Raw genomic sequence first — 92,770 nt, forward strand, 5'->3', positions numbered from 1 at the left:
GGGACCGATGAAAGCCACGAGAGGATACAGGGTGCCATAGATGACCTGTGGGGATATCTCCCGGAGATGTTCGATATGGACGCAGTGGATGACGCGATGTTGGCCGATGGCTTCGGCGTTGACGTGGCGGCGCTTCGCCCGGTCTGGGATGACTATGTCAACGGCGTGCTCGCAGAGGCAACCTTGATCCGCCCCGCGGATAGCTGGTCGGTCCGTGGCAGCCGGGAGGGCAAGCATTCGGAGCATCTGGGCTATCTCCTCGCGGAGATGCAGTTCCTGCCGCGCGCCTATCCGGATGCGAAATGGTAGCCCTTGCCGTCAAAGACGAACTTATAGAGATTCTGGCCCTTGTAAAGGATCCGGAAATCCCGGTGCTGAGTATTGCCGATCTCGGCATTATCCGCCGGGTCGAGGAAGGGGAGAACGGTCATCCGGTTGTCGTGATCACGCCCACCTATTCGGGATGTCCGGCAACGGAGGTGATCGAGGCGGATATCGCGAGCATGCTGAAACTCCATGGCGTTCCTGATTTCGAGATTAAAACGGAACTTTCTCCCGCCTGGACGACGGACTGGATCACGGCAGAGGGACGGCGCAAGCTCAAAGAATATGGCATTGCGCCGCCGGCGAACAGGGGCAAGGTCGCACTTCTCGGGCATGAGGAAGTTTCCTGTCCGCAGTGTAACTCCAACAGGACGGAACAGGTGAGCGAGTTTGGCTCGACTGCCTGCAAGGCGCAATACAAGTGCCTCGATTGTCTGGAACCCTTCGATTATTTCAAATGTGTATAGGTCGCTAACATGACGATTTTCCATCCTCTCAGGATCAAGGATGTGGTGCGGGAGACGAAAGACGCCGTCTCCATCTCCTTCGATGTGCCGGACGAGTTGAAGGACGCCTATCGCTTCACGCAAGGTCAGCATCTGACGCTGAAAGAAAAGTTGGAGGGGGAGGAAGTGCGTCGCTCCTATTCCATCTGCAGCGCCGTTGGCGAGCCGGAACTCCGCATCGCCGTCAAGAAGATTGCAGGCGGCAGGTTTTCCAGTCATGCCAATCAGAATTATCAGCCTGGCGCCGTGATCGAGGTGATGGAGCCGCAGGGGCGGTTTTTCACGCCGCTCTCCCCGGAAAGCGCCAAGCACTATCTCGCCATCGCGGCGGGCAGCGGCATCACCCCCATCATGTCGATTATCAAAACGATCCTGAGAACGGAACCTAAATCGCAGGTCACCCTCGTCTATGGCAATCGCTCCGTTGCCGGGATCATCTTCCTTGAAGCGCTTGAGGATTTGAAGAATATCTACCCGGACCGGTTCAGTCTCATGCATATCCTGAGCCGGGAGCATCAGGATGTGGAATTGTTCAATGGCCGCATCAATGCGGAAAAATGCAATGACCTGTTCGACAGCGTGATTGATGTGAAGACCGTGGATGAGGCGTTCATCTGTGGACCCGAACAGATGATCCATGACGCAGAAGCCGCACTTGAGGCGCATGGACTCGATAAGTCCCATATCCATTTCGAGCTGTTTATCACGGAGGCGGCGAAGAATGCGGGATCGACCCCCCAGGTTATTGAGGAGGCAGGCCCGAAACGGAAGGTCGGGGTCATCCTGAACGGGCGACGGACGGAGGTCGAGGTTGCGGAAGAGGGGAAGTCTATCCTCGACACCGCACTGGATGTGGGGCTTGACCTGCCATATGCCTGCAAGGGCGGTGTCTGTTCGACCTGCCGGGCAAAAGTCATAAGCGGTAATGTGAGGATGGACGTCAACTATGCCCTGGAGGAGGATGAGGTTGCCGAAGGCTTCGTCCTTACCTGTCAGTCACATCCCCTGACAGACGATGTGGTCGTGGATTACGACGCGTAAATATCAGAAGTTTTTGACGCCCGGTATACGGCATTGGTAGGTGGTGTAACTTTGCTCCGCCTGACAGTTGCGATCGACAACGACGACAAGGTTACCCTTGCAATCATTGAAGGATACCCAGCCTTCGACACGGTCAATACGCCCGCCGCCAACACCATTGCTGTCATACACATTCACGATCTGCGTGCCCTTGACCCGTTCGAGCAGGATCGTGACCTTGGCGATTTCATTCTCGATTTCCTTTTGGCATCGGCCATTGGCGAGGTCGGCGGCAGCCAGGGGGATTACGGAAACAGCGGCAAGACAGAAACCAACCAGCAGGAGGATTGAATGGCGCATCGGGACGACTCCGGAAATGTATCTTTCCCTAGAGCTATGTTGTCTTTGCGGTGAAACAATGCCGCCGGAGTAAAATATTCGTGTGCGGGTCAAAAGTCCGTCTTGACACCGCCCTCGGCAATCCGCTTGTCGATAAACTCATTGAGTTCCTCCAGCCGGGCCGGGTCATGCGGGGGCTCCTCATACTCCGCGAGGATGGATTTATAGATGGTATTGGCGCGCTTCATCGCGTCCGGTGAGCCGGCCTCGACCCAGCTCTCGAAATTTCGCCAGTCAGACAGGATCGGGGTGTAGAAGGCGGTTTCATACCGTTCCTGTGTATGCTGGGTGCCGAAGAAATGGCCGCCATGCCCGGCCTCCCGCATGGCATCGAGGGCAAGGGAGTCCGGCGAGGTATCGATGGGTTTCATCATCTCGATCATCATCTGGATCATTTCCACATCCATGATGACTTTCTCGAAACTCGCGCTCAGGCCGCCTTCCAGCCAGCCAGTGGAATGCTTGACGAAATTCGCCCCGCCAAGGACCAGAGACCAGAGCGACATTTCCGATTCATAGGCCGCCTGCGCATCCGGCGCGTTTGAGGCATTTACGTTGGACGACCGGTACGGAATATTATAACGCCGGATAAGCTGCCCGCTGGCGATGGTCGCCTTGGCATATTCCGGTGTGCCGAAGGCGGGCGCGCCGGACTTCATGTCAACATTGGAGGTGAAGCCGCCATAGACGACCGGGGCCCCGGGCCGGACGGTCTGGGCGAGACTCATGCCGGCAAGGGCTTCCGCATTCTGCTGGGTGAGCGCACCGGCAAGGGTCACGGGCGCCATCGCGCCCGATAAGGTAAAGGGCGTCAGCATCACAACCTGCCCATGGGCCGCCATCTCGATAATCCCTTCCAGCATGGGGGAATCCAGCATCAGGGGGGAGTTGGAATTGATGATGGTGAACAGGCTCGGCTGGGTCAGCATTTCCTCCATCGAAATGCCGCGCATGATCCGCGCCATCTCGATCCCGTCGAGGTTTCTCTGCCGCCCGAGGGAATAGATATAGGGCACCTTTTCCGTCAGCGTCGCAAAATCCCGCCCGCATTCCAGATGCCGGATAGAGGCGTGGATGTCTACCGGCTCCACTGGATAGCCGCCGCTGGTCCCGAGGATATTGAGGCTCTGGGTCAGTTTCAGGAAATTTCGGAAATCCACCCGGTTGCCGGTCCGTCGTCCGCCATCCATATCCATGGCGTTGGGCGTGCTTGCGACCATGGAGAAAACAAGATTCTGTCCGCCAATGGCGAGGTCGCACTCGGGGTTGGGGGCATGCAGGGTGAATTCGGATGGCGCGTGCGACATTGCCTCCATGATGAAGCCGCGATCGAAATAGACGATCTGGGTATCTTCATCGACTTTTTGCCCGGCTTTTTTCAGGATTTCCCGCGCCTTTGGCAGACGGACCATGATGCCGATATTTTCAAGGATTTCCATGGAGGCGTTATGGATATCCTCGATCTGGTCTTCGGACAGAAGCTCGGTGGGCTTGAATGTATTGACGACTTTCTGGCGGGGGAGCTGGGTGAAGCTTGCCTTGACCCGGTGGCCGCGCCGGGAGCGCCGACCGGGAGAGCGTTCATTTCCTGCCGTCATCATAATCTCCTCTTAATAGAGCGGGACGTTTATCCCCGCATCCGTTCCGCCGTCGGATCGAGCAGCGGCTCAAGCACCATTTTCGCGGGTCGCATTTCTCCCAGTATCTCGATTTCGAACGCGCCGCCGTCCTCGATCATGTCAGGCGGGGTAAAACCAATGGCGACAGATTTCCCGACATAATGGGCATAGCCGCCGGAAGTGACGAAGCCGACAACCTTGCCGTCCTTCCAGATCGGCTCATCTCCATGGACATCGGCATCCAGCGCCTCGACAACGAAGGTGGAGAGCTTGCGCGTCACGCCCTCCGCCTTTTCTTTCAGCACAGCGGCCTTGCCGATAAAGTCGGCGGGTTTGTTATAGGCGACGAAGCGATCGAGGCCGGTTTCCTCCGGTGTGTAGTCGGGCTTGAATTCCCGCATCCAGGAACCGAAGGATTTTTCAAGGCGCAAACTCATCATCGCACGCATCCCGAAGGGCGTCAGGCCAAATTCCTCTCCCGCCTCGGCCAGCACTTCATAAAGGCCGATCTGTTCATCGGCAGGGACATAGATTTCATAGCCGAGATCGCCGGTATAGGTGACCCGCTGAACAATGGCATCGGAAAGCCCGACGCCCATGCGTTTCACCGCCATAAAGGGAAAGGCTTCGGTCGAGACATCCTCATAAGTGACCTTGGCGAGCAGGTCTCGGGCGCGGGGGCCGGCAATCTGGAGCCCGATGCGTTTGAGGCTGACATTCTCGATCTCGACGCCTGTCTCCGGCAAATGATCCCAGAACCAGCGAAGATGATAGCCTTGCGCCCCGAAGGAGGCGGTGAGCTGAAATTCCTCCTCTGCCAGCCTCGCAATGGTGAAGTCGCCAATCAGGCGTCCTTTCGGGCTCAGCATCGGGCTCAGGCTCATGCGGCCGACCTTGGGCACGCGACCCGCCATGATCATATCGATCCAGTCCGCCGCGCCGGGGCCCGTCACCTTGTATTTTCCGAAGTTGTGGATTTCCGTGATTCCGACTTTTTCGCGCACGGCCCGGCATTCGGCGCCAACGGCATCAAAGGCGTTGGAGCGGCGGAAGGAAGGTGTCTCCAGTAGCGGCTCTCCTTCCGGTGAGAAGTAGTTGACCGCCTCCATCCCGTAGGCCTGCCCGAAGACGGCACGCTGATCTTTCCAGATCGAATAGGCGGGTGTTGTCTGGAAGGGACGCGCAGCGGGTAGTTCCTCATTGGGGTAGGAGATACTGAAGCGGCGCTGGTAATTCTCGGTCACTTTCTTGCGCGCATAGGGACGGGAGCAATAGTCGCCATAGCGCGCCACATCCATGGCAAAAACATCACGGCTCGGTTCGCCCTCGATCATCCATTCGGCGAGGGTGAGGCCGACACCGCCGCCCTGACTGAAACCTGCCATGACCGCACAGGCGGACCAGTAGTTCCTGAGGCCGGGCACTGGCCCGACTAGCGGGTTGCCGTCCGGCGCGAAGGTGAAGGGGCCATTGATCACGTTCTTGACGCCTGCCGTGCCGAGGACCGGGAAGCGATTGAAGGCGAATTCCATACTGTCCTCGATACGGTCGAGCTTGTTGGGGAGCAGTTCATGGCCGAAATCAAGCGGTGTGCCATTCACGCCCCATGGATCGCAGTCCTGTTCGTAAAAGCCAATGCATAGACCGCGCCCTTCCTGCCGGAGATAGCTTTCGCCCTCGGGGTCCATGACATGCGGATGCTCGCGCCCCAGCTCGTATATTTCCGGAATATCCTCGGTGATCAGATACTGGTGTTCCATCGGGTGCAGCGGGAGGAAGATGCCGACCATCTCGCCCAGTTCCCGTGCCCAGAGACCGCCCGCATTGACCACATATTCGGCGTTGATCGTGCCGTCCTTGGTGACGACCTGCCAGCTTCCGTCTGGTTGCGGGTTCAGTTCCAGAACGGGATTGCGAAGATAAATCTCGGCGCCGAGTTTGCGTGCGCACATGGCATAGGCGTGGGTGGTGCCGGAGGGATCTAGATGACCATCCAGCGGATCATAGAGGCCGCCGATCACGCCCTCGACATTGGTAATGGGGGAGAGTTCCTTGATCTCCGCCGGCCCGATGATATGGGTATCAAGGCCCATATAGCGATGTTTCGCTCGCTCAGTTTTGAGGTAATCCATTCGGTCCGGCGTGCCCGCGAGTGTAATGCCGCCCACATGATGCAGGCCGCAGGATTGCCCGGACAGTTCCTCGAGCTCCTTGTAAAGCTTGATGGTATACCCCTGCAGCGCGGCGATATTGGTGTCGGAGTTGATGGTATGAAACCCGCCGGCGGCGTGCCAGGTGGAGCCGGAGGTCAGCTCCGACCGCTCAATCAGCGCGATATCAGTCCAGCCGAGCTTGGCCAGATGATAGAGGACGGAACAGCCGACGACCCCCCCTCCGATAACGGCTACCTTGACATGGGATTTCATGTTTCTGCCCTCTCGTATTTACACTGTCTTCTATCCAAGGACGGTGAAGCTGCTGTCCTGGCTGACCTCCCGGTTGCGCGAAAAAGTGCCCATGGAAAGATCGTAGTCGATATTTTCAAGATGGAAATGAACCGGGTCCCTGTCGTGATCACGGCCCGCCTCGCATTCGCGGATCAGTTTTTCCATCATCCGCCCGGCGACCGGTGCGTTCTTGAACTGGTTGCCGCTGGTGCCGATGGCGAGGTAAAAGCCGTCCAGACTCGACTTGTCATAGATCGGTACCCAGTCGCGGGTCACGTCATAAAGCGCAACCACACCTTTTGTCTTCCGTGGTATACCCAGCGCCGGAAATCGCTGGGCAAGGCGCAAAACCTGCGCATTCCATTGCTCGGTAAAGTCTTCGTTGAAATTATCCGGATCGACCCATTCCTGCGTGTCGCATTTCGGGTCTTCTGATCCGATCAGGATATGGTTGCCAAGCTCTGGCCGGCAGTAGATACCGGCATCGCTGTCGGACAGCACGACGCCGTCGGTCTCGAAGTTAAACCCGTCGGGAGAGGGGACATGGGCGACCTCATGACGAAGGGCGCGGGTGGACATTTTCATATCCTCCAGCACCCCGGCCATGTCATTGACCTTGGCGGAATGCGGCCCGGCGACATTGACGACAATATCCGCGTCAATCTCAGTCCCGTCTTTCAGGGTGACACCGGTGACGCGGCCTTTCTCCTGGCGGATCGCGCTGACCTCGGCATTGAACCAGAACTTTGCGCCATGGGCCTCTGCCGCGCGCTGGGCATTATGGGCGGCAAGCTGCGGGTCGCTGACATAACCGCCGCGCGGGAAGAACACGCCCCCCGGAACGCTGTCGCCCGTCGGTTCCCCAAAGGCCGGATCGTCGGGCCGTTTTACCGGCGCAAACTGGTGGGTGTCGATAATCGGCAGTTTCTCGCGCATCTGCTCCGGCGTGAGATGGTCATAGGGGCAGCCGATCTTGTCCATCAGGGTGCAGATTTTGCGCATGTAGTCATTATGCGGCGTCTTGACGATCAAGGCGCCCGTATTGTGATATTTGATCAGGCCTTTTTCATCCTCCGCCCCGATATAATCCGCCCAGTTCATCCAGTAGAACCACCCCTCATAGGCGAGCGCGCAAGTGTCCAGCGCGGAATAATAGGTGCGGATAATGGCGCAGGAAGCGGAGGTTGAGCCGAAGCCGGAGGCGGGCAGGCGGTCGATCGACAGCACCTTGCGACCCGCCTTCGCTAGTTCATAGGCAATGCAGGCACCGATAACGCCCGCACCAATTATGACGGCATCATACTTGTCGCTCATTGGTAGTCTCTCCCCCTACCGATAGTTCGGAAGTTCCGTCAACTATTCCACCTGAAAAAGTGCCTATGCAAGCAGAAACTGCTAAATTAGAGGACATTAGTATTAAAAACCGGATGGCATGTCGTTTTCATTAAAAAGCGGGTCGGCGGGGTATAAATTACTCCGGCCGCTGATCGTTGCATTAAGCCAATCCTCGCAGGATTATCTGTATTCCTTGGAGAGTCGCGGAGAGAATAATCCAGAACAGGCTCCCGACAGGCGCAATTTCGTGGCATAATATTCTCATTGAACAGAAGAGTAAGGGGGATGTCGTCAAATGAAGAAAAGAAAACTGATCAAAGTACTGGCGGGAGGGGCCCTCGTCGGCGCTTTTATGCTGGGGGCTGCACTGCCGCTTCGCGCGGAAACAATCACCATGCAGAACTTTGATGAGTTCTCCAGTTTCTTCGAGGGCAAAGGCTATTCTATAGCGAAATGGAAAGAGGGAACACAGCCGGTTCCACCCTATGTTATCCTTGATATCCCGGAGGAGTGGCGCAAGAAAGTTGCCCCGGAGTTGCCGGTCGCGGAGAAAAAGCGCACCTTTCTCCGGCTCTCCATTCCGCTTGCCTTCGTTGCCAACCACGCTCTCCGCGAAGACAGGAAAAAGCTGAAGGCTCTGGAGGAGGATCACGCTTCGGGCAAGGCGCTGTCGAAAGCCGATGAAAAATGGCTTCTGGGGCAGGCCGATAACTATGGTCTTGGTGGCCGCGATATCGACGAAAGTTTCTGGCACGAGCTCAAGCATCGGGTGGATATCGTTCCGCCGTCCCTGATTGTCGCACAAATGGTGGATGAGAGCGGTTGGGGCACATCGCGCTTTGCGGCGGAGGGCAATGCGCTATTCGGTCAGTGGAGCTACAAGGGCGGCATCAAGCCGAAAGAGCAGCGCAAAAGCAAGGGCAATTACAGTATCGAAGCCTTCAAGACGCCGCTTGCCTCGGTGCAGGCCTATATGCTCAACCTTAACTCTCACGACGCCTATGCGGATTTTCGAAAAGCGCGGGCAGCCCTACGCGCGCAAGAGCGGGCCGTTACCGGTCCGGATTTGGTGGGCACCCTGATCAGATATTCCGAACGGGGCGAAGCCTATGTGAAGAATATCGAGGCGATCATGACGCATAATGACCTGCCGCCCCTCGATCAGGCTAAAATTGCCGATGAGAAAATAATGTATGTGACGTTGAAATAGCGCTCAAGGATCAATCGGAGGCAGCGGCCCGGGTCGTGGACATGATCGCCCGCCGTTTATCAACTGCCTTGAAGCGCAGCCGTACAAGCCGGTTCAGGTTTGTCAGCCCGTCGAGCAGGCCGGGGATAATCACCTCCGACGGCTTCTTTTGCTGCGATAAATGGCGTAGTGCGGTCAGCATGGTATCGCTTGCGCGCTCGCCATCGTCAACAAGAACGCCGATCAGTCCGGCCTCGGCCGCGCGTGTCGCCCGGATGTATTGCTCAAGGCGGGGAACCGTCCGCGGAATGATGAGCGCCCGCTTATTCATGGAGAGCACTTCACAGAAGGTATTGTATCCGCCCATGGCGACAACGGCGGTCGCCTCCTGCATCAGGCTTTCCAAATGGCTGTCGAACGTCACTGCCCGCACGCGGGGTAATTGCTGTATCCGGTCGCGAAAGCTGGCACGGGTATCCGGCGGCATGAAGGGGCCAAGCACGAACAAGGCGCTGAGTGGGGGTTGCCGGTCTCCCTCATAGGCCCGGATGACCCAGTCTGTCAGGATGTCGCCATCGCCGCCGCCACCGACCGTTACCAGAACATAGGGCTCTGTCATCTCATCCAGGATTGCCGGTCGCGAGACTGCGGGTGCCGTGCGCGGCAGATAGCCGGTATAGGTGATTTTCCGTTTGACGTTGGCCGGAATATCCAGGCCCGTCAGGGGATTGTAGATCTGCTTTACGCCGAAAATCCAGATATCATCATAGATGTCCTCAAGGGCAGGGAGGACATTCTTGCGCTCCCATTCCGGTTCGAGCAGGGCCGGGTCATCCAGGACATCCCGAAGACCAAGCACGAGATGCGTCCCTGAGGCCTTCAGCATTTCGAGTGTGTCGGTCACTTCCCCTTTCAGGCCATAGGGTTCCTTGTCGACAATGAAGATGTCCGGATCAAAGGTTTCCGCCGTGTGCTGGATGATGGAGGCGCGCATGGCCAGCGTCTGTTCCGTATCGATATGCAGGCTGAGAGAGGTGTACTCCCCGTTGCGTAGCTTGATAATGCCGGGAATGCGGACAAAATCGACGCGGGCCTTGAAATCGAAACTGCCGATGATGGGAGAGCCGGAGAGGATGAGAACCGAGAGGTTCTGGTTCTGCTCCACCAGCGAGTTGGCCATAACCATGCACCGCCTTAAATGGCCGAGACCAAATGAGTCGTGGCTGTAGATTAAGATGCGTCGCGCGCTATCGACCCTGTTCATGTCGGCCTCCGCTAGTTCAGCTTCGCATATACGGGGTAAATGGCGATAGTTCAACTTTATATATCTGTCCTGCGGCAATTACTCGAAGAATAGCGGCTTCCGCGCAACCTAGATGGAAAATAGGACGTGTATAGACGGTAAGAAATCACATAAATGCCAAGTCTATGATTCAACGAATCTATCTAAGCGAGCGCGAACCTGTTTCGAAATTACAATTATAAATTGCTCAACCTATATATTTAAACACGCTAATGTATTTTTTGCGTGTAAATTACGTAATTTAATACCCGATTAACTATAAATTAGGCAGAAAAATACTGACAAATGTATTAAAATTTTTAATATTAGAAATATCAGTAATTCAAAAATATGAGCAAAAATAAGCCGGTAACTAATTTAGATATATAATTATCAAATTTAACCGTTTTTTGTAGTGTATTTCGTAAAAATCCGAAATTGAGTTGAGAGTCATCGGCGAAGATTGAATTTGCCGGAACCAGAAAGAGTGTGTCTTTTCTGACTAAATTCGGACGATAACAATCAATGAGGGTGTAGATCTGATCTAGCAGAAATTACGCCGGTCTATTTTCGACAGGAGGGGTGAAAAAATGAAAAAATTCCTGAGTGAACTTTTAAAGGATGAAAGTGGCGTCACGGCCGTTGAGTATGCCTTGATGGCGGCCGCCGCAGCGGCTGTTGTCGGTGTTGCCGGAACGGCATTCTATACGAAGCTACAAACCGCCTTTAATGACATCGATCTTTCCGGATCCGGCGGTGGCGGCGGCAGCTCGAACTAGATTTTTTATAACCTGTACCTCCCGGCAGGTCTTCACCGAGCCGGGAGGAGTAAGGCACCATGACTTCTTTTTATCCATTTCTGGCGATAATACTGCTTTGGTTGGCCGCCTATACAGATATGACGCGCCGCCTGATCCGTAACTGGGTCTCTCTCGCGGTGTTATTGCTATTTATTCTTTATGCGACATTTACCTCCGTACCGCTCGATATCATGGGGCATATCCTCTGGGCCGGGACGTTGTTTGGGCTAATGCTTGTCGGCTTCGCTCTTGGCAAGATCGGCGGCGGCGATGTCAAGCTGGCGACAGTTGTCATGCTCTGGGCCGGTCCTGGAGCGGGCCCTGAATTTCTTGTCATAACAGCGCTTTGCGGCGGACTTCTCGCCCTTTTTATCGTTATTCCAATCCTTCGGATGATTCACGAATGGGCGTCCTCGCCATTTCTGAAATATGGCTTGATGACGGAAGAGGGCCTTTCTCCCTCCGTGCCGTATGGCGTCGCCATTGCGGCGGGTGGTACCGTGGCGCTTTCCCGCATCCCTCTGCAGGGCATGGGGTGACCGCGATGAAAAGCTTTATTTTCATACTCCTCGCGGCGCTGTTCTTGGGATCTGCGGCCTATCTTGGCAATAAATACCTCTTCGAGCCTGTGGAGCCAGCCGAACCGGCATCCTCTCCGATTGCACAAGCTCCCGAGAAATGGGCCCTGCGGCTGGTGCAAGATGTCAACAGAGGCGATATTCTTTCAAAGAGCCTGGTGGAATGGCAACGGCTTCCCGCGGGGCAGGTGGGAGACCATCTGTTGATCCGGGGAAACACCGACCTCGCCCTGTGGCAGGGGGCGGCGTTTACGCAGTCGCTGACCAGGCACGCCTATGTCCAGGATGTACATCTCGTTTTGCCGTCCGATGCGGCCTATCTGAAAACACTGCTGCTGGACGGCATGCGCGCGCGTCCCGTCGCCGTTCACAACCGTCGTGATTTCGAGCAGTTGCGTCCCGGCGACCATGTCGACCTCATCCTCACCTATATCACGCCGCCCCACGCGGCCCGGGCCGGAGAGACGGTGGTGAAAACCCTGCTTGAAAATATCCGCGTCATCGGCGTCGAGGCAGGAGCGGTGAAAGAGAATTCCGTAACCCTCGCGCTGTCTCCGGACGAGGTTGAGCTTGTCTCCATGGCCGAGTCGATTGGAAAATTGCGGATATCGCTTCATGGCGGCCCCCTAGGGAAGCATTTTCAGCGCCCGTCTGACAAAGTCGCTTTTTCAGCAAGTGATCTGTTTCCCGATCTGAAACCGGTTCCGGTGATATCGAAACAGTCCTCGTCCCGGGCCATCCGGGTCATGCGCGGCGGGGAGACCTCTGTTATCACGCTGTCGCCGGTGACGGGAAAATAGGGGGCCGTGATGAGAAACAGCATCCAGAAAATTGGCTATATGGTCCTGATGCTGACGGTTCTTCTTCTGTTGTCAGCTCCGGTGGGTGTCGCGCGCGCGACGAACGGGACGGAGCCACTTTCGCTCGACGTCAATCAGGGACATCTTGTCCCGCTAGGCGGACCCGTTGCCGAAGTGCTGGTCACCAATCCGGCGATTGCGGACATCCAGATTACTGCCTCCAACGGTCTTTTCGTTTTCGGCAAGGCGCCGGGGCGGACCCATGTGATGGCGATCGGGGCAGGCGGCGCGGTCCTGTTTGACCAATCCGTCACTGTCACGCGCGATCTTGTCATGCTCTTGCAACTCCTTGCCGAGCAGTTCCCCGATGCAAATCTTGACGTCAAGTCGAGCCCGGGCCGCCTTCTCCTCTCCGGCGTTGCGCGTACGCCCGTGCAGGCGGAGCAGATTGTCTCCGTTGTTCGCGGATTTCTGGGGGAAGGGGAGGAAATCGTCAACCGCATGGAGGTGCTGGCGCCGTCCCAGGTGAATATTCGGGTGCGTATCGTGGAGATGAACCGGGAGGCAACGAAAAACCTCGGCATAAACTGGGATATGCTGCTGAACCCGGGATCTTTGGTGGTCGGGTTGATAACGAACCGCTGGCCGTCAGTGATTGGCAACGGCCTGATCCCGAGTTCCGCAATTTCGGGTGTCGGCGGAAGCGGATTGCTCGGATATCGGGGCAGTCAGGGGTCCGTCTCGGCCGTAATCGATGCTCTGGCCGAGGAAAATCTCATCACCATTCTGGCGGAGCCCAACCTCTCGTCCCGCTCTGGCGAGACGGCGAGCTTTTTTGCCGGTGGGGAATTTCCGATACCGGTATCCGCGACGAACGATCAGGTGACGATCGAGTTCAAGAAATTCGGCGTTATTCTCGATATCACCCCGACGGTTCTCTCGGATCAGCGCATAAGCATTCATATTCGGCCCGAGGTGAGCGAAATTTCCGAAATCGGGGCGGTTGTCGTCAATAACTTCCGGATTCCGGGTATCGCGGTCCGCCGGACGGAGGCGACGATTGAGCTTGCCAGTGGGCAGAGCTTCGCGGTTGCCGGGCTGCTTCAGAACCAGACCCGAAACCTCGTCAATGAGGTTCCCTGGCTTGCCGATCTTGCTGTTCTTGGCCCGCTGTTCCGGTCCAGCCGCTATCAGAAAATGGAAACGGAGCTCGTGATTATCGCGACCGCCAATATCGTGACACCGCGCGATAACAGCCTGTTCGCCAGCCCGGCGGATCAGTATCGGCCGACAGGGCAGGCAGAGAAAATGACGACGGGGCAACTCGCGCTTCCGACGCTCGCCCCCGAGATTCCACAAAGTATGGGGCAGGATGGCCTGACCCTCAAGGGGCCGGCGGGGTATATCTATTGAGGAAGGGAAAGGCGCCAGAATGCGACATTTCATGACAGGCGGTGTTTTTATCCTCGCAGCTTACGGGCTGTTGATCGGTTGCAATGGACCCGAACCCTCGGGGCGCCTCCCGCAGACACTTGCCGAAAATAGCCTCCAGAGCCAGAGCTACAGCCTTTCCTTTTATGAGAATGAACTGGATCGTTCTCTTACGGCGCGAAACGGGCAGACTTTATCCATGGTATTACAGGAGTTGATGCGGGACCCGCCGGGATACATCCGGTTCCAGTCTCTGGGGGAACGTCCCACGGAACGGGACCTGTTCCGCCTGCTGGAGGACTCGGGACTCAATCGCTATAGCGCCATTGAGGTAGCGCCCGCCGTTCCGGCACCGGAGGCAGGGGGGCCGGCCCTTAAACTTGAGATGACATATTTTACTTATGCCTTTGGCGATTGCGGCGCGCATCTGCACCGCCGACTGATTGACCATGAAGCGTGGGGGACACCGGGCTTTGGCTGCGCCGTAAACCGCAACCGGCTAGTCAGCCTTGTTCGCCCGGGCAAAGCCGGCTCGGGTGGATATCTTGCCCCGCCGCTTGCCGGCCCGGAGGTGAAGGCCATCACCTCCTATCAGACCCGCCCGCCGACACCGTTTCCGCCCGCCAACAAATAGTCAGGATATCAACGATGCCGGTACGGAAAAAACCAGAAATCGTGACCTTTCCAACTGCCGATGGAGCCGCCGTGTCGGCCGCCGCCTATGTCGCGGACCGGGAGACGGAAAAGCAGCTGAAAGACCTGTTGCCGAAATGGGGATATGAGACGGCGCATATCGGGCGCGGCACGCTCCGCGAGGTGATCCGCGATTACAGCGAGAAAACCATGCCGACGGTCCTCATCGTTGATATCTCCCGGGTATCGCTGCCACTTTCGGATTTGCAGGCGTTGGCTGATATCTGTCCGCCGCGGGTAAATGTGGTGGTGCTGGGGACAGAGGATAACGTTGGCCTTTATCGCGACCTGATGGAAATCGGCGTGACGGACTATCTGGTCAAACCCGTGCCGAGCGATCTGCTCTTTCGGGCGGTTGCCCGGGCCAGCGGCCGACTCACCGCACGCAAGACGGAACCACGGGTCGGCAAGTCCGTCGCGGTGTATGGCGTTCGGGGCGGGGTCGGGGCGACAACGACCGTCCTGAATACGGGATGGCTGCTCGCCAATCACCATAACCGGCATGTCATGCTCGTCGATCTCAACCTGACAAGCGGTACTCTTGCCCTTGAAATGGGTCTGGAGCCGACGTCCGGTCTCTCTGATCTCCTGACGGACCCGGACCGGATCGACCCCGTCTTTGTTGATCGCGCCACGCTGGCGGCTGAAGATAAGGTGAAACTCCTGGCATCGGAAACGGATTTCGCGGCCGCTGCCCCTTATGAGGCGGATGCCGTTGCGCAGTTGATGCAGCATCTTCGCAGCCGGTATCATTTCATCATTCAGGATGTCGACCGGGCCGCCCCGGAAACGGCCATGACAGTCCTTCAAAATGCGGATGTCCGGGTGCTGGTGATGGACCCGACCTTGGCTTCGGTGCGGGATGCGGCGCGGATTGTGAAGCTGCTGAAATCGGAAACAGGGGAGAAGAAGATCCTCCTTGTTCTCAATCGATCGCGGTCGCGCGCCGGCGGAGATGTGCCGATCGAGAAGATTTCCCGCTTCGTGGATCACCCTGTCGACATCATCATTCCGTTCGAGAAGAAAAGGCTCGCCCTCGCCAGCCTGAATGCCGAGCCGGTTGTCCGCGAGAAAATTCCGGTCACGGACGCCTTTCTGAAACTGGCGGCGGAGTTGATTGGGCGGAAGGGAACGTCGTCTCGATCCGGTTGGCTCTTCGGCTTAAGGGGAGGCTGACATGTTTGGCCGTAAGACCGAAAGCGAAAGACCGGGCGGCGTTGCGGAAACAGATGAGGCATATATCGGCAAGCCCGGACCGCGAGAGCGGGAATTCGACGTCCCGCCCGAACTGGTCGACCGGGTGAGAAAGCAGTTTTTCAACCGCATCGATCCCACCGCGGCGTCGACCATGCCGCCCGAGCAGCTTTCGATGCGCATAACCGAGGCGGTTTCTAAAATTGTCGATGAGGAAAAGCTCCAGGTCAACTGGATGGAGCAAAGTGCCATCGCACGGGAACTGTTCGATGATATCGTCGGGATTGGGCCGATTGAAAACCTGCTCTCCGATCCGAAGGTGACGGATATCCTCGTCAATGGGCCGGACACGGTATATGTGGAGCGGGGCGGGCGGCTGGAACTGACCAGCTATAAGTTCCGCGATGATGATCATGTACTGGAGGTGGCGCGGCGGATCGCCGCCTCTGTCGGGCGGCGGGTGGATGAGGCAAATCCCATGGTGGATGCGCGCCTGAAAGACGGCAGCCGTGTCAATGTGATCGCGCCGCCGTTGTCCGTCTATGGCACAATCATCTCTATCCGCAAATTCTCCAAGGAATTCATGAGCCTGAATGACCTGGGTCACGGCGGCTCCTGCTCTCCTGCCATGGTCAGGTTTCTTGAAATCGCGGCGCGCTGCCGACTGAATATCCTGATTTCCGGCGGCACCGGGTCGGGAAAGACAACCCTGCTCAACGCGCTTTCGGGATTGATCGATGAAAATGAGCGGATCGTCACGATCGAGGATGCGGCGGAGATCGCCCTGCAACGCCCGCATGTGGTGAGTCTGGAAACCCGCCAACGCAATACCGAAGGGACCGGAGAGGTGTCGCAACGGGACCTTCTGCGCAACAGCCTGCGGATGCGGCCGGACCGCATCATTATCGGCGAGGTGCGCGGCCCGGAAGTCTATGACATGCTGCAGGCGATGAATACCGGTCATGACGGGTCCATGTCGACCATCCACGCCAACAGTGCGCGCGATGCGCTGCTGCGCCTTGAAAATCTGATCCTGTCGACGCTTTCGAATTACCAGAGCCGCGGCGCGAGGCAACAGATTGCGAGCGCCCTTGATCTTGTAATCCATGTCGAGCGGGGGGCAAGCGGACGCCGCTTCATCCGGGAGATTTCCGAGATTGTCGCCCTGGAAGGGGACGTGATCACCAGCCAGACCCTGTTCGAGTTTGTGGAGGGGGCTGCCCGCGCGCAAGGGAACGGGGAGGTGTTCCGCTGTACCGGCGGACGCCCTCATTTCGAGGAGAAAATAGGCAAATTCGGGCTTCTGGAAGATATGCAGGAGGCGCTGCATCCATGACGCAGGAATTTTTATTGCTCAGCTTCCCGAATTGGCCCAACTGGGTCGCCTTTTCGGTACTTGTCTTAAGCGGGCTGTCGCTCCTGCTTTTGCTTTACCGCAAACTGGGAGAGGGGGAGCGCCGGCTCACGGCACGCCTTGCAGGTCTTAAGCCCGACCGTGCGGAAAGTGAGACGATGCCGACCCTGTCCTATGCGGACGTTGCTCCCCTTTATCGCGAAGAGGGGGAAGGCGCGGGTTGGCGTCAACGGTTGCAGGGGCGAGCCCTGCCGATAACGATTTTACTGCTGCTTCTGCTGGGGATACTCGCAATTGGCATTGTTGATTATCCCCTTGTCACCCTTGCCAGTGCCGGGGGCGTGATGGTGCTTGCCGGCGGCTTTGTCGCCTTTCATGCCTATCGACGGAATGCGCGACGCCGGCGCTTCATTGATCAACTGCCGGAAGCGATTGACATCATTATCCGTGGCGCGCGTGTCGGGATGTCCTTGCAGGAGAATTTTCAGGTGATCGCCCGTGAAATGCCGGATCCGGTTGGCAGCCAGTTTCGTATCCTGGCGGAAAAGCTTGGGATCGGGATTGATCTCGAAACGGCGCTCGGCGCGGCGGTGGAGGAGGTCGCGGTGAAGGAGTTGCAGTTCATGGCGACAACGCTCATTTTGCAACGGCGCACTGGCGGTCAATATACGGACGTGCTTGAGAATCTCGCCCAGGTCCTCCGGGATCGGCGGGCGCAGTTCCTCAAGGCGAAGGCGCTCACATCTGAATCTCGGGTTTCCGCCCGGATCGTCACGATCGTTACCGGCGTCATCCTGGTCATCCTTGCGGCCACGAACAAGGCGCAGTTTGACTTTTTGTTCGAGGATCCGCTGGGTCATAACCTGTTGATCTATTCCGGGATCAGTATTTTAGTCGGATTCTTCATCCTCTCCCGATTGTTGAGGACGCTTCAATGAACGGGGCCTGGCCGTCATCGATGGAGGAGGTGCTCTTGCTGGCGTCAATTGGTGTCTGCGGGTTTTTTGCGCTCGTTTTTCTCTTCAGTGCGCTCAGCGCGCGGAACTCTGAACGTTTCGATCAGCGGCTGCAAAAAATCACAGGAACCGGCAGTGAGACCGCCGAAACACCGGCGTTGCTGGACAGGATTGATCTGGAACGGGAAGAGGCGGTTCCTGCCGGTCCCGAGAAATGGACCCGGGCCATTCCCCTTGGGAAAGTGGGAGACAGAAAACTGGGTCTGCATCGCCGTTTCATCCGGGCGGGCATTGATCCCGTGCGCGGGAAAAAGCTCTTTCTCCTGGCGCGGATAACTTTCTTTCCGGGCGGTTGCTTTGTCGCCGCATATCTGTTCGGCGGGCTTTTTCCTTTAACGGATAATGTTATGCTGCTGGCTCTTGTTATTGTCGCTGCCGGGATCGGGTGCAGTTTCCTGCCGTTCCTGTTGCTCAGCTATCATATCCGGGAAAGGCAGCGGCGGATCGAGCGGACCATGCCGGATATGATAGATCTCCTCATTCTTTGTGTTGAGGCGGGACTGACGCTGGAAGTGGCCCTTGCGCGTGCGGTAGAGGGGCTGGAACCTTTTGCGCCGGAGGTCGCGGCGGAGATGAAAATCACGCTGAGCGAACTTCGGATCCTGCCCGACAAATCGATGGCGTTGACCAACCTGGAGGAACGCACTGCATCGCGGAGCCTGAAGTACCTTGTGCTGTCCCTTCGCCAGTCGGAACGCTATGGCACATCAATCACCGGCGCGCTGAAGGCGGTGGCGGCGGAGAACCGCAAGCATGCCATGCTTGAGCTTGAGAACAACGCGGCGCGCATGCCCGCACTCCTGAGTATCCCGCTTATTCTGTTTATTTTACCGCCCGTCGTCGCCCTTTCCGCAGGTCCCGGATTCGCGCTGATGATGCGGGCGATCGGAGGATAAAGGAATGTATTTACGCGTATTGTTGCTTTCGGTTTTGGCCATTCTTCTTATGGGCTGCGCTCTCCCGGGCAAGGGGTTGCAGGTGCAAAACCTGTTTGATGATGGAGCGGCGCGGGAACGGGCACTGAAAATTGCTGATGTTTCCGTTCAGTCGGGTAATTATCTCGCTGCCATCGAAATTTACCAGAAGCTGCTGGCCAGGAACAAGTTTGATGATGAGGTCCTCTCTGCGCTTGGTTCGACCTACCTCAAAGCCGGCGCGCCTATTGAGGCGGTATCCGTTTTTGAGAATCTGGAGGCAACGGCGCCTGACGATATTCGGCCCCTCCTCGGGCTTGGCCGGGCGCATTTGTTCCTGTATCGGCCGGAAACGGCGGCGCTTTATTTCGCCAGGGCCGAGACACTGGAACCAAGGAATATTGATGTGCTCGGCGGGCTCGCCATCGCGGCGGATATGGCGGGCAATCATGAGGAGGCGCGCAAGCTGTATGCGGCGGCCCTTGACGTTGCGCCGGACGATATGCGGATCAGGAATAATGTCGCCCTTTCCTACCTGATGGAGGGGGAGTATGACGCGGCCGTGACCTCCCTGGAGGCGTTGGCCTTTGCGCCGCAATCATCACCCCAGATCCGCCAGAATCTTGCGATGGCCTACGGTCTCGCGGGGGATGAGGCGGCATCGGTCCGCATTGCGCGGCTTGATCTTGATCCGGAAACCGCGAACAACAACCTCAAATTCTATAACCTTGTCCGCCGGATGAAGGACCACAACCTGCTGAGACGGTATTTGCTGGGGCCGCGACCGGGGATCGCCGGTGCCACATGAGGGCCTGCGCGCATCGGGTGCGGATGGTCGCCTCGGACTGTCGCGCATCGCTTCCCGTCGAACTCGCGGTTATTCTGCCGCTTGTATTCGCGCTCGTCTTTGGCGTGGTGGATGTCAGCCGTGTTTTGCTCGCCCGCAGCCTGCTCGATCATCTGGCCGTTGCGTTGTCCGATGAAATCAAGTTCAACAGTGCCGCCGGGACCGAAGGTGTCCTTACTTCTGGGGAGGCAGAGGCAATGCTTGTCACTCTCGCGCCCGACCTGGTCGGCAGCCTGGTCGATGTTTCCCGCCTGAGTGTGACGGTTAGTCGATATGAGAGTCTCGCGGATTTTGTGGGCGCAAGCCCGTCAGATGAGGGGACACTGACTGCCTATCGTCTGCACTATGGTGTCACCTTGATAACGCCCTTCGTGAATTATCTCTATAATTCTGCCGACGTGACGGAGAGTGCCCTTGTGGTGGTCAAGAATGGCTCATAGTCATTTGATGGCAAAGCTGATCGCGAATTGCCGGGGCAGCGTGATGGTGGAGGTGGCGCTGTTCGTGCCGGCAATCCTGTTTCTGCTGCTGGCGGGGGTTACCTTTTCGAATATCCTCCAGCTTTCGCGCAACGCCGACCGCGCCGCCATTGTCCTCGCCGATGATTTCTCGCGAAAAGCAGCTCTTGCGGAGGGGGATTTCGATATCGCCCTCGCGGCAATGACGGACTTGATCGAGTGGAACGGGTCGGAGGGAACATCTCGGTTGAATGTCACGGCAATTGAACTGAATCCCGACAACGGCGCGACTTTCCTCTGGAGCCGAAGCCGCGGAGAGGACGGCGGCAATTGCACGGAATCAAACCCCGTCTTTACGTCGCCGGACGGGAATATCGAGGGGGCGGGCAGTCTCTATCTGGTGCAGGTTGATATTTGCGCGACACCGGGCACAGGATTTTTTCTTGCAAGTGCCTTGAGCGTGATCGATTTTTCGGTTCATGCCCGCGCTGTTGCGCCCGTTCGGCAGGCTGTTCTTCGCAGTCCTGACTAGGGAGGACGGATGATGCTGACAATGCTCCGGAAGTTCTGCGCGGAAGAAGGGGGGACGGCGCTGCTTGTCTTTGCTCTGGCCCTTTTTATCGTTATCGGCGGGATGGCGTTCGCCATAGATATGGCCCGGTTTTTAGCCGCGAAATCACGCCTCGGCATCGCCACTGAGATGGCCGTCGTGACAGCCGCCCAGAATTTCCGTTTTCTGAGCGCAGAAGAACTCGATCAACTGGCAACAGAGATTGTGCGGGCAAATTTTCGAGGTACGGATTTACTGACCTATTCAGACGATACAATCGCACCTCCTTCTGTCAATCTTGCGACAATTGCGGGGACGGGTGAGATAACGCTAACGGCCTCGGTGGAAATTCCAACAACCCTGCTGCGTGCATTTAATTTTTTTGATGACGTGGCGGTTTCCACCTCAATTTCGGCGGTGCAGGAAATGCCGGAAGCGGAGGTCGTGCTGGTCCTTGACGCGTCCGAGAGTCTGGGCTCATCAGGAAGGCTGGGCGATGTGACATCCGCGGCCACTGCCTTTGCTGGCTCGCTGGAGGCGGAAGTCGCACAGACGCAGGGGATAAAATGGGCCCTTGTTCCTGTTGGAAATGCCATTGTAAACGTCGCGCCACATAACAACTGGTTGGAAGAGGGGGCCTGGCCCGAAAACCTCCCGCCCGAGGGACCGGGAACGACGGAATGGAGCGGGGATCTGGCTGAGGATCGCTGGTGCGTCGCGCCGCGTGCGGGAACGGCAGGAGAGGGGGATACACTGCCTGGCACTGCCGCTTTTCCCTTGATCCTGACACTGGATTCGGAAATAGATCCCGATACCGGGCAACCGCATTACAGGAATATTACGACGGCGGATTGCCGGTCGGAGCGGATCAGGGGGCTTGCCGACAGCCTCAGCCTGACCGCAGCGCTCGGCACGCTCGAGGGGCATGGCAGTACGGCCTATGGCCGGGGAATTCTCTGGGCGGAACGGGTCCTTTCTCCGCAGTGGCAAGGGGTCTGGAGTGAGGAGAGCGGCCTGCCGGTGGCCTATGAAGACAACAGCGTTGAGAAAATTGCGGTCCTTGTCATCGGTACCAGCGCAGCGGATGCGGGGGAGGATACCCTCCTCGCCAATAGCTGTGCACGGATGAAACAGAACGGCATAACCCTTTATGTGATCGACTATCTAGCACCGGAGCCCACCCCCACGCTTTTGCGTCATTGCGCGACATCTGGCGGACATTACTTTCGTGTAACGGAGGCGGCCTCCCTGCGGCGCGCGTTTTTTACCATCGCCAAGTTCATGACTGTGGTCCGCTTTTCCGGTTAAGCCGGCCAGCCTTCTGGGGTGATAAAGAAAGTGCCTTGGGAGGTAAGGCTGTCCGCTCCCTCATCGCGCATCAGATGAACAAGATGGGGCATGCGCCGCTGTGCGAAGACCCGGTCGATTGCCGCCAAAAGGGCCGGAACCTCCCCGGTCAGGGTTTCCTCGGGATAGAAGTAGGGGGTGAGCCACCGCTTTTTCTCGAGGATGAGGAAATGGTCGAAGGCAGGCAGGGATACCTCCGCAAGTTTGTTTCTACCGAGCCATGGCCGTTTCAGGCCGCCTTCTGAAATTCTCTCCGGCAGGACAGCGGGCGTTGCACCGGTGGAGTACGGGTAGAAAAGACAGCCTTTGATCCAGGGATGTGAGGTGACGTCTTGAAGGCCGAGGGAGGTCAGCACGGCGGCGGTTTCCGCTTGGGCGGGCAGCAGAAGCTGGTGACAATAAAGCCGGTCGAGTTTTCTTTTCAGCGTGTCTTTCTGCATCGGCCCGACGAAATCAGCTTCATCCGCGGGCGATCCGATATTGAGATAGAATTTGATGGCGAGTTCCCAATGCCGGGCGCGGCCCTCAAATAGAAACGCGAGATCAATTTCCCCCAGACTGCGCTTCTCCCGGAAAATCGGGATATTACTGCCAACCAGCGTGACGGAGGGGAGGTTGTCGAGCCAGAAAATGACCAGCTGCTCAAAATACCGGCCAAGATTGAGCCGGGGCGTGGCGGCAAGATGGGCCAGCAGGGGCGCGGGGTCAGCCCTCAGCCGCGTGAGTAATGCGTTCGTTTCGGGGTGCTGCCCCAGGTCGGGATCCGGCCTGTCCTTTAACAGAAAGGGAGAGGCGATGACCCATTCCAGATCCCGCAGGGCATAGGGCGTTCTGTGGTGCCGCGCCGCCGCCATTATCCATACAGGCTGTAAAACATCCGCAGGGATGTAAGGAACAGGAAGAAGGCAAAGGCTTTTTTCAGGAGGCTCCCGTTGATCTGATGGGCAATTTTCGCACCAACCGGCGCGAACAGGGCAGCCATTGGAAAGATCACCAGAAAGCCCAGGATATTGACATAGCCGATATTCCCCGGCGGAAGCTTGGCGGTATCCAGGCCTGCGATCAGGAAACCGATGGTGCCGGGTACGGCAATGATCAGCCCAATGGCCGCTGCCGTGCCGACAGCCTTCCGGATCGGGTAATTGAAGAGGGTCAGGATCGGCACGGTAAAGGTGCCGCCGCCGATGCCCATCATGGCGGAAAAGCCACCGATAAAGAGCGCGATGAGCTGCTTGAACGGGGCCTTCGGCAGGCTTTCGGAGATATGCACGTTATCGGGCCGAAACGCCATGTTCGCCGCGACGACAAGGGCGAGTGTCGCAAACACAAGGGTGAGCAGATTGCTGTTGGCGTAGGCGGCAACAATCGTGCCCAGTATGACCCCGATAAAGATCACCGGCCCCCAGCTTTTCAGGAGATCGACATCAATCGCCCCCTTTTTGTAATGGGACCGCGCGGAGGAGATTGAGGTTGGGATAATGGTGGCAAGAGATGTTCCGATGGCGACGTGAATCCTGATCGTGTCATCGACACCGAAAAAAGGCAGGATATTATAGAGCACGGGCACAATGACAATGCCACCGCCAACACCGAGTAGACCGGCCAGAACGCCGCCTACAAGTCCCGTTCCGGCAAGTGCCGCAATCAGGCCAATCAAAAGCGGCAGGGAAACATCAGCGAACATACAGCAAAACTCCTCATTTACGGGATAATGGACTTTAAGCGTTGGGTAGAACCTATCTTAGTTGCTTTTTAGCAGGTCACGAAGGATAAGTTCCAGCTTATTGAGGGAATTACATGTCTGTGCCGTGGTGCAATAGGGCGCGATGCGGAGCATTTCCGAATCCCCGGATCCCCAGATCGACTTGCGTTCCGGGTTGAGCCAGATAACCCTCTTCGCCCGCAGTTTGATTTCCTTCAGGATGTCGACCCGAGGGTCCGCGCCGTTGGAGCGGCCGTCGCCGAGGAAAATCACCGTCGTCCGGTTGTCGATATCGTTCAGGCAAAGGTCCTTAAAATCCTCAAGCGCCCGTCCGTAATCCGTAGATCGTCCGCCATATTTGTCGATGGCATAGGGAATCGCCTCTTCCGGGCCGAGCCGGTCGAACTCCGCCGTTATTTCGCCAAGGTCGCCCGAGAACGCGAAGGATCGCACTTTGGGCAGCACCTCATTGAGGCTATAAAGGAATAGCAGCAGAAAACGCGCTACCGACGCGACGGAGCCCGAAACGTCGCAGACCGCCAGGACCTTCGGCCGGTCCTTATGCTTTTGCTTCCAGTGCGTCTCGAACAGGATGCCGTCATAGGCAACGTTGCGGCGCATGGTCTTGCGAATATCGAGGTGACCCCGGTTCTTCACTTTTTTCACGCGCGAGTTCATGTCGGTCAGGCGTTTCGCCATGCGCTGAACAAGCAGGCGCATATATTTGAAGTCGCGATGCTCGACGTTGGAGAGACGGACATTCTTCAGGATATCCTGCCGGAATTGCTTGGCCTTGCCGCTGCTGGTGAGCGCGAGTTGACGCTCCACCATGTCGCGCACCGCATCGAACAGGAGCTCCGTTCGCCCGGACAGGCGATCGGCACCGGCCGCGTCGCCTTCCTGGTTGCGCCGGGAAATCTCCCGATTTACCTGATCGAGTCCCATCCCCTCCATGATCCGGCGGGTATAAAGGCCCCGCTGGGTCATGAGAACGATATTGCGAAGGTTGGCGGCATTCGCTGCGGCTGTCATGGCCATGGTCAGCTCGGTCCGGTCATTGCGTTCCAGCAGGTCAATGAGCGGGGCAGTCGCACCGCCCTGGCTCTGTTCGCCGGAAAAGCCGCCTCCGCCTTCTCCTCCGCCGGAGGCTGGGCTGGGTTGCCCCTCATCATCATTCGCAGCTGTAGGTGGCGGCGAGGACTCAGCAGTCTGGGACGTTTCCGGATTTTCGGCCTCTTCCTGCGTGTTCTCCGGATCGAGGTCGGGATTGATCTGGTAGCTGAAAAACTCGTCGAAACACCGCTCGAAACTTTCCTGTTCCTCGATCGTCTTGGCCATGACTTGCGCGAGCGCGGTTTTCAGCAGGCCTCGATCCTTGTAGCCGAACAGACGTACGGTCTCAGCGGCGTCGACGCTTTCGCTGATCGACACCGGCACATCCGAATAGCGCAGCATCTCAACAAAATCTGCGAGCGCCTTATCCATTAGCGGAACTCTTTGCGTGCCACAGCGATAAATTTCGGGACTTCGCTGCTCATATTATCAATGTCTTCCTCGAATTTCAGCAGCATGTTCAGCGTGTTCCGTACAAGGTCGACATCGAGCTTGTCCGCATGGAGCAGCATCAAGGTGCGGGCCCAGTCGATGGTCTCGCTGACCGCCGGAAGTTTCTTGAGATCCTGCGTGCGAAGCTGCTGGACGAAGGAGACGAGCTGGTTGCGCAAATTCTCTTCCAGTTCCGGCACCCGCGTCTGGATGATCCGCCGTTCCAGGGAGGCATCGGGGAAAGGGATGTAAAGATGCAGGCAGCGGCGTTTCAGTGCGTCGCTCATTTCCCGGCTGTTGTTACTGGTCAGGAAGACGAGCGGCTTGGTTTTTGCCTTGATCGTGCCGATTTCGGGAACGGATATCTGGTAATCCGAGAGGATTTCCAGAAGATAGGCCTCGAACTCATGGTCCGACTTGTCGATCTCGTCAATCAGGAGAACCGTTTTCTCCTTCGACTGCAACGCTTGCAGGAGAGGGCGGGCGTCCAGGAATTTTTCAGAGTAAAAGCTGTCGCCGAACTGGTGCAGCTTTTCCATGGATTGCTCCAAACCGACGGCATCTTCCAGAAGATCGCCGAGCTTTTCCTTCAGGATCTGGGTATAGAGAAGCTGCTTGCCGTATTTCCATTCATAGAGCGCTTTCGATTCATCCAGCCCTTCATAGCATTGCAGGCGGATCAGCGGCGCGGAGAGTATTTCCGAGGCGGCCTTGGCCAGTTCCGTCTTGCCGACGCCGGGCGGTCCCTCGACCAGGATAGGCTTATCCAGCTTCTGCGACAGGTAGATGGAGGTGGCGATATGGCGATCGCAGATATAACCGGCCGTTTCAAATCCCTCTTTGATCAGGTCGATGGCGGTTGCTGGGTCTTTATCAATGAATGTCACGTATCGGTTCCATGTTATTATTATTGTTCACTGGTTAAAAAAGATTACCTATTCAATAGCAGGCTCGTCCGCGCTTTGCTAGGGCAATCCAACTGGACAGCGGATGCAGGGCGCGGTAAAAAGCGGCAACAATGCGGCTTATATGCCGCATTTTACTGCTTAGGTGAACGGAAATGGCAAAATGAGTACGACAAAAGAAATACGCAGCTCCTTTCTCGACTATTTCGCAAAGAATGGTCATGAAAAGGTGGACAGTTCCCCGCTGGTGCCGCGGAACGATCCCACCTTGCTGTTCACCAATGCAGGCATGGTGCAGTTCAAGAATGTCTTCACCGGCCAGGAAAAGCGGCCCTATGACCGCGCAGTGACGACACAGAAATGTGTCCGGGCGGGCGGCAAGCATAATGACCTTGAGAATGTCGGCTATACCGCGCGCCACCACACCTTTTTCGAGATGCTGGGCAATTTCTCCTTTGGCGACTATTTCAAGGATCAGGCGATTGAGCTGGCCTGGAACCTGCTGACCAAGGAATTCGGCCTGCCGAAGGAAAAGCTGCTGGTTACTGTCTATCATGATGATGACGAGGCCGCGGGGCATTGGAAGAAGATCGCGGGGCTGTCCGATGACAGGATCATCCGGATCGCAACGTCCGATAACTTCTGGTCCATGGGCGATACGGGCCCCTGCGGTCCCTGTTCCGAGATTTTCTTTGACCATGGCGAGGGAATCCCCGGCGGACCGCCGGGCAGCCCGGACGAGGACGGCGACCGCTTTATCGAGATATGGAATCTCGTCTTTATGCAGTTCGAGCAGTTGGCCGGCGGCAAGCGCGAAAATCTTCCGCGTCCGTCGATTGATACCGGCATGGGGCTGGAGCGGGTGACCGCCGTCCTGCAGGGCAAGCACGATAACTATGACATTGACCTGATGCGCCATATTATCGAGGCCTCGGCCGATGTTTCGGGCATTTCGGCGGATGGGGAATTCAAGGTCTCCCACCGGGTGATTGCCGATCATTTGCGCTCCTCCTCCTTCCTTGTTGCGGACGGTGTTCTGCCGTCAAATGAGGGGCGGGGATATGTGCTCCGGCGGATCATGCGCCGCGCCATGCGCCATGCCCATATGCTGGGGGCGAAGGAACCGATGGTCTACAAGCTGGTGCAGACCCTCGTTAGTGAAATGGGAGAGGCTTTTCCCGAACTCGCCCGTGCCCAGTCGCTGATTACCGAGACATTGAAACTGGAGGAAACCCGCTTCAAGGAAACCCTCGATCGCGGCCTCAAGCTGCTGGGCGATGCCACAGAGAAACTCGGCGGCAGTGATCCGCTTCCGGGCGATGTCGCCTTCAAGCTCTACGATACCTTCGGCTTTCCGCTCGATCTCACGAAAGACATCCTTCGCGGCCAGAATCGTCAGCTTGATGAGGCTGGCTTCGACGCAGCGATGAAGAAACAGAAGGAAGCAGCCCGTGCCGCCTGGTCCGGCTCCGGGGATGCGGCAACGGACACCCTCTGGTTCGACCTGCATGAAAAAGTCGGCGCGACCGAATTCTTGGGCTACCAGACCGAAACAGCCGAAGGCAAGGTGCAGGCCATCATCAAGGACGGCAAGGAAGTTAAATCCGCAACACAGGGTGAGGAGGTCATGGTCGTCCTCAACCAGACGTCCTTCTATGGCGAAAGCGGTGGCCAGGAAGGCGATCACGGCATGCTGAAGTCTGCCGAGGGCTTTGCCATGGTGGTCAAGGACACTCAGAAGAAGCAGGATCTTTTCATCCATATCGGGCAGGTCGCCAAGGGGACGCTGAACGTGGAGGATGTGGTGGAAACCCATGTCGATCACCGTCGCCGCAGTCGCCTTCGCGCCCATCATTCGGCGACCCATCTGCTGCATGAGGCATTGCGCCAGACGCTGGGCGATCATGTGACCCAGAAAGGCTCCCTCGTGGCGGAAGATCGGCTGCGCTTCGATTTCGCCCACCAAAAACCGATGAGCGATGCCGAACTTGCCGAAGTGGAGAAGGCGGTGAATGACCGCATTCGCGTGAATGCCGATGTAGCCGTGCATCTCACCACACCGGAAGAGGCCATCAAGGCCGGGGCCATGGCGCTCTTTGGCGAGAAATACGGTGATGAAGTCCGGGTTGTCTCCATGGGGGGATTGGATGAAAGCAAAGGGGCCGGTCGCAACTACTCGACGGAGCTCTGCGGCGGTACCCATGTCGCGCGCACCGGTGATATCGGGTTCCTGAAAATTATAGGTGAGGGAGGTCTTGCCGCCGGTATCCGCCGGATCGAGGCAGTGGCCGGGGAGGCCGCGCTTGACTATGTGAACGATCGCGAGAAAATCCTGGCGGACGCCGCCGCGACTCTCAAGATCGCACCGCATGAACTTGGCAATCGTATCCAGAGCCTGCTGGAGGAGCGGAAAAAGCTCGAACGCGAGCTGGCCGATACCCGCAAGAAACTGGTAAGCGGCGGGGGTGGCAGCGCAGCGGACGCGCCGGAGAAGGTCGGCGATATTTCGCTGATGGCCCGTCTTTTGAGCGATGTCCCGCCGAAAGACCTGAAGCCCATGGCCGATGAGATCAAGAAGCAGCTGAAGAGCGGCGTTATTGTCCTGATCAGCAATAACGAGGGGAAAGCCTCCATCGTTGTCAGCGTCACGGGTGATTTAACGAGTGAAATCAGCGCGGTGGATCTGGTCCGCGCGGGCTCCGAGGCGCTTGGCGGCAAGGGTGGCGGCGGTCGCCCGGATATGGCGCAGGCGGGCGGCCCCGATGGGACGAAGGGCGAGGAGGCCGTTACCGCCATCAAGAGCCTGATCGCAAAACTGACCTCCGGCGAGATTTTGGCCGGGCAGTAACATACTCAAAAAGCCGGCAGGTTTGCCGTCCTGCCGGCCCTTACACTACAGGTTAATCGACTGTGCCGTCCCGATCCAATCGGGGTAGTATTGGCAGGGACGGCACTTCCTCCCTAGACTTGCCGGCTTCCAGTCATTTAACTGCTAACCGGTAAATCTGCATTTGGTGGTTTGATGTGACGGAAAAGCGGCAATTTCGGGGTAATTCCATGGCCGCCATATTTTGCGGCATCGCTTGATATTCCCGCTATTTCCAATACATATAAAGGGCGCCTGCAAAGGTATGCCTGTTGGGTGAGGAACATGAATTATTTCAAGACCGGATTGTTGATTGCCGCCATTACCGCGTTGTTTCTGGCCGTTGGATTTATGCTCGGCGGAACGACAGGGATGCTGGTTGCACTTGTCGTGGCGATTGCCATGAACGGCTTCGCTTTTTGGAACTCGGACAAGATGGTCCTCAAGATGTATGGTGCGCGGCAGGTCAGCCGGAGCGACGCGCCCGGGCTCTATCGGCTGGTGGAGGAACTGGCGGCTCGGGCCGACTTACCCATGCCGAAGGTGTTCATCATGGAAAATCCGCAGCCCAATGCCTTTGCAACGGGCCGAAATCCCGAAAACGCCGCTGTTGCGGTGACCACCGGCCTCATGCGGATTTTGAATGAACAGGAGACGGCGGGCGTTCTTGCCCATGAGCTGGCCCATATCAAGAACCGCGATACCCTGACCATGACAGTGACGGCAACCATTGCCGGTGCGATCAGCATGCTGGCCAACTTTGCCTTCTTCTTTGGTGGCAGCCGGGATAACCGGGGCGGCATTCTCGGTACTCTTGCGATCATGATCCTTGCGCCACTCGGTGCGATGCTGGTGCAGATGGCCATCAGCCGGACACGGGAATATTCTGCGGATCAAACGGGTGCGGAAATATGCGGAAATCCGGAGTGGCTGGCGACGGCGCTGCAAAAGCTGGAAAGCACGGCGCGCGGTATCGAGAATATTCCGGCGGAGAAAAATCCCGCCTCGGCCAGCCTGTTCATAATCAATCCCCTGCATGGACAGCGGGCAGATAATCTCTTCTCGACCCATCCGTCGACGGCAAACCGCGTTGAACGGCTGAAAGAACTGGCAAAATCACTGGTGCCGTCCGGTGCCCGGAGAATGCGCACAGGTACCCGCGACCGTTATTCCCATGAGGGAATGTTCAGGAAGAAGTCGTCACGCGGCGCCATTCCCTACACTGATGATCCCGCGACGCGGCCCCGTCCGAAGAAAGGCCCCTGGGGCTGATTATTTCAGGTATTTCGGCGACTTAACGAGGGCTCTTGTCAGGAATCGGCTCAAGTGATCGACATACTCCTGACGACTTTGCCCCTTGCGATACGCCATGGGAGCAGAGAACTGGATCAAGCCGATCATGGCGTGGCCAATCAGATCGGGGTCAATGTCCTCATATAGCTCCCCTTTGACCTTGGCATTCTGCAATTGTTTAATAAAGCCTGAGGCGAACCTGGTGCGCACTTCCTTTGAGGTCGAGTCAGTCGGGTCGAAAACCTTGGTATCGACAAGGGCCGAACGTAGCAGGCCGGGGTTTTGTTCGGCGAATTCCTGTATAGCCGTCAGGCTGTAGCGGATATAATCCTCAAAACTGTCGACTTTGGGAATGCGTGTGTGAACATAGGTATGTAAATCTTCCTGCGCGCCACTTGCGAAGGCGAGAAAAATCTCTCTTTTGTCTGTATAGTGGCTGTAAAAGGTGCCATGGGCGACATCCGCCTCTTTGGCAATATCTTGGGGTCTTGTTTCGTGATAACCCTTATTGACGAAGAGTTTCCGGGCCGCCGACAATAATCGGATGCGCTTTTCCTCTTTTCGTTTACTGGCCCTGTCTGACGCCACCGTGACGGGTGTTGATTGATTCATCCGCCTCCCACCTTTTTATTTTTATGTTTTTTCGCGTCTATTGCTGGCAATTATTACAACAATTTGTCAGTATTCTTACAATAACAGTCCGGTGCGTAAAATAGAACAAAAAAATCAACGGAGATTGTTCCCCATATGTCATCAAATATTCCATTTCGGCCATTCAATCGGCCGGCTCCAGATATTTCGGTCGCTCAAAATGACGATGGGAGCTGGATTGTCAAGAGCAATATCTCGCTTGGCGAGTATTTGACCAATATCGGTACTTATTTTAGGCGGGCGGCAGAGGAATTTCCCGATCGTCCCTTTCTTGTCCAATGCCGGCCTGAAGGGGATTGGCCTGAACTTACCTATCAGCGCCTGAAAGACGAGGCGGGTCAGGTCAGCAGTTACCTGCTGGCAAATGGCTATGGCCCGGACAAACCCGTCATGATCCTCTCCGGCAATAGTTTTTCCCATGCGATCCTGAAAGTTGCGGCGCTGCAGGTCGGCGTGCCGATAACTGCCTGCTCGCCGTCCTACTCGCTCATGGGGACAGATTTTACGAAGCTGCTCTATGCCGTGGACCTGACCGAGCCGGGGATGATTTTCGCAGAAGACGGGGACAGCTTCGCCGCCGCACTCAATGCGCTTGACCTTGCCCATATCGAGGTCGTCACCGTTAGCGGCAATTCTCACGGCGGCAAAAGGTTCTCCGACTTGCTGGGCGTCACGAATACGGAAGCGCTAGAGGCGGCCTTTAACGCGGTGACCGGGGAGGATCTCGCCTTGATCCTGTTTACGTCAGGCTCGACAGGAATGCCGAAGGCGGTGCCGAATACGCAAAAAATGCTTTGTGCCGCGCAGAAGACGCTTGAACTCATTTCAGAGGCACCTGATCCCGTCAATGACCCGACGCGCGTGCTGGATTGGCTGCCATGGCATCACACCTATGGCGGTACGGTGAATTTCTTCGGTATTGCAAGAAGTTGCGGCACTCTCTTCATGGATGACGGGAAGCCGACCCCCGGCCTGTTCGGCCGGACAATCGAGAATCTGAAGGTTGTCTCACCCTCCCGGTTCAGCACGGTCCCGGCCGCGTACAGCTTTCTTGCTGACCAGCTCGAGGAGGATGAGGAGTTGGGGCACGCCTTTTTCAAGAACCTCAAGATCTGCCAGTATGGCGGCGCCGCTCTCTCGCAGGAAATGTTCGAACGGATGCAGCATCTTGCCATCAAATATACCGGCATGCGTATTCCTTTCGGCACGGGATGGGGCGCGACGGAAACGACGGGCACGGGAACGGCGGTTCACTGGAATAGCGAACGGGTCGGGCTTATCGGCCTGCCGACGCCCGGTATTACGGTGAAAATCCTCCCGGTCGGGGAAAAGCTGGAGATTCGGATCAAGGGGCCGAATGTTCATGCAGGCTATTACAAGCGGCCTGATCTCACCGCGCAATATTTCGACGAGGAAGGATATTATTGCATTGGCGATGCGGTTAAATGGGTAAATCCCGACAATCCGGCGTCGGGCATGATCTTTGATGGCCGTGTCGCCGAGGATTTCAAGCTGACCAACGGGACATGGGTCAGCACGGGTTCCTTGCGCCTGTCGCTCGTGGATGCGCTTGATCCGATAGCCCGTGACGTGGTGATTGCCGGCCACGACCGGGAGGAAATCGGGATCATGATCCTTCTGACTGAGGCCAGGCACAGGCAATTCGCGGAACAGGGGGACGCGCTGTCGGCGGATGGCAAGCGGATTATTGCCCCGTCGTTGATTGAGGCTGTTCAGGAGAAACTCAGTCGTTATAATCAGGCCAACCCGTCGCTAAGCCGACGGGTGGGGAGGGCGCTGATCATGGCGCAGCCGCTTTCGGTGGATAAGAATGAAATAACGGACAAACAATATATCAACCAGGGAGCAGTGCTTTCCAATCGTGCGGATCTCGTCGCCTGTCTGTTTAATGACCCAGTCGAAAGAGATATAATTAATCTTAACAAAAACAATGAGATGAAAGGCACTTCAAATGTCAGCAATGAACAAGCAGATATTGCTTAAATCACGGCCCGTGGGAGAGCCGACCGCGGATAATTTCGAATTGGTGGAAACTGCTGTGCCAACGCCGGGACCAGGCCAGTTTCGGGTCAAGGTCATCTATATGTCCCTTGATCCCTACATGCGCGGCCGGATGGGAGCGGAAAAAAGCTATGCCGCGACCGCAGATCTTGGCGTGCCAATGGTTGGAGGCGGCGTCGGTGTAGTCGAGGAATCCAACAATGACCAGTTCAAGGTGGGCGATTATGTCATGTGCGGCACCGGCTGGCAGAGCTATTGTCTTTCCGACGGCACCGGGGTGATGAAGCTCAATCCCGATCAGGCGCCCATCTCGACCGGGGTCGGTGTTCTTGGGATGCCGGGGCTGACGGCCTATTATGGCCTCCTCGAAATTGGCAAACCCCAGGCTGGGGAGACGGTTGTTGTCGCTGCGGCCTCCGGTGCCGTTGGGAGTGTCGTCGGACAGATTGCCCGGATCAAGGGTTGCCGCGCCGTTGGGATTGCCGGTTCACCCGATAAATGTGCCTTCGTGGTGGATGAGCTCGGCTTTGATGTCTGCCTTAACTATAAGGATGCGGATTTCCCGGAGCAACTCGCGAAAGCCTGCCCGGACGGGATTGACGTTTATTTCGAGAATGTCGGTGGCAAGGTGTTCGAGGCGGTCCTGCCGCTTCTGAATGACGATTCCCGCGTTCCCCTCTGCGGCCTGATTTCGCAGTACAATATGACGGAACTGCCGAAAGGGACAAACATGCTGCCCGCGTTGATGCGCGCAATGCTGACCCATCGAATTCTCATACAGGGCTTTATTATTTCTTTCCATTTCAATCACTTGCCAGCCTTTTTGAAAGATGTGAGTGGCTGGATCAAAAGCGGCAAGCTCAAGTATCGCGAAGATATCGTGGAGGGTATCGAGAACGCGCCAGAGGCGTTCATGGGCCTGTTGAAGGGAAAGAATTTCGGGAAATTGCTGGTTCGTGTTGCCGACGATCCGACAAGAAACTAAAAGAGACGAATACAGTCAAAAAGAACCCCAGAAGGAAGGAAGAAGAAAATGACTGCCATTACTGATTTTGTCAGTTATGAGGCGCGTGGAACCGTGGGTGTCATTACGGTAGACAGCCCGCCGGTCAATGCCTTGAGCCAGGGCGTTCGCGCCGGTATCCAGGGCGGGATCAAGGCGGCCGTGGCCGATGACTCCGTCAATGCCATTGTCCTCGCCTGTGCCGGGCGGACCTTTATCGCCGGCGCGGATATCACGGAATTCGGGAAACCCCCGCAGGAGCCGGGCCTGAACGACGTGATTGCCACCATGGAAAGCTCGACCAAGCCGGTTGTCGCGGCCATTCATGGTACCGCCCTCGGCGGCGGGCTGGAAACGGCGCTTGGCTGTCACTACCGTGTTGCGGTGCCCTCTGCCAAGGTGGGCCTGCCGGAAGTGAAACTGGGCATCCTGCCGGGTGCCGGCGGTACGCAACGCCTGCCGCGTGTGGTTGGCGTACAAAAGGCGCTCGAAATGATCACGTCCGGCAACCCGATCGGCGCGAAGGAGGCCCATAAGGTCGGTCTCGTCGATCAAGTGGTAGAAGGTGACCTGACGGAAGGGGCTATTGCCTTTGCCAAGAAGGTCGCCGCGGAAGGGCGTCCGCTCGTAAAAATCAGCGAGCAGAACGACAAGCTGGCGGAAGCGAAGAAAAATCCTGCCATCTTTGATGATTTCCGCAAGAAAAACGCCCGCAAGTTCCGGGGGTTTGAAGCACCGGAAAACTGCATCAAGGCAATTGAAGGCGCGGTTAATCTTCCGTTCCCGGAAGGACTCAAACGCGAACGTGAGCTCTTTATGGAACTGATGGTCGGGGAACAGGCGAAGGCGCAGCAGTACTTCTTCTTCTCCGAACGTCTCGCCAACAAGATCCCGGATGTCCCGAAGGACACGCCGCTGATTGATATCAACACGGCGGGTATCGTCGGTGCGGGCACCATGGGTGGCGGTATTGCGATGAACTTCCTGCAGGCCGGTATCCCGGTCACGATTGTCGAAACCTCGCAGGAGGCGCTCGACAAGGGCATCGGTATTATCAAGTCGAACTATGCGGCGACCGTCTCCAAGGGACGGCTGTCACAGGAGGCGATGGATAAATACATGTCATTGCTCACCGGCTCGACCAATCTTGAAGATTTGAAGGATGTCGATATCGTCATTGAGGCGATCTTCGAGAATATGGACGTGAAGAAAGAGGTTTTCGGCAAGCTTGATAAAATCTGCAAGCAGGGTGCCATCCTCGCGACGAATACCTCAACGCTAGATGTCGATGAGATTGGTGAAGCCACGAGCCGGCCAGAGTATGTCATCGGCCTGCATTTCTTTTCACCGGCCAATGTCATGCGGTTGCTGGAGGAAGTCCGGACCAAGAAAACCAGCCCTACCGTTATGGCGACCTGCATGGCGCTTGCGAAGAAAATCGGCAAGGTACCGGCCATGGTTGGTGTTTGCGATGGCTTTGTCGGCAACCGCATGCTGGCAAAACGTGGTGAACAGGCGAGCCAGCTCATTCTTGAGGGCGCCAAGCTGGAAGATGTGGACCGGGTTCTTTATGACTTCGGTTTCCCGATGGGGCCCTTCGCCATGTCGGACCTTGCCGGTAATGATGTTGGCTGGCGTATTCGTCAGGGTCGGGGCGTGACCAGCCCGGTTGCGGACGCGATCTGTGAACTTGGCCGGTTTGGCCAGAAGACTGGCGATGGCTACTATCACTATGAGAAGGGGAGCCGGACACCGCAGCCGGACCCAATCGTTGAGGAAATTATCGTCAAGGCCGCCCGCGATGCCGGAATCAACCGTCGGGAAGTTTCAGATGAGGAAATCCTCAAGCGCTGCATCTACCCGATGATCAATGAGGCGGCGAAAATCCTGGAAGAGGGCATTGCGACCCGCGCCAGCGACATCGACGTTATCTGGGTTTATGGCTATGGCTGGCCGATCTATCGTGGTGGCCCGATGCGCTATGCCGATCATATCGGCCTTGAGAATATCTATAACGATATGCTCAAGTTCAAGGCGGAGCATGGGGACGAATGGACCCCGGCCCCTCTCCTTGAAAAGCTGGTCAAGGAAGGCAAGGGCTTCAAGGATCTCTAAGCCGGATTACCCATTGACGAAGAAAGCCCCGCATTTTCGCGGGGCTTTTTTTATTGCTTGGCGTGGCGCGCCAGATAGATGACGGGGATCAGGGCAAAGGCGAAAACAACACCGGATACCATGAAGCAGTCATGGAAGGTAAGGGTCATCATTTCGACCGTTTGCTCAACAGTTAGAGCCGCACCGCCGTTTGCGGCCATGATCTCGGCCCCGTAATGGGCGGAGCGGGCGGTGATCAGCACGGCGATGATATTGACCCCGATGGTGCCGCCAAGCATGCGGCAGAAATTGAGCGCCCCGGAGGCTTGCGGCACTTGCGGTGACAGGACGCTGGAAAGGGACAGGGTGCTGTTGGCGGGCAGAATCAGGCCGAGCGCCGCCCGCCCGATGACGACCCATCCTGCGATCATCCAGAAGCCGCTTGCCTTATCAGCGAGGGTGAGGGCGTAGATCGAGATTACGAACAGGATGATGCCTGTGAAGAGAAGCCTGTGTGCAGGCAGGCGATCCACCAGCCGTCCGGCAATTGGCGAGACAATGGCAAGCGCCAGTCCACCCGGCAGCAGCAGCAATCCGGCGTCCGTTGCATCGCTCAATTGCACCGTTCGGGCAAAAAGCGGCAGCATGTAAATGGTGGAGAACATGCCGGCACTGGTAATGGCGCCAACGATGACGGTTGACGTAAATTTGAGATTACGGAACATGTCGAGCCGCAAAAGCGGCGACTTGCTGCGGCGTTCCCGGCGGAAAAACAGGATAAAGCTGATCAGCGAAATGAGAAGATAAACGATGACCTGCGGTTCTTCCATCGGGTAAAACTGGCTGTTGGACAGCCCGGTCAGCAAGGTACCGACGGTGAGGCCGATTAGGCAGAAGCTGATGATATTGAACCGGCTTGATTGCTGGCTGTCATCGCGGTCGGGAAGGAAAATCCATCCCGCGATGGCCGCAAATAGCGAGAGCGGCAGCGCGGCCGTAAAGGTATAATGCCAGTCGAATACATCGGTAATGACGCCGCCGATGGTCGGCCCGACAGCGGGCCCGAGGACAACCACCATGCTGAAGGTGCCAATAGCCGATCCGCGCCTGTTCTCTGGAAACAGCATAAAGACTAGCGCCATGGAAAGCGGCTGGATAATCCCGGCGCCTGCGCCCTGCAGGATACGCGCAAAAATAAGCAGGTTAAACGCCGGGGCGAACTGGCCGATCATGCAGCCGGTGAAAAACAGGATCGAGGCAAACAGGAAGGTCTTCCGCGCCCCGAAATTCTGCAACAACCAGGCGGAGGCCAGCATGCAAACGGCATTGGCGCAGAGGAACCCGGTGGACATCCACTGTGCGGAGGCCTGCGTCACGTTATAGTCGGCCATGATGTTGGTGAGCGCGACATTGATCATGGTCGAGGAAAAAATACTCGCCAATAGACCGAAAATCACCGCGAGAACCGCGAACCACTTAAATCGGGCGCCGTACTTTCGTTCCAGCAGCTCTAGCCGTTCGCTCGACATATCAGGCCGAAAACTCGTCTCGGATTTTCTGGTTATGCTCTCCAAGGGAAGGAATGGAACCGTACTTGCCCGTCTCGCCGCTGAGGTGGATGGGTGAGGCGATAAGGTTCACCGGACCGGCGCTGCTCTGAACCTCCGTCCGTTCCAGCTGCGGATGATGGGAAAGATCGGCAACGCTGTTCAGGGCGCCAAAGGCGATGCGTCCTTTTTGCAGTCGCTCAATCACCTCTGTCCGGGGGAGTTGTCCGAAAATCTTGTCGATCTCGGCATTGAGGGCGGGCCGATTGGCGACACGCTGCTCATTGGTGGCAAAGCGGGGATCATCCGCAAGAGCCGGATTTTGCAGGCCATGCTCGCAGAGATTTCGCCATTCCGTCTGGTTCTGGATGGAAATGACGACCGGGCCGCCTTCCGCTGTCTCATAGGCTTCATAGGGCGCGATGGACGGATGGGAGAGACCGCCACGTCCCGGCGCCTTGCCGCCATATTCCTGATGCAGCAACGGGACCGTCATCCAGTCGGCCATCCCAGCGAACAGGGTCGATTTGACGGCGCGGCCCCGGCCGGTCCGGTCGCGTTCATAAAGGGCTTCCAACACGCCGACAAGGCCATGCATCCCGGCGGCGATATCGCATACCGAAACGCCGACACGGCCGGGCCCTTCTGGAGAGCCGGTGACCATGGCGAGGCCGGTCTCGCTCTGGACCAGCATGTCATAGGCCTTCATCTTGGCATACGGCCCGTCCTCTCCATAACCGGAGATATCGACGGTTATCAGGCGCGGATTGCGCGCCTGCAGCGTCTCGCAGTCAAGACCATAACGCCCAACAACGCCCGGGGCGAGATTCTGGATAAAGACATCCGCCTTATCGATCATGTTTTTCAGAAGCGCGAGATCCTCGTCCTTCTTGATGTCGATCTGGACGGACTCCTTGCCCCGGTTGAGCCAGACAAAATAGGCGCTTTCGCCATTCACGACTGTATCATAGTTGCGGGCAAAATCGCCTTCGGGACGCTCGACCTTGATAACGCGCGCGCCGGCATCGGCAAGGCGGCAGGAAAGATAGGGGGCGGCAACTGCCTGTTCGAGGGAGATGACCAGGATGCCATCGAGAGGGCCGGACATGTTACTCTTCTTTTATTTGTTGATTACGGGTTGATATATCTATGCCCCGCATTGCGGATTTAATCAATAGGGGCACATACCTAACCCGTCCAGATGGCGAGGGTCCGGCTGATATGGGCGTAGGGTGCGCCGCTTTCCTCATGCCAGCGGTTGAAAGCCTCCTGCACTGCGGTGCGGTCCTTCTTGGACGTGAGCTTGCCGCTGCCCACGCCAAGTCGATTGAGCGCGGTCACCACATCGGGCGTCATGATATAGCCGTCCTTGCCCATCATGCGGACGAAATAGGGGCCGGAATTGCCACCAAGCTGCTTGAAGCGGATCTTGATGTCCTCATATAGCCCGGCAATATTCCCAAGTGGCCAATCGGCGAGATAATTACCGATGGAGCCATGCTCTTTTTCCAGCTCCACAAGGGCAAGCGCATTATGATGGGTCGCCCGGATTTTCCCGAGATGGCGGATGATAGCCGTATTCTCCATCAGCGCGGCAATATCATCCTCGCTCATGAAGGCGACCTTGGCCGGTTCGAAGCCGTGAAAAGCCTCCTCGAACGCGGGCCATTTGTTCCGGACCATCGTCTGGTTGAGGCCGGTGGAGAAAATGCGAAAACTCATTGCCGAGAAATACTCGGCGGCAGGCGTCTTGCGAATCTCCGCGTCAGTTTTAAGCTCCGGCATCCGGGCGGCAAGCTCCGCCGCGCCGCCCGCATTTTCTTCCGCTTTTGCGCGGATATCTTCATATGAGATCATGGCGTCGATCATCCAATCCGTTTAACTCTGTCCCTGAGACAGAATACCGCCAGATGACCTTTACCGCTATGCTATAAATCCGGCCCGGGAGATGGGCAGTTCGCGAAGGCGCTCCCCCGTACCTGCAAAAATCGCGTTGGCCAGCGCCGCCGCGATGGGCGGGGTGCCGGGCTCTCCAACCCCGCCGAGAAGGCGTCCGCTCGGCGCGAGATGAACCTCGATTTCCGGGCAGTTGGCGAGGCGGATCATTTCATAGTCGGGGAAGTTACTGTTGAGCACCACCCCGTCCTCAATCTCAATCTCGCCATAGAGCGCCGCCGTGAGGCCGAAGACAATCCCGCTTTCCATCTGCGCTTTCACGGTGTCGGGATTAACGACGGCCCCGCAGTCGATAACGCAATAGACTTTGTCCACGGTAATTTCCTTGTCGCCGTTTACCGTAATCTCTACCACCTGCCCAACGATGGAGGAAAAGGATTCATGCAGCGCCACGCCGCGTGCCCGGCCTTGGTCAAGCGGTGTCGACCAGTTGCTGACCTTCGCAAGCTGTTTCAGCACATTGGCAAAATCGGGATGGTTCTCGAGATGGGCGAGGCGAAAGTCGACAGGGTCCGCCCGCGCGGCATAGGCCATTTCATCCATGAAGGATTCGGTGAAGAAGGCGTTGTAGGAATGACCGACGCTGCGCCAGAAACCAACCTCAATCGGCAGCTTCACCGGCACATGATCGACAAGGCGGCTGGTGAACTCATAAGGGATATCCGCGGCGCCCTCGCTTGTCGTGTTGTCGGGGACGTCCATTGTCGCCCAGGGAAGAAGCCGCGCCGTGTAGGAACCCGACACCGACTGGCTGACGATCCGGTTCGCCCAGGCGGATATCCTGCCGTCCGACCCAAGCGTGCCTTCAAGCCGGCTGACGGCGGCAGGGCGGAAGATATCATGCTGGATATCATTTTCCCGGGTCCACAGAAGTTTGACCGGGCGGTTCTTCATTTCCTTCGCGATTGCCACGGCCATGATCACCAGGTCAATTTCTAGCCGCCGGCCGAAGCCGCCGCCAAGCAAGGGCGTATGAACAATGACATTCTCCGCCGGGACATCGGCGATTTTCTCGGCAAACCACTTAATCAGGGTCGGGACCTGGTTTGGCATCCAGATTTCAACACCAGTGTCGGTCACCATTGCCGTGCAGTTCATCGGTTCCATACAGGCATGGGCAAGGAAGGGAACCTTGTAGACCGCCTTTACAGCGGATTGGGCCTCATCTATCGCCGCGCGCGCATCGCCGGTTTCCGCATAAATGCGGGAGTCCTCGCTCTCGAGATTTTCCTCCAGAAGGGTGAGGATGCCGCCCGAGGAAAATTCCTTGGCGGGACCGTCATTAAAGGTCGCGGGCAACGCCTCGACGGCTGTCTTGGCGCGCCAGAAACTATCAGCAATGACGGCAACGCCACTCTCGAACGGCACGACCTTAAGCACGCCCGGCATATCCTTGACGGCCGACGCATCGTGGGAGGCGAGGGTCCCGCCGAGCACGGGGGAAAGCTTGACCGCCGCATGCACCATCCCGTCAAGCTCTATATCGACGCCAAATTCCGCGGTGCCATCGACCTTCGACGGGATATCAAGGCGTGGCTGCGGTGTGCCGATCAGGGTAAACTCGCTACTCTTTTTAAGAACGGGATCAAGGGAGACAGTCTCCGATGCAGCTAGTATCGCGAAGTCACCGAAACCACCCGACATCCCGCTGCCGCCGTGGGAAAGGACTCCGTTTGTGACGCTGATCTCGGCAGGCGGTACATCCCAGGTGCGCGCCGCCGCCGCGACAAGCATCGCCTTTGCCGTAGCTCCGGCCTGACGCATGGGGAGCCAGGCATCCCGCACGGAGCTGCTGCCGCCGGTTACCTGTACGCCGAGGAATTGCCCAAGCTTGGCCATTCCCCAGGCACCGATTGTATCCTCTCCCTCATGATGCTTGTCGGAAAAGGGCAACGCGTCCTTCATCACCGCAATATTGGCATATACATCCGCGACCGGGGCCTGCTCCACCACCAACTCGCTGAAATTTGCGTCCATTTCCTCCGCAACCAGCATGGCGAGCGCCGTATAGACGCCCTGTCCCATTTCGGAGCGGGGAATGGCAACCGTGACCAGGCCGTCCTTGTCCACCTTCACCCAGGCATTGAGCGCGACTTCACCTTCCATGGTCGTTGCGGTAAGGGCCGCGTTCGCGGGATCTCCATCACGAAGAAAGCCATATCCAACGGCGAGGCCACCGCCGACAAGTGCGCCGCCAACGATGAATTTACGCCTGGTCAAATTTAATTTAGTCATTCCTGCACCCCTCCCTGCAGGGCGGCGGCACGTTTGATCGCGCGCTTGATGCGCGGATATGTGCCGCAGCGACAGATGTTGGTAATACTGTCGGCAATGTCTTCGTCGCTCGGGTTGGAATTTTCCGCGAGAAAGGCGGAAACCGCCATGATCATGCCGGACTGGCAATATCCACATTGTGGCACCTGCTCCTGGATCCAGGCGAGCTGTACCGGGTTCAACATCTCCCCGCTAATACCTTCGATTGTCGTGATTTTGGTCCCCACGGCACCAGACACCGGGTAGCTGCAGGATCGGACGGCTTCCCCATCCACATGGACGGTGCAGGCACCGCAGGCGGCAACGCCACAGCCGAATTTCGTGCCCTTGAGACCGATGGTATCGCGCAACACCCAAAGCAGGGGCGTGTCCTCTTCTACATCCACCTCATGTAGTTCGCTGTTGATATCAAGACGCAGCATCTTCCCCTCCCACATTCTGTCAGGATAGGAATTATCCCTGGTTCCTATATAGGGTGCTTTTCGGCTGCCCGGTAAAGGGAAATATATTTTGTTCTTTCAGGGACCGCGCGGCAAAGTGATGGTTCGAGTCAGGGATAGTTTTCCTCAATCGCCTTGAGGAAGGCCGGACCGTACTTTTCCTGCTTGCTGCGGCCAACCCCCTGCAGCTCGCCAAAGGCGGTAAGCGACGTCGGTTTAAGCTGCGCCATCTCGATCAGTGTCTTGTCGTGAAAGATAACATAGGGCGGAACATTCTGCTCTTTTGCCAGATCGAGACGCACCGACTTGAGGTAATTGAACAGCGCCTCTTCCTGGTCGTTCCCGAAACTGCGTACCGTGCCGGACGCAGACGTCCCTTTGCGCGAGCGGACGGGGGCCTTCTTGAGGTCGAGCCGTGTCTCTCCTTTAAGGATCGGACGGCAATTCTCGTTCAGGGAAAGGCTGCCATAGCCTTCGGTATCGACATTAAGCAACCCGAGTGCGAGAAGCTGCCGGAAGATCGACTGCCAGTCGGCGCGGTTAATGCCTTTGCCCATGCCATAGGTGCTCATGCGGTCATGGCCGAACTTCTTTATTTTGTCCGTGTCGGCACCGAGCAGAATATCGATGATGTGGCCCGCGCCGAACATCTCCCCACTCCGGTAAATGCAGGACAGCGCCATTTGGGCGGCTTCGGTGGCATCGAAAAGGGCCGGCGGCTCGAGGCAGTTATCGCAGTTGCCGCAGCTCTCCGGCGGGGATTCACCGAAATATTCCAGCAAGAGGCGACGGCGACAAAGCGCGCTTTCACAAAACTGCAGGAGGGATTCCAGCTTGCCGCGGTCAAGTTTCTGCTGCTGCAGCGTCTTATCCGGGTTCTGCATCAATGATTTTAGTTTCGCCACATCCTGCAGCCCATAGGCAAGCCAGGCATTGGCAGGCAGGCCATCGCGCCCGGCGCGGCCCGTTTCCTGGTAATAGCTTTCCATGTTCTTCGGGAGATCGAGATGGGCAACGAAGCGGACATCCGGTTTGTCGATTCCCATCCCGAATGCGATGGTGGCGACAATAATGACGGCATCGTCTTTCAGGAATCGCGCCTGTGTCTCGCGTCGGACCTGCGGATCAAGCCCCGCGTGGTAGGGCAGGGCGACGCGTCCGGTGGCCGCGATTTTCTCCGCCACCTGCTCGACCTTGCGCCGGGACATACAATAGACAATGCCGGCATCGGTCGCATGTTCGCCCTTGATGAAGTTGAGAAGCTGGGTGACGCCATTCGTCTTGGCCGTCAGCCGGTAACGGATATTCGGCCGGTCGAACCCGGCGCGGAAAATCTTGCCATAGGAAAGCCCCAGCCGCTCGATAATATCCTTTTCCGTTGGTGCATCGGCAGTTGCGGTGAGGGCGAGGCGCGGCACGGACGGGAATTTCTCGGCCAATATTTCAAGGCGCAGGTATTCGGGTCGGAAATCATGGCCCCACTGGGAGACACAATGCGCCTCGTCGATTGCGAACAGCGAAATATCGCACCGTTGCAGCAGATCGATAAAGCCGCCCGAAAAAAGTCTCTCCGGCGCGATATACAGCAGCTTGATCTCGCCGTTCAGAAGCGCAGTGCGGATGGTGGCCTGTTCTTCCATAGAATGAGCGGAATTCAGTGCGGCGGCAGCAACGCCAAGCTGTTGCAAGGCCTCGACCTGGTTCTGCATCAGCGCGATCAGCGGGGAAATGACAACTGCCGTCCCGTCCATACAGAGGGCGGGAACCTGGTAACAGAGTGATTTTCCGCCGCCGGTGGGCATCAGCACAAGGGCATCGCCGCGGGCGATCACATGGTCGATAATCTGGGCTTGTTCCCCGCGAAAGGCAGGGTATCCGAAGATGGATGTAAGAATTTGGGACGGGTTACGCGACATACCCCCTTTATACAGTCATCGCCGCGCCAATCAACGCCGGAATGATGTTACGGGGCGCTAATCGCGATCTTCTGCTTTTGTCCAGCCGCGTTGCTTGAGTTGTTCCTTAAGGGCCTGGATCTCAAGCGCCGCCTCAGCGAGAAGCGCTTTCAGCCGCTGGTTTTCCTCATCAACCTTTTTCAGGCGGTTGATTTCCTCGGCGCCGGTCTTCTCGGCGCGCTTTTTCCAGCGGTATATGGAGGCCTTGGAAATGTCATATTGTTTGGCGAGATCTTCGACCGTCTGGCCATCTGCCAGTTCCTGAAGGATCATCTTGACCTCCTGCTGAGAATAATATTTGCGTTCCATGAGACGGGGCGTCCTCACCTTTAGGTTTCAATCAAGCCATCAGGCCTGAGTTTTCTTGTGTCGGATCAATTCTCCCTCACCCGGCGGCGCGGCGGTCGCATATTGGTCCGTGTTATTGCTGCTTGCCGAGTTCATTGACGACGGCCTGGAGGGCGGCGAGATTTTCCGGGATGGCGCTACCGGCGATCAGTTCCTGCGAGGCCTTTGCCGCCGCCGCGGGATCGGTGCTCAGCAGCTGCTTGGAGGCTGCGATGGTAATGGCATTATGAATGGAGTAGCTGTGCTGCTGCTGGGAAATGACATTCTGGAGTGCCAGCCCGATGGTGTGGGCCATCTGCTGATAGAGTATGGCCATGGCTTCCGCGGGGGCGTCGCCGAGAACGCTCAGATTCGTCTGCGCGATGGATCCTGTGATCTGGCTGTTTACATAAGACTCTGACGTCATTGCCGCTCTCCTGCTTGTCTTGTGGAAATTCCGGGGGTTGGTTGCTTATCGGGGGCTATTTCTTCATCGGCGTATGCGGCGGCACATGGGATGGCTGGGCCGTCGCCACATTTACGGGCGCCGCGGCATGCCTGCCATAATGATGGCGGGTCGCGGCGGGACTGCCCCTCTGCGATAACAACCCTGCAGTACTGCGCGCCGCCGAGGAGGACGATAACGCGAGGAGCGAGTTCAGGTTCTGCGCGGTCGAGGCGAGGCTGAGGCTGTACATATTCTGCTGGTTCGCGACGGCGTTCTGGATCGCCACCCCCACAGCCTGGGCCGTGGTCTGGTACAAGGTACCGAGTGATTGTGCGGGGGCAAGCCCGATATTCATCGTGTTTGCCTGGGTGATGGCATCCGTAATCTGGCTATTCACCGATTTGACATGTTCCGAATTTCTCTGCGCTGTCATGGCCTTATCCTGTTGTCATTGCTGCCGGCGGGTCGAATATTGCGCATATCCGGCCGGTAAGGGGCGGGCGGCGCAATATTCGATTTACCAATGGGAAGAGATCACTTCCCGGATCGGCGGGGTTAGGTATTAAATCTCGGAGAGTTGGGACTGCTTTCCTTGAAACTCGCCAGCACGCCTTTCAGCGACGCCATGGTTTCCGCGACAGGATTTCCGCTCAGGATTTCCTGCGTGGCCTTGCCTTCGGCCGCCACATCAAGGGTGTAGAGCAGGCTCACAGCGCCTGTTACAACGGCAGAGTCGATAGAGTTCTTATGCTGCTGGTTAGCAACCATGTTCTGCATTGACATACCTGTTGACTGGGCCATCATCTGATAGAGCATGCCCATGGATTCCGCGGGGGCATCGCCCAGCACCTTGACGTTCGTTTGTGTGACAGCGTCTGTAATCTGGCTGTTCATCCAAGTGTTATCCGCCATTTTTCAGCTCCTTTAGGGTTTATTTATGAGGAATGTTAGATCAGAACGCGCGCGCGGCGGCCTGAAGGGAGGAGAGGGCCTCGGCAACCGGGTTGCCGCCGAGAATCTCGGACGTTGCTTTCGCGTCGGTCGCGGTCGCCATGGCGTACAGGACATTCGTTCCCTGCGTGGTGACGGCGAGGTCTACGGTATTCGCTCCTTGCTGGTTCGATACCGCATTCTGCATGCTGGCGCCGACAACCTGGGCAAATACCTGATAGGCATTTGCCATGGCGATTGCGGGAGCATCCCCCAATACACCGACATTGGATTGGGTGACGGAATCAGTAATCTGGGCATTGACTGGTGTATCCCCTGGCATGGGTCATTCTCCTTTAATAATCAGGCCTAAAATCCTGTTAGGTGATGTGTTAAGTCTGTGACGTTTGTTCGGTTTGCGCTTTCTTTAATTCAACGATGATAGCCTTAAGCGCGGAGACTATTTCTGCGTTCACATTTCCCGAGAGGATCTCCTGCGTGGCTTTCGCTTCGACAGAGCTGTCCATGCTGTAAAGCATGGCGATCCCCTGGCTGACGATGGCATTGTCGATGGTGTTCATATTCTGCTGGTTCGCGACCGCGTTCTGCATGGACACACCGACGGCTTGCGCCATCATCTGGTAGACGGTTCCCATCGACTGGGCAGGGGCGCCGCCGATTACAACCAGGTTGGATTGTGTGACGGCATCGGTAATTTGGCTGTTGACGGGTGTGTCGTTTGCCATTGATTGATCCTCTCTCGTTCCTGTCGTGGTCGATTGACTGGGTTTTCCTCTTTCAATGTGCTGAAGACGCTGTCGGTTGAGAAAATGTGACGCAGCCATGAGATTTTCTTCCATCGATTGCGAAAACTCTCACTCTTCCAGCGACGGAACTGTAACGCTGAAATAGGCGTCGGGCTTCAAGCGCGGTGCGTAGTATCGATATCTCGGTGCAAGTGAATGTTCTGTTTTTCGCAGAAGTCTGCGCTCTGGCGGGCATATCGGCGGAAGGACAGGATCGGGAATCCCGCCCAGTCTGCCAGGACGAAAAAGGGACAGAGGTCAAAGGGGGTAGCTGCGCGTCCGTCGGCGCAGGAGGGTTTTACTTGTCGAGGCAACTGCCTGCAAAAAGACGAGTTAATCGCTCAAGGGGAGGAGCCGCAGCTCCTCCGCATGTGCGAGGTCGTTTATCCGCCCATTTGTTTGACGATCTTGTCCATCGCAACCGCTGTTGCCGCGACGGCATCGGCAGTGATGCCGGCAATTTCCTGGCTGGTCTGTGCGGCAAGCGCGGCCCCGCCGGCACTGGTGACCGCGTTGAGGCTCGTCACCGCCGACTGGGTCTGGGCATTCAGGGCCTGGGTGATCGCGGCTGTTTGCGCGTTATAGGATTCCCCGATGGTTGCCTTCTGGGCGGAGATCGAGATGGCCTCTGCATTTTTAAGCGCGGTCAGGGCCGCCGCGCCGGCATTCGTGACGCTGTTCATCATGTTTGAGTTCGCCGTCGCGTTCTCCAGGGCTAGGCCGGAGGAATGGGCGGCAAACTGATATAGCAGGCCCATGGCGAACTGGGCTGAATCTTCGATTTTTGCGGGCGCCGTGGAGGAAGCACTCGTGTCGCCGGGGGAGGAGGTAGCCATGATTATGTATCCAGTATGGTTTGAGCTAAAATTTATTCTTTAAAAAATGTATATCTAAAGTTGCAGAAGTCCTTATCCGCTGCTGTCGGACGCTGTCGTGTCCGACGTCGCCGACCCGTCGGACTTGGCGGGACTGTCCCTGGTGGTTGAGGTGTTGTCGCCAGTTCCTGTTCCCGTGGATTGCGCAGAGTCTGTACCGTCAGTCGCCGCTGCCGCCCCTGCAGCGGGGTTGGTGGCGAGGGTCAGCAGCTTCTGCAGATAGTCGAGACGTTCCGCCGGGGTCAGTTTCTCTATCTGATCGGCCATACCAGTCCTGAGAAGCCCGCTGGTGCCAGCAGCTACGGCAGCGGCACCCAGAATATTGAGATGCTGCTGATTGGTGACGGCATTTTGCGACGCCATACCCGCTGCATGTGCCAAATTAAGATACATGGTTGCCATTGACTTGGAAGTAGAACTACCAAGCAAGATTTCATTAGTTGCCATTATTGAGTTTTTAATCTGCTCGTCGCTTTGAGAGTTCGCCATTATTATATTCCTGTAATAAAAAAATAATTATATTTAATGAAATAAATATTAATAAATAAAATTCAATTTTAAATATTAAATTAATTGTTAATGTATTCATTTAATAAATAAAAATACTCAATAAGTAAATGGATCATACACCCGTATTAAAGATATAAAAAAATAGAAATGCACTTTAAAAGTGATATTTCACTCCCAAATGAAGAGACACAACGCGGGTGGTCCAGCTTGTAAGCCATCCTTAGTCAGTTTTGTTTTCCATAAATTCAAATCTTCTAGGGGGTCACTGTGAATCCGCTCAGGCAAGAATTCGTCTCCAAATCCAACCTTTCCACGCTCCCATCCTGCCAACGTTCCAAGCGGCCAATACCCGTAAGTCTCTCCGTCACGACATTGCAGACTGAAATTGCTGGCCGGACAGAAGCGACACGGAAAGGCCCGGGAATGTCCGTCTCCCATCATCCGGAAAACACGAATTGTCCGGAGCATTTTTGGGCTGCGTGGCACTCTCATAAGGAGTATCTCATTAAGCTCAGCATGATCTGGATGAATGTCAGCGCGGCGGATGCGGAAGATGCCTTCAGCGACGCCACCATTCGTGCCTATGAGAAATATGCCGCCCATGCGCCGCAGATCAGCAATGAGCGGGCCTGGTTTGCCCGGCTGCTCCACAATATCTGCATCGACAAGCACCGCGCCAACAAGCGTATCAAGAATCTTTATGACAGGGTGAAGGAAATAAGCGCCATTGATATGTCGGCGCTCGACACCCGGCAACAGACACCGGAAGGCAATCTCATGAATAGCGAACTCAGCCATCGGCTGCGGACCGCCATCGAGAATCTTCCCGAACGGCTGAAGGCTCCGGTCATTCTGCGTCTTGTCCAGGGGGAGGAATATGACGAAATTGCCCGCAAACTCGGGATCTCGAATGATAATGTCCGAAAAAGGGTGCAGCAGGGCCGCGGGCTCCTGCGGGAAAACCTGAAAGCCTTCCGTGACGGGTGAACCCGAGGAAAGGGCGCAGAAATTTATTTTTAGCTATCGACAGTGCCCCGCCAAATCGGGTAACGATAAGGTGAGTACTTCCGGCCTCGCGCCGTTCTCAAGTAGCTGGGGAGCTATTTTCAATGACAGAAGGTATCGTTCTGCGCGATGAACGCGCGGACACTTCGCCCATTGTCTCGGACGAAGTAAAATACACAACTTGCTATATGTGCGCCTGCCGCTGCGGGATAAAGGTGCATCTCAAAGACAACAAGATCCGTTATATTGAGGGAAATCCCGATCATCCGGTCAACAAGGGCGTGCTTTGCGCAAAAGGCTCTGCCGGGATCATGCAGCAGAATTCGCCGGCCAAACTGCAGAAGCCGCTGCTCCGTGTTGGCGAGCGGGGCGAAGGAAAATTCAAGGAAATTGAATGGGAAGAGGCGCTTGGCCTTGCGGCGGGCTGGCTCATGGATGTGCGCGCGGATGATCCATCGAAGCTCGCCTTTTTTACCGGGCGGGACCAGTCGCAAAGCTTCACCGGATGGTGGGCCAAGCAATATGGCACCCGGAATTTTGCCGCCCATGGCGGTTTCTGCTCCGTCAATATGGCGGCGGCGGGTCTATACAGCATTGGCGGATCCTTTTGGGAGTTCGGCGAACCGGATTGGGACCTGACGAAATATTTCCTGATGTTCGGTGTCGCGGAGGATCATGACTCCAACCCGATCAAGATAGGTCTTGGCAAACTGAAAACCCGGGAGGATGCGAAATTCGTCTCCGTCAATCCTGTCCGGAGCGGTTATTCCGCCATTGCCGATGAATGGGTCGGTATCACGCCCGGCACAGATGGCCTGTTCGTCATGGCGATTATTCATGAACTGCTGAATGCGGAGAAAATCGACTGGGAGTATCTGAAGCGCTACACCAATGCGTCCTGGCTCGTCATTCAGGCGGAGGGTGAGGCGGACAACGGGCTTTTCGCGCGGGATGCGACCGGCACGGCCCTGATTGCGACCCCGTCGGGCAAGCTGCTTCCGAACAGTGACCGGAAAGCCGATCCGGCGCTTGTCGGGACCTATACGCTTCCCTCCGGAAGGACGGCGGTTCCCGCGTTTCAGTTGATGGCGGCGCGGTATCTGGATGAGAAGTACTCTCCCGACGCTGTTGCGGACAAAACGGGGATCAAGGCGGCGACCATCCGGCGGATAGCGGCCGAGATAGCCGAAGTCGCCTTCGAGCAGGAAATCACCCTCGATATCCCCTGGACAGACTGGGCAGGTCGACGCCAGGAGAAAATGATCGGCCGCCCGGTCTCCATGCATGCGATGCGCGGGATATCGGCGCATTCCAACGGCTTTCATACCTGCCGCGCCATTCACCTGTTGCAGATGATCCTGGGTTCGATTGATGTGCCCGGCGGCTTCCGGCACAAGCCACCGTATCCGAAACCCTGTCCGCCGGGCCCGACCCCCGCAGGAAAGGAAACCCAGGCGAATACGCCGCTTGACGGTATGCCGCTCGGTTTTCCGAAGGGACCCGCGGATTTGCTGGTGGATGACGCGGGGAACCCCAAACGGATCGACAAAGCCTATAGCTGGGAATATCCGCTTTCGGCTCATGGTCTGATGCATAGCGTGATCCATAATGCCTGGGCGGGCGATCCGCAGGAAATCGATGTCCTGTTCATGTATATGGCCAATATGGGCTGGAACAGCTCGATGAATGTGCCGGACACGATCCGCTATCTGACTGACAAGAACCCGGATGGCAGCTACAAAATTCCGAAAATCATCTATTCCGATGCCTATTCCTCTGAAACTGTGGCGTACGCGGACCTGGTGCTGCCGGATACGACCTATCTGGAACGCTGGGATTGCATTTCGCTGCTGGACCGGCCGATTTCCTCGGCCCATGGTGCCGCGGATGCCATACGCCAGCCCATCGTCACCCTTGATCGCGATGTCCGGCCGTTCCAGGATGTGTTGCTGGAACTTGGCGTAATGCTCAACCTTCCCGGCATCGCGGCGGAAGACGGATCGGCGCTCTATCCCGGCGGCTATGCGGAATATATGGTTCGTCATGAACGCACGCCCGATATCGGGCCGCTAGGTGGCTGGCGCGGTGAAGATGGCACCGGGCAGGGTCGCGGCACGCCCAATATGAAGCAACTGGATGCCTATATCGCCAATGGCTGTTTCTGGGAGAAGAAATTCACGCCCGAACAGTCCTATTACAAGTTCGCCAACAAATCCTATCTGGACGAGGCTGTCCGTATGGGCTGGCTTGCCATGCCGGGGCAGGTGATGATGGAGATATATTCCGAAACACTGCAGAAATTCCGTCTTGCGGCACAAGGCTTTGGCGAACTGCAACCGCCCGACCATTTGCGCCCGCGTATTGATACCTTCTTCGATCCGATGCCGATCTGGTATTCCGCGCTTGAGGAAGAAGGTCTCCCGCAGGATGATTTCCCGCTTCATGCGGTGACCCAGCGGCCCATGCATATGTACCATAGTTGGGGCGGCCAGAATGCCTGGCTGCGCCAGATAACAGCGCGCAACCCGTTGTTTATACATGCGGAGACAGCGGCGGCGAAAGGCATCGCGGATGGGGACTGGCTCTGGGTCACGTCCCCGCACGGGCGGGTGAAGGCGCAGGCGAAGCTGATGCAGGGCGTCAACCCGCATACGGTCTGGACCTGGAACGCCATCGGCAAGCGAAAGGGTGCGTGGAACCTGAAGGAAGATGCGCCGGAGGCCACCAAGGGCTTTTTGCTGAACCATATCATTTCCCAACTGCTACCTGCGCGGGAGGATGGATATCGCTACTCCAACTCCGATCCGGTGACGGGGCAGGCCGCCTGGTACGACCTGCGTGTGAAAATCGAGAAATGCGCTGCCGATGAGTATGAGGAAACGGAACCCATGTTGCCACCGCAGGATCATTTCGGCCTTCCTGAACCGACGGAACTGTTGCGATACGGTGCGGATCTCAAGGGCGAGGCGAGCGGCCTTGCGCCCGTTGCGATGAAGGACTGGATCGGCAACAGGGAGGAAAATGCCGGACAGAAGAGTGGGATCAGGCCCGGTCACGGCAATAAGCTGACCGATGTACCTGGGAAGGAAAAAGAATGACGTCACTTCCGAAAAATCCGCCGAAGAAGAAACTCGGCCTGGTGATCGATCTGGATATCTGCGTCGGATGTCATGCCTGTGCGGTGAATTGCAAGGAATGGAATTCCGGCGGTCATTCCGCTCCGATGACCGACACGGAGCCCTATGGCGCGGATCCGACCGGGGTCTGGTTTAACCGCATCCACAGTTTTGAGGTGGAGAACGAGGAAACGGGCGGGCGTACGGTCCATTTCCCGAAAAGCTGCCTGCACTGTGACGATGCGCCCTGCGTGACGGTCTGCCCGACCGGCGCGTCCTACAAGCGGGAAGAAGACGGCATCGTTCTCGTCAATGCGGATCACTGCATCGGCTGCAAGCTCTGTTCCTGGGCGTGCCCCTATGGTGCACGGGAGTATGACGAGGATGCCGGGGTGATGAAGAAATGCACTTTGTGCGTCGACAAGATTTATAACCCCAACCTGCCCGAGGAATCCCGGGTTCCGGCCTGTGTCTCGACCTGTCCGGTGGGCGCGCGGTCCTTTGGTGATCTCGGCGATCCCGAGAGCGATGTGAGCAAGCTGGTCGCCAAGCGCGGCGGCTACGACCTGATGCCGGAGCAGGAATGCAAGCCCACCAATAAGTACCTTCCGCCGCGTCCCAAGAAAATCGGGCGTGAGGGGCAAGCGCCGGAACTCGTTCCGGTCGCTGACAGTTCCGCAGGCGTTATCGCCCGCTGGGTCGACAAGTTTCTATCTGCGTAACAAGAGGCCACGATGCATCCGGCAAAATCGGTTATTTTCTTCACGACTGCTTCCGGCGCGGGGTATGGGCTTCTCTGCCTGTTGATCGCCGGCAATATCCTTGGGATGATGCCCGGGAATTTCTGGCTGGCCTTCACCGGCTATGCGGTAAGTTATGTATTGATCGCGGGCGGGCTTCTCTCCTCCACCTTTCACCTTGGTCATCCGGAGCGGGCATGGCGTGCCCTGACCCAATGGCGGTCTTCCTGGCTCAGCCGGGAAGGGGTGATGGCCCTGCTGACCTTCCTCCCGACGGGCCTCTATGCGCTGCATCACCTGTTCTTTGCGGATATGATGCAGGGCCTGATGGGACTGGTCGGGATAATCGGGGTAATCTGCGCGATCGTGACGGTGTATTGCACGGCCATGATCTATGCGAGCCTGAAGCCGATCCATGCCTGGTCGAACGGTTATGTCCCGGCGGGCTATCTTCTCCTCGCCCTGATGAGCGGGCTGCTGCTGTTGAATGTCCTGCTGGCACTCTGGGGGACTACAGAAACGTCCCTGCAGCTTGCCACCTTGCTGATCCTCGGGATTGGCCTTGTGTGGAAAATCATCTACTGGCGTTTTCTCGATGGCAGCAAAAGCATTTCGACGCCCGAAAGCGCCACGGGCCTTGGCGAGTTTGGAACGGTCCAGCTGTTTGAGGGCCCTCATACAGAGGCCAACTACCTGATGAAGGAAATGGGCTTCAAGATTGCCCGGAAACATTCCGCCAAGCTCCGCCTGATTACCTTGATGGGGGCCTTTGTTGTGCCGTTTGTACTGATCCTGCTCAGCCTGTTGTTCGGGTCGGTCGGCGCGGGGATTTCCCTCGTTCTGGCGCTCCTGGCCGCGGCGGTTGGTCTCGTGACGGAACGCTGGCTCTTTTTTGCCGAGGCGCGCCATACGGTCGGCCTTTATTACGGTGCCTCCCACGCATAAAAAAAAGGCCGGTAAAAACCGGCCTTTCTCTATCTTATTGCCACGGGTTATCAACTAGCGCGCTTAAATTTCTGCTGGCGAGCATTTGAACGTTTATGCGGCGCATCTGCAGTCGGGTGCGCGGATTTGCCAGACTTAAATCCCGGTTTGCCTTTATTCTTGCTGACGGTCTTCTTCGGACGCTTGCGAAATGGCTTAACATCGCCCGTTGGTAATGCGTCACGCTTTGCACCCGCAGGAGGTCCATTTCGCCGCGAACGATGCTTTTTCTGTTCTGGTTTGGCCGTCGGTGCGGGGAAGGGATGATCTTCATCGATGCGTACCTTTTGCTTGATGGTTTGTTCAATGTTTCTCAGCAGGTTGCGTTCACGCGGCTCGCAGATTGAAATCGCGATGCCGGTCGCCCCGGCGCGACCCGTCCGGCCGACACGGTGAACATAGTTCTCCGCTTCCATCGGCAGGTCATAGTTGATGACATGGGTAATGCCATTTACGTCAATCCCACGCGCGGCAACATCTGTTGCCACCAGGACTGAAAAACGACCGTTCTTGAAGGAGCGCAGCGTGCGTTCGCGGGCGCGCTGATGCAGGTCACCATGGATCGCCGCCGTTTTGATGCCCTCGACTTCGGCCTCGATTTCCTCAGCCAGCTTGTCGGCGGTTGCCTTGGTGCGGACAAAGACGAGAACCCGTTCCTTGTCGCCCATGCCGAGCAGATGCATCAGCAGGTCTTTCTTGTCATGTCCGCGCACCATCAGGACCGAATGGTCGATGGTTTCTGCAACGGCTGTCTTGCGTTCCACTTCGACAAATTCCGGATTGGTCAGAAGCTTCTGGGAAAGACGCTTGATGGCCGCGCTCATGGTGGCGGAGAACATCACGGTCTGATGCTCTTCCGGCAGCTTGTCGGCGATAAAGGTCACATCCTCGATAAAGCCCATGTCCAGCATGCGGTCGGCTTCGTCCAGGATAAGCGTTTCAACATTATCAAGCTGGACAGTGCCACGCTTCATATGATCCATCATCCGGCCTGGTGTTGCCACCATGATATCGACGCCACGGGAAAGCTGCTGCAGCTGCGGACCGTAAGGCGCGCCGCCATAGACGACTGTGTGAAACAGCTTCATGCCGCGCGTAAAGACACGGATGCAGAGCCCGATCTGGTTGGCAAGCTCGCGTGTGGGCGCAAGAATGACAGCTGTCGGACGGTTCGGTTTTGGCTTGCGGCGGTCATGCTGCAACCGCTGCAGGAGCGGGAGCACAAAGGCGGCCGTCTTGCCACCCCCTGTTTCGGCAATACCCATCAGGTCGCGCCCTTCCATCAGAGCCGGGATGCTCTGCATCTGGATCTGTGTCGGCACGGTGAAACCCTGTTTGTCGATTGCACGCAAGAGCGGCCCAACGAGGTTGAGCTCGGTAAATTCGGTCATAAAATGTAAGTCCTCAAAAAAAACTATATGCTGTTGCCACTTGGTGCAGGGCAACCTGTTAAGGCCAAAAAAGGTGAGAACCGTGCCTCCTTGACCTTATGCCGGACTGAATACATTGTCGGGCTGTCAGCAACGCGTGTGCGCTGTGGAAATACTGTTCCTATACCTGATGTTTGGTTTCAACGGCTTGACGGCCGTTAGCACCACTATGCCAATGCAAAAAACATTGTGCACCGCACATATGCGCATAAATATAGCCCATGTCAAGGAATTATGGGACTCTTGGTTAATTATCCGGGAATTGAAAAAGTCCTTGATTTGCGGCTTTTTTTGACGTTATCAGTCGCCTACTATAGGAACAGGTTACGTAAAGATTTTATCACGGCTTAATGCCAGGTGACAAAAGGGGTAGTTATGGATTTAAAAGAAATAATGGATGAGATCGTCCTTATTATTACGCAATATGGCCTCGACGTGATTGGCGCGTTAGTCATCCTGATTATCGGCTACATCATATCGAAGCGCGTGCCATCCGTCCTGGAAAATTTGATGCACAAGCGCGGTATCGATCCAACGGTTAGCGGTTTTCTGGGTAGCCTGACACGGTTCGTTATCCTTGCCATCACCTTGCTCTTGGTCCTCGCGCAGTTTGGGGTGCAGACAGCCAGCCTGATTGCGGTTCTTGGTGCAGCCGGCCTTGCCATCGGCCTGGCGCTTCAGGGCACGCTCAGCAATGTGGCGGGCGGCGTGATGCTGCTAATTTTCCGGCCAATGAAGGTGGGTCAGTACGTAGAAGTCGGCGGCCATGGTGGCACGGTCAAGAATGTCAGCCTGTTCACGACGGAGCTGGCGACGCCGGATAACATCCAGGTGATCATCCCGAACGGGTCGGTCTGGGGCAATGCCATCCGCAACTTCAGCTTTCATCCCACGCGGCGGATGGATCTGGTCATGGGGATTGCCTATGAGGACGATATCGACAAGGCCCGCGACATCATGCTCCGGCTGATCGAGGCGGATGAGCGGTCCCATAAGGAGCCGGCACCGCTGATCGAGATTGCGGAACTGGCCGACAGCTCGGTTAATTTCACCGTGCGTGTCTGGTGCGACAACGGGAACTACTTCCCACTGAAATTCGCGCTGACCAAGGCGATCAAGCAGGCGTTTGACAAGGAAGGGATTTCAATTCCGTATCCGCAACGCGATATCCACCTGATCAAGGAAGACTGATAAAGCAAGCCGCTCCGATCCGTCGGGGCGGCTTTTTTTAACCCTGATAATGATCCATGCCGTGTTTCTTCCAGAAGAAGGCACGGGCATTGACAAGGAAGGCCGTACTCCAGCCGAACAGGATAATGCCGCTTACCGCCTGGAGGGAGGAAGTCAGGTTCCAATTATCGCTGAGCACCACATCACCATAGCCGAGCGTCGTATAGGTCACGGTGGAAAAATAGATGGCCTCGTTCAGCCCGTTGAGTTCCCCGCTCAAGTAATAAAAGAACCCCCAGAGCCAGGCCTCGATCGTATGCGCCGCAAACAGACCCATGACCACGATAATCATGATGACGATATGGCCATATACCGGCATCCGGCGGTCCCATTTCGGGCCGATATGTTTCAGGCGACGGAGCAACAGCTCCAGACAGACCGCATGATTGACCACACATAGGACTATCAGGACCGTCCCGACAATGAGTTGGATGAACATAGAGTTTACTCCTGTGGCAATAGAAAGGGCGGTTTATCCCGCCGCCTTGATTAAATCCGCCGCCTTCTCGCCGATCATGATCGTCGGGGCGTTGGTATTGCCGCCAATGACGGACGGCATAATGGAGGCGTCGGCAATGCGCAACCCGGCAATACCATGAACCCGTAGTTCCGGATCGACAACCGCCATGGGATCGGTGCCCATCTTGCAACTGCCAACGGGATGATACACGGTATCGGCGCGGCTGCGGATGGCATCCTCAATGGCCGCGTCGGATGTCATGTCGACAGCATAGAGCGGCTTGCCGCGATAGGGGTCAAAGGCCGGCGCATCAAAAATTCTCTGCGTCATTTTCACACCCTTGACCAGCGTGTCGACATCTTCCTGCTGGCTCAGGAAATTCGGGTCGATCCGCGGGGGATCAAGCGGATTACTGCTGTTGAGCCCAACATGACCGCGGCTTTTCGGCCGGAGGACGCAGACATGGCAGCTAAAGCCATGGCCCAGATGGGTTTTGCGCGCATGATCATCAAGCGGTCCTATGACGAAATGCAGCTGGATATCCGGTCGCGTCAGAGCCGGATCAGTTTTCAGGAAGCCCCCGCGCTCCGCAAGCGGGGAGGAAATGATGCCTGTCCGTTTTTTCCGCCATTCGAATATCCCCTTGATTAAATCAGCCCCTCCGCCAAGGGAGATACCCATTGTTTCTCGCGATGAGGACTTATGCGCCACCACATAGTCGATATGGTCTTGGAGGTTCTGCCCGACGCCCGGAAGCTCATGCACTGTCTCTATCCCGTGCATGTTAAGCTCCTTCGCAGGCCCGATCCCGGAGAGGAGCAACAATTGCGGCGACGCAAAGGCGCCACCTGCGAGGATGATTTCTTTCCCCGCCCTGATCTCCGCCGTCTTGCCGTCCTTGATATAGGCAATCCCGACGGCCTTTTTCCCCTCCATCAGGATTCTACCCGCATGGGCATGTGTAATGATATGAAGATTGGGTCGGTTGAGATTGGGCGTCAGATACGCTTTTGCCGCGCTCCAACGCTCACCGTTTTTCTGCGTCACCTGATACGTGCCAAGCCCCTCCTGCGTGGCGCCGTTGAAATCCTTGCTCATTGGCATCTGGACCTGCATCGCTGCATCCAGGAAGACATCGCTGATTGGCATGTGTGCACGCATCTTCGCGACATTGAGCGGACCCTCGGTGCCATGATACGCATCGGCGCCACCCTCGTTATTCTCCGACTTCTTGAAATAGGGGAGCACGTCTTTATACGACCAGCCCTTATTGCCCAAGGCTGCCCAGTCGTCGTAGTCTGCGGGGTGTCCGCGTACATAGAGCATGGCATTGATCGAGCTGGAGCCGCCCAACGTCTTGCCGCGTGGCTGATATCCTTTGCGCCCCTTGAGCCCCGGTTGCGGCACCGTCTCATACGCCCAGTTGTTAATCTTGCGCGGCAGCATCACCGCAATGCCGATCGGGGCGTGGATCAGGATGCTGTTATCCGGTCCTCCCGCCTCCAGCAGGCAGACCTGCGTTTTCAGATCCTCCGACAGGCGGCTTGCCACAACAGCCCCGCCCGATCCGCCGCCAACCACGATATAGTCGTACATGTTTTCCTCCCAGGTGTCCTTAAACCGCCGACCGGCGCGGGCGGTGCGCTTCATTCCTCGGGGAGGTTGCGAAGCTCCGCGATGACGCTTCTGGCGAATTCGTTGATCCTGAGTTCCGGGAAGTCGGCCGTTGTATCGATCAGGGCGTTGACGTCCTTCTCCAGGATGCCGATGGTATTGACGAGGGAATAGCCTTCTGTCGCCCAGGAGATTTTATCTAGATTATCGCCGAACCAGGTCGCACCGGAACTGCTGCTGGCAACTTCGAGCAGGCGGTCGCGCGGAAACTCGAGCGCGTCGGCGGCTTTCAGTATTTCCCGCACGGCGACAACGGAACTCGCTGCCAGCATATTGTTGAGCACCTTGCACAACATTCCTTGTCCCAGCGGGCCGAGATGATTGATCTCGCTGCCCATGGCGGTGAAGGCGGGCATTATCTCCGCAATGTCGTCCGCGTCCCCGCCCAGCATGAAGGTGAGGGTGCCTTCTTCCGCGCTGAAGGGGGCGCCCGACATCGGGGCGTCAATCAGCCGCGTTTCGGAAGGCAGGCTCTTGCGCAAAATCGAGATAATCTTTGGGGACAATGTGGAACTGACGACAAGAATATGCGGGTGCGCATCCCCGGTAAAGAGGCCCTTGTTTCCGAAACAAAGCTCCTCGGTCTGACTCCAGTCGCGCACAACCGAGATAACCACCGGGCATCGCGCTGCGAGGGCGGCGGCATCTTCCAGCATGCGCGGTGAGAAGTCTCCGAAAGCCGTTTTCGGACGCACGTCATAGCCATAGACGTCGAATCCTGATCGTTGAAGGCTTTTGGCCATCGGCAGGCCCATCGCCCCGCAACCCGCAACGCCGATTGTCGGCAGTGTTACCATTCCACTTCCCTCAACATTTTTTAAAACTATACCCGCATCCGAAGGGAGCGTCATTACTTTCTAATATATAAGCTTGTGAAATATCTTCCTGATTGGACCCTTCAAATCATACTAATTGGCCCTTTTTTCCTAACCAGTTCAAGATCATGATACACTCAACTAATACCGTGATTTTTGCGATGAGGATGAAACCATGTCTCTTGAACTCGCCAGTGTGTGCCCGCTCGACTGCCCTGATACCTGTAGCTTCACCGTGACGGTGGAGGAAGGCAAGGTCGCGAAAGTGCGCGGCTCCAAGGCCAATCCGCTGACCAATGGCGTCGTCTGCAACAAGGTCGCGCGCTATTATCCGGAGTTCGTGCATGGCAAGAACCGCCTGACCTACCCGATGAAGCGGGTCGGCCCGAAAGGCGGGGAGGCGTTTGAGAGGATTTCGTGGGAAGAGGCAATCGACACGATCTATGAGCGCTTCACCGCCATCATTGAGGAGCATGGCCCGCAGGCGATCATTCCGTATAACTACGCCGGACCGCACGGCATGTTGGCAATGGGGTCAATGGACCTTCGCTTCTTCTATCGTCTGGGGGCGTCAATCCTGTTCCGGCGCGCCATGTGCGGCGGCGTCAAGTCGGAGGCGTTCAAGGGCACCTTCGGCCTTGCCGGTGCCATGCAGCCCGAGCAATGCGCCAAATCAAAGTTGATTGTCGTCTGGGGAAATAACGTAACCTACTGCAACCTGCATCTGGCACCGATCATCAAGAAGGCAAAGGCAGAGGGCGCGAAGCTCGTCGTGATCGATCCCAAACGGATCAAGATCGCGGAGCAGGCGGATATGTATCTTCCCGTTCGGCCGGGGATGGATCTGATCCTCGCCTGGGCCATCGCGGTGGAACTTGAACGCATTGGCGGATTTGATCAGGCCTTTATCGACCAGCATGTCGAGGGTGCCGAGGAATTCATGACCGAGGCTCGCAAATACAGCATTGAGCAATCGGCGGAACTTTGCGGCGTGTCTGAAGAGGATATCCGCGCCTTTGCCAGGCTCTATAAGGAGACAGCCCCCGCCGCGATATCCGTCGGCAACGGGATCGAGCGGAACCGCAATGGCGGCAACGGCATCCGGGCAATTTTCGCGCTGCCGGCGCTTGCCGGAAAATTTGGCGTGGCCGGTGGCGGTATCGTCGGTGGGGCGGGCAACCTCTTTCCGAAGACGATTGATAAACTGCAGCGGCCTGACCTGATCCCCGAAGGCACCCGCACCCTCAATATCATTGATATCGGGCGGCACCTGGTGGAGGAGGATCTCGATATCCCGCTGAAAGGCGTGTTTATCTACAACCACAATCCGGTGGTCGTTTCCCCGGACCAGAATTTGACGAAGAAGGGCCTCTCGCGGGAGGATATCTTTACTGTTGGTTGCGATGTCGCTATGACCGACAGCATGAAATATTGCGACATCATCCTGCCGGCGGCGACCCATTTCGAGCATGATGATATCTTCTGCGCCTATGGCCAGCCCTATCTGCAACGGGCGGAACCGGTGATTGCTCCGGTCGGGGAATCGCTCCCCAATACGGAGATTTTCCGCCGTCTAGCCGCCCGCTTCGGCTTCAACGAGGGGATATTCAAAGCGACGGACAAGGAACTTATCGATGATGCCATCGACAACAACGATCCACGCCTGAAAGGCTATCGCCCAAGCGAAATCCCGGTCGGCACCGCTCTCTCCATGGAGCGGAACGGGGAAGACACGATCCTGTTCAAGAACGCCAAGCCGGCAACCCCAAGCGGCAAGATCGAGCTGAAATCGGGTTATCTCCGCGACACCTTCGGGGAAGAGATTCCGACCTATCACCCGGTTGAGGATAGTTTTCCGCTCTCCCTCGTCACGCCGTCATCGAATAAGATGATAACCTCGACCTTTGGCGGGGTGAAGGCAAATGACGATGTGCCGGAACTGGAAATACATCCGGAGGATGCCGCAGCGCGCGGGCTGAAAGATGGTATGCAGGTCAAGGTTTTCAACAATCTGGGCGAGGTTTACCTGCCGCTGAAAATCAGTGACAATGTCCGCCCCGGTGTGCTCTATTCTCCCAAAGGATCCTGGTTCAAGACAACGACGAATAACCAGACGGTTTCGGCGCTTGCCCCGACATTCAAGGCGGACCTCTCCGAAGGTGCCTGCTTTAATGACTGCCGGGTTGAGGTTGTAGCCGCCTGACTTCATTGGGAGGAAACATGAGTGACAAGAGTGAAAAGAACCTTCGGGCAAAGGGGGGCTGCCTCTGCGGCGGTATACGGTTCGAGATTTATCAGCCGCTTCGCCCCGTTGTCGTCTGCCATTGCAAGCAGTGCCGACAGACCGCAGGCTATATGAACGGGTTTACTGTCTGTCTGCCGGAGAATCTCGTCTTCACCAGGGAGGAAACGCTGACCTGGTATGAGAGCTCGGAAGAGGCGAAGCGAGGGTTCTGCAACAAATGCGGCTCCAGCATATTCTGGACCTATAAGTCAGGCGGCAATATGGGAATTGCCCCGGGGTCTCTCGATGAACCCACGGGCCTTAAAACTGCGATGCATATCTTCACCGAGTTTGCTGGCGATTATTACGAGATTACCGACGGACTGCCCGAACGTCCGGGACAGCGCCATGATGACGATATTCTGGAAGCCAATTGAAATACCGCTGGCCATTTGATCCCGACTTCCGTTAAAAAACAGGCTGTTTTGCCGGAGGGGACAGATGGATCAGGATAATCGAGCATTTTTGGCCAGCCTTTTTGACGCGGCGGTCAGCGCCGCGGATCCGCGCGAGACCCTTGTCCGGCATCTGCCTCCCGTGCCGAAGGGCCGCGCGGTCGTTATCGGGGCGGGCAAGGCCGCGGCCTCCATGGCGAAAGCGGTGGAGGAGAATTGGCAGGGCCCGCTTGAGGGCCTCGTCATCACCCGCTATGAGCATGGCCTGCCGCTTGAAAAAATAAAGGTGGTGGAGGCGGGGCATCCGGTCCCCGATGCGGAAGGGGCCAAGGCCGCAGATGATATCCTTGAGCTACTTGAGGGTTTGACAGAAGATGATCTCGTGCTCTGCCTGATTTCCGGCGGCGGATCATCACTCCTTGCGAAGCCAGGAGAAGGCATCACGCTGGACGAAAAGAAAGCCGTGACCAAGGCGCTGCTGGCCTCCGGGGCGAATATTACCGAGATGAACACCCTGCGTAAGCATCTCTCCGCCATCAAGGGCGGGCGGCTTGCCGTTGCGGCCTATCCGGCCAAAGTCGTTACCCTGATGATTTCCGATGTGCCGGGCGATGATCCGGCGGTGATCGCCTCTGGTCCGACTGTGCCGGATGCAACGACCTCAGCCGATGCGCGTGGCGTGCTTGAAAAATACAATATCGACATTCCGCCCTCCATCGACGCCTATCTCAACAGCCCGGCGTCGGAAACACCGGCACCAGATCATCCGGCATTTGCAAAGGCGCAATCGATCATGATTGCCACGCCGCAGGAGTCGTTGCAGGCCGCCGCCGCCCTTGCCGCGTCAAAAGGCATCACGCCGGTCATTCTTGGCGACAGTATCGAGGGGGAGGCGCGGGATGTTGCCGCCGTTATGGCCGCCATCGTTCGCCAAGTGAAGTTTCATGACCAGCCGTCCGCAAAGCCTTGCGTCCTAATTTCCGGCGGGGAGACCACAGTCACGGTCAAGAGTGAAAGCGGGGACACCGGGCGCGGCGGTCGCAACTGCGAGTTTCTGCTCGCCCTGGCGCATCATCTGAATGGCCTCGATGGTGTCTATGTTCTGGCCTGCGATACGGATGGCATTGACGGCACCGAGGATAATGCCGGTGCGATTATCACGCCGGATACTCTAGAACGAGCTAGTAAAGCGGGCCTCAGTGCGAAAAACTATCTCGCCCGGCATGACAGCTACAGCCTGTTCGACGGGCTGGGAGACCTTATCAAGACGGGGCCGACAAGGACTAATGTGAATGACTTTCGGGCGATCCTGATCTTGTAGCTAAATCTGCTTGCCCATCAGCACGACGAGGAGCGCGCGCGCCTCTTCCGCGCCGGTGTTGGCAATCTCATGCGGTTGATCGGCGGCATAACGTGCTGTCTCGCCGGCATAGACCCGTTCCGTCTCAATACCTGCCTGAACAGTGAGTTCTCCGCTGAAGACTGTCAGATGCTCTGTTGTCCGCGCGGTATGGGCGCTAGACGTCATCATGCCGCCCGGCTTGATCGTGACATCATACCATTCCATATCGTTAACAAGGCTGGCCGGCCCCAGCACCTTCAGGCTGTAGTGGCCCTTCGCGTCATTGAGGACGGGGATGGACGCGCCGCTGATAACCGTCAGGCTGTGGGTCGGGTCATCGCCGCGCACAATATCGTCAATGGTGACGCCCAATGCCTCGGCGAGCCGCCAGACAGTCGCCAGGGTCGGGTTGGTCTCATTGCGCTCGATCTGGGAAAGCATGGACTTCGACACACCGCAGACCGCCGCCAGCTGATCGAGGGTGAGATGTTTCTCTTTGCGCAGGCGATTGACAGTGGCGCCCACGGCAGGGGGATTATTTATTGTTTCTGACATTTTTCCGATTGACAGGAATTAAATCCGATATATTTTACTAAATACAGTATAACGGATTTTTATCCAATTGCTAGAAAAATAGGTGTCCCATGTTCACAATTGCCAAAACCGAAGCCGCCCGCGGAATCTGGTCCGCGTTTAAGGAGCCCCTGACTGCACCGGCGCGCGGCATGGTCATGGTGGACGTAATTGCCGCCGGTATTTGCGGCACCGATTATCATATCTATAGCTGGGATAGCTGGTCGGCCGGTCGGATCAAGACACCGATGACCATCGGTCATGAATTCGTCGGGCGGATCAGCGCGATTGGCGAGGGCGTCACGGGTTACGAGATTGGTGACCGGGTTTCCGCCGAATGCCATATTTCCTGCGGGGAATGCCATTACTGCCGTACGGGCAATGCCCATATCTGCGAGAAGACGAGCATTATCGGTGTTGACCGACCCGGTGCCTTCGCGGAGCAGGTGGAAGTGCCCGCAAGCAATCTCTGGCGCGTGCCAACTGCCATTCCTGATAAACACGCGGCTGTTTTCGATCCGGTGGGCAACGCCATGCATATGGTCTCGGCCGGCAAGGTCACCGCAAAAAACGTCCTTATTGTCGGCGGCGGTCCCATCGGTCTCTTCGCGGCAGCCATTGCCAAGGCTCATGGCGCGCGCACAGTTGCTTTGCAGGAACCGAACCAGGCCCGCGCGGCAATTGCCAGAAGCCTAGATCTTGATCTCGTTGTTAATCCGCGTGATCCCGACAGCGCCGCGCAAATTCTCAACCTTACCGACGGTCACGGGCCGGACGTGGTTCTCGAGGTGAGCGGAAACGGCGTCGCCCTGAATGCCGCGCTCGAGATTGCCGCACCGGGCGGGACATTCGCGCTTCTCGGCATTCCCAGCGGACCGGTGGAGCTTGACCTCGGCGCAAAGGTGGTCATGAAGGGCGTCAGCCTGATTGGCGTCACCGGGCGGCGGATGTTTGAAACCTGGTATCAGGTGGAGGCTTTCATGCTCAAGAACCCGGACCTGATGGAGAAGGTAATCACCCATGTCCTGCCCGCGACCGATTTTCAGCGGGGGTTCGAGTTGATGGACGAAGGCGCCTGCGGCAAGATCGTCCTTGATTTCCAGCAGATTGACCAGAGGTTGCCAATATGAGCAATGCATTACTTTCACGGCTGACGGAAGACTTGTTCGCCGCCGACAAGGCCGGAACCTACAAGCGTCTTAAAGTGATCGAGGGGCCGATCGGCGACCGGATCAGGCTCGCGGGGAAGGGGGAGGTAACGCTCCTTTCCTCCAATGATTATCTCGGATTTGCGAACCATCCGGAAGTTGTCGAGGCGGCGCGCGCCGCGCTCCTGAAATACGGGGCGAGCACTGCCTCGGTGCGCTTTATCTGCGGCACTCAGGATGTGCATGAGACCTTGGAGGCCGATCTGGCTCGTTTTCACGGGACCGAGGCGGCGCTCACTTATTCCTCCTGCTGGGCGGCGAATACGGGTCTGTTTAACGCCATATGCGGGGCGGGCGATGTTATCCTCTCCGATGAGCTTAATCACGCGAGCCTGATTGATGGAATCCGCGCGACCGCCAAGGATGTGGTGCGTGGTGTCTATAAACACAGCGATATGGCCGACCTGGAAGCGAAGCTTAAACAACATGCAGGCGCGCCCTCGCGGATGATCGTCACCGATGGCGTTTTCTCGATGGAAGGGGATATTGCCCCGCTCGACAAGATCGTCGCGCTTGCCGAGAAATACGATGCGCTGATTGTGCTGGACGACTCTCATGGTCTCGGCGTCATGGGCAAGACGGGCCATGGCACGGCGGAACATTTCGGCGTCATGGACAAGATCGATATCTTTACCGGCACCCTCGGCAAGGCGCTCGGCGCCGGAACCGGCGGTTTTGTATCGGGACCGATGGCCGTCACCGAGACATTGATCCAGAAATCACGGCCGCATCTCTTTTCGAACGCGCTGCCCGCAAGCGTCGCCGCGGCGGGGAGCAAGTCGCTGGAGCTTCTGGAGGCCCATCCCGAGCGGGTGCAGTCCCTGCAGGAGAAGGCGGCAAGATTCCGGGCGCGGCTGAAAGAGCTGGACCTCGATCCGCTGGAAGGCGACAGCGCTGTTGTGCCGGTTATAGTCGGGGAGACGGCAACCGCCATCCGCCTTGCGGGTGAACTGCTGGATAAGGGCATCTTTGTCACGGGGTTTGGCTTTCCGGTGGTGCCGGAAGGCGAGGCGCGACTGCGTTTCCAGGTCTCCTACGCTCATACGAAAGCGGAACTGGAGGAGGCCGGACATGCGCTTGCGACCCTCCTGTTGACGGCTCCCGCCAAATAAATCCAATGGCGAGGTTGTTTTAGTCAGTGTCGCCCTTTAAACAGGGAGGCGGGCTGGAGCCCCCTATACTCGGCTCCTTGACGCGTTAAGGGACTGAAACAGGCTGATGACGGAACAACGGGCATTTGACTATGTGATTATCGGCGCAGGCTCCGCCGGATCGGTGCTCGCCAATCGCCTGAGCGAGAACCCCGAAATCTCCGTCCTGTTGCTGGAAGCGGGCGGCGCCGGCCCCTGGTGGGACTGGCGCATCCATATGCCCTCGGCCCTCAGCTATCCGATGCATTCCCCCTCGCTCTCGTGGCAATACTACACCGAACCGCAGGAACATCTGAACGGACGGAAAATCTACTGGCCCAGGGGCAAGGTACTGGGCGGCTCCTCGGCCATCAACGGCATGTGCTATGTGCGCGGTAACGCGCTCGACTATGACGGCTGGGCCGCTGACCCGGGTCTCAAGGAATGGTCTTATGCCCATTGCCTGCCGTATTTCAGGAAAGCCGAGACCTATGATCGCGGAGAGGATCAGTATCGCGGTGGCAACGGGCCGCTTCATGTTTCCGTCGGGCCGTGCGAAAATCCCCTATACCACGCCTGGTTAGAAGCCGGGCAGCAGGCGGGCTATCCCTTCACCGATGATATGAACGGCTTTCAGCAGGAAGGCGTCGGCCGCATGGACATGACCGTGCATCAGGGCAAGCGATGGAGCACCGCGCTTGCCTATCTCAACCCGATAATGACGCGACAGAACCTGACGATCCTGACCGGCGCCAATACCCGCCGCATCCTGTTCGATAAATCCCGTGCGACCGGCGTGGAATACCAGCGGGGCGGCATCCTGCATCAGGTGACGGCAGTACGGGAGGTGATCTCGGCGGCAGGCTCGATCAACTCGCCGCACCTGCTGATGATCTCCGGTATTGGTCCAGCAGATGACCTTAAAAAACACGAGCTGCCTGTTGTTGCCGACCTGCCGGGCGTCGGGCAGAATATGCAGGATCATTTGGAACTCTATGTCCAGCAGGAATGCATTCAGCCGATTACGCTCTACAAGGTGATGTCACCGCTCGCGAAAATGAAAGTCGGGCTGGAATGGCTTCTCCTTAAGAAGGGCCTCGGCGCGACCAACCATTTCGAGGCGGGCGGTTTCATCCGAAGCGAGGCAGGGGTCGAGCACCCGAACCTGCAATATCACTTCCTGCCCATGGCCGTGCGTTATGATGGCGGTAACCCGACTGATCGGCACGGCTATCAGGCCCATGTCGGGCCAATGCGCTCGACCAGCCGGGGCTATATGGCGCTTCGCAGCGGGAATATCGATGACGCACCGATCCTGCAGCCGAATTACTGCGAGACGGAACAGGACCGCCGCGAACTGCGCGACGGGGTGAAGCTGACGCGGGAGATTTTCGCGCAGGCCGGCTTCGATCCCTATCGGGGCAAGGAACTTGCGCCGGGACCGGACGTGAAGACAGATTCCGAGATTGACGCCTTTGTCCGCGAAAATGTCGAGACGGCCTATCACCCAAGCTGCACCTGCAAGATGGGGAGCGATGACATGGCGGTCGTGGATGGCGCCGGAAATGTCCATGGCGTCGAGAATTTGCGCGTTGTTGACAGTTCCATCATGCCGCAGATCACGAGCGGGAACCTGAATGCGCCAACCATCATGCTGGCGGAGAAAATAGCCGACCTGATCAAGGGTGTCGCGCCGCTACCGCCGAGCGAGGCGCCCGTATACCGGGCGGCAAACTGGCAGACAAGTCAACGCTGAGAAATCAAAGACCTATCCTTTTCAAGGAAGAATGATGAGTAGACCAAAAAGACTGCCACTTTATATCGACGGGAAAGCCGCCAAGGCGATTTCCGGCAAAAGCTTCACGAATATCAACCCGGCGACGGGCGCGAAGCTTTCGGAAGTGGAACAGGCCGGTCGGCGCGACGTCGAAAAGACCGTACAGGTCGCGCGGAAGGGATTCCTGGAATGGTCCGCTCTGTCCGGAACCGAGCGCGGCCGCGTCCTCAAGAAAGCGGCCAGCATCCTGCGGGAGCGGCGGATGGAACTCGCCGAGATCGAGGTGATGGACACCGGAAAGCCGATTGCGGAAGCGCCGGAGGCGGACATCGACAGCGGCGCCGATGCGTTTGAGTTTTTCGGCGGGCTCGCCGCCGATATCAAGGGGTCGCACCATGACCTGGGATCGGACGCCTTTGCCTACACGCGCCGCGAACCGCTCGGCATCTGTGCGGGGATCGGTGCCTGGAACTATCCATTGCAGATTGCCTGCTGGAAAACGGCGCCGGCGCTTGCCGCCGGGAACTCCATGATCTTCAAGCCGTCCGAGCTGACACCGACCAATGCGGTCAAGCTTGCCGAGATCCTGACCGAGGCCGGGCTGCCAAAGGGTGTTTTCAACGTCCTGCACGGCAAGGGTGAAACCGGGCATTATATCGCCAGCCACCCCGATATCGACAAGATATCCTTCACCGGCTCGGTGCCGACGGGCCGGAAGGTGCTCGCGGATGCGGCCGGTTCCGTCAAGCATGTGACCATGGAACTTGGCGGTAAATCCCCGCTGATCGTGTTTGAGGACAGCCAGATCAATAATGCGGTCTCGGCGGCGATGAACGCGAATTTCTACACGCAGGGGGAAATCTGCTCCAACGGGACGCGGGTCTATGTGCATGAGGACATTCATGACGCCTTTGTCTCGATCCTGAAAAGCCGGACCGAGGCGATGATCATCGGCGATCCCATGGACCCCAAAACCCAGGTTGGCTCGCTGATCAATCCCGATCATCTGGAAAAGGTCATGGAATATGTCCGCCTCGGGATCGAGGAAGGGGCGTATCTGGTGAGCGGCGGCGAAAAGGTCTCCGTCAAGGGATGCGAGAAGGGAAGCTTCATGTCACCCGCCATCTTTACCGCCTGCCAGGATGATATGCGCATCTGCCGGGAAGAGATTTTTGGCCCCGTTATGTCGATCATGAGCTTCCGTGAGGAGGACGAGGTCATCAACCGCGCCAATGATACGGAATTCGGCCTTGCCGCCGGGGTGTTCACGCAAAACCTCGCCCGCGCCCATCGGGTGGTGGCGAAACTCCGCGCCGGGACCTGCTGGATCAACAACTATAACCTGACGCCCGTCGGTGTTCCCTTTGGCGGTTACAAGCAGTCCGGCATCGGGCGGGAGAATGCGGCCGTGGCGCTTGATCATTTTACGCAGCTTAAATCCGTCTATGTGGAACTCGGGGACGTCGAGAGCAGCTATTAGGCTCCTGATTTCGTCATAGCAGCCATTCGGTCCCGCGCAATTGACAGCGCGGACCGGACAGGCGAAGTTGATCGCCCGATTTTCCCGTCGAGTAGTCTTTACATGGAAGCCTGGATTTTAATCACCATCTTTGCGGCGTTCTTTCAGAATGTTCGCACGGCCCTGCAAAAATCCCTGAAAGGCCGCCTCAGCACAGGCGGGGCGACCTATGTGCGCTTCCTCTATGGCGCACCCTTCGCGTTTCTTTACATTATTGGAATAACGCATTTTACGGATTTACAAGTGCCGGCGCCGAATCTGGAATTCGCCACCTATGCTGTTGTCGGCGGGTTGTCGCAGATTTTCGCGACGGGTTTGCTGGTTGCGCTTTTCAGCCTGAAAAATTTTGCTGTCGGGACGACTTACGCAAAAACGGAGACGGTGCAGGCCGCTGTATTTGGGATTATTATCCTTGGGGAATCCGTTGGCGTCGGCGCAATGATCGCCATTGGCATCAGCTTTATTGGAATTCTGCTTATTTCCATGTCGTCGAGCGCCTTTTCATTGCGTGAATTTTTGTCCGGCTGGACCAGCAAAGCGGCGGGGATCGGGTTGATCTCAGGCGCCTTGTTCGGTGTTTCGGCGGTATCCTATCGCGCGGCATCTCTCTCGCTCGGCGGGGAAGGGGCGATGATGCAGGCCTCTTACACGCTTGTCTGCGTCCTCTTCTTCCAGACAATCGTGATGAGCTTTTATCTGCCTCTTCGCGAACCGGGCCAACTCACCAAGACTTTCAAAAATTGGCGGGTTGCCACATGGGTCGGATTGACGGGCATGTTGGGTTCCGCCGGCTGGTTCACGGCTATGGCGCTTCAGAACGCCGCTTATGTGAAAGCCGTCGGCCAGGTTGAACTGGTTTTCACCTTTATTGCCTCCTATTTCTTTTTCAAGGAAAAGACCAACCGCATCGAGGCCGCCGGTATTTTGCTGGTCGTTTTCGGAATTCTGCTTTTGTTGCTGGACTGACTTTCATAAATCAGTCTTTTTTCTGTAACATTTTCCTTTTTCCATCTTTCGTTCTGTTAACTCATCGTTTAAGCTGCCCATTACGTTGATATCAAACAATTGAGAGGTGGCCGTTGGGAGAGCACTATTCCGCCCGTGAAATGATTGAAAAACTGATTTCATTCGACACGGTGTCGCGACATTCAAATCTGGACCTGATTGATTTCGTCGCCGACTATCTGGCGGGCCACGGCATCGCCTCCACCCGGGTCTTCAATGAAGATAAGAGCAAGGCAAACCTCTACGCGACTGTCGGTCCGGTGAAAGAGGGCGGTGTCGTCCTGTCCGGCCATACGGATGTGGTTCCGGTGGAAGGGCAGCCGTGGGACACGGACCCCTTTACCGTCGTCGAAAAGGACGGGCGTCTCTATGGGCGCGGGACCTCCGACATGAAAAGCTTTTCCGCGATCGCCCTCTCAAAAGTCCCCGAAATGCTTGAGAAGGGCCTGTCGGTCCCGATCCATTTCGCGCTGTCCTATGATGAGGAGATCGGCTGCATCGGCGCGCCCGCCATGATCGATGAGATTGCGGCCAACCTGCCGGCGCCACGGGCGGTGATTGTGGGCGAACCGACGATGATGGATATCGTCTCGGCCCATAAGGGCATTCTCACGCTGACGACCACGGTGACGGGCCGTGAAGCGCATTCCAGCCTCGTCGAGGATGGGGTCAGCGCTGTCATGGTCGGGGCGGAACTGATGACCTTTATCGCTAATATGATGGCCGAGAACAAGGCGCGCAGCAAAGCCGACTGCCCGTTTTCCCCGCCCTATACGACCCTGACCTGTGGTGTCGTCGAGGGCGGCACGGCAGGCAATATTCTTGCGCGGAAATGCAGCTTCATGTGGGATATCCGGCATATTCCGGAAGATGACCCGATGAACTTTGTGGACCGTTTCAATGCCTACTGCACGGAAGAGGTCCTGCCGCGGATGCGTGAAATCGCACCGGAGGCCGATATTGTCACCGAGCTGAAAGCCAATGTTCCGGCACTTCGGCCCGAAGACAGCGGCGAGGCGGAAATGCTCGTCCGGGCCATTACGGGCCAGAACACCGCGCATGCGGTTTCCTACGCCGCGGAAGCCGGACAATTCCAGCAGGCGGGATTTTCCACGGTCATCTGCGGCCCGGGGTCGATCGGGGTTGCCCATCAACCCAACGAGTATATCGATATTTCCCAGGTGACCGCGGCTGAGAAATTCATGTCGCGATTGATTGATCGACTGTCAAAGTGAGGCATAGCAATTGCATTGGACAGAGATTGGAGTATTCGCTAATCTCAACTTTAGAATCCGTGAATAAAACCAATAATAAACACGGCGAAAGCGCCCGGTTGGGCAAAAACGACTAGATAGCAAAAAGGGAGTTATCATGAAACTAAGGACAGGACTGTTTGCTGCAGTTGCGGCCGTCGCCCTCGCGGTGGCCTCGCCGGTGCAGGCAAAAACCTTTAAATTTGCGTTTCAGGGGGATTTGAGTTCCCTCGATCCGCATTCACTGAATGAATCCTTCCTGCTGGGCACGCTCGGCAATGTGTATGAAGGACTCGCGCTTTATGATCCGAACATGCAGATCGTTCCGGGCCTTGCTGAATCCTGGAAAATCCTGACCCCGACAACATGGGAATTCAAGCTGCGTCAGGGCGTGAAATTCCATGGAGGGCAGGACTTCACGGCAGATGACGTGATTTTCTCCTGGGAGCGGGCCGGTCGCGATGGCTCGGACCAGAAAGTCCGCAACAGCATGATCAAGAGCATCACCAAGGTGGATGATTATACGATCGTCGTAGAAACACCTGCGCCGAACCCGATCCTCGTTCAGGACCTGCCGTACCTGTTCATCATGGACAAGGAATGGTCGGAAGAACATGGCACGACATCCTCGACAAGTGCCGCCGGTGACAATGCCGGTAACTACGCCAACCTGCATGCCAACGGCACAGGTCCCTTTATGATCAAAAGTCATGAAGCCGATGTCAAGACAGTGCTGGTCCGGAACAAGGATTACTGGGACGGCGACATGCCAACCAATGTCACCGAAGTGATCTTCACCCCGATCAAGGAGGCCCCGACACGTGTTGCCGCCCTGATTTCCGGTGAGCTTGACATGGTGTATCCCGTCCCGGTGCAGGACTGGGAACGTCTGGATAATGCCGAAGGCGTGAAAGCCTTGACCGGACCGGAAGCCCGGACAATCTTCATCGGCTTCGACCAGGGCCGCGATGAGCTGCTTTACTCCAACATCAAGGGCAAGAACCCGTTCAAGGATCAGCGTGTCCGGGCGGCATTTGTTCATGCCATCAATCTTGATGCCATCAAGGAAAAGATCATGCGCGGCGCGGCAACGCCGACCGGTCTGCTGGCGGCTCCACAGGTAAATGGATTTGTGGAATCCCTCAACTCTCCTTACGCATATGATCCGGAAAAATCCAAGGCATTGCTCGCGGAAGCGGGTTACCCGGAAGGTTTTGAAGTAACCCTGGACTGCCCGAATAACCGCTATGTCAATGACGAGAAGATTTGTCAGGCAGTGACCTCGATGCTGGCCAAGGTCGGGATCAAGGTCGATCTTCTGGCTCAGCCGAAGTCGAAATATTTCGGCAAAGTTCTGGCCACGAGCGGCTATGACACCAGCTTCTACCTGCTTGGCTGGACACCGGGTTCCATGGATGCGGAAAACGTTCTGTCCTCACTGATCGTCTGCCAGAATGCAGATGCCAAAAAGGGCATGTTCAACCTCGGCAACTACTGTAACCCGAAGGTGGATGAGCTGACCGCGGCGATCGGCAGTGAAACTGATCAGGCAAAACGTAATGAGATGATTGCGGAAGCCTTCAAGATCGTTAAGGAAGATGTTGGCTATATGCCCATTCATCAGCAGCCTCTTTCCTGGGGTGTGAGCGACCGCGTCACGGTCAATCAGCGCGCTGATAATGGCCTTGACTACCGTTATGTCATCGTCAACGAATAAGTAAGCTAGATGGGGCTCGCTCTTTATTCAAAAGAGGGGCCCCATTTTCTTTTAAAGCGATTAACCGTGACAAAAAATGATTTCATTTATTTTTAAGCGACTCCTGCAATCGGTCATTGTTATGCTGACCGTTGCGCTGATTGCTTTTTCCATGTTTCGATTTATCGGCGATCCCATCAATAACATGGTGGGGCAGGATACCAGTCAGGCCGACCGGGAACAATTGGCGGAGCAGCTGGGCCTGAATGATCCCTTCCTCATCCAGTTCGGGCGGTTTGCCCTGAACGCGGTCGAGGGGAATTTCGGCATTTCCTATAAATATCGCCAGCCGGTCAGCAAGCTCATATTGGAACGCCTGTCGGCAACATTGGAATTATCCTTCGTTTCCGCTGTGCTGGCCCTGGTTATCGGCATTCCCTGCGGCGTCTATACGGCGCTGAAGGCCAAGGGGCTGATTTCGAAAGGGATAATGACACTGTCCCTGATCGGCGTGTCGCTGCCAACCTTCCTCATCGGTATTCTGCTGATCCTGTTATTCGGGGTGATTTTGCGATGGCTGCCGACCTTCGGGCGCGGCGATGTGGTGGCGATCGGTTGGTGGACCACCGGCTTTCTGACGGCCTCCGGGCTAAAATCCCTGATACTGCCCTCCATCACGCTGGCACTGTTCCAGATGACCTTGATCATGCGGCTGGTGCGGGCCGAGATGCTGGAAGTGTTACGGACCGACTTTGTCAAGTTTGCGCGCGCACGCGGCCTGCCTGACCGGTCGGTACATTTCAAGCATGCGCTGAAAAACACGCTGGTGCCGGTTATCACCATTACCGGGTTGCAACTCGGCTCTCTTATCGCCTTTGCCATTATTACGGAGAGCGTCTTTCAATGGCCGGGCATGGGCCTGTTGTTTATTCAGGCAATCTCGGATGTGGATATCCCGATTATGGCGGCCTACCTCGTTTTGATCGCGTTTTTCTTTGTTATTATCAATATGATAGTCGATATTCTTTATTACACGGTCGACCCGCGGTTGCGGGCGGACAGCACGGCGTAAGGGGGGACGATGGAACAGGTACAGCCCGTCACGAAATCCCGCCTTCAGCGGTTTTTCGGAAGTGACATCTGGTACAGCTTTACGCGGAACCCGGTTGCCATTATTTCCGCAATTGTAACGGTTGGCATGATCCTGGCCGCCATATTTGCGCCGTGGATCGCCCCGAATAATCCGTTTGACCTCGCCACCATCAGCATTATGGACGCGAACCTGCCGCCGGCATGGCAATCCGGGGGAGATGCGAATTTCCTGCTCGGCACCGATGACCAGGGGCGGGGCGTCTTGTCGACCATCCTCTACGGGGCCCGTATCTCGCTGATGGTCGGGTTCTTCTCGGTCATCTTCTCGATGGTTGTCGGGATCGCCCTTGGCCTGATCAGCGGATATGCGGGCGGCCGTACCGATGCGATCATCATGCGGATCGCCGATATCCAGCTCTCATTTCCAGCCATCCTGATCGCCCTGCTGATCGACGGCGTGGCGCGCGGCCTCATCCCGTCGGACATGCATTCCGATATTTCCATCTATGTGCTGATATTCGCCATCGGTATTTCCGGCTGGGTTCAATATGCCCGGACGGTGCGCGGATCGACGCTGGTGGAGAAAAACAAGGAATATGTCCAGGCCGCCCGTGTTATCGGCATCCGGCCCTTTACCATCCTGCGGCGTCATATTCTGCCGAATGTAATGGGCCCGGTGATGGTGATTGCGACGATCCATCTGGCCATCGCCATTATCACCGAGGCGACGCTCTCCTTCCTTGGGGTGGGTGTGCCGCCGACGACGCCGTCCCTCGGTACGCTGATCCGGATCGGCAATGAATATCTCTTCTCAGGCGACTGGTGGATCACGATTTTCCCGGGCATCACCCTTGTGGTGCTGGTGCTTGCTGTAAACCTGTTGGGCGACTGGATGCGCGACGCCCTTAATCCGAAATTGCGCTAGGACGGTATCATGGACTTACTCAATATCAAGAACCTGCGTATCGAGTTTCCGAGCCGTCATGGAACGGTCGTCGCCGTTGATGATGTCAGCCTGTCCGTCCAGCCGGGCGAGGTTCTGGGGGTTGTCGGTGAATCCGGCGCGGGCAAGTCAACCATCGGCAATGCGGTGATTGGCCTGCTGGAGCCGCCGGGCGAGATGACCAAGGGGCATGTCCTGCTGAAATCGGAACAGATTGATACGCTGAGCCCGGAAGCCAAGCGAAAAATCCGTGGCCGTCGTATCGGCATGATTTTTCAGGATCCGCTGACCTCGCTTGATCCGCTGCAGACGATCGAGCAGCAGCTTGTGGAGACGATCGACCTGCATCTCAAGCTTGGCGAGAAGAAGTCACAGGAGCGGGCTGTCGATCTCCTTCGGCAGGTCGGGATTCCGGACCCGGAGAACCGGATCAAGAATTATCCGCATCAGTTTTCGGGCGGCATGCGCCAGCGAGTAGTGATTGCGCTTGCCCTCTGCGCCGAGCCTGAAGTGATCATCGCCGATGAGCCGACAACCGCGCTTGACGTCTCGATTCAGGCGCAAATCCTTGAGCTGATGCGCCGCCTGTGCAAGGACAAGCAGGTCGGCATGATCATAATTACCCACGATATGGGTGTGATCGCCGATATCACGGACCGCGTTGCGGTGATGTATCATGGCAAGGTCGTGGAGGAGGGAACCACCGCGAAAATTCTCGGGGATCCCGATCATCCCTACACGCAGAGCCTGATCAGTGCCGTTCCGCGCCCGGACATCCGCCTGAGACGGTTTCCCATGGTGAACTACATCGAGGCGGCGGGCGAACGGCCGAGAAATATCGACCTGTCCACCCATTGGCTTGGACGCCACCGGGAATTTGAGGCCGTGGACGGACCGCTTCTCAGTCTGAAGAATCTGGTGATGACCTTCGTCACCAAGACGGCCTTCCTGAAACGCAACCGGATCACCTTCAACGCCGTGGATGATGTCTCCTTCGATATCAAAGAGGGCGAGGTCTTTGGTCTGGTGGGGGAGAGCGGAAGCGGAAAATCAACGGTCGCGCGGATGGTGTGCAGCCTCTACAAACCGGCGGCCGGATCGGTGAATTTCTCCGGGACCGACCTTACCAAGATCAAGACCGAGAACGAGCGCGACTTCTTCCGCCGCCAGATGCAGATGATTTTCCAGGATCCGTTCTCCTCCCTCAACGGCCGGATGCGGGTGATGGATATCATTGCCGAGCCGATCCGCTTTCATAAGCTGGCCTCCTCCAATCAGGAGGTCGAGCAGATCGTCAATGACCTTCTCGATCATGTCGGGTTGGGCGCGCAGGCCGCTGTGCGGTTCCCCCATGAGTTCTCGGGTGGCCAGCGTCAGCGTATTTCGATTGCCCGGGCCCTCGCGACCCGGCCACGCTTCCTGATCTGCGATGAACCGACGTCCGCCCTCGATGTGTCCATTCAGGCGCAAATCCTCAATCTCCTGAAGGATTTGCAGGAGGAACTCGGCCTCACCATGCTGTTTATCAGCCATGACCTGCCCGTCATCCGCCAGATGTGCGACCGGGTCGGGGTGATGAAGCAGGGCAAGCTGGTTGAGGTGTCCGCGACCGAGGACCTGTTTGAGAAACCGACGGCAGCCTACACACGGGAGCTGCTCGACCTGATGCCTCGTCTCGACAAGCTCTCCCATGAGGGCTTGGAGGTCGAGGGGGCCTAGCTAGTAGTCTCCGGCGGGTTTCAGAGGCGAATCGACATAAAGAAACTGTGCGGGTCTTCCACATAGTCCGCGAACGGGGCGCATTCCGTGAATCCATGACGGCGATACAGCATGCGGGCCGCTTCAAAGCCGGGCTGGGAACCTGTTTCCAGAAACAGGTTCCGGTATCCCCTCTCACGGGCAGTTGCCATCACATGACGGAGAAGGGCAGCCGCGATCCCTTTTCCCCGATGGGCGGCGGACGTATGCATGGATTTAATCTCGCCCGCCGTGCCGTCCAGCTCCTTCAGTGCGCCGCAGCCAACCAGCTGCTCCGCGATGTCTGCCCGCCAGAAGGTGATATCCGGTCCGCGCAGGCCCTCGAGATCGAGAGTATGCACGCTTTCGGGCGGGGAGAGAGAGCGCATCAGCATCAAATGGGCATCGAGGAGCGCGATGATTTCGTCCGACCGAACCTCATCGGGCGTGATGACGACCTCCGGCATCAGGCTTCTTTCTCAAGTCCCTTCAGCGCCATTTTCACGACAGAGGTGCCCCGTTCCCAGATCATCTTCTTCCAGTCGTCGGCGTCGCAGTAAAACGCGTCACGGACCTGCTTCTTGATTGACTTGCCCAGTTCGGATTCAAGATCGCCCTTCAGATACAGCCAGTTATCCGCCCGAAGGGCATTCAGCACTTCCAGCACCGGAATGGTCCCATATTCAATGGCAACGCAGGTATGGCTTGCATTCGGGGCGCTTTCGCAGACCCCGGTGTCGATGGTGCCCCGCACGACGGCAGAGCTGGAGGTGCCGGCCTCCGGTGAGGTGACGTCATCACCATACCAGTTCATCGCGCGCGGCAGTCCGGCGGGGTTGCCGACATAGATCAGCTCCCCATGGCCGTAGGGGCCAAGGCCGGTATGAAAATCAAGAAGCGCCAGATGCTTGGCGTTCCCCGCATGTTTCTTCACCACGGCGCGCAGTGTCTTGTTGGTCCAGGACGGTTCGAACCCGCCGAAAAAGAGGCCGTCCGCGTGAATATGCTGCCCGCCGGTGACAGCCGCCTGATAGGTGCCGATCCCTTTTTCGGCGATATAGTCCTGGATGGCGGCGTCCGCGGCAGCGCGGGCCGGGCCGTCCCAGTCATCGGGGACGAGATTTGGATGAACCTCCGCATACTCGGGATTTTCCGGCAGACCGTCCGCGAAATTCAGGAAGTTGCGGTTAAGGTCGATATTGTCCTCATTGACGCGACGGATGTGGGAAAAGCCATAGGGGTTGATTGCATGGATGAGAACAACCGCCGTGTCGTCCGGCAGGTCCGTCAGCAGACCCGTTTCCAGCATCCCCACCTGCACGCCGGAGCCGCAAAAGCCTTCCCCGCCGTGGGTGGCGGAGGAGATGATCAGCACCTTTGAGGCGTTGTCCGGTCCGATCCGGGCCACATCCATATAGAGATCTTCCCCGTCGGCACCCTTCGCCCGGTCATTCAGATGATTTTCAACTTTCAGGCCCCGGTCCATGCAGCTTTCAAGGAATTTCGTGCGTGCCTCTGCATAGGTGGCGGAGAAAAAACCCGGTATATTCATGTCGACATACTTCCCTTATAATCGTTTCAATGGTTATAACAGAGATATGCGCCGCCGCGCGACATTTTGAGGGGCGGGAAGACGATAAAAAAGGAAAAAAACATGTCGGATAAACAGTATGTCCTCTTCGGGTCGGAATATTCCCCTTTCTCCGTCAAGGTCCGGTCCTATTTCCGTTATAAGAACATCCCCCATGAATGGCGGCCACGCACCCTTGAGACACAGGCGGAATTTCAGAAATATGCCAAGCTGCCGCTGATTCCCCTTGTCCTCGGCCCGGACGAGACGGTGTGGCAGGATTCCACCCCGATTATCGAGACGTTCGAGGAGAAATTTAACGACCCGGCGCTGCAACCGCCCTCTGAAATGCTCGCCTACCTCTCTTGCCTGATCGAGGATTATGGCGATGAATGGGTCAACAAGCCGATGTTTCATTACCGTTGGTGGCGGCCGGAAGATCAGGAGGCCGTGAGCCATGGCCTCGCGCGGGCGGTCAATCCGAAGGGCGACCGGGAAGCGCTCGACCAGCTCGCGGAGACGATCCGGACCCGGATGGTTCCGCGGCTTCGTTTTGTAGGATCAAGCGAGAAGACCAAGGAGGTGATAGAGGCGTCTTTGGACTCTCTACTCGCCCTGCTGGGCAAGCACCTGCAATCGCGGCCGTATCTTTTCGGGGGCCGACCGGCTCTTGCGGATTTTGGTCTGTTTGCGCAAGTTTACGGCTGTCTGCAGCAACCGACGACGGCAAAGATCATCCGGCAGGGGTACCCCGAAATTACCGACTGGATCGACCGGATGTTGTATCCGAAAGCGGAGCAGGGATGGGAGGAGTGGTCCACGCTTGCGCCGACCCTGGAGCCATTGATCAAAAAGCAGATCGGCGATATCTACCTGCCCTGGAGCCTGGCCAATGAAAAAGCGGTCAAAAGCGGGGAGGAGGAATTCTCCCTTGAGTTGATGGAGCAGGAGTTCAGCCAGCAAACGGTTAAATATGCGGCAAAATCCATTCAGGTTCTGAGGGACCGGCTGGTCGAATCGACGGAACGGGACCAGCTTGACAAGGTCCTCGGCAATTGCGGGTGCCTGCAACCCTTGCTTTCACCCTCGTGAAGCCCGAATTTTCTCGGCATCATAATTTTGCCGAATTCTTCCAATAATGTTTCATCCTTCAATCAAGGTGTCATATCGGAAAAATCTATGGGTAAAACCTGTTTTTCCGGATCAACAATTGACTAAGCTTATATGTGAAAAAATTAATTAAATTAATGCCTTGAATTATGTTTCTAATTTTATAGTTTAACGCAAGCTTTGAGCCAGTTAACTATTGACGATAAACAAACTAGTATACTATGGAATATTGGTATATTATCTTTTTGTTACAAGACGATGAGAAATAACGGGGATTTTTTGTGGCACGGATTGACGCGCTTATAAAATCAGGGGTTGTGAATAAAGAAGGTTTTTATACCCTCGGCGGACGACTTGCCATTGATTTTGCCAATAGTTACAAGCGGATCGGCCGCGAGAAAGAAGGGATCGGCAGTTTTGAGGATTTGCTGGTCTTCTTGAAATCCCACCATTTGTTGCATGAGGACGAAGCGTCCGACCTGCATATGTTCCATTTTCAGAATCCCGGACGCTGCCAGAAAGTCGTCGACGGGCTTGTCGACCTGAGAAACAGTTTTAGGAATGTATTGACGGAAGTCGAGCAGGGCTGGCCCGTCAGCATGGACTTTTTCGAGGATATCAACCGGCGCCTCGCGAGCTTCAAGAGCTACCACCGGCTCGAACCATCGGATGAGGGGATGGCGCTTAAAACGGTCATCGATGAGAACGGGCCGGAGAAGCTGATGTTCCCGATTATCCGGGACATCGCCGACTATCTCGCGTCGGACCATCCGGAGAAAACCCGTGCCTGCGCCGGCGATGACTGCGACCTTTATTTTGTCAATCAGTCGCGCAACGGCCGCCGCAGATGGTGTTCCATGTCGACCTGCGGAAACCGGGCGAAAGTCAACGCCTACCTGAAGCGCCAGGAAGCGTAATCTTCTGTTTTTGAAAGACTAAATGGCGGCTGCGCGATCGCGGAGCTGGTTTTTCTGTACCTTGCCCATGGTGTTTCTCGGCAGGTCCTCGACAATATAGACCTCTTTCGGGACCTTGAAATTGGCGAGCTTCTCCTTGACATAGGCGATGACATCCTGATCGGACAGCGTCCTGATGCTGCCGTCCGGCACGACAAAGGCGACGACCGCCTCGCCGAAATCCGGATGCGGGCGACCGACCACGGCGCTTTCCTCGATACCCGGCATCTCGTCGATAAAGCTCTCGATCTCCTTCGGGTAGACATTATAACCGCCCGAGATAATCAGGTCCTTCGACCTGCCGACAATGCGGTAATAGCCATCCTCGCCCTTTTGGGTCATATCTCCGGTGATGAAGTATCCATCCGCGCGAAACTCGGCGGCTGTCTTTTCCGGCATCCGCCAGTACCCCTTGAAGACATTCGGTCCCTTGATCTCGAGAATGCCGATATCGCCGTCCTTCACCTTGTTGCCGGCGTCGTCCACGATGCGCACGTCGTTGTCAAGCGGGAAGCCCACCGTGCCGGCCTTGCGTTCACCGTCATAGGGATTGGAGGTAATCATGCCTGCCTCGGTCATGCCATAGCGCTCCAGGATAACGTGACCGGTGCGGTCCCTGAAGGCGTTGAAGGTTTCCGCCAGCAGCGGGGCGGAACCCGCCGTGAAGAGACGCATGTTGCGGCAGGCATCCCGGGTGAAGCCCGCTTCGTTCAGGAGGCGGACATAGAAAGTCGGCACCCCCATGAAGACGGTTGATTTTGGCAGGTTCGCGAGCACTTGGGCGGGGTCGAATTTCTTGAGATAGATCACCTTCGCGCCACTCAGGAAGGCGCAATGCAGGGCGACGAATAGGCCATGCACATGGAAGATCGGCAGCGCATGCAACAGCACATCGCCCGGCTGGAATTGCCAATAGCTTTGCAGGGTCTTTGCGTTGGATGCCAGGTTGTCCTGTGTCAGCATGGCGCCTTTTGATCGGCCGGTAGTGCCGGAGGTATAGAGGATAGCAGCAAGATCATCGCCGGCCCGCTCAACCGTTGAAAATTCCGTGGAATGCTCTGCGGAGGCGTCCATCAGGCTCCCCTTGCCGTCATTATCGAGGGTGAAGACGGACTTGACGCCCGCCTTGCTGGCGATCTCGCTGATCTCGCTAAAGGAAGCCGGGTCACACACAACCACAGCCGGTTCGGCATCCGTGATGAAATACTCGATCTCGGCGGATTTATAGGCGGTGTTGAGGGGGAGATAGACAAGCCCGGCGCGCAGGCAGGCGAGATAGAGGATCACGGCCTCGACGGTTTTGCCAACCTGAACAGCGACCCGGTCTCCCGGGGTTGCGCCGGAGCTGCTGAGCAGATGCGCCATGCGGGCGGCCCCGTCCGTAACATCCTGAAAGCTGTAGGTCGGAATTTCGGGGCCTTCAAACGCGATGTCGGTTCTGTTTGCCGGAAACCGGCTTTCAAAAAGGCTGTACAGATTCTTGTTGTTCATAATTACTCGTTCTTTGAATTTACGCGGAGGCCCGCAGATAGTGTGGCGGAAGGGTGGACAGGAAGTCCGTGAAACGCTCCCCCTGGATGGTGACATGATCACGGGTCAGTTTCTCGGCGAGGGCGGCATCACCGCTGATCACTGCCTCGACAAGGGCGCCGTGCTCGTTCGAGGACGCCAGAATGCGCCCCGGAATGCGCACCTGCAACCGGCGGTGAGGAGACAGGCGCCGGCGGAGCTCGCATGCCTGTTTTTCCAGAAAGATGTTATGGCTCGCCTTGTAGAGAAGAGTATGAAGATGGAGATTGCGTTCGTAATATTCGTCAAATTCCTCGGTGCCGGACAAGGCGTGGCAATGGTCATGGGCCGCCCGTAGCTCGGCCTTTTCCGGCGGGGTTATCCGGCGCGCCGCCAGCCGGGCGCACAGGGCTTCCAGTTCGGCCATCACCTCGAACATATTCATCAGGTCCTGCACGGATATGGCAGCGACAATTGCGCCGCGCCGCGGGCGGATCTCGACAAGGCCGGAGGCGGACAGGCGGTTCAATGCCTCCCGTATCGGGGTGCGGGATACACCGAATTTCTCGGCCAGGATTGTCTCGTCCAGCCGGGTGCCGGGTTTTAGAGTGCCGGTCACGATGTCCTGTTCAAGCACGGGAAGGATCTCATTTGCACGCGAGGTTGCCATTTACACCATCCATTTTATTGATTGCAGGGAATGTATCACTTTATGTCCGCGCATGAAATGAATTATTGTATACAAGAATTTGATTCTCACATACACTACCTTCAAGCAGGTCAGATTTATGTTTGGTTCTTGCTGGATAAAAGACTTAAAAATCAGGGGTGAAAACAGCCCTGAACCAAGGGGAGGGTAATTATGAAAATGTTTCCAAAAGGAATGATGAGTGTGTCCGTCGCGGTTGCGATGACCCTGGGCGCAGGCGCTCTTACGGCAATGCCCGCAGCGGCCGAAACATTGAAGGCATCACATCAGTGGCCGGGCGGCAAGGGCGACGTCCGGGATGAAATGGTACAGATTATCGCCACTGAGGTCGGCAAGGCGGATGTCGGGTTGGACATCAAGGTATATCCGGGCCAGAGCCTGTACAAGGCGAAGGAGCAGTGGGGCGCAATGACCAAGGGTCAGCTTGATATTTCCGCCTTCCCGCTGTCCTATGCGGCCGGTCGTCATCCGGAATTCGATGCGACCTTGATGCCGGGCCTGGTCAAGAACCATGATCATGCGAAGCGCCTCAACACCTCGCCATTCATGGATGATATCAAGAAGATCATTAACGACGCCGGGGTTGTCGTGCTGGCCGATGCCTGGCTCGCCGGCGGTTTTGCGTCCAAGAAAAACTGTATTCTGGAGCCGGCCTCGATTGAAGGTCAGGTAACCCGCGCGGCTGGTAAGGCGTTTGAGCAGATGCTGGTCGGTGCCGGGGCGTCCATTGCCTCCATGCCAAGCTCGGAAGTCTATAACGGCATGCAGACTGGCGTTCTCGATGCGGCGAACACGAGTTCAGGCAGCTTCGTTTCCTACCGTCTGTATGAACAGGTGAAATGCCTGACCGCTCCCGGCGACAATGCCCTCTGGTTCATGTATGAGCCGATCCTGATGTCGAAGAAAAGCTTTGATAAGCTGACCAAGGAACAGCAGGATGCGCTGATGGCCGCCGGTAAGGTCGCCGAAGATTACTTCTTCGATGCCGCCAAGGGCCTCGATGACAAGCTGGTCGAAGTCTATAAGGATGCCGGTGTCGAGGTTGTCACCATGTCGGCGGAGCAGGCTGAGGCCTGGCGCGCGATTGCGAATGAAACTTCCTACAAGAGTTTCTCTGAAAATGTCAAAGGCGGCGACATGCTGATCAAGAAAGCACTTGCCGTCGAGTAATTCCCACACGAACTCCCGGTCGCCTACCAAAGGCGCCGGGAGTCTTTTTTTGACGTTCAAGGGGGAAACGAATGTCTTCTTTCCTGAAAACCGTTGACGCCATTTCAAAGGTGTTCGGCGTGGCGGCGGCGCTCCTTGTCACCTCCGCGATTTTTGTTGTCTGCCAGATGGTTGTCCTGCGCTATTTCCTGAATGAATCAACAGTCTGGCAAACCGAATATGTCACTTACGTTATCGTGGCGGCGACCTTTCTGGGCGCGCCCTATGTGCTGCTGACCAAGGGGCATGTGAATGTCGACCTGCTGCCGCACTATCTGCCGCCGCGCCCGAAGAAGCTGATGGCGATCTTTGCCTCTGTGATTGCCCTTGTCTTCTGTCTTATTTTTGCGTGGCAGGCTTACCTTCTGTTGGAGGAAGCGATCACGGGCGGATGGGTGACCGATACGATCTGGGAATTGCCGCTCTGGATACCCTATCTTCCAATGGCCTTCGGCATGGCGCTTCTGTGCGTTCAGTATATTGCGGAAATCCTGGCAATTGCCTTTGATTATCGCGAGCCGGTTCTTGCGGTTGATCCTATTATAGAGAGGGACTAGGCAATGGATCCTCTTATCATAGGAATTCTGGCGGCAATCGCCGTTGTTGCGCTTCTGGCGACAGGTATTCCGGTGGCTTTTGGCCTTGGTTTCGTATCCTTCCTGTTCCTTGTCCTGTTTGAGGGATTCGGCAGCCTTTCCATCGTTGCGGAGACCTTCTTTGCCGGAATCGGTGAATTTACCCTCGTCTCGATCCCGATGTTTATCGTGATGGGGGCGGCGGTCGCGTCCTCCCCGGCGGGCAAGGACCTGTTCGAGGCCCTGGATCGCTGGCTCACGCGGGTGCCGGGCGGGCTGATTATCTCCAATATCGGCGCCTGTTCCGTTTTCGCGGCCCTCAGCGGATCGTCTCCGGCGACCTGCGCGGCCATCGGCAAGATGGGCATCCCCGAGATGCAGAAGCGGGGCTATCCTGACAGTCTCGCCGCCGGGTCGATCGCGGCCGGCGGAACACTCGGTATCCTGATCCCGCCCTCGGTGACCATGATTGTCTATGGCATCGCGACGGAAACCTCCATTGGGCGGTTGTTCCTGGCCGGAGTTCTGCCCGGCATCATGCTGACGACGCTGTTCATGATCTGGGCGATTTTCTTCGCCTGGCGCAGCGGGTATGATTTCCGCGACAAGATCGGCGCGTTCTCGTGGCGGCAGAAATTCGAGATCCTGCCGCGCGTATTGCCGTTCCTCGCCATCGTCGTCGGCATCCTGTTCGTCCTTTATGGCGGCGTTGCCACCCCGTCGGAGGCAGCGGGGGTAGGGGCCTTTTTCTGCCTGTTCCTGGTTGCGGTGATCTACAAGATCGTGCAGCCGAAGAAAATCTGGCAAATTCTCAGCAGCTCGACCCGTGAAAGCGTGATGATCCTGATGATCATCGGGTCTTCGGCCCTGTTTGCCTATACGCTTTCCAGCCTGTTTGTCACCCAGTCCGTGGCCGAATATATTGCCGCGCTCGAAGTTAATAAATGGGTCCTGATGGGCATGATCAATGTGTTCCTGCTTGTGGCTGGATTTTTTTTACCGCCTGTGGCCGTCATTGTCATGACTGCGCCCATATTGCTCCCTATTATAATAAACGCAGGGTTCGATCCCTATTGGTTTGCGGTTGTCCTGACCATAAATATGGAAATAGGGCTGATCACACCGCCGGTGGGGCTGAACCTGTATGTTATTAATGGAATTGCGCCGGGAATCTCCCTTCCGACGATTTTGCGGGGGGCCTTGCCATTTATGCTTTGCATGATTGTCGGCATAATTCTGCTGTGTTTCTTCCCGGAAATCGCCACATGGCTTCCGGAAAAAATAATGGGATAGACTATCAATATGGCGCCGACTTTTGTTTCGCAGTTGTTCAATTCAATCGCTGATACTGGCCGTGAACTCCTCGATTTGCGCGGAGGCAAGAAACGCGGGAGTGGCATAAAGGAGATTTGCCGCGATCTCCTCACCCAGAAGGGGGAGGCGTCGGGCATGGCACTTGCGCGGGAAGCGGTCGAGGCCTGGAACTCGCTCAACGACGACGAAAAACTCGATTTTCTTGTATACCTGAACAAGGAGATGGCCCCGGATCAAAAAAAGATCGAGGCGGCCGTCACGGCCTATCACAAGGAGGGGAATGCCGAGAATTACCAGACCCTGAGTGAGGCGATCGAGGCGCCGCGCCAGGAACTGATGCGGCGGATCAACTTTGCACCCGGCGGGACCGCCGCGATTGTCGCCATGCGGAAATTCCTGGTCCGGCATCTCCGCGCCAACCCGGAACTGAAGGCCGTGGACAGTGATCTGCAGCATCTGTTGAGCAGCTGGTTCAACCGGGGTTTCCTGACACTGGAGCGGATCGACTGGCGCACGCCTGCGGTGGTCCTGGAAAAGCTGATTGAATATGAGGCCGTGCATGAAATCGACGGGTGGGAGGATTTGCGTCGCCGTCTCGACAAGGACCGGCGTTGCTTTGCCTTCTTCCATCCGGCACTCCCCGATGAGCCGCTGATATTCGTTGAGGTCGCGCTTGTGAAAGGTCTCGCCTCGGCGATTCCACCATTGCTGTCCCGTGACACGGAACGGGGCGACCCAACTAAGGCGGACACGGCCATTTTCTACTCCATCAGCAACTGTCAGGACGGGCTGAAGGGAATCAGCTTCGGCAACTTCCTGATCAAGCAGGTGGTGGCGGAACTCTCGGCGGAGCTGCCGAACCTGAAGCATTTCGCAACCCTGTCACCGATTCCCGGCTTCATGAAATGGCTGACCGGGGTAAACGGCGCTGTTGCGGGTATGCATTTCAAGGATGTTAACGCCGTTCGCAAGGCGATCGCCGATCCGGACTGGCTGAACAATCCCGAAACGGTAGACGAGGTTCAGGAGCCGCTGGAGAAACTTTGCGCCCATTACCTGATCAATGAAAAGCGGGGAACCCAGCCCATCGACCCGGTGACACGGTTTCATCTTGGCAATGGCGCCCGGCTGGAACAGCTCAACTGGATGGGCGACAATTCTCCCAATGGTCTCGCGCAATCGGCCGGACTGCTGGTGAATTACTATTACAGCCTAAAGGATATCGAGAAGAACCACGAGGCTTATGCGAATGAGCGGAAAGTCGTGGCCTCCTCCGCACTGCATTCTCTCGCGAAAAACGGCAAGAAATAAGGGCTGAACACCCTGTTTGCAGATTGTCATGCCGTCGATGAAATTTTTTTGTCGACGGCATGGGGGCGATGCTTATAATCGGCCGCAAGAACGATGGGATGAAGTCCTACGGATCGACAACAATTAAGAATAAACAACAAAAGGAAAAGAAATGTCGGATCAGAATATGCTTGCAGGTAAAGTAGTGGTGGTGACAGGCGCGGGCCGCGGTGTTGGCCGGGGCATTGCCATCATGTGTGCGTCCCAGGGCGCAAAGGTCGTGGTCAATGACCTCGGCGGTACCGAGCAGGGCGACGGCGCCGATCAGATCCCGGCCATGGAAGTGGTGAAAGCCATCACGGACGCAGGCGGGGAAGCCATTGCCAACTTCGGCAACGTTGCAAGCCCCGATGACGCCGGCCAGATGATCGAGGATGCGCGCAAGGAATTTGGCGGAATCGATTGCATCGTCAATAACGCCGGTATCCTGCGTGACGTGATCTTCCATAAAATGAGTGAGGCTGAATTCGACGCCGTGATCGCCGTCCATCTGAAGGGCAGCTTCAACGTCGCCCGTGCCGCGGCTCCCTATTTCCGGGAACAGCAGAGCGGTTCGATGGTGCACATGACATCGACATCCGGCCTTATCGGTAACTTCGGTCAGGCTAACTACGCGGCGGCAAAACTCGGCATCGTTGGCCTGTCTCGCTCTATCGCGCTTGATATGTCCCGCTTTGGCGTCCGCTCCAACTGCATCTCGCCATTTGCATGGTCCCGCCTGATCGGCACCATTCCACAAGGTACGGATGCGGAACGTGAACGCGTAGCCAAGATCCAGCAGATGACCCCGGAGAAAATTGCGCCGCTTGCCGTATATCTTCTCTCCGATCAGGCCGCCGATATCACCGGCCAGATTTTTGTCGTCCGTAACAATGAAATCTGCCTGATGAGCCAGCCACGTCCGATCCGCAACCTCCAGACATCCGATGGCTGGACACCGGAATCAGTGGCGGAACGCTTCGGCCCGGCCGTCAAGTCCTCCCTTGTGCCGCTGGAACGCTCCGGTGACGTTTTCTCCTGGGATCCGGTCTAAGGGGCAACGGCATGACAATCGATTATGACAAGCTCATAAACTGGAAGTTCGAGGATATCGAGCAAACTTATACGTCAAAGGACACGATCCTTTACGCGCTCGGCGTCGGACTTTCCATGGACCCGCTCGATATGGACCAGCTCCGTTTCACCTATGAAGAGGATCTGCTGGCCCTGCCGACGATGGCGGTGGTGCTCGCCTATCCCGGTTTCTTCCTGAAAGATCCTGAATTCGGCGTTGACTGGGTGAAGGTTCTGCATGGGGAGCAGGGGATCGAAATCCACAGGCCTCTGCCCGCCGAAGGCACGGTGGTTGGAACAACGAAGATCACCGAGATCATCGACAAGGGCGAGGGCAAGGGTGCTCTCATGTATTCCACGCGGGAAGTGCGGGAGAAATCGAGCGGTGATCTGCTCGCGACTCTCTCGTCCACAACCTTCTGCCGGGGTGACGGTGGATTTGGGGGCCCGAAAGTGGAGGCGCCGAAGCCACATGAACTGCCTGATCGCGCTCCTGATAGCGTGGTCGAGCTTCCTACCCTGGACCAGGCGGCACTTATCTATCGCCTGAGTGGGGACTTCAACCCGCTTCATGCCGATCCGCGCGTGGCGACAAATGCCGGTTTCAAGGCGCCGATTCTTCATGGTCTCGGCACTTTGGGCGTGGCAGGGCATGCCCTCGTCAAGCAGGCCTGTGGCTATGACCCGACCAAGCTGAAATCGCTCCGGCTGCGCTTTTCTTCCCCGGTTTATCCGGGAGAGACGATCGTTACCGAGATGTGGCATGACGGGGATGTAACGTCCTTCCGCTGCCGGGTGAAGGAACGGGATATCGTCGTTCTGAACAACGGTTACGCAAAGATTGCCTGATCGCATCATATCGCGATGAGGAACGGCAGGGTTTTATCATGAATTCTGCCGTTCCTTGTTGGATTGTGAGATGCAAATCACAGCTTTGATCAAGGAAAGCATATTATGGATGTTGAACAAGCAATCCTGACCCGCCGGTCTATTCGCGCCTTTACAGACCAGCCGGTCCCGAAAGAAACCATCGATCGCATTCTCGCGCTGTCGCAGCGCGCACCGAGCGGCACCAACACACAGCCCTGGCATACCTATGTCTGTACCGGCGCAGTCAAGGACGCCATCTCACGCGACGTTCTGGAGATGGTCGATAAGGGCCAGGCGAAGGGCTATGATGAGCTGGATTATTATCCAGCCAAATGGAAAGACGTTCACCGCGATCGCCGGCGCGGGGTCGGCTGGAGTCTTTATGGCCTGCTCGGCATTGAAAAAGGCGACCGGGAAGGCTCCATACGGCAAGCCAAGCGCAATTTTAAGTTCTTTGATGCGCCGGTAGGACTGTTTTTCACGGTCGATTCCTATCTTCTCCGCGGAAGTTGGAGTGACACGGGTCTCTATATGCAGACCATCATGCTGGCTGCGCGCGGAGAGGGGCTGCATACCTGTCCCCAGGCCGCCTGGATCAATTATCCCGAGCCCATTTTCCGGCACCTGAATATTCCCGATGACCAGGTTCTGGTATCCGGTATGGCCATGGGTTATGAAGATAACACGGCGATCGAGAATACGCTGGTGAGCGAGCGCGAGGACGTGGCGAATGTTGTGCGCTACGTCGGGTTTGACTGAGAGCCCCGCGACGGCCGGGAAGATATCCCGGTATGCATAAAAGACAGGAGCAAATTTGTGAAGGTATCAGAGGCCATTAAATCACGGATGACGGTGCGCCAGTTTCTGGACAAGCCGGTGCCGGAAAAGACTATCCGCGAGATTATCGAGACCGCTAAGCGTGCGCCGTCGGGTGGCAACCTGCAACCCTGGACGGTTCATGTTCTTGTCGGCCAGCCGTTACAGGCGCTGATTGAGGATATCGACCAAAAAGTCAAGAACGGGCAGACCGAGGATCCCGAATATAATGTTTACCCGCCGGAGCTTGTCGATCCCTACAAGACGCGCCGACGTGTGGTCGGTCAGCAGCTCTATGACCTGATCGGCGTGCCGCGTTCGGATACGCCGGGCAAGCTCAGGCAACTCGCGCGGAATTACCGCTTTTTCGACGCGCCGGTCGGGATGTTTTTCGTGCTGCACCGGCAGATGGAGATTGGTCAGTATGCGGATGTCGGTATGTTCATGGAGAATATCATGCTGCTGGCGCGGGAGTATGGGCTTGATACCTGTCCGCAGGAAGCCTGGGCCCGCTGGCCCGTGACATTGAAGAAGCATCTCTCGCTTGCCGATCATGAGATGCTGTTCTGCGGCATGGCGCTTGGCTACAAGGATGAGGCCGCGGTCATAAATGAGCTCGTCTCGGAGCGCGAGGAATTTGATAAGTTCGTCACCCTGCACGGATTTGAGGAGTAAGAATCACCATGAGTGATGAAGATGTCATTGGCCAGGTACGTGAAACCGTGCGCCAGCTATGTGCGGGATTTCCCGGTTCCTACTGGCGGGAGAAGGACCGGGAACGGGCCTACCCGACGGAATTTGTCAATGCCTTGACCGAGGCGGGGCTGCTGTCCTCGCTGATCCCGGAGGAATATGGCGGAGCGGGACTTCCCTTGAGCGTTGCCTCTGCGATCCTGGAGGAAATTCATGCCAACGGCTGCAATGGCGCGGCCTGTCATGCGCAGATGTACACCATGGGGACGCTGCTTCGCCACGGGTCCGAGGAACAAAGGAAAAAATACCTTCCCGGCATTGCCACCGGGGAACTGCGCCTGCAGGCTTTCGGTGTGACCGAGCCGACGGCGGGTACCGATACTACCAGTATCTCGACCACAGCCGTCCGCGACGGCGATGAGTATGTAGTGAATGGCCAGAAGGTCTGGACGAGTCGCGCGGAATATTCGGACCTGATGATCCTGCTTGCCCGAACGACACCGAAGGACAAGGTTGCCAAGCGCGCCGACGGGCTCTCCGTCTTTATTGTTGATATGCGCGAGGTGGTGGGCAACGGCATGACCATCCGGCCGATCCGCACCATGATCAACCACGCCACGACCGAGGTATTCTTCGATAACATGCGCATCCCGGCCTCCGCCCTGATCGGGGAGGAGGGGAAGGGTTTTCGCTATATCCTCACCGGCATGAATGCGGAACGGATCCTGATTGCGTCGGAATGTCTTGGCGATGCCGACTGGTTTATCAGGACGGCATCCGACTATGCGCGGGATCGCTCCGTCTTTGGGCGGCCGATCGGGCAGAATCAGGGAATCCAGTTCCCGATTGCCCGTGCCTATGCCGATACCCGCGCGGCCAAGCTGATGGTTCGGGAGGCTTGCCGGCTTTATGATGCTGGGGAACCCTGTGGCGGGGAGGCCAATATGGCGAAGATGCTGGCGTCGGAAGCGTCCTGGGCGGCGGGTGAGGCCTGTCTCCAGACTCATGGCGGGTTCGGCTTTGCCGAGGAATATGATGTCGAGCGGAAATTCCGCGAAACCCGGCTGTACCAGATCGCCCCGATTTCGACCAACCTCATTCTTTCCTATATTGCGGAGCATGAACTCGAGCTGCCGCGCTCTTACTGACTGATTCTCACCCGCCGTCGGTGGCCTTGACGTCGGGTCAGTGGCGGGGGAGAGGGCGGCCTTTACTGGGTGTTTCGCGGTGCCGCGCCACAAGATATGGAAAAGGTCAAAAAAGATTCAAATTAGTCGTTGACGTGATTGGATGATGGTCCTATAAACCGCGTCACGCCGACGGGGCGGGTCTGGTTTAGGGGTTTGGTTTTAGGCCTTTTGGATTAGATTTGTCTG

The 92,770-nt window shown here is 56.9% G+C and carries 84 protein-coding genes (1 of these 84 running past the window's edge); 51 read left to right on the forward strand and 33 right to left on the reverse strand.

What is annotated here, in order from left to right:
• The 3 genes in view from paaC to paaE are tightly spaced (at most 9 nt apart) and all read left to right on the forward strand, a layout consistent with a single transcriptional unit that may run on beyond the window.
• On the forward strand, positions 1-309 hold the 3' portion of the coding sequence (paaC, locus tag J0X12_RS08970) for a 1,2-phenylacetyl-CoA epoxidase subunit PaaC (protein WP_207044464.1). It extends 450 nt beyond the left edge of the window; the window shows 309 of its 759 coding nt (coding positions 451-759); its start codon lies beyond the left edge, outside the window; its stop codon occupies positions 307-309.
• Positions 303-791 carry a 1,2-phenylacetyl-CoA epoxidase subunit PaaD gene (gene paaD / locus J0X12_RS08975; protein ID WP_207044466.1) on the forward strand — a complete coding sequence of 163 codons (489 nt, stop codon included), beginning with the start codon at positions 303-305 and terminating at the stop codon, positions 789-791. The genes paaC and paaD overlap by 7 nt, the downstream gene beginning before the upstream one ends.
• A gap of 9 nt (positions 792-800) precedes the next feature.
• A complete protein-coding gene (gene paaE / locus J0X12_RS08980) occupies positions 801-1,871 on the forward strand; it encodes a 1,2-phenylacetyl-CoA epoxidase subunit PaaE (protein WP_207044467.1) in 1,071 nt (356 codons plus the stop codon).
• Positions 1,872-1,874: 3 nt separating this feature from the next.
• Here paaE and J0X12_RS08985 read toward each other — a convergent pair whose 3' ends face one another.
• From J0X12_RS08985 to J0X12_RS09000, 4 genes are all read right to left on the reverse strand, one after another.
• Positions 1,875-2,210 carry a hypothetical protein gene (locus J0X12_RS08985; protein ID WP_207044468.1) on the reverse strand — a complete coding sequence of 112 codons (336 nt, stop codon included), beginning with the start codon at positions 2,208-2,210 and terminating at the stop codon, positions 1,875-1,877.
• Positions 2,211-2,299: 89 nt separating this feature from the next.
• A complete protein-coding gene (locus J0X12_RS08990; protein ID WP_207044469.1) occupies positions 2,300-3,847 on the reverse strand; it encodes a trimethylamine methyltransferase family protein in 1,548 nt (515 codons plus the stop codon).
• Positions 3,848-3,876: 29 nt separating this feature from the next.
• Positions 3,877-6,294: a GcvT family protein gene (locus J0X12_RS08995; protein WP_207044470.1), complete on the reverse strand. Its 2,418-nt coding sequence runs from the start codon at positions 6,292-6,294 to the stop codon at positions 3,877-3,879.
• 30 nt (positions 6,295-6,324) lie between these two features.
• The gene (locus J0X12_RS09000; RefSeq protein WP_207044471.1) at positions 6,325-7,629 is read right to left on the reverse strand and encodes an NAD(P)/FAD-dependent oxidoreductase; all 1,305 of its coding nucleotides are present in this window, start codon (positions 7,627-7,629) and stop codon (positions 6,325-6,327) included.
• 316 nt (positions 7,630-7,945) lie between these two features.
• Between J0X12_RS09000 and J0X12_RS09005 the strand changes: the two genes are divergently transcribed.
• Positions 7,946-8,860, forward strand: coding sequence for a glucosaminidase domain-containing protein (locus J0X12_RS09005; RefSeq protein WP_207044473.1), 915 nt, complete (start codon positions 7,946-7,948; stop codon positions 8,858-8,860).
• A gap of 10 nt (positions 8,861-8,870) precedes the next feature.
• On the opposite strand, the gene J0X12_RS09010 is transcribed toward J0X12_RS09005, so the two are convergent.
• Positions 8,871-10,103 carry a glycosyltransferase family protein gene (locus J0X12_RS09010; RefSeq protein WP_207044477.1) on the reverse strand — a complete coding sequence of 411 codons (1,233 nt, stop codon included), beginning with the start codon at positions 10,101-10,103 and terminating at the stop codon, positions 8,871-8,873.
• 608 nt (positions 10,104-10,711) lie between these two features.
• Here J0X12_RS09010 and J0X12_RS09015 point away from each other — a divergent pair.
• From J0X12_RS09015 to J0X12_RS09075, 13 genes are read left to right on the forward strand one after another with little or no spacing between them, the layout of a single operon-like run.
• A complete protein-coding gene (locus tag J0X12_RS09015) occupies positions 10,712-10,900 on the forward strand; it encodes a Flp family type IVb pilin (RefSeq protein ID WP_207044481.1) in 189 nt (62 codons plus the stop codon).
• 59 nt (positions 10,901-10,959) lie between these two features.
• Positions 10,960-11,460, forward strand: a complete 501-nt coding sequence (locus J0X12_RS09020) for an A24 family peptidase (protein ID WP_207044484.1) — start codon at positions 10,960-10,962, stop codon at positions 11,458-11,460.
• A 5-nt stretch (positions 11,461-11,465) separates the two neighbouring features.
• Positions 11,466-12,299: a Flp pilus assembly protein CpaB gene (gene cpaB, locus J0X12_RS09025; protein WP_207044488.1), complete on the forward strand. Its 834-nt coding sequence runs from the start codon at positions 11,466-11,468 to the stop codon at positions 12,297-12,299.
• A 9-nt stretch (positions 12,300-12,308) separates the two neighbouring features.
• On the forward strand, positions 12,309-13,712 hold the full coding sequence (locus J0X12_RS09030; protein ID WP_207044491.1) for a type II and III secretion system protein family protein: 1,404 nt from the start codon (positions 12,309-12,311) through the stop codon (positions 13,710-13,712).
• Between the two features lie 19 nt (positions 13,713-13,731).
• Positions 13,732-14,364 (forward strand): hypothetical protein, encoded by a 633-nt coding sequence (locus J0X12_RS09035; protein WP_207044493.1) that lies wholly within the window; start codon positions 13,732-13,734, stop codon positions 14,362-14,364.
• A gap of 14 nt (positions 14,365-14,378) precedes the next feature.
• On the forward strand, positions 14,379-15,599 hold the full coding sequence (locus tag J0X12_RS09040; protein WP_207044495.1) for a CpaE/TadZ family protein: 1,221 nt from the start codon (positions 14,379-14,381) through the stop codon (positions 15,597-15,599).
• A 1-nt stretch (position 15,600) separates the two neighbouring features.
• On the forward strand, positions 15,601-16,953 hold the full coding sequence (locus J0X12_RS09045) for a TadA family conjugal transfer-associated ATPase (protein ID WP_207044497.1): 1,353 nt from the start codon (positions 15,601-15,603) through the stop codon (positions 16,951-16,953).
• The gene (locus J0X12_RS09050; RefSeq protein ID WP_207044508.1) at positions 16,950-17,909 is read left to right on the forward strand and encodes a type II secretion system F family protein; all 960 of its coding nucleotides are present in this window, start codon (positions 16,950-16,952) and stop codon (positions 17,907-17,909) included. Before J0X12_RS09045 ends, J0X12_RS09050 begins: the two co-directional genes overlap by 4 nt.
• On the forward strand, positions 17,906-18,883 hold the full coding sequence (locus J0X12_RS09055) for a type II secretion system F family protein (protein ID WP_207044512.1): 978 nt from the start codon (positions 17,906-17,908) through the stop codon (positions 18,881-18,883). Before J0X12_RS09050 ends, J0X12_RS09055 begins: the two co-directional genes overlap by 4 nt.
• Positions 18,884-18,887: 4 nt before the next feature.
• Positions 18,888-19,709 carry a tetratricopeptide repeat protein gene (locus tag J0X12_RS09060; protein WP_207044514.1) on the forward strand — a complete coding sequence of 274 codons (822 nt, stop codon included), beginning with the start codon at positions 18,888-18,890 and terminating at the stop codon, positions 19,707-19,709.
• Entirely contained in the window at positions 19,706-20,188 is a 483-nt protein-coding gene (locus tag J0X12_RS09065) for a TadE/TadG family type IV pilus assembly protein (protein ID WP_207044517.1), read from the forward strand. Before J0X12_RS09060 ends, J0X12_RS09065 begins: the two co-directional genes overlap by 4 nt.
• Entirely contained in the window at positions 20,178-20,738 is a 561-nt protein-coding gene (locus J0X12_RS09070) for a TadE/TadG family type IV pilus assembly protein (protein ID WP_207044520.1), read from the forward strand. Before J0X12_RS09065 ends, J0X12_RS09070 begins: the two co-directional genes overlap by 11 nt.
• Before the next feature lie 9 nt (positions 20,739-20,747).
• Positions 20,748-22,064, forward strand: coding sequence for a TadE/TadG family type IV pilus assembly protein (locus J0X12_RS09075; RefSeq protein WP_207044522.1), 1,317 nt, complete (start codon positions 20,748-20,750; stop codon positions 22,062-22,064).
• On the opposite strand, the gene J0X12_RS09080 is transcribed toward J0X12_RS09075, so the two are convergent.
• The 4 genes from J0X12_RS09080 to J0X12_RS09095 are packed head-to-tail and all read right to left on the reverse strand — an operon-like array spanning position 22,061 to position 26,228.
• Positions 22,061-22,957: a DUF1853 family protein gene (locus tag J0X12_RS09080; RefSeq protein ID WP_207044524.1), complete on the reverse strand. Its 897-nt coding sequence runs from the start codon at positions 22,955-22,957 to the stop codon at positions 22,061-22,063. The two genes, J0X12_RS09075 and J0X12_RS09080, sit on opposite strands and share 4 nt — an antisense overlap.
• Complete coding sequence (locus tag J0X12_RS09085) at positions 22,957-23,787, reverse strand: sulfite exporter TauE/SafE family protein (RefSeq protein WP_207044526.1); 831 nt, start codon at positions 23,785-23,787, stop codon at positions 22,957-22,959. The genes J0X12_RS09080 and J0X12_RS09085 overlap by 1 nt, the downstream gene beginning before the upstream one ends.
• Before the next feature lie 57 nt (positions 23,788-23,844).
• Positions 23,845-25,290, reverse strand: coding sequence for a VWA domain-containing protein (locus J0X12_RS09090; protein ID WP_207044527.1), 1,446 nt, complete (start codon positions 25,288-25,290; stop codon positions 23,845-23,847).
• Positions 25,290-26,228, reverse strand: coding sequence for an AAA family ATPase (locus J0X12_RS09095; RefSeq protein WP_420497065.1), 939 nt, complete (start codon positions 26,226-26,228; stop codon positions 25,290-25,292). The genes J0X12_RS09090 and J0X12_RS09095 overlap by 1 nt, the downstream gene beginning before the upstream one ends.
• A 190-nt stretch (positions 26,229-26,418) precedes the next feature.
• Between J0X12_RS09095 and alaS the strand changes: the two genes are divergently transcribed.
• Together alaS and htpX are read left to right on the forward strand one after the other, a co-directional pair.
• Positions 26,419-29,103, forward strand: a complete 2,685-nt coding sequence (gene alaS, locus J0X12_RS09100; protein WP_207044531.1) for an alanine--tRNA ligase — start codon at positions 26,419-26,421, stop codon at positions 29,101-29,103.
• Positions 29,104-29,406: 303 nt separating this feature from the next.
• A complete protein-coding gene (gene htpX, locus J0X12_RS09105) occupies positions 29,407-30,393 on the forward strand; it encodes a zinc metalloprotease HtpX (RefSeq protein ID WP_207044533.1) in 987 nt (328 codons plus the stop codon).
• On the opposite strand, the gene J0X12_RS09110 is transcribed toward htpX, so the two are convergent.
• The gene (locus J0X12_RS09110; protein ID WP_207044536.1) at positions 30,394-31,026 is read right to left on the reverse strand and encodes a TetR/AcrR family transcriptional regulator; all 633 of its coding nucleotides are present in this window, start codon (positions 31,024-31,026) and stop codon (positions 30,394-30,396) included.
• Positions 31,027-31,161: 135 nt separating this feature from the next.
• Between J0X12_RS09110 and J0X12_RS09115 the strand changes: the two genes are divergently transcribed.
• From J0X12_RS09115 to J0X12_RS09125, 3 genes are read left to right on the forward strand one after another with little or no spacing between them, the layout of a single operon-like run.
• Positions 31,162-33,069 carry an AMP-binding protein gene (locus J0X12_RS09115; RefSeq protein ID WP_207044538.1) on the forward strand — a complete coding sequence of 636 codons (1,908 nt, stop codon included), beginning with the start codon at positions 31,162-31,164 and terminating at the stop codon, positions 33,067-33,069.
• Positions 33,038-34,072 (forward strand): NADP-dependent oxidoreductase, encoded by a 1,035-nt coding sequence (locus J0X12_RS09120; RefSeq protein WP_207044540.1) that lies wholly within the window; start codon positions 33,038-33,040, stop codon positions 34,070-34,072. The genes J0X12_RS09115 and J0X12_RS09120 overlap by 32 nt, the downstream gene beginning before the upstream one ends.
• 48 nt (positions 34,073-34,120) lie before the next feature.
• Complete coding sequence (locus tag J0X12_RS09125) at positions 34,121-36,205, forward strand: 3-hydroxyacyl-CoA dehydrogenase NAD-binding domain-containing protein (RefSeq protein ID WP_207044542.1); 2,085 nt, start codon at positions 34,121-34,123, stop codon at positions 36,203-36,205.
• Positions 36,206-36,255: 50 nt separating this feature from the next.
• Here the strand turns inward: J0X12_RS09125 and J0X12_RS09130 are convergent, their stop codons facing one another.
• From J0X12_RS09130 to J0X12_RS09195, 14 genes are all read right to left on the reverse strand, one after another.
• A complete protein-coding gene (locus J0X12_RS09130; RefSeq protein WP_207044544.1) occupies positions 36,256-37,713 on the reverse strand; it encodes a DHA2 family efflux MFS transporter permease subunit in 1,458 nt (485 codons plus the stop codon).
• Between the two features lies 1 nt (position 37,714).
• Positions 37,715-38,839, reverse strand: coding sequence for a CaiB/BaiF CoA transferase family protein (locus J0X12_RS09135; RefSeq protein WP_207044546.1), 1,125 nt, complete (start codon positions 38,837-38,839; stop codon positions 37,715-37,717).
• 80 nt (positions 38,840-38,919) lie between these two features.
• Positions 38,920-39,588, reverse strand: a complete 669-nt coding sequence (locus J0X12_RS09140) for a DNA-3-methyladenine glycosylase I (protein WP_207044548.1) — start codon at positions 39,586-39,588, stop codon at positions 38,920-38,922.
• Positions 39,589-39,654: 66 nt separating this feature from the next.
• Positions 39,655-41,922, reverse strand: a complete 2,268-nt coding sequence (locus J0X12_RS09145; protein ID WP_207044550.1) for a xanthine dehydrogenase family protein molybdopterin-binding subunit — start codon at positions 41,920-41,922, stop codon at positions 39,655-39,657.
• Complete coding sequence (locus J0X12_RS09150) at positions 41,919-42,383, reverse strand: (2Fe-2S)-binding protein (protein WP_207044553.1); 465 nt, start codon at positions 42,381-42,383, stop codon at positions 41,919-41,921. The genes J0X12_RS09145 and J0X12_RS09150 overlap by 4 nt, the downstream gene beginning before the upstream one ends.
• 128 nt (positions 42,384-42,511) lie before the next feature.
• Positions 42,512-44,317: a DNA helicase RecQ gene (gene recQ / locus J0X12_RS09155; RefSeq protein WP_207044555.1), complete on the reverse strand. Its 1,806-nt coding sequence runs from the start codon at positions 44,315-44,317 to the stop codon at positions 42,512-42,514.
• A 57-nt stretch (positions 44,318-44,374) separates the two neighbouring features.
• Positions 44,375-44,665: a helix-turn-helix domain-containing protein gene (locus J0X12_RS09160; RefSeq protein WP_207044557.1), complete on the reverse strand. Its 291-nt coding sequence runs from the start codon at positions 44,663-44,665 to the stop codon at positions 44,375-44,377.
• A 112-nt stretch (positions 44,666-44,777) separates the two neighbouring features.
• Positions 44,778-45,110, reverse strand: coding sequence for a RebB family R body protein (locus J0X12_RS09165; RefSeq protein WP_207044558.1), 333 nt, complete (start codon positions 45,108-45,110; stop codon positions 44,778-44,780).
• A 55-nt stretch (positions 45,111-45,165) separates the two neighbouring features.
• Positions 45,166-45,564 (reverse strand): RebB family R body protein, encoded by a 399-nt coding sequence (locus tag J0X12_RS09170; protein ID WP_207044560.1) that lies wholly within the window; start codon positions 45,562-45,564, stop codon positions 45,166-45,168.
• Between the two features lie 122 nt (positions 45,565-45,686).
• Entirely contained in the window at positions 45,687-46,043 is a 357-nt protein-coding gene (locus J0X12_RS09175; protein ID WP_207044569.1) for a RebB family R body protein, read from the reverse strand.
• A gap of 40 nt (positions 46,044-46,083) precedes the next feature.
• Complete coding sequence (locus tag J0X12_RS09180) at positions 46,084-46,404, reverse strand: RebB family R body protein (RefSeq protein WP_207044570.1); 321 nt, start codon at positions 46,402-46,404, stop codon at positions 46,084-46,086.
• A gap of 49 nt (positions 46,405-46,453) precedes the next feature.
• Positions 46,454-46,807: a RebB family R body protein gene (locus J0X12_RS09185; protein ID WP_207044572.1), complete on the reverse strand. Its 354-nt coding sequence runs from the start codon at positions 46,805-46,807 to the stop codon at positions 46,454-46,456.
• Positions 46,808-47,250: 443 nt separating this feature from the next.
• Complete coding sequence (locus tag J0X12_RS09190) at positions 47,251-47,703, reverse strand: RebB family R body protein (protein WP_207044574.1); 453 nt, start codon at positions 47,701-47,703, stop codon at positions 47,251-47,253.
• Positions 47,704-47,775: 72 nt separating this feature from the next.
• Entirely contained in the window at positions 47,776-48,231 is a 456-nt protein-coding gene (locus tag J0X12_RS09195; protein WP_207044576.1) for a RebB family R body protein, read from the reverse strand.
• Between the two features lie 288 nt (positions 48,232-48,519).
• Here J0X12_RS09195 and J0X12_RS17375 point away from each other — a divergent pair, with 288 nt between their 5' ends.
• The 4 genes from J0X12_RS17375 to J0X12_RS09215 all read left to right on the forward strand — a co-directional run bounded on the left by J0X12_RS17375 (position 48,520) and on the right by J0X12_RS09215 (position 54,058).
• Entirely contained in the window at positions 48,520-49,239 is a 720-nt protein-coding gene (locus J0X12_RS17375) for a sigma-70 family RNA polymerase sigma factor (protein WP_207044579.1), read from the forward strand.
• 122 nt (positions 49,240-49,361) lie between these two features.
• Positions 49,362-52,355 (forward strand): molybdopterin oxidoreductase family protein, encoded by a 2,994-nt coding sequence (locus J0X12_RS09205; protein WP_207044581.1) that lies wholly within the window; start codon positions 49,362-49,364, stop codon positions 52,353-52,355.
• Positions 52,352-53,095 (forward strand): 4Fe-4S dicluster domain-containing protein, encoded by a 744-nt coding sequence (locus J0X12_RS09210; protein ID WP_207044584.1) that lies wholly within the window; start codon positions 52,352-52,354, stop codon positions 53,093-53,095. The genes J0X12_RS09205 and J0X12_RS09210 overlap by 4 nt, the downstream gene beginning before the upstream one ends.
• Before the next feature lie 12 nt (positions 53,096-53,107).
• Entirely contained in the window at positions 53,108-54,058 is a 951-nt protein-coding gene (locus J0X12_RS09215) for a dimethyl sulfoxide reductase anchor subunit family protein (protein ID WP_207044602.1), read from the forward strand.
• A 50-nt stretch (positions 54,059-54,108) separates the two neighbouring features.
• Here the strand turns inward: J0X12_RS09215 and J0X12_RS09220 are convergent, their stop codons facing one another.
• The gene (locus tag J0X12_RS09220) at positions 54,109-55,488 is read right to left on the reverse strand and encodes a DEAD/DEAH box helicase (RefSeq protein ID WP_207044605.1); all 1,380 of its coding nucleotides are present in this window, start codon (positions 55,486-55,488) and stop codon (positions 54,109-54,111) included.
• Between the two features lie 414 nt (positions 55,489-55,902).
• On the opposite strand from J0X12_RS09220, the gene J0X12_RS09225 reads away from it, so the two are divergent.
• Complete coding sequence (locus J0X12_RS09225; protein ID WP_207044608.1) at positions 55,903-56,718, forward strand: mechanosensitive ion channel family protein; 816 nt, start codon at positions 55,903-55,905, stop codon at positions 56,716-56,718.
• Positions 56,719-56,755: 37 nt separating this feature from the next.
• On the opposite strand, the gene J0X12_RS09230 is transcribed toward J0X12_RS09225, so the two are convergent.
• Genes J0X12_RS09230 through J0X12_RS09240 form a run of 3 tightly spaced genes read right to left on the reverse strand, consistent with a single transcriptional unit; the run spans position 56,756 to position 59,688 of the window.
• Positions 56,756-57,196, reverse strand: a complete 441-nt coding sequence (locus J0X12_RS09230; protein ID WP_207044610.1) for a potassium channel family protein — start codon at positions 57,194-57,196, stop codon at positions 56,756-56,758.
• 33 nt (positions 57,197-57,229) lie between these two features.
• Entirely contained in the window at positions 57,230-58,813 is a 1,584-nt protein-coding gene (locus J0X12_RS09235; RefSeq protein WP_207044613.1) for a GMC family oxidoreductase, read from the reverse strand.
• A gap of 50 nt (positions 58,814-58,863) precedes the next feature.
• Positions 58,864-59,688: an NAD(P)-dependent oxidoreductase gene (locus J0X12_RS09240; protein ID WP_207044616.1), complete on the reverse strand. Its 825-nt coding sequence runs from the start codon at positions 59,686-59,688 to the stop codon at positions 58,864-58,866.
• Between the two features lie 193 nt (positions 59,689-59,881).
• Between J0X12_RS09240 and J0X12_RS09245 the strand changes: the two genes are divergently transcribed.
• From J0X12_RS09245 to J0X12_RS09255, 3 genes are all read left to right on the forward strand, one after another.
• A complete protein-coding gene (locus tag J0X12_RS09245) occupies positions 59,882-61,909 on the forward strand; it encodes a molybdopterin-containing oxidoreductase family protein (RefSeq protein WP_207044618.1) in 2,028 nt (675 codons plus the stop codon).
• Positions 61,910-61,926: 17 nt separating this feature from the next.
• Entirely contained in the window at positions 61,927-62,367 is a 441-nt protein-coding gene (locus J0X12_RS09250; protein ID WP_207044620.1) for a GFA family protein, read from the forward strand.
• 64 nt (positions 62,368-62,431) lie between these two features.
• On the forward strand, positions 62,432-63,706 hold the full coding sequence (locus tag J0X12_RS09255; RefSeq protein WP_207044622.1) for a glycerate kinase type-2 family protein: 1,275 nt from the start codon (positions 62,432-62,434) through the stop codon (positions 63,704-63,706).
• Here J0X12_RS09255 and J0X12_RS09260 read toward each other — a convergent pair whose 3' ends face one another.
• Positions 63,707-64,282 (reverse strand): helix-turn-helix domain-containing protein, encoded by a 576-nt coding sequence (locus J0X12_RS09260; protein WP_207044624.1) that lies wholly within the window; start codon positions 64,280-64,282, stop codon positions 63,707-63,709.
• An 89-nt stretch (positions 64,283-64,371) separates the two neighbouring features.
• On the opposite strand from J0X12_RS09260, the gene tdh reads away from it, so the two are divergent.
• The 10 genes from tdh to J0X12_RS17500 all read left to right on the forward strand — a co-directional run bounded on the left by tdh (position 64,372) and on the right by J0X12_RS17500 (position 77,642).
• Positions 64,372-65,430, forward strand: coding sequence for an L-threonine 3-dehydrogenase (gene tdh, locus J0X12_RS09265; protein WP_207044626.1), 1,059 nt, complete (start codon positions 64,372-64,374; stop codon positions 65,428-65,430).
• On the forward strand, positions 65,427-66,620 hold the full coding sequence (locus tag J0X12_RS09270; RefSeq protein WP_207044628.1) for a glycine C-acetyltransferase: 1,194 nt from the start codon (positions 65,427-65,429) through the stop codon (positions 66,618-66,620). The genes tdh and J0X12_RS09270 overlap by 4 nt, the downstream gene beginning before the upstream one ends.
• Positions 66,621-66,726: 106 nt before the next feature.
• Positions 66,727-68,394 carry a choline dehydrogenase gene (gene betA / locus J0X12_RS09275; RefSeq protein WP_207044645.1) on the forward strand — a complete coding sequence of 556 codons (1,668 nt, stop codon included), beginning with the start codon at positions 66,727-66,729 and terminating at the stop codon, positions 68,392-68,394.
• A 34-nt stretch (positions 68,395-68,428) separates the two neighbouring features.
• The gene (gene betB, locus J0X12_RS09280) at positions 68,429-69,895 is read left to right on the forward strand and encodes a betaine-aldehyde dehydrogenase (RefSeq protein WP_207044647.1); all 1,467 of its coding nucleotides are present in this window, start codon (positions 68,429-68,431) and stop codon (positions 69,893-69,895) included.
• A 102-nt stretch (positions 69,896-69,997) separates the two neighbouring features.
• The gene (locus J0X12_RS09285) at positions 69,998-70,900 is read left to right on the forward strand and encodes a DMT family transporter (RefSeq protein ID WP_207044649.1); all 903 of its coding nucleotides are present in this window, start codon (positions 69,998-70,000) and stop codon (positions 70,898-70,900) included.
• A gap of 113 nt (positions 70,901-71,013) precedes the next feature.
• Complete coding sequence (gene argE / locus J0X12_RS09290) at positions 71,014-72,174, forward strand: acetylornithine deacetylase (RefSeq protein WP_207044651.1); 1,161 nt, start codon at positions 71,014-71,016, stop codon at positions 72,172-72,174.
• A 136-nt stretch (positions 72,175-72,310) separates the two neighbouring features.
• Positions 72,311-73,909, forward strand: coding sequence for an ABC transporter substrate-binding protein (locus tag J0X12_RS09295; protein ID WP_207044653.1), 1,599 nt, complete (start codon positions 72,311-72,313; stop codon positions 73,907-73,909).
• 76 nt (positions 73,910-73,985) lie between these two features.
• Complete coding sequence (locus tag J0X12_RS09300; protein WP_207044655.1) at positions 73,986-74,960, forward strand: ABC transporter permease; 975 nt, start codon at positions 73,986-73,988, stop codon at positions 74,958-74,960.
• Positions 74,961-74,969: 9 nt separating this feature from the next.
• The gene (locus J0X12_RS09305) at positions 74,970-75,905 is read left to right on the forward strand and encodes an ABC transporter permease (RefSeq protein WP_207044658.1); all 936 of its coding nucleotides are present in this window, start codon (positions 74,970-74,972) and stop codon (positions 75,903-75,905) included.
• Between the two features lie 9 nt (positions 75,906-75,914).
• Positions 75,915-77,642: an ABC transporter ATP-binding protein gene (locus J0X12_RS17500; protein WP_207044661.1), complete on the forward strand. Its 1,728-nt coding sequence runs from the start codon at positions 75,915-75,917 to the stop codon at positions 77,640-77,642.
• 20 nt (positions 77,643-77,662) lie between these two features.
• Here the strand turns inward: J0X12_RS17500 and J0X12_RS09315 are convergent, their stop codons facing one another.
• A complete protein-coding gene (locus tag J0X12_RS09315; RefSeq protein ID WP_207044664.1) occupies positions 77,663-78,127 on the reverse strand; it encodes a GNAT family N-acetyltransferase in 465 nt (154 codons plus the stop codon).
• Positions 78,127-79,212, reverse strand: a complete 1,086-nt coding sequence (locus J0X12_RS09320) for a M14 family metallopeptidase (RefSeq protein ID WP_207044667.1) — start codon at positions 79,210-79,212, stop codon at positions 78,127-78,129. Before J0X12_RS09320 ends, J0X12_RS09315 begins: the two co-directional genes overlap by 1 nt.
• A gap of 102 nt (positions 79,213-79,314) precedes the next feature.
• Between J0X12_RS09320 and J0X12_RS09325 the strand changes: the two genes are divergently transcribed.
• Together J0X12_RS09325 and J0X12_RS17505 are read left to right on the forward strand one after the other, a co-directional pair.
• On the forward strand, positions 79,315-80,322 hold the full coding sequence (locus J0X12_RS09325; RefSeq protein WP_207044670.1) for a glutathione S-transferase family protein: 1,008 nt from the start codon (positions 79,315-79,317) through the stop codon (positions 80,320-80,322).
• Positions 80,323-80,621: 299 nt separating this feature from the next.
• Complete coding sequence (locus J0X12_RS17505) at positions 80,622-81,257, forward strand: CGNR zinc finger domain-containing protein (protein WP_288901997.1); 636 nt, start codon at positions 80,622-80,624, stop codon at positions 81,255-81,257.
• An 18-nt stretch (positions 81,258-81,275) separates the two neighbouring features.
• Here J0X12_RS17505 and J0X12_RS09335 read toward each other — a convergent pair whose 3' ends face one another.
• Together J0X12_RS09335 and J0X12_RS09340 are read right to left on the reverse strand one after the other, a co-directional pair.
• The gene (locus tag J0X12_RS09335; protein WP_207044674.1) at positions 81,276-82,787 is read right to left on the reverse strand and encodes a malonate--CoA ligase; all 1,512 of its coding nucleotides are present in this window, start codon (positions 82,785-82,787) and stop codon (positions 81,276-81,278) included.
• Positions 82,788-82,806: 19 nt separating this feature from the next.
• Entirely contained in the window at positions 82,807-83,475 is a 669-nt protein-coding gene (locus tag J0X12_RS09340) for a GntR family transcriptional regulator (RefSeq protein WP_207044676.1), read from the reverse strand.
• Positions 83,476-83,673: 198 nt separating this feature from the next.
• On the opposite strand from J0X12_RS09340, the gene dctP reads away from it, so the two are divergent.
• The 9 genes from dctP to J0X12_RS09385 all read left to right on the forward strand — a co-directional run bounded on the left by dctP (position 83,674) and on the right by J0X12_RS09385 (position 92,542).
• Positions 83,674-84,684, forward strand: a complete 1,011-nt coding sequence (gene dctP / locus J0X12_RS09345; RefSeq protein WP_420497066.1) for a TRAP transporter substrate-binding protein DctP — start codon at positions 83,674-83,676, stop codon at positions 84,682-84,684.
• 71 nt (positions 84,685-84,755) lie between these two features.
• The gene (locus J0X12_RS09350) at positions 84,756-85,280 is read left to right on the forward strand and encodes a TRAP transporter small permease (protein ID WP_207044682.1); all 525 of its coding nucleotides are present in this window, start codon (positions 84,756-84,758) and stop codon (positions 85,278-85,280) included.
• A 3-nt stretch (positions 85,281-85,283) separates the two neighbouring features.
• The gene (locus J0X12_RS09355; RefSeq protein WP_207044684.1) at positions 85,284-86,591 is read left to right on the forward strand and encodes a TRAP transporter large permease; all 1,308 of its coding nucleotides are present in this window, start codon (positions 85,284-85,286) and stop codon (positions 86,589-86,591) included.
• Positions 86,592-86,600: 9 nt separating this feature from the next.
• Positions 86,601-87,923, forward strand: coding sequence for a malonyl-CoA decarboxylase (locus tag J0X12_RS09360; protein ID WP_207044687.1), 1,323 nt, complete (start codon positions 86,601-86,603; stop codon positions 87,921-87,923).
• Positions 87,924-88,074: 151 nt separating this feature from the next.
• Positions 88,075-88,995, forward strand: a complete 921-nt coding sequence (locus J0X12_RS09365) for an SDR family oxidoreductase (protein WP_207044691.1) — start codon at positions 88,075-88,077, stop codon at positions 88,993-88,995.
• Positions 88,996-89,006: 11 nt separating this feature from the next.
• Positions 89,007-89,864, forward strand: coding sequence for a MaoC/PaaZ C-terminal domain-containing protein (locus tag J0X12_RS09370; RefSeq protein ID WP_207044694.1), 858 nt, complete (start codon positions 89,007-89,009; stop codon positions 89,862-89,864).
• A 105-nt stretch (positions 89,865-89,969) separates the two neighbouring features.
• Complete coding sequence (locus J0X12_RS09375; RefSeq protein WP_207044697.1) at positions 89,970-90,644, forward strand: nitroreductase; 675 nt, start codon at positions 89,970-89,972, stop codon at positions 90,642-90,644.
• Between the two features lie 57 nt (positions 90,645-90,701).
• Complete coding sequence (locus J0X12_RS09380) at positions 90,702-91,376, forward strand: nitroreductase (RefSeq protein ID WP_207044700.1); 675 nt, start codon at positions 90,702-90,704, stop codon at positions 91,374-91,376.
• Between the two features lie 8 nt (positions 91,377-91,384).
• On the forward strand, positions 91,385-92,542 hold the full coding sequence (locus tag J0X12_RS09385) for an acyl-CoA dehydrogenase family protein (protein ID WP_207044703.1): 1,158 nt from the start codon (positions 91,385-91,387) through the stop codon (positions 92,540-92,542).
• The last annotated feature ends 228 nt before the right edge of the window (positions 92,543-92,770 follow it).

It is taken from the genome of Sneathiella sedimenti, from assembly GCF_017313765.1.
In the GTDB taxonomy this organism is placed as follows: domain Bacteria; phylum Pseudomonadota; class Alphaproteobacteria; order Sneathiellales; family Sneathiellaceae; genus Sneathiella; species Sneathiella sedimenti.

Excerpts from the sequence above, each read along its gene's own strand:
- J0X12_RS09185 (WP_207044572.1), bottom strand. The coding sequence starts at position 46,807 with ATGGCAAACGACACACCCGTCAACAGCCAAATTACCGATGCCGTCACA.
- J0X12_RS09300 (WP_207044655.1), top strand. The coding sequence starts at position 73,986 with ATGATTTCATTTATTTTTAAGCGACTCCTGCAATCGGTCATTGTTATG.
- J0X12_RS09195 (WP_207044576.1), bottom strand. The coding sequence starts at position 48,231 with ATGGCGAACTCTCAAAGCGACGAGCAGATTAAAAACTCAATAATGGCA.
- J0X12_RS09350 (WP_207044682.1), top strand. The coding sequence starts at position 84,756 with ATGTCTTCTTTCCTGAAAACCGTTGACGCCATTTCAAAGGTGTTCGGC.
- J0X12_RS09250 (WP_207044620.1), top strand. The coding sequence starts at position 61,927 with ATGAGTGACAAGAGTGAAAAGAACCTTCGGGCAAAGGGGGGCTGCCTC.
- J0X12_RS09080 (WP_207044524.1), bottom strand. The coding sequence starts at position 22,957 with ATGGCGGCGGCGCGGCACCACAGAACGCCCTATGCCCTGCGGGATCTG.
- alaS (WP_207044531.1), top strand. The coding sequence starts at position 26,419 with ATGAGTACGACAAAAGAAATACGCAGCTCCTTTCTCGACTATTTCGCA.
- J0X12_RS09035 (WP_207044493.1), top strand. The coding sequence starts at position 13,732 with ATGCGACATTTCATGACAGGCGGTGTTTTTATCCTCGCAGCTTACGGG.
- J0X12_RS09240 (WP_207044616.1), bottom strand. The coding sequence starts at position 59,688 with ATGGTAACACTGCCGACAATCGGCGTTGCGGGTTGCGGGGCGATGGGC.
- J0X12_RS09385 (WP_207044703.1), top strand. The coding sequence starts at position 91,385 with ATGAGTGATGAAGATGTCATTGGCCAGGTACGTGAAACCGTGCGCCAG.
- J0X12_RS09205 (WP_207044581.1), top strand. The coding sequence starts at position 49,362 with ATGACAGAAGGTATCGTTCTGCGCGATGAACGCGCGGACACTTCGCCC.
- J0X12_RS09325 (WP_207044670.1), top strand. The coding sequence starts at position 79,315 with ATGTCGGATAAACAGTATGTCCTCTTCGGGTCGGAATATTCCCCTTTC.
- J0X12_RS09065 (WP_207044517.1), top strand. The coding sequence starts at position 19,706 with ATGAGGGCCTGCGCGCATCGGGTGCGGATGGTCGCCTCGGACTGTCGC.
- J0X12_RS08990 (WP_207044469.1), bottom strand. The coding sequence starts at position 3,847 with ATGACGGCAGGAAATGAACGCTCTCCCGGTCGGCGCTCCCGGCGCGGC.
- paaE (WP_207044467.1), top strand. The coding sequence starts at position 801 with ATGACGATTTTCCATCCTCTCAGGATCAAGGATGTGGTGCGGGAGACG.
- J0X12_RS09175 (WP_207044569.1), bottom strand. The coding sequence starts at position 46,043 with ATGGCGGATAACACTTGGATGAACAGCCAGATTACAGACGCTGTCACA.
- J0X12_RS09165 (WP_207044558.1), bottom strand. The coding sequence starts at position 45,110 with ATGACGTCAGAGTCTTATGTAAACAGCCAGATCACAGGATCCATCGCG.
- J0X12_RS09170 (WP_207044560.1), bottom strand. The coding sequence starts at position 45,564 with ATGACAGCGCAGAGAAATTCGGAACATGTCAAATCGGTGAATAGCCAG.
- J0X12_RS09145 (WP_207044550.1), bottom strand. The coding sequence starts at position 41,922 with ATGACTAAATTAAATTTGACCAGGCGTAAATTCATCGTTGGCGGCGCA.
- J0X12_RS09160 (WP_207044557.1), bottom strand. The coding sequence starts at position 44,665 with ATGGAACGCAAATATTATTCTCAGCAGGAGGTCAAGATGATCCTTCAG.
- J0X12_RS09245 (WP_207044618.1), top strand. The coding sequence starts at position 59,882 with ATGTCTCTTGAACTCGCCAGTGTGTGCCCGCTCGACTGCCCTGATACC.
- J0X12_RS09375 (WP_207044697.1), top strand. The coding sequence starts at position 89,970 with ATGGATGTTGAACAAGCAATCCTGACCCGCCGGTCTATTCGCGCCTTT.
- J0X12_RS08995 (WP_207044470.1), bottom strand. The coding sequence starts at position 6,294 with ATGAAATCCCATGTCAAGGTAGCCGTTATCGGAGGGGGGGTCGTCGGC.
- J0X12_RS09255 (WP_207044622.1), top strand. The coding sequence starts at position 62,432 with ATGGATCAGGATAATCGAGCATTTTTGGCCAGCCTTTTTGACGCGGCG.
- htpX (WP_207044533.1), top strand. The coding sequence starts at position 29,407 with ATGAATTATTTCAAGACCGGATTGTTGATTGCCGCCATTACCGCGTTG.
- J0X12_RS09135 (WP_207044546.1), bottom strand. The coding sequence starts at position 38,839 with ATGTCCGGCCCTCTCGATGGCATCCTGGTCATCTCCCTCGAACAGGCA.
- J0X12_RS09140 (WP_207044548.1), bottom strand. The coding sequence starts at position 39,588 with ATGATCTCATATGAAGATATCCGCGCAAAAGCGGAAGAAAATGCGGGC.
- J0X12_RS09110 (WP_207044536.1), bottom strand. The coding sequence starts at position 31,026 with ATGAATCAATCAACACCCGTCACGGTGGCGTCAGACAGGGCCAGTAAA.
- J0X12_RS09030 (WP_207044491.1), top strand. The coding sequence starts at position 12,309 with ATGAGAAACAGCATCCAGAAAATTGGCTATATGGTCCTGATGCTGACG.
- J0X12_RS09270 (WP_207044628.1), top strand. The coding sequence starts at position 65,427 with ATGAGCAATGCATTACTTTCACGGCTGACGGAAGACTTGTTCGCCGCC.
- J0X12_RS09010 (WP_207044477.1), bottom strand. The coding sequence starts at position 10,103 with ATGAACAGGGTCGATAGCGCGCGACGCATCTTAATCTACAGCCACGAC.
- J0X12_RS09315 (WP_207044664.1), bottom strand. The coding sequence starts at position 78,127 with ATGCCGGAGGTCGTCATCACGCCCGATGAGGTTCGGTCGGACGAAATC.
- J0X12_RS09335 (WP_207044674.1), bottom strand. The coding sequence starts at position 82,787 with ATGAACAACAAGAATCTGTACAGCCTTTTTGAAAGCCGGTTTCCGGCA.
- J0X12_RS09055 (WP_207044512.1), top strand. The coding sequence starts at position 17,906 with ATGAACGGGGCCTGGCCGTCATCGATGGAGGAGGTGCTCTTGCTGGCG.
- J0X12_RS09295 (WP_207044653.1), top strand. The coding sequence starts at position 72,311 with ATGAAACTAAGGACAGGACTGTTTGCTGCAGTTGCGGCCGTCGCCCTC.
- J0X12_RS09070 (WP_207044520.1), top strand. The coding sequence starts at position 20,178 with ATGGCTCATAGTCATTTGATGGCAAAGCTGATCGCGAATTGCCGGGGC.
- J0X12_RS09235 (WP_207044613.1), bottom strand. The coding sequence starts at position 58,813 with ATGTACGACTATATCGTGGTTGGCGGCGGATCGGGCGGGGCTGTTGTG.
- J0X12_RS08985 (WP_207044468.1), bottom strand. The coding sequence starts at position 2,210 with ATGCGCCATTCAATCCTCCTGCTGGTTGGTTTCTGTCTTGCCGCTGTT.
- J0X12_RS09210 (WP_207044584.1), top strand. The coding sequence starts at position 52,352 with ATGACGTCACTTCCGAAAAATCCGCCGAAGAAGAAACTCGGCCTGGTG.
- J0X12_RS09090 (WP_207044527.1), bottom strand. The coding sequence starts at position 25,290 with ATGGATAAGGCGCTCGCAGATTTTGTTGAGATGCTGCGCTATTCGGAT.
- J0X12_RS09340 (WP_207044676.1), bottom strand. The coding sequence starts at position 83,475 with ATGGCAACCTCGCGTGCAAATGAGATCCTTCCCGTGCTTGAACAGGAC.
- J0X12_RS09220 (WP_207044605.1), bottom strand. The coding sequence starts at position 55,488 with ATGACCGAATTTACCGAGCTCAACCTCGTTGGGCCGCTCTTGCGTGCA.
- J0X12_RS09045 (WP_207044497.1), top strand. The coding sequence starts at position 15,601 with ATGTTTGGCCGTAAGACCGAAAGCGAAAGACCGGGCGGCGTTGCGGAA.
- J0X12_RS09130 (WP_207044544.1), bottom strand. The coding sequence starts at position 37,713 with ATGTCGAGCGAACGGCTAGAGCTGCTGGAACGAAAGTACGGCGCCCGA.
- J0X12_RS09225 (WP_207044608.1), top strand. The coding sequence starts at position 55,903 with ATGGATTTAAAAGAAATAATGGATGAGATCGTCCTTATTATTACGCAA.
- recQ (WP_207044555.1), bottom strand. The coding sequence starts at position 44,317 with ATGTCGCGTAACCCGTCCCAAATTCTTACATCCATCTTCGGATACCCT.
- J0X12_RS09370 (WP_207044694.1), top strand. The coding sequence starts at position 89,007 with ATGACAATCGATTATGACAAGCTCATAAACTGGAAGTTCGAGGATATC.
- J0X12_RS09180 (WP_207044570.1), bottom strand. The coding sequence starts at position 46,404 with ATGCCAGGGGATACACCAGTCAATGCCCAGATTACTGATTCCGTCACC.
- J0X12_RS09285 (WP_207044649.1), top strand. The coding sequence starts at position 69,998 with ATGGAAGCCTGGATTTTAATCACCATCTTTGCGGCGTTCTTTCAGAAT.
- J0X12_RS09075 (WP_207044522.1), top strand. The coding sequence starts at position 20,748 with ATGATGCTGACAATGCTCCGGAAGTTCTGCGCGGAAGAAGGGGGGACG.
- J0X12_RS09120 (WP_207044540.1), top strand. The coding sequence starts at position 33,038 with ATGTCAGCAATGAACAAGCAGATATTGCTTAAATCACGGCCCGTGGGA.
- betA (WP_207044645.1), top strand. The coding sequence starts at position 66,727 with ATGACGGAACAACGGGCATTTGACTATGTGATTATCGGCGCAGGCTCC.
- J0X12_RS09040 (WP_207044495.1), top strand. The coding sequence starts at position 14,379 with ATGCCGGTACGGAAAAAACCAGAAATCGTGACCTTTCCAACTGCCGAT.
- J0X12_RS17500 (WP_207044661.1), top strand. The coding sequence starts at position 75,915 with ATGGACTTACTCAATATCAAGAACCTGCGTATCGAGTTTCCGAGCCGT.
- J0X12_RS09000 (WP_207044471.1), bottom strand. The coding sequence starts at position 7,629 with ATGAGCGACAAGTATGATGCCGTCATAATTGGTGCGGGCGTTATCGGT.
- J0X12_RS09305 (WP_207044658.1), top strand. The coding sequence starts at position 74,970 with ATGGAACAGGTACAGCCCGTCACGAAATCCCGCCTTCAGCGGTTTTTC.
- J0X12_RS09150 (WP_207044553.1), bottom strand. The coding sequence starts at position 42,383 with ATGCTGCGTCTTGATATCAACAGCGAACTACATGAGGTGGATGTAGAA.
- J0X12_RS09060 (WP_207044514.1), top strand. The coding sequence starts at position 18,888 with ATGTATTTACGCGTATTGTTGCTTTCGGTTTTGGCCATTCTTCTTATG.
- cpaB (WP_207044488.1), top strand. The coding sequence starts at position 11,466 with ATGAAAAGCTTTATTTTCATACTCCTCGCGGCGCTGTTCTTGGGATCT.
- J0X12_RS09215 (WP_207044602.1), top strand. The coding sequence starts at position 53,108 with ATGCATCCGGCAAAATCGGTTATTTTCTTCACGACTGCTTCCGGCGCG.
- J0X12_RS09125 (WP_207044542.1), top strand. The coding sequence starts at position 34,121 with ATGACTGCCATTACTGATTTTGTCAGTTATGAGGCGCGTGGAACCGTG.
- paaD (WP_207044466.1), top strand. The coding sequence starts at position 303 with ATGGTAGCCCTTGCCGTCAAAGACGAACTTATAGAGATTCTGGCCCTT.
- J0X12_RS09320 (WP_207044667.1), bottom strand. The coding sequence starts at position 79,212 with ATGAATATACCGGGTTTTTTCTCCGCCACCTATGCAGAGGCACGCACG.
- tdh (WP_207044626.1), top strand. The coding sequence starts at position 64,372 with ATGTTCACAATTGCCAAAACCGAAGCCGCCCGCGGAATCTGGTCCGCG.
- J0X12_RS09115 (WP_207044538.1), top strand. The coding sequence starts at position 31,162 with ATGTCATCAAATATTCCATTTCGGCCATTCAATCGGCCGGCTCCAGAT.
- J0X12_RS09230 (WP_207044610.1), bottom strand. The coding sequence starts at position 57,196 with ATGTTCATCCAACTCATTGTCGGGACGGTCCTGATAGTCCTATGTGTG.
- dctP (WP_420497066.1), top strand. The coding sequence starts at position 83,674 with ATGTTTCCAAAAGGAATGATGAGTGTGTCCGTCGCGGTTGCGATGACC.
- J0X12_RS09050 (WP_207044508.1), top strand. The coding sequence starts at position 16,950 with ATGACGCAGGAATTTTTATTGCTCAGCTTCCCGAATTGGCCCAACTGG.
- J0X12_RS09355 (WP_207044684.1), top strand. The coding sequence starts at position 85,284 with ATGGATCCTCTTATCATAGGAATTCTGGCGGCAATCGCCGTTGTTGCG.
- J0X12_RS09190 (WP_207044574.1), bottom strand. The coding sequence starts at position 47,703 with ATGGCTACCTCCTCCCCCGGCGACACGAGTGCTTCCTCCACGGCGCCC.
- J0X12_RS09015 (WP_207044481.1), top strand. The coding sequence starts at position 10,712 with ATGAAAAAATTCCTGAGTGAACTTTTAAAGGATGAAAGTGGCGTCACG.
- J0X12_RS09365 (WP_207044691.1), top strand. The coding sequence starts at position 88,075 with ATGTCGGATCAGAATATGCTTGCAGGTAAAGTAGTGGTGGTGACAGGC.
- J0X12_RS09085 (WP_207044526.1), bottom strand. The coding sequence starts at position 23,787 with ATGTTCGCTGATGTTTCCCTGCCGCTTTTGATTGGCCTGATTGCGGCA.
- J0X12_RS09005 (WP_207044473.1), top strand. The coding sequence starts at position 7,946 with ATGAAGAAAAGAAAACTGATCAAAGTACTGGCGGGAGGGGCCCTCGTC.
- J0X12_RS09020 (WP_207044484.1), top strand. The coding sequence starts at position 10,960 with ATGACTTCTTTTTATCCATTTCTGGCGATAATACTGCTTTGGTTGGCC.
- J0X12_RS09260 (WP_207044624.1), bottom strand. The coding sequence starts at position 64,282 with ATGTCAGAAACAATAAATAATCCCCCTGCCGTGGGCGCCACTGTCAAT.
- betB (WP_207044647.1), top strand. The coding sequence starts at position 68,429 with ATGAGTAGACCAAAAAGACTGCCACTTTATATCGACGGGAAAGCCGCC.
- J0X12_RS09360 (WP_207044687.1), top strand. The coding sequence starts at position 86,601 with ATGGCGCCGACTTTTGTTTCGCAGTTGTTCAATTCAATCGCTGATACT.